We start from the raw sequence: 102,736 nt of genomic DNA on the forward strand, positions 1-102,736 counted from the left end.
GACGCACCATCCTGATTCACCGCAGAACCACGCAACACCGCCAACACCGGATGCCCCAACCGCCGCGCATCCGACACCCGCTCCAACAACACCAGGCCGACGCCCTCGCTGAGACCGGTGCCATCCGCGGACTCGGCGAACGCCCGGCAACGGCCGTCCGCTGCCAGCCCACGCTGCCGGGCAAAGTCGACCAGCATGCCCGGGGTCGACATCACCGTGACACCGCCCGCTATGGCCAGCGAGCACTCACCGCTACGCAGCGACTGCGCCGCGAGATGCATCGCCACCAGCGACGACGAACACGCCGTATCGATGCTGATCGCAGGGCCTTCGAAACCGAGAACATAGGCGACGCGGCCGGAGGCGACGCTGCTCGCGGTACCGACGCCGATATGCCCTTCCGACATCGTGGAGGCGTCGACGACCATCGAGTAGTCAGCCGAGAGCATGCCAGCGAAAACGCCGACATCCTTACCGCGCAGCGAATCCGGTGCGATACCCGCCCGTTCCAGTACTTCCCATGACGATTCCAGCAGCAACCGCTGCTGGGGGTCCATGGCGAGTGCCTCACGTGGCGAGATACCGAAGAAATCGGCGTCGAAATCGCCTACGTCGGAGAGGAAGCCACCACCCTTCGCGTACGTCGTGCCCGCGCGTGTCCCTTCCGGATCGAACAATCCGGCCAGGTCCCAGCCGCGATCATCGGGCAACCCGCCGATCGCGTCGCGGCCGTCGAAGACCAGCTCCCACAACTCCTCCGGCGTCGACACGCCCCCTGGCAGACGGCAGGCCATCGACACGATCGCGATCGCGTCGTCGGCGGCGGGACGCACCACGGTCGACACCGGCATCTCCACGCCCGACAACTCACCGAGCAGGAACCTCGCCAGCACATCCGAAGTGGGGTAGTCGAAGACTGTGGTCACCGGCAAACTCAATCCGGTGGCTCGACCCAATCGGTTGCGCAGATCTACAGCGGTCAGCGAGTCGAAGCCGAGCTCAGAGAAGGCGCGACCAGAGTCGATTTCCTCGCCGGCGGTGTATCCGAGCACTGCCGCGACCTCGGCGCGCACCACGTCCGCCACCACGGCCAGGCCTTCCGCGGCGGGCAGGTCGGCGATCCGGCCGGCCAATCCGTCGGCGACCGATTCGGCGTTCGCCGTCGGCAGTGCGCGGCCGACAAGGCCACGCAATACCTCGGGCACTTCGTTCGTGCGTGCCAGCTGACGCAGTATCGGCAAGTTCAGGTTGGTCGGCACCACTACCGAATCCAGCCGTTCGACGGCCGCGTCGAACATGGCCAGACCCTGGGCATTGGTGATTCCGGCAATGCCGAGCCTGGCGAGGCGACGTACGTCCGCGTCGCCGAGATGTGTCGTCGACGCCCCGCGTTCGGACCAGAATCCCCAGGCCAGGGCCTGTCCGGGAAGACCACGTCGACGGCGGTCCCACATCAGTGCGTCCAGATATGCGTTGGCGGCCGCGTAATTGGACTGACCTGCGGTGCCGAGGGTCGCGGCCGTCGAGGAGAACACCACGAAGGCCGACAGGTCGAGATGACTCGTCAGTTCGTCGAGGTGTACCGCCGCGTCGATCTTCGGCGCGAACACCGCATCGATGTCAGCGGGGTCCACCGAGGCGAGCACACCGTCGCGCAGGACTACCGCGGAATGGACCACACCGGTCAGCGGGTAGTCGGCCGGGATGTCGGCGATGACAGCTGCCAACGAGTCGCGATCGGCGACGTCGCACGCCACGATCGCGACTCTGGCACCGAGTTCGGCCAGCTCCGCGGCGAGTTCATCGGAACCGGCCGCCGCTGGTCCGCTGCGACTACACAGGACCAGGCTACGAACACCGTGTTCCCGCACGAGGTGGCGGGCGATCAATCGCCCCAGCAAACCAGAGCCGCCGGTGATCAGAACCGTACCCGCGTCGGCCCACGGGCTGCCGACCGCCGATTCCGGGGCGTCACAACGCTGCAACCGGGGAACCAGCACGTGCGCACCACGCACCGCGAACTGATAGTTGCCGTCGTGCTCGATGGAACGCGCGATCTCGCGCAGACGATCGGCGACCGACTCGTGATCGTCCGGATCGAGGTCTACCACCGCGATACGGCCTGGTTCCTCGGTCTGAATAGATCGGACCAAACCCCAGATCGGGGATTGCGCCAGCGATATCGCGGTGGTTCCGGCGTCAGTCGATACCGCGCGCGAGGTGAGCACGATCAGCGTGGAACGGTCGGTGACATCGGCGGCCAACCAGTTCTGCAGCAGCACGGTGGTGTTCTTGACGATAGCTCGGGCGGTCGCCGCGTCAGGCTCCCCGACCGCGCCGCTCGGCGCCTCGACCACAACAAATCGCGGAAGTACGGCGGCCGCCGCTGTTTCGATCGAGTCAAAGACCTCGCACGCGGTGTCGCGCACCTGAACCGGGACATCGCCGATCACCGCCCACCCGGCATCGCCGATGACGGAATTGTTCGGCAGCGGTTGCCAGCTGGTTCGATACAGGCTGCGGCCCACCTGCGCCGCCGTTGTCGTCGCCGCGCCGACCTCACGCAGTCGCACGGAGCCCACGCGGACCACCGGACGACCCTGATAATCGAAGCCATCCACGGTCAACTCGTCGTCGTTGCGCAATTCCACCCGCACACGCAGCCGAGTCGCACCGGTGACGTGCAAGGAAACGTCACGCCAGGCGAAGGGGATGCGCGGTCTGCCCGACTCCGCCGCACCGCCGAGCAGCCCGAAGATGTGCAGGCTCGCGTCGAACAGCGCCGGGTGCAGAAGGTATCCGCTTTCGACTGTTTCATCGCTCAACTCGACCTCGGCGAACGCGGCGTCGGCGGTGCGCCAGGCGCGCACGACATTGCGGAAGGCCGGGCCGTATTCGTAACCACGAGCGAGCAATTCGTCATACAGTCCGTCAACGTCGACGGACTCGGCACCGACGGGTGGCCAGTGCCCGACGAGTCCGTCGGCCTGCGTCCGATCGACGGCGAGGACGCCGGTCGCGTTGCGCTGCCACGGCCCGTCCTCACCCCCCGAGTCTCGGGAGTAGACCTCGAATGGGTGTGCGCCGGAGGCAGCTTCCGGACCGACAGCGACCTGGATCTCGATCTCCGAACCCTCGGAGAGCAGCACCGGCGCCTCCAGGGTCAGTTCTTCGATCAGCTGCCGATCGATCCGGGTTCCGACGAACCAGAGGATTTCGGCGAAGGCCGTCCCTGGCAGGAGTGGATTCGCGGCCAACGCGTGGTCGACAACCCAGCGTGGGTCCGCTGCCGAGATCCGATGCGAGAAGATCCGTCCGCCCGAGCTCGACTGTTCGAAGGACGCGCCGACCAGCGGATGCTCTTCCAGACGAACGCCCACCTTGGCGAGCTCGCCGAGCGTCCGCAGGTCACCGTCGAGTGACTGGGTCATCGGCGCCCAGTAACGCGTTCGTGCGAACGCGTAGGTCGGCACTTCGAAAACCATGCCAGCACTCGCGCCGAACCGATCCGCCCACGACACCGGGGTGCCGTGACAGAAGGCGGTCGCCATGGCTAGTTCCATCTGCTCCGCGCCGCCGATGTTCCGGCGCAACGTCGCGTTCGCGGACACCGACGGATCGTCGAAAAGTGCCTCCACTGCGGGCACCAGCATCGGGTGGGCACTGATCTCGAGGAAATTCCGGTACCCGTCGGAGTACAACGACCGCATCGCATCGGCGAACAGCACCGGCTTGCGCATGTTGTCGAACCAGTAGTCGACATCGAGCTCGGTTCCGGCGATCTCGGCACCGGAGACCGTCGAATACATCGGAATGGTTCCTGCCAGCGGACAGACCGGACCGAGGTCGGAATACAGCCGATCCCGCAACCCGTCGACCTGTGCGGAGTGACCGGCGGTGTCGATGCCCTGGACGATCCACGCCCGGAAGTCGTCGGCGGTCACCTCAGCGACCAGCTCGTTCAGGCTGTCCGGTGCCCCGGCGACCACGATGGCGTTCGGCCCGTTGACCGCCGCGATCGACAAGGCGTCGCCATACTTCTCCAACCGGGCACGCACATCGTCGATCGGTAGCCGGACGGCCGCCATGCCACCCTGGCCGACCAGACTCAGCCACGCCTGGCTGCGCAGACAGACGATCCGTGCCGCGTCGTCGAGCCCGAGGATTCCCGCCACGTGGGCGGCCGCGATCTCACCCTGCGAATGGCCGACGACGGCCGCGGGTTCCGGGCAGACCGAGCGCCAGACCTCCGCGAGACCGACCATCACGGCGAACAGCGCAGGCTGGACCACATCGACCCTGGAAAGCGACGGTGCCCCGGCCTTGTCGTCGAGCACGTCGACGACATTCCAGTCCAGGTACGGCTCGAACGCCAGGGCGCACTCGTGCACCTTGTCGCGGAACGGCTGACTCGTGGCCAGCAATTCAACGGCCATGCCCTGCCATTGCGCACCCTGACCGGGGAAAACCCACACCGTCTCCGGCCGAGCGGCAGCCCTGCCCGTGGCCAGGTTCGATGCGGACTCCCCGGTAGCCAGCGCCCGAACGCCGGCGATGAGTTCGTCGGAGTCCGCGCCGATCACGACCGCGCGGTGTTCCATCACCGATCGTGCCGTCGCGAGGGTCCGGCCGATGTCGGCGGGCGCGTAGCCCGGTTCCGAGGTGACGAAGTTCAGCAGCCGCAGCGCCTGTTCGGCCAATCCCGCTTGCGATCGCGCCGACAGTACCCACGGCACCACACCGGTGTCCGAACCAACCGTGTCGTCGCTGGAATCCGGGTATTCCAGCACGTCGGGGGCTTCCAGGATGACGTGCGCATTCGTGCCGCTGATACCGAAAGAGGACACACCGGCCCGGCGCGAACGACCGGTCTCGGGCCATTTCCGCGGGGACCGGAGCAGTTCCACCGCACCGATCGACCAATCGACCCGCGCGGACGGTTCGTCCACGTGCAACGTCGGCGGCAGCACACCGTGCCGCATTGCCTGCACCATCTTGATGACGCCGGTCACGCCCGCTGCCGCCTGCGTGTGCCCGAGGTTCGACTTGATCGAACCAAGCCACAGGGGATTGTCGGTTGTCCGATTCCGGCCGTACGTCGCCAACAGGGCTTCGGCCTCGATCGGATCACCCAACCGTGTTCCGGTTCCGTGCGCCTCGACCACATCCACATCGGCCGTTGACAAGCCCGCGCTCGCCAATGCTTGCCGGATGACCCGCTGCTGAGCCAGGCCGTTCGGTGCGCTCAGGCCATTGGATGCCCCGTCCTGATTCACCGCCGAGCCCCGAAGCACGGCGAGCACGGGATGCCCGAGCCGACGTGCGTCACTCAGACGTTCGAGCAGCACCACGCCGACACCCTCGGCGAAGCCCGTTCCCGATGCGGAGTCCGCGAACGCTCGGCACCGACCGTCTGGCGAGAGCCCCCGGTGCTTGGCCATTTCCAGAAACACACCGGGCGACGCCATCACTGTGACGCCACCCGCGATCGCCAACGAGCACTCACCGCTGCGCAACGACTGCGCCGCGAGATGCATCGCCACCAGCGACGACGAGCACGCTGTATCGATCGTGATCGCGGGGCCGGCGAAACCGAGCGCGTACGCCACCCGGCCTGACACCACGCTCGGCGCGCTGCCGGTGATGATGTGCCCTTGCATGTCCGGGGACGCCTCGTGCATGCGCGGTCCGTAGTCCTGCGCGAGTACACCCGCGAATACACCGACATCGCTGCCGCGCAGTGAGTCCGGAGCGATTCCTGCGCGCTCCAGCACCTCCCACGACGTCTGGAGCATCAGACGCTGCTGGGGATCCATCGCCAGCGCCTCACGAGGCGAGATCCCGAAGAACTCGGCGTCGAAATCACCGGCGCCGTCGACGAAACCCCCGGTTCGCGCGTAGGTGGAACCCACCCGTCCGTCGAGGTCGTAGAGGGCTTCGAGATCCCAGCCACGGTCATCGGGAAACTCGGAAATCGCATCCTGACCCTCGATCACCAACTGCCACAACTCATCTGGCGTAGTCACACCTCCGGGCAGGCGACATGCCATCGACACGATGGCCACGTCGTCGCCAACGGTGTATGGCGTCCCGAAGTCACTGGTATCGGAATCGGCATCGGTATGCACGAGGATGCGTTCCAGCAGTTGGCCTACCGACGGGTGATCGAAGACCACGGTGACCGGAAGACGCAGCCCGAGTCGCTCGTTGAGCTCGGTACGGAGTTTCACCGCACCAAAAGAAGTCATGCCCAACTCGTTGAAAGCAAGGCGATCCACATCTGCCTGGGGGACCGTGCCACCCAGTACCTCTTCGACGACTGAGACTATGATCTTGCGCAGCTCGCGCTGATTGATCGGTGTCGTCTTCACAGTTTCGGCGGTGGCGATATCGACGGCGATCGACTCGATATCCACCTCCCATTCACCGAGAGCATCCGACAGCGCCGATATATCGGCGGGCGATCCATCCATGTCCGTCAACAAGGCGACCCAATCGACGTCGATACCGTCAACAAACAGACGCGCCGCCGACGCGACGAATTTGTCGTAACCACCGTCTTCTTTTGCCAAAGAATCGAGTACAGCGACATCGCCCGACGCCGATTCGATGATATCCACGAGCCCCACAGCAAGCACCGGGTGCGGGCTGACCTCAACGATCATGTCAATATCATCGGCAACCATCGCGCGCACGGCAGATTCGAACTGGACAGTGGTCGAGATATTCTCGGGCCAATATTCCGCGCCCATTTCACGGCCGCCGATGCGCCCTCCGGTCACAGTGGAGTAGATCGGCACGACCGAGTCGGTGGGGGTGAGCCCGACCAGTTCGGCACACACGTCGGCGCTGATTTCCCGCATCTGACGGGAGTGACCGGCGACCTCCACATCGATCGGAAAGACCCGATGACCAGCCGACTCACCAATGCGACGAAGTTCGGCCAACTCGCCGGGATCACCCGCGACCACCGTCGATCGCGGCCCACTGATCCCGGCGATATCGAGACCGAGACCCGCGGCGGCGATCCACCCGGCAACGGTCGCCGCCGACGCCGCGATGACCGCCATCGTTCCTTTGCCACCGAGCTTGATCAGACCCTTGCTCCAGACGACAACCGCCTTCGCCGCGTCCTCGCGCGACAGTGCTCCAGCCATCAGAGCAGCGGGGACTTCTCCCATGCTGTAGCCGATGACCGCCGCCGGAGACACCCCGCCATGGCGCCACATAGCCGACAGACCAGCCATGACGCCGAACAGCGAAGGCTGAACGACATCGATCCGATGGCAGGTCTCGGCGCCCGCCGCACCGGAGATCACCTCGGTCAACGACCAATCGACCAGCGGCCGCATCGCGGATTCACATGCTTCGATCTCCGCACGGAACACCGGCGACGCCTCGAGTAGTTCCCGGCCCATTCCCATCCACTGACAGCCTTGGCCGGGGTACGCGAAAGCGACACGGGATCGCGTTTTCGTAGTTGTCGAGCGAATCAAGTCTGTGTGCTTCTGGCCTGTTCCCAGCGCTCGCAGTGCGCCGGATAATTCTTGCGCATCACTCGCGAGGATTACTGCCCGAACCTTGTCCGCATCCATATTCCGAGCCGCGACGGTGGCGATATCACGTATTTCCGCGCCCGTACGCTCGAGAATCCGACAAAGCTGAAGGGCGCGTCCACGCAGTTCAGCTTCAGATTTCGCCGACACGACAACTGGAATGAGATACACAAATTCTCCAGACACGCAGAAATAGAAAGTAACATGCACGTCGGGCTTTAGAAATGCCGAAACGGGACATCCCCGCGTCGCCGTCAAGTCGAACCCCAAGATATGCGGTTCGCAGCGATTCGCGGAAACGCCAGATTGACCCAACCCCTTCACTCATCGACAATTCTTTGACATTCGCCCCCAGGCCCAAAAGCGGAACCCGACTCCGCATCCGACATTACCTGGGACCCCCCAATCTCACTCATACACATGGCCCACATCACACTTCCGAACGGATGCGATAAGTTTGCCGCAGTGTCGATGGGTGTTTGCGGTCGCCCCAACCGCAGCACAAACCCGGCCGGTATCTACGAACTGGATTGTTCCCTGACTTGCGGTTTCATCTGTCGCCCACGGCACCATGTCGGCAGTGAAAGTTGGCTCGCAGAACAAGTAGCGCTCCGGTAGTTGCCGCGTTCGCGCTCGAGCAACTCCGCCTGTCGATACGTGAGGGCAAGGCACGGCAGGCGAACGGCGGGAGTCGTCGGTTGCCAGCCTCGAAAGGATGGGACAGTATCAACGTCCACAATCGCCCCGGACGCGGCGAAATCCTTATCCGCCACAATCATCCGCACGAACGGAGAACGACCACATGGCCGCGAATCGTGAACCGCCGCATACCGAAAGCGTCCGGCCGATGCGTCGTGACGCACTACGAAATCGGCGGCGGCTGCTCGATGCGGCGCGTGTCGTCTACGCAGAAATGGGGCCCGATGTCGGTGTGGATGAGATCGCACGACGCGCGGGAGTCGGTGTCGGCACACTATATCGACACTTCTCAACCAAGGACGACCTGCTCGACGCCCTTCTTGATGAGTTGCTGGAGGATATTGTCCGCAGCGTGACCCGAACTGCGGCGCAACAGCCACCAGGTCAAGGATTCGAGGCGTGCTTGTGGTTCATCGGCGATGAAATGGCGTCTTACCGCATCTATCTCGGGTCGTTGTGGTCGGGATTCCCGCCGGCAGACGACGAGCGGCGCCTCCAATTCTGGGGGCTCATCGAGCGGTTGCTGAAGGATGCTCAGCAGTCCGGGGAGATCCGCGAGGACTTGAACCTCACCGACGTGTTCTCGTGCGTGCTGTCGATCCGAGCCCTCATCGACCAAACCGGGGGTCGGGTGCCAGAGATATGGCGGCGACATCTCTCGGTACTGCTCGCCGGCTTTCGGCCGTCCGCGCAGCCGCTGAGCCCGGCTGCCCCGGACAATTCAGCAGTCATGACCGGTATACTACGGCGCCGCCGGAATCCACGATCCTGACCCGGCGGACCTGACAAATGGACTGAGCGCCGATACGGGAACCCGTATCGGCGCTCAGTGGCACTAACCGCTGTGCGGCAGGCGCGTCAGCTCACGCATCCTCGTCGAGGAGGTTGCGGGTGCGGTTCGGGTCCACCGGGATGCCCGGTCCGGTGTTCGTCGAAACCGTGATCTTCTTGACGTAGCGACCCTTGGCGGTCGACGGCTTCACACGCAGGATCTCGTCCAGCGCGGCGCCGTAGTTCTCCACCAGCTTGGCATCGTCGAAGGACGCCTTGCCGATGACGAAGTGCAGGTTGGCCTGCTTGTCGACGCGGAAGTTGATCTTGCCGCCCTTGATCTCGTTGACGGCCTTGGTCACATCGTTGGTGACGGTGCCCGTCTTCGGGTTCGGCATCAGACCACGCGGGCCGAGGACACGCGCGATGCGGCCGACCTTGGCCATCTGATCCGGGGTGGCGATCGCGGCGTCGAAGTCGAGCCAGCCGCCCTGGATCCGCTCGATCAGGTCCTCGGCGCCCACGGCGTCGGCGCCTGCGGCCTCGGCCTCGGATGCCTTCTCGCCCGCGGCGAACACGATGACGCGGGCGGTCTTACCGGTGCCGTGCGGCAGGTTGACGGTGCCACGGACCATCTGGTCGGCCTTGCGGGGATCGACGCCGAGACGGACGGCGACCTCGACGGTCGCGTCGGTCTTGGTGGTCGCGGTCTCCTTCGCCAGGCGCGCGGCGGCCAGCGGGGAGTACAGCGCGTCGCGATCGACCTTCTCAGCAGCGGCGAGGTACGCCTTGCTTCGTTTTGCCATGATTTTCTGTCCTTAATGTTCTGGTTTCAGATGTGGTTTATTCGGGCCTGGCCGGCCCTCCCACATGTGAGCGAGACGCTCAGCCTTCGACGGTGATACCCATCGAACGCGCGGTACCGGCGATGATCTTCGCGGCCTGATCGATGTCAGTGGCGTTGAGATCCTCGGCCTTGGTCTTGGCGATCTCGCGGACCTGGTCCATCGTGACCTTGGCGACCTTGGTCTTGTGCGGCTCAGCGGAGCCCTTCTGCACACCGGCGGCCTTGAGCAGCAGACGGGCGGCAGGCGGGGTCTTCAGCTTGAAGTCGAACGACCGGTCCTCGTACACCGAGATCTCGACCGGAATGACGTTGCCACGCTGCGACTCGGTCGCGGCGTTGTACGCCTTGCAGAACTCCATGATGTTGACGCCGTGCTGACCGAGCGCGGGGCCGACCGGCGGTGCCGGGTTGGCTGCGCCGGCCTGGATCTGCAGCTTGATGATCCCGGCGAGCTTCTTCTTCTTGGGGGGCATCTTTCTTCCTTGGCTTTCTGGGGTTCGGTTCCTTACGGTTGCCGTAAGCCTCGTATCCGCGCACGACTAGACCCCGACAAGTACTGCGGGGAAGTCAGAACACGAACCATCACACCCTACCGGACCGGCCGCACGCCCCAGCAATCGGGTGGTGACCAGCGCAAACACCAACGGCACCGCCGGTAAGCGGTGCCGTTGACGCGAGTGTGGAAAATCCTAGATCTTGGAGACCTGGGTGAAGTTGAGCTCGACCGGGGTCTCACGACCGAAGATCGACACGAGCACCTTGAGCTTCTGCTGCTCGGCGTTGACCTCGGAGATCGAGGCGGGCAGCGTCGCGAACGGGCCGTCCATGACGGTGACCGACTCGCCGACCTCGAAGTCGACCTCGATGGTGGGCTTGCCCGACGCCGCGCTACCGGCATCCGAACCACCGGCAGCAGCTGCGGCGGCCTTCTTCTGTGCCTGCGCACCGGCCGGAACCAGGAACTTCACGACCTCGTTGATGGTCAGCGGGGTCGGCTTGGCGCCGGGGCCACCGCCGGTCATACCGACGAAACCGGTGACGCCGGGAGTGTTGCGGACCGCGCCCCACGACTCGTTGTTCAGTTCCATCCGGACCAGGATGTAGCCCGGCAGCACCTTGCGGTTGACGTTCTTCTTCTGGCCGTTCTTGATCTCGGTGACCTCTTCGGTCGGTACCTCGACCTGGAAGATGTAGTCCTCGAGGCCGAGGTTCTGCACGCGGGTCTCGAGGTTGGTCTTGACCTTGTTCTCGTAGCCCGCGTAGGAGTGCACGACGTACCAGTCGCCGGGCACGCGGCGCAGCTTGGTCTTCATCGACTCGATCGGGTCGGCCTCGGGGTCTTCCTCGGTGGCGACTTCTTCGATCACGGCTTCGTCGACGACAACCTCTTCGGCAGCGGCTTCGTCGCCATCGGCGAGCTCGGCCTCGACCTCGTCGGTGGCGGTTTCCGCCACGACAGCGTCGTCAACCGGGAACTCGTCGTTGGTGTCGTTCTCCGGGGTGCTCACTGAGGCACTCGCTTCCTGTGTCGTCACGTACATCCTCTGGGCCGGGTGGGCGCGCGGAACGCACTCCGCCGTTCCGCCCTGGATCGGCTACCGGCGTCGGTGTCGGCGATCAGCCGAACAGCCAGTCGACACCCTTGACGAACGCCACGTCGATCCCGGCGATGAACGCGACCATGAAGACCACGAACACCAGAACGACGGCCGTATAGGTGACCATCTGCTTCCGGTTGGGCCAGATCACCTTGCGCAGTTCCGCGATGACCTCTCGCAGGAACTTGAGCAGCCGCTTGAACGGGTTGCCCGTGGCCTTGCCGGCAGTCTTGTCTGCCTTGCGCGATGCCGACGGCCGATCGAGCGTGGCCACCGATCCGTTATCTGTCGGAGCATCCGACGCGCGCACACGACGAGCAGACCGCTTGCCACTCGGTCGAGTGGCAGCGGCGGTGTCCTCGCCGTCTTCGCGAGTGTCCCGCTCGTCGCTCACGTCGATCCTCTCTCGTCGCTGGCATTCAGGGCAGGGGCGACAGGACTTGAACCTGCAACCTGCGGTTTTGGAGACCGCTGCTCTGCCAATTGAGCTACGCCCCTTCGGTTGGACCAGCCTGAGCTGTAATCTCCAACCACATTCGATATTCAGTTATCCCCAGTGTCACACAACACGCGCGCCGCTTCCATGAGGAGGTAACCCCTCGAGAAGATCAGCGCGCAGCATCTCATGACCCCAGAGTCCCGACTATACGTCACCGCGCGCGGTTATCGCCAATCCGGGACACTCGACCAGGTCAGGACAGCGCAACGGTTGCCGTGGCGCGGCCGAAGATCTTTTTGCCCGCCGACTTCGCCGTGATGGCGACAACGGCGGTGCGAGTCTGCGGGTCGACCGATTTCACCTTGCCGGTGTATTCGACCTCGGCCGGGACGTCGGAACCGACGTAGACCGGGCTGGTGAAGCGGACGTTGTACTCCTTCACCGCGCCGGGATCGCCCAGCCACGAGGTGACGAAACCGCCGCCGAGACCCATCGTGAGCATGCCGTGCGCGACCACGTCGTCCAGGCCGACCAGCTTCACGACCTCGTCGCTCCAGTGGATCGGGTTCGCGTCGCCGGACACGCCCGCGTAGTTGACCAGATCGCCGCGGGTGAGTCGCGCCACGCGCGCGGGCAGCTCGTCGCCGACCGACACGCTGTCGAAGGACAGAGCATGCGCGCTGACGGTCGGTTCGGGCTGTTTGGTGATCGGGTCGGGGGCGATCCCGTCCGAGAGCTCCGACGGCGCGTGGTGGGCAGGTTCTTCCTCGCCGAGTCCGTGCATGAGCACGTTGCGTACTGCGTCCGACATGCGTGGATCGATGTCGCCGCCGCTGCGGCCGATCAGGGTGGTGTAGGTGGTGAGCACCAATTCATCGTCCTGGGCGGTGACGATGTTCTTGGTCACGATGATGTCGCCGCCGAAGGCCTGGCGGAAAGAATGCAGATACACATCACAGGTCAACTGGTCGCCGACCCGGATCGGGCGGTGGAATTCCAGGATCTGGTCGGTCTGCATGATCTGACTCAGGTCGTACCCGGTCACGATCTGTTCGAACAGCTTGCGCTGGGCGAGGATGCCGACCAGGGAAATGAAGGTGAGTGGGGCGACCAGGCCCTGGTGACCGTACTCGCGAGCGATGTCTTCTTCCCAGTGCACCGGGTGGTAATCCTGCACCGCACGGGCGTATTCGCGCACCTTCTCGCGGCCGACCTCGTAGTAGTCGTCGACGCGGTAGTGGTGGCCGACCATCGATGCCGCATGGGCGGCGGGATCGAATGATTCGGCGGCTGCGGCAGGGACCGCTTCGTGAGTTCCGGTGTTCACTGTCACAACGTGGACCTTACTCACTCGTAAGGCAGCACTGAAGTCGGCCGGAGTAAACGTGATGCGTCCGGGTACTGCAACGGCCCCGAACTTCGCATGAACTTCCCGGGAAAAGCACAAAGGCCGGACTCTCGTCCGGCCTTCGGCAGATGCTGTTGAAAACTAGCGCGACTCGCGGTGCGCCCGGTGAGTTCCGCAGTTGGGGCAGAACTTCTTCAGCTCGAGGCGATCCGGGTCGTTACGCCGGTTCTTCTTGGTGATGTAGTTGCGGTGCTTGCACTCGTCGCAGGCCAAGGTGATCTTTGGCCGGACATCGGTGGACTTCGCGGCCACGATTTGCCTTCTTTCCGGTCTGGGCTGAGTTGAAATTGGTAGCGATGGCCGGACTTGAACCGGCGACACAACGATTATGAGTCGTTTGCTCTACCAACTGAGCTACACCGCCACGGCGGACTAATATCCCGATGGTGCCGCGGTAAGCCGCTCACCACCGGCAATCCGGCGAGCCCCCTAACGGAATCGAACCGTTGACCTTTTCCTTACCATGGAAACGCTCTACCGACTGAGCTAAGGGGGCATGACAACGTGGCACAGAGTCTGAACCGGCAAGCCGATCAGCGTGACCCCGTGCTCCGGCGTCCTGAACGAGATTACACACTCGCACCCGACACCACCAAATCGCCAGCTCAAGGCCCATTTTCACGGCACCGGAACTGGTCCGAAACGCATGGTTCCTGACGAGGCTACCTCGAAGGCGAGCTGGGCAACCTCTCAAACCAAGGAACCCCCGCCGATCTTCATGATCGACGGGGGTTCGATGTGGCAGATGTAGGATTCGAACCTACGTAGGCATAAGCCGACGGATTTACAGTCCGCTCCCATTGGCCGCTCGGGCAATCTGCCGTGTGCGCCGTTTCCGGTGCGCTGAGCAGCTTACAACGTACCCACCCGGACTATCAAAACGCCTGCACAGACCCCCTGCGAGCACCGGTTGTCCACCCATGCGGGTACAACTGTCTCGGTGGCCGGTAGAAATCCCGGCCCGGAGTTCGCCGGACCTTCACAGGACAGGAGCGCAGTGTGGCTGATTCGTCATTCGACGTCGTGAGCAAGGTCGATCGTCAGGAGGTCGACAATGCTCTGCATCAGGCGGAGAAGGAGCTGAACTCGCGCTACGACTTCAAGGGCACCGACGCGTCCATCGCGTGGTCGGGCGAGGAAGCCATCGTGCTGACCGCCAACGCCGAGGAGCGGGTGCAGGCGGCACTCGACGTCTTCAAGGAGAAGCTGATCCGTCGCGATATCTCGCTGAAGGCGTTCGATGCCGGCGAGGCGCAGCCCTCGGGCAAGGTGTTCAAGATCACCGGCACGCTGGTGCAGGGCATCGATACCGAGAAGGCGAAGAAGATCTCGAAGAAGATCCGCGACGAAGGCCCCAAGGGTGTGAAAGCGCAGATCCAGGGCGAGGAGCTGCGGGTCAGCAGCAAGAAGCGTGATGATCTGCAGGAAGTGATCTCGCTGCTCAAGGGCGAGGATTTCGGCATCGCCCTGCAGTTCGTCAACTACCGGTAGCTCGGGTGTGGCGGGGGCCGCGCTCAGTACTGAGGGTTGTCCCCGGGAATGATGCGAATGGCGGGGGGCCGCGCTCAGTACTGAGGGTTGTCCCCGACCATTTCCTCTAGACGTTTGATTCGTTCGTCCATCGGGGGGTGGGTGGAGTACCAGCGGGCGACTCGGTCGCCCGCGCGGAACGGGTTGGCGATCATCAGGTGCGACTCGCTGGTGATCTTGGGGTCCGGCGGAAGTGGGGCCGCCTGGACGCCGCGTTCGATCTTGCGCAGGGCCGAGGCCAGGGCCAGCGGGTCACCGGTGAGTTCGGCGCCGGACTGATCGGCCTGGTACTCCCGCGATCGGGAGACCGCCATTTTGATCAGGCCCGCCGCGATCGGGCCGAGCAACGAGACCAGCAGCACACCGATGATGTTCGGGCCGTTTCCGTCTCTGCTGCCGAACGAGCTCGCGAAGAACGCCATGTTCGCCAAGCCGGTGATGATCGAGGCCATCGCGCCCGCCACCGACGAGATCAGGATGTCGCGGTTGTAGACATGGGACAGCTCGTGGCCGAGCACCGCCCGCAGCTCCCGTTCATCGAGCAGTTGCAGGATGCCGCTGGTACAGCAGACCGCGGCGTGACGCGGATTGCGGCCGGTCGCGAACGCGTTGGGGGCGCTGGTCGGACTGATGTAGAGCCGCGGCATCGGCTGACGCGCCGCCGTGGCGAGCTCGCGCACGATCCGGTACATGACCGGCGCTTCCAGTTCGCTCACCGGTTGCGCGTGCATCGCCTTCAAGGCCAGCTTGTCGCTGTTGAAGTAGGCATAGGCGTTCATGCCGACGGCCAGCACGATCGAGATGATGAGGATCGTCGGGCTGCGGAACATCGCCCCGATGGCGACGATCAGCGCCGACATGCCAACCATCAAACCGAAGGTTTTGATCCCATTGGGCATGAATGAGCAACGCCGATCGTGGACCGAAAGTTCCGACTGGTTGACGCTTCGATCTTCCGGCTCAGCCCACGCGTTCGATGGTGTAGCGGACCAGGCGGGTGAGGGCGTCGTTGGCCGGGCCTGCCGGGAGGGCAGCGAGTTCGGTGTCGGCGAGGTCGGCGTATTCGGCGAGCTTTTCCTTGGCCAGCGCCATGCCGGGTGAGCGGCGCAGCAGTTCCAGTGCCTCGTCGACCTCGGCGTCGGTTGCCAGCGGGCGGGCCAGCAGGGTGCGCAGGCGGTCGCCGTCGGCGCCGGTCTCGCGCAGGGCGTAGAGCACCGGCAGGGTGTGCACGCCTTCGCGCAGGTCGGTGCCGGGCGTCTTGCCGGACTGTTCGGCCGAGGACGAGATGTCGATGATGTCGTCGGAGATCTGGAAGGCGGTGCCGACGGCGTCGCCGAGGCGGGCCAGTCGTTCGACGTGCTCCGGGCCCGCGCCGGAGAAGGTGCCGCCGAAGCGGCCCGCGGCGGCGATGAGCGAGCCGGTCTTCTCCCACACCACGCGCAGGTAGTGCTCGACGGGATCCTGGGTCTGCTTGGCGCCCATGGTTTCCCGCATCTGGCCGGTGACCAGTTCGGCGAAGGTCTCGGCGATGATGCGGACCGCGTCGGGGCCGAGGGTGGAGGTCAGGCGCGAGGCGTGGGCGAACAGGTAGTCGCCTGCCAGGATCGCGATGTTGTTGCCCCAGCGCGAGTTGACGCTCTCCGCACCGCGCCGCTGGGTCGCCTCGTCCATGACGTCGTCGTGATAGAGCGTCGCGAGGTGCACCAGTTCCACGACCGTGCCCGCGGTGACCAGCGCCGGATCGGTGGGGTTCGGTCCGAGCTGGCCGGTGAGCACGGTGAACAGCGGCCGGAACCGCTTGCCGCCGGCCCTGGCCAGGTGCAGGGCCGCCTCCTGGAGGAATTCCGCACCGTCGGAGAGTTCGTCGACGAGCAGTTTCTCGACCGCGACCAGCCCGTCGCGCACGGTGACGGCGAGTTCGGGATCGACGAGATCCACCCCGGCAACCACGGTGCTTTCGTCGCTCACAGCCGATGTGCTCATTATCTTCTCCCAGCGATGCGTCCGACCCCGACGGGTAGCAACCTAGCGTGTTCCGGCACGATGGCCGATGAACCCCGTCACACAGTGACAATTCCCGGTGTACCCGACACTCTCGCACAGCGGCCGACAGTGCCAGTATTGAGCCATGGGTTCACCGGATCTCACCCCCGCCGACCGTGCTCTGCTGCCTGCCTCCGTCGAGGTATTGGTGGTCGGGGCAGGGCCCGCCGGATCGGCGTCGGCGGCGTGGGCCGCGCGCGCCGGACGTGATGTGCTGCTGCTCGATTCGGCGGTTTTCCCGCGCGACAAGACCTGCGGTGACGGGCTCACGCCGCGCGCCACCGCCGAGCTGGAGCAGCTGGGTCTCGGCGAATGGTTGCGCGCGCACACGGTGAACCACGGCCTGCGGATGGCGGGCTTCGGCAAGGAGGCGCTGCTGCCCTGGCCGGGCGGGTCGTTCCCGACGTACGGAAGTGCGGTTCCACGAACCGAACTCGACGACAAGCTGCGTGAGACCGCGATCAAGTCCGGTGCGCGGATGGTCGACGGGGCGAAGGTCACCGAGGTGCTGCGCGAAGGCGAGCGGGTCACCGGGGTGACGGTGCGCATCGGCGAGAACACCCACACGGTGCGCTGCCGGGTGCTGGTGGTGGCCGACGGCGTGCGCTCCCCCATCGGAAAACAGCTGGGCCGCACCTGGCATCGCCGCTACGCCTACGGCACCGCGGCCCGCGCCTACATCAAGTCCGGCCGGAGCGACGACCAGTGGATTTCCTCGCACCTGGAACTGCGCAATGCCGCCGACGAGCTGGTCCCCGGCTACGGCTGGATCTTCCCGCTCGGCAACGGCGAGGTGAACATCGGCGTCGGCTCGCTGGCCACCGAGGCGCGGCCCTCGCACATCGCGCTCAAGCCGCTGCTCGAGCACTACACCCGGCAACGTCGCGAGGAATGGGAACTCGAGGGCGAACTGCGCGCGGTGGCCTCGGCGCTGCTGCCGATGGGCGGCGCGGTCTCGAACGTGGCGGGTCCGAACTGGGTGCTGGTCGGTGACGCCGCGGGCTGTGTGAACCCGTTGAACGGCGAAGGCATCGACTACGGGCTGGAAGGCGGGCACATGCTCGCTGACCTGCTCGACGAGCCGGATCTGAGCCGGGCGTGGCCGCAGCTGCTGCGTGACCACTACGGACGCACTTTCTCGGTGGCGCGCAGGCTCGCCGGACTGGCCACCCAGCCCAGGATGGTCCCGCTCGGTGGCCCGCCGGTGATGCGCTCGAAGTATCTGCAGCGCACGGCGGTTCGGGTGATGGGCAATCTGGTGACCGACGAGGATCTCGACCTCACCGCCCGGGCGTGGCGCGCGGCGGGACGAGCCTCACTCCGCGCCGACGAACTCCCACCATTCTCTTCCGCCTCCCCGTGACTTATAGCCGGACTCAGGTTCGGGCCGGGTCGCGTCGGCGGCCTGCGGATAGTGCGCGGCTGAGTTTGCTGTGGCTGGGGAGTTACCCCTGTGCGAGCGGTGCTCGGGGAAACAGCCGCAGGAAGGGGTTGCGGTGAGTGCGACAGGGCGTCGTCCGGTGCTGGCCCTGCTGCCGCATCTGCGCAAGACGCGCGACCTTGTCGATCGGCGTTACGCCGATCCGCTCGACTTGGACGAACTGGCACGTTCCGCCGGTGTGTCCAAATATCACTTCCTGCGCGCGTTCGCCGCCGTGTACGGGCGCACGCCGGCGGTGTATCTGGCCGAGCGGCGGATCGAGCGGGCGCAGGATCTGCTGCGGTCGACCAACCTGACCGTCACCGAGGTGTGCATGCTGGTCGGCTATTCGAGCCTCGGCTCGTTCAGCGCCAAGTTCCGACAACTCGTGGGGGTGACGCCGAGCGAGTATCAGTCGAAATTCGCCGACGGGGCACCGCGCATTCCGGGCTGCTATGTCTTCATGCACGGGCTCTCGGACCGCGTCCGCCGCGACACCGCAATTTCGGAGAAGCCGGATGACACCGCGCGGCCATAGCCTGCAACCATGACAACGATCACGAACGTTTCCCTGGTCACCGTGTACGTCACCGATCAGGATGCCGCCAAACAGTGGTACGTCGACAAGCTCGGTTTCGTCGAGACCGCGGATGTGAGCATGGGCGACAACGGGTTCCGCTGGGTCAGCATCGCCCACCCCGATCATCGCGAGCTCGAGGTGACGCTGATGGTCCCGGGACCGCCGCTCACCGACGACCTCGCCGACGCGATCCGGCGGGCACTGGCGGACGGCACCCACGGCGCACTCGGGCTGCGCACCGCCGACTGCCAGAAGACCTACGAGGAACTCACGGCGAAGGGGGTCGAGTTCATCCAGCCACCGTCCGAACGCCCGTACGGCACCGAGGCGATCATTCGCGACAACTCGGGCAACTGGCTGGTTCTGGTCGAGAATCGCGGCTGAGACGAGGGTGCCGCTCGGTGGAGCGGCACCCATCGCCGCGGCTCAGAGCTTGGCGAACCAGTTCTCGATGAACTTGCGTTCGCTGGTGAGAACGCGCTGAAGCAGCTGCTCGGCCAGTGGCTCGATGGCGCCGCCAACCAGGGGAACCTTCACCTTCACGGTGCCGACGACCTCGATTTCGCTGCCTTCGGCGGTGGGGCGCAATTCGTAGGTGCCCGACATCTCGGTGGTGATGCCGCTGGTGTTGCCGGTGAAACCGCCCTTGGCGATCTCGCCCTGCAGTGGCTGCCAGTTGTCGCTGCGTGCCAGCACGAGATCGCTCTTGAGCACCTTGCGTACGAGGGCGGGAACCTTGTCTTTACCTGGGGTTTCAGTCATATGGATGGTAATCGAGCCGGGGCCGTCGGGATGGGAGAGTTCGATGGTCGCGGTCTCGGCTGCGGCGAAACGCGCCTGCCAGACGGCATCGTCGACAAGTGCCCGGTGAAGCTCTTCGACCGGGACGGTATAGGGCACGGTGAAGCTGAATTTGCGGGACATGCCGGGAATGCTAGGCGTATTCGCTCTGTCGGGCTGCGGCAGTCCGAGAACACACGGCACCAGCCGCCGAGATAACAGCCGGTACTGTGTGGCGGGTGTCGGAAACCAGCCTGTCGGAGCGGCGGGACAAGCGCCTGCGACGAGTCCGGGCATGGGTGATCGGTACAGCGACCGTGATCAGCGTGCTGATGGTGTTGCTGGTACTCGCGGCCTGGCGCAACGATTTCGAGATCGAGCGGCATCGCGGTGTGACCTCCGGCGAAGTGCTTTCCGCAGGCCGGCTGCGTTCGGCGGTGACCTATGTGACGCCCGACAGCGTGACCCACAATCCGAAGGTCGGCATCTTGTATCCGACGAACCTGACCGCCGGTCAGCGGATCAACGTGGAGTACAGCACCCGCGATCCCGACCTGGTCCGGGTGGCAGGCCGCGACGCACGGGTGGCGATCATCCCGGCGGCGTCGGTGATCTTCGTGGCCTGGGCGCTCGCTCTGCCGGTGCTGTGGATCGTGCGCCGCAAGCGGCGCGAGTCGTAACTTCGTTTGCTGTTCGTCCCGGCTTCATGTCGGTGTGGGGGTGTCGCGCGGTCCGGCGGTCACCCTGAGAGAGTGCGCGTAGCCATCGTCTCGGAGTCTTTCCTGCCGAACATGAACGGCGTCGTCAACTCCGTGCTGCGGGTGTTGGACCACCTGGACCAGCACGGACACGACGCGTTGATCGTGGCGCCCGATTCCCTGCGCGGCGCCCCACCGGCACCACGTTTTCACGGCCGCTTCCCGGTGCACCGGGTGCCCGCGATGATGGTGCCGAAGGTGAGTTCGCTGCCGGTGGGTCTGCCGCAACCGGGAATCACCGCCGCCATCGCCGATTTCGATCCCGATGTGGTGCACCTGGCCTCGCCGTTCCTGCTCGGCGCCGGCGGGCTCGCCGCGGCGACGCGGTTGGATCTGCCGACCGTCGCGGTGTATCAGACCGATGTGGCCGGGTTCGCCAAGAGCTACGGGCTCGGGTTGGCCGCACGGGCCGCGTGGGCATGGACGCGCCGGATCCACGAAGGCGCTACCCGCACGCTGGCGCCGTCGTCGGCGGCCGCGCACGACCTCGACGAGCACGGGATCCCGCGAGTGCATCGCTGGGGTCGTGGGGTGGATATCGCCCGGTTCAACCCGGCGGCACGCAGTGACGAGTTGCGGGCGAGCTGGCTGGGGTCGAATGACCGGCTCGTCGTCGGGTTCGTCGGCAGGCTCGCACCGGAAAAGCACGTGGAGCGGCTGGCCGCGCTGGCCGGTGACCCGTCGATCCAGCTCGTCGTGGTCGGCGACGGACCGGAACGGGCCCGGCTGCGCAGATTGATGCCGGACGCTGTGTTCACCGGCGAGCTGGGTGGCAGCGAGCTGGCAACGCACTACGCCAGCCTGGACGTGATGGTGCATCCCGGCGAGCACGAGACGTTCTGCCAGGGCGTGCAGGAAGCGCTGTCCTCGGGTGTGCCGGTGATCGGGCCCGACGCCGGCGGACCGCGGGATCTGATCTCCCACTGCCGCAACGGGTACCTGCTGCCGGTCGACCGGTTCGCGGAATTGCTGCCGAGCGCCGTGTCAGCCCTGCGTGATGCGAGGCAGCGCGGGTTGTTCGCCGCGGCGGCGCGCAAGTCGGTGCTGCACCGCACCTGGCCCGCGGTCTGCACCGAGCTGATGGGCCACTACGCCGACGTCACCGGGATGCGCGCGCGATTGCCACGGACGGCCTGAGTGGTGAAACCCACCCGCGCTATCGCGGCGAAAAAACTCTAAGCTCGGTTCGTGGCGACAACAGAGCAGCGAGAACCGATTAGGGCTTCGCTGGACAAGCAACCCCACGAGGTCGCGTCGATGTTCGACGGTGTGGCGAAGCGCTACGACCTCACCAACACGGTCATCTCCGGTGGCCAGGATCGGTACTGGCGGTGGGCGACGCGACGTGCTCTCGGGCTGCGTCCCGGCGAGCGGGTCCTCGACCTCGCCGCGGGTACCGGCGTCTCGACCGTAGAGCTCGGCAAGTCCGGCGCCTGGTGCGTGGCCACCGACTTCTCCCAGGGCATGCTCGCGGCGGGCCGGTTCCGGCAGGTCCCGATGGTGGCGGGCGATGCGATGGCACTGCCGTTCGCCGACGATTCGTTCGACGCGGTGACCATCTCGTTCGGGCTGCGCAATGTCGCCGATATCGATCTGGCACTGCGCGAGATGCTGCGGGTGACCAAACCGGGCGGACGGGTCGTGGTCTGTGAGTTCTCCACACCGGTGTTCGGGCCGTTCCGCACCGTGTACATGGAGTACCTGATGAAGGCGCTGCCCCGGGTGGCGCGTGCCGTGAGCTCCAACCCGGACGCGTACGTGTACCTGGCCGAGTCGATCCGCGCCTGGCCGAACCAGCGCAGGCTGGCGCGCCGGATCGCGGACGCCGGCTGGGACTCGGTGCAGTGGCGTGACCTCACCGGCGGGGTGGTGGCACTGCACCGCGGCTACAAATTGGGCTGAAACGCTGTCGATAGCCGGGGTGAGTCCGGTCACCCCGGCTCGTGCGTGATTGCGTGCCTGCGGCCCGGAATGCCCCCTGATCAGGGGTAGTATTCGGGCCATTTCCTCACCGTCGAAATTTTGACTTGTGAGGTCAATTGTCACCTGGACATAACGTTCGGTAAATCGCGCGCAACGACAAATGCGGATGATCGAGTCATGGCAGGGGAAGCGGACGGCCGCGACACGGACACTGTGCGTACACAGTGCTCGTACTGTGGCGTCGGCTGCGGCATAAACGTCCAGACAAAGACTGATCAGTCTGGTGCACGGTTGATCGCGAAGGTCAGCGGCGACAAACTGCATCCGGCGAACGCGGGCAGGCTGTGCACCAAGGGCGCCACCCACGCGGAGATGATGGCCGCCCCCGGCCGGATGGACACCGCCTACCGCCGCCCCGAACGCGGCCAGGTCCCGGTTCCGCTGCCGGTCGACGAGGCCGTGCACGAAACCGCCACCCGCCTGCGCGCGATCCTCGACGAGCACGGCCCCGACGCGATCGCCCTCTACGTCTCCGGACAGATGTCGCTGGAAGCCCAGTATCTGGCCACCAAGCTGGCCAAGGGCTATCTGCGGACACAGCACATCGAAGCCAACTCGCGCCTGTGCATGGCCAGCGCGGGCACCGGCTACAAGCAGTCGCTCGGCGCGGACGGGCCGCCCGGTTCCTACGACGACTTCGAGCACGCCGACCTGTTCCTGGTCAGCGGCGCGAACATGGCCGACTGCCACCCGATCCTGTATCTGCGGATGGCCGACCGGCTCAAGGCGGGCGCCAAGCTGATCGTGGTCGACCCACGCCGCACCGATACCGCCGCCCGCGCCGACCTGTTCCTGCAGATCGCACCGGGCACCGACCTCGCCCTGCTCAATGGACTGCTGCATCTGCTGGTCGCCAACGGTGCGATCGATACCGCGTTCATCGCCGAGCACACCGAGGGCTGGGACGCGATGCCCGAGTTCCTCGCCGACTATCCGCCTGCCCGCGTCGCCGAGTTGACAGGCCTGGCCGAGGCCGATATCCGCACCGCGGCCACGATGATCGCTGAGGCGGGCGAGTGGATGTCGCTGTGGACGATGGGGCTCAACCAGTCGACACACGGCACCTGGAACACCAATGCCCTGGTCAACCTGCACCTGGCGACCGGCACCATCTGCAGGCCCGGCAGTGGGCCCTTCTCGCTCACCGGCCAGCCCAACGCCATGGGTGGCCGCGAGATGGGCTACATGGGCCCCGGCCTGCCCGGCCAGCGCAGCCTGCTCTCCCCCGCCGATCGCGCCTTCGTCGAAACCGCCTGGGATCTGCCCGACGGCACCCTGCGCACCGAGTCGGGCCCCGGCACCATCGACATGTTCCGCGGGCTGGCCGACGGCGAGATCAAGGCCGCGTGGATCATCTGCACCAATCCTGTCGCCACTGTCGCCAATCGCAAAACCGTGATCGCGGGCCTCGAAGCGGCCGAGCTGGTCGTGGTGCAGGATGCCTACGCCGAGACCGCGACCAACGCCTACGCCGATCTGCTGTTGCCCGCCGCGCTGTGGGCCGAAGCCGATGCGGTGATGGTGAATTCGGAGCGCAACGTCACCCTGTTGCAGCAGTCGGTCGACCCGATCGGCGACGCGCGACCGGACTGGCTGCTGATCGCCCAGGTCGCCACCGCCATGGGTTTCCCCGGCTTCGACTTCACCTCCAGCGCCGAGGTGTTCGCCGAGCTGCGGCAGTTCACCAACCCGGCCACCGGCTACGACCTGAGCGGCATGAGCTACGAGCGCTTGGCGGAAGGATCGATGCAGTGGCCGTGCAAGGACGCCGATACGCCGCGCAACCCGATCCGCTACGTCAACGACGGCACCCATCAGCCGCTGCACGTGGCGGCCGACGGCACCACTCCGCGGCTCGCGTTCGCCACCCCGAGCAGGCGCGCGGTGTTCTTCCCCCGTCCGCACATGCCCGCCGCCGAACTGCCCGATGACGACTACCCGTTCCTGCTCAATACCGGTCGGCTGCAACATCAGTGGCACACGATGACCAAGACCGGCAAGGTCGCCAAGTTGACCAAGCTGACCGGGGCGCCGTTCGTCGAAGTGCATCCCACCGATGCCGAGCGACTCGATCTGAAGCCGGGCGATCAGCTCGAGATCGCGTCGCGCCGGGGCCGTGCTGTGCTGCCGGTGCGGATCAGCGACCGGGTGCGACCTGGTGATTGTTTTGCTCCTTTCCACTGGAATGACGAACAGGGCGAATATCTGACGATCAACGCTGTCACCAATGACGCGGTGGATCCGGCCTCGTTGCAGCCGGAGTTCAAGGCGTGCGCGGTGGCACTGCGCCGGGTCGGCCCCGTCGCCACCCCGGAGCAGGCGCCTGCACAACCCGCACAGCTGCCCGTGCAACCGGCCGCGCATCCACTGGCCGGGATACTCGGCCTCGACGCCGGTACCTCGCCCACGCTCAGCGAGACCGAGCGCATCTATCTCGGCGGCTACCTCGCCGCCCTGCAGTCGCTGCCGGTGACCGGCCAGCCGGTGCTGCCGGTGAGCGCACCGCTGTCGACACAGTCACGCCTGTGGGTCGACGGCCTGCTGGCCGGCATGTACTCCCGCAACGCGGGCGCCACCGCCGAAGCCACCGACAGCCCTACCCCCCACCCGGTCACCGTGCTGTGGGCATCCCAGACCGGTAATGCCGAAGAACTGGCCGCCACCGTCGCGGCCCGTCTCTCGGAAGCGGGCTTCATGCCGTCGGTGCTGGATATGGATTCGTGCGAGCTGACCTCGATTGTCGGTGACGTCCTCATCGTCACCAGCACGTTCGGTGATGGTGGCCCGCCGGATAACGGTGCCGACTTCTGGACCAGGCTCGAAGACAGCATCATTCGCCTCAACGGTGTTCGCTACGCGGTGTTCGCGCTCGGTGACTCCTCCTACGACGATTTCTGTGGCCACGGCCGCAAGCTCGACACGTTGTTCGCCGAACGTGGCGCGAAACGGCTGCTGCCGCGGGTGGACAGCGAACCCGATTTCGCCGACACCGCCGATCAGTGGCTCGATGATGTCCTGGCCGTGATCACCAGCGGATCACCCGACGACGGCGGCTCGACAGGTGGCACCCCACCGGGTCGCGACGCCGCACCGGCCGGCACAGCGCGCGGCCGCAACGGTTCGCTCGCTGGCGCATCGAATGGCCGCGACTCGCTGTTCACCAATGGCGTTGCCCTGCAAACACATTCGCCCCATACGATGCCGTCACCGGCCGGTCGCGGTGGCGCAACCGTGCTCGACCGGCAACTCGCGTCGACTCCCTCCCGGGCGCCGCGCGCCACCGCCGCTCCGTTCACCCGCCAGTCTCCGGTCCGCGCCACCCTGATGCGCAACGAGATCCTGAGCGCGCCCGGCTCGCCGAAAGAGGTGCGGCGCTTCGGTTTCGACCTGCACGATCTCGATGCCGGGTACGAAGTGGGCGATTCGCTGGGCGTGCTGCCCGCCAACTGTCCCGACCTGGTCGACGAATGGCTCGCCTGCACCGGCCTCGACGGTCGACGCACGATCGAGGTCGACGACCGCGAACTCACACTCACCGACGCCCTGCGCACGCATTACGACGTCACCAAGGTGAGTCAGGATCTGCTCGGCTTCATCGGCGAGCGCAACCCACACCCGCAGCTGGCCAAGCTGCTGCGCCGCGACAACCGCAATGAGCTCGCCTCCTATCTGTGGGATCGCCAGGCCGTCGATGTGCTGCGCGACTTCCCGGTTCGCACCGATCTCGTCGACTGGCTGGGTGCACTGAAAAAGCTGCAACCCCGGCAGTATTCGATCTCCTCGAGCCCGTTGACCACTCCCGACGAGGTGCAGCTGACGGTCGGTGTCGTCCGCTACGGCGACCCGGTGGGCACCTCGGCGCGTCGTGGTGGGGTGTGCTCGACGTTCCTGGCCGACCGAGGTACTACCGAGGTGCCGATCTTTCTGCAGCGGGCACCGCATTTCCGTCCGCCGTTGGATCCGAATGCCCCGATGATCATGGTGGGGCCGGGTACCGGTATCGCTCCTTTCCGCGGTTTCCTGCACGAGCGGCGGGCCATCGGCGCGACCGGCCGCAACTGGTTGTTCTTCGGCGACCAGCACGCCGCCCAGAACTTCTACTACCGCGCCGAGCTCGAGGACATGTTCCGCTCAGGTTTCCTCACCCGCCTCGACCTTGCCTTCTCGCGCGATCAGCGCGAGCGGGTGTATGTCCAGCATCGGATGATCGAGCACGGCGCCGAGCTCTGGTCGTGGTTGCGCGACGGCGGCCACTTCTACGTCTGCGGTGACGCCGCCCGAATGGCCAAGGATGTCGACGACACCCTGCTGCGGATCGCCCAGATCCACGGGAAGCTGGACGAGGCGGGCGCGCTGGCCTTCAAGAAGCAGCTCGTGGCCGAGAAGCGGTACGTGCGCGACGTGTACTGACCTGCTCGATCAGGCCGCGCGGATCGCCGGCGGGTTGAGCCGGGCGAAGTCGGGCAGCCGATGGTACGGGTAGTAGGGGTACGGCGGTGTGGTCGCGCTCGCGGCATCGAGAGCGGCGACATGTTCGGGGTCGAGTTGCCAGCCGACGGCGCCCAGGTTCTGGCGTAACTGCTCCTCGTTGCGGGCGCCGATCAAGACAGTGGCAACGGTGGGCCGGGTGAGCAGCCAGTTCAGGGAGATCTGCGGGACGCTGCGGCCCGTTTCGGCGGCGATACGATCGAGCACATCGACAACGTCGTAGAGTCGTTCATCGTCGACGGGCGGGCCTGCCTGCGCCGTCTCGTGCAGGCGGCTGCCCGCTGGAAGCGGTTGTCCGCGACGGACTTTGCCGGTGAGCCTGCCCCAGCCGAGCGGGCTCCAGATGATGGAGCCGACGCCCTGATCGGCGCCGAGCGGCATCAGCTCCCATTCGTAGTCGCGACCGACCAGCGAGTAATAGACCTGGTGCGCCACCGGCTTTTCCAGGCCGAGCGCCTCGGCGGTGGCGAGCGTTTTCATCAACTCCCAGCCGGCGAAGTTGGAGACGCCGAGGTAGCGGATCTTGCCTGCCCGCACGAGATCGTCCAGGGCCGTGAGGGTTTCCGCCAGCGGGGTGCCCGCATCGAAGGCGTGTAGCTGGAACAGGTCGAGGTAGTCGGTGCCGAGGCGGCGCAGCGAAGCGTCGACGGCACGGATCAGCCTGGCGCGGCTAGAGCCCGCCTCGTGCGGACCGGGGCCGGTGGGGAGCGCCGATTTCGTCGACAGCAGCACCTGCTCGCGCCTGCCCTTGATCGCCGCGCCGAGTACCTCCTCCGACGCGCCGTCGGAATAGACATCGGCCGTGTCGAACAGCGTGACACCGGCCTCCAGGCTGATGTCGATCAAGCGCCTGGCCTGCGCGGCATCGGTATCGCCCCATGCGCTGAACAGCGCACCACGGCCGCCGAAGGTACCTGCGCCGAAGCCGAGTGCCGGAACGAGAAGACCAGATGCGCCGAGCCGCCGGTATTCCATGAGAGCTCCTAAAGGGTCTATAGTTTCGTTAACACGGTCGACAGTACACCCGATCCGCACTAAATGAAACAGGAGTTCCGTTATGGATCACGATATCGCTTGGCCTGGCTCTGTTCGCCCTGGTGGGCGCACCGCCCGGGTACGCGAGTCCGTTCTGGAAGTGGCCGGTGATCTGCTGGCGGACCGCGGATTCGCGCATCTCGATCTGACCGAGGTCGCCACCGGTGCCGGGGTCGGTAAAACCACCGTCTACCGCCGCTGGCGCACCCCAGCCGGCTTGGTCGCCGACCTGCTCGTCGACATGGCCGAACAGTCGCTGCCCCGCGCCGACACCGGCTCACTGCTCGACGACCTGACAGCCAACGCCCGCCTGGTCGCGAAGACTCTCGCCGACGGTCGCCAGAGCAACCTCTTCCGCGCCGTCATCGCCGCCGCCACCTGCGACGATGCCACCGCCGCAGCGCTGCACACCTTCTACGACACCCGCCTCAACGAATGGGCACCATGTGTGGAAGAGGCCGTCATCCGTGGCGAGGCGCCCGCCGGCACCGACCCGCGCGCCGTCCTCTCCGCCGTCTCCGCACCGCTCTACTACCGACTACTGGCCAGCGGCGATCCCATCGACGACGACATCGCCGACCGCTCGGCCAGAGCCGCCACCATCGCCACCGCCGCGGGAACGTTCGTCATCACGCCCACCGACGTCAGCGGCGTGACCACCTGACGAGTTCGCTCGCCCGGGGCCGCACCGGCTCAGCGCCGGTATCGGAAAGTCGGCGTCACGCCCCAGGGTTCGACGCGACCGCGGCGGAGCGCCAGGAGGGGTCGCGACCGGTGAGACCGAGCAGTCGATCCAATGCCGGTGCGTCAGCCGGGATCTCGACGACCGGGCCGAACAAGCCGGGGGTGCCCGCGGGGTCGGTTTCGCGCAGGAACTCGTGCAGGATCGCCAGGTCCGCGGGGGCGACGGTCAACTGCTGTCCCGTCGCGACGGCGAGATCCCACGCGTGGATGGTGATCTCGTCGAGCGCGACGATCGCCATGACCGCGGCAGGCAGTTCGACCCCGCCGGCCTCGGTATCGCCGTCCCATGCCTCGGCCACCCGCCACACCGACGTCAATGTCTCGAGTTGCCCGGCGATGCGGGTGCGCCAGTCATCGGGCAGCGGGCTGTCGGAACCGGCCGGTGGCGGCGCGGACCGACCGACCGACTCCTTGGTCGCGGCCTGCCGGAAAGCCTCGGTCAGCCCGACCACGTGGGCGAGCAGATCGCGCACCGTGGACTCGGCACACGGCGTCGGGTCGGCGAGCTGATCGTCGGTGATGCCGTCGACGACCGCGGCAAGTGACCGAGCGGCGGGTTCGAAATCGAATTGCGGTTCCATGAGAGCTCCTCGTCGATGGCAGGTGGCTGCACTCATGCAGACGACCCCGTCGCCGGAAAGTCATCGGTGCTGGTTGCCGCGCGCACCGGATCGGCGCACGCTGGACAGCGCAGGACCCGATCAGCGTCCACATCACGTCTGAGGCTCAACCGATCGAGCAGGCCGACGAACGAGGAGCACCGATGATCGACAAAGAAATGGCTCGAACACGGGACGAGGTCCCCGAGGCCGATCGCGTCGAGCAGGAACAGTCCGCCTTCCGCGATGACGACCCCGACGATCCGGCCTACTTCGATGCCGCCGAGTACACCGACGAGATGGCGGCCAAGATCGCCCGAGACGCCGACACCGCGAATCCGGCGGACGTGATCGAACAGACCATCCCCGTGCCCTTCGACGAGGGCAGCGAGGGGTTCACCAACGCGGAGTAGGCCGGGGCGAAGGCGGAGGTACGCCTATCCGGCGATCTTCGCCCGCAGACCCGCGTGCAGTTCACGCAGGCTGGAACGCTCGGTCGCGACCTCGAGCACCCGCAGACCGTGCGCGTCGGCGACCAGTTCCACGGCCAATTCGTCGGGATCGACCTGACGGTGCGGGATCCGGTAGGCGGCACACAGCGCGGCCAGATCCATGCCGTGCGGTGTGCCGAACACCCGCTCGAACACGCCCGCGTACTGCGGATCGCCCTGTTCGAGCAGCTCGAAGATGCCACCGCCGTCGTCGTTGGCCACCACGATCGTGAGGTTGTCCGGCCGTGGTTCGCCACGCCCGATCAGCAGGCCGGACGCGTCGTGCAGGAAAGTGAGGTCACCCATCATCGCCACGGTGCGGCCCGGATGCGCCAGGGCGGCACCCACGGCACCGGAGACGGTGCCGTCGATACCGGCGACACCGCGGTTGGACAGCACCCGGATACCCGGCCGCGGATGCGACACCAGGGCGGCGTCACGCACCGGGTTCGACGCGCCGAGCAGCAGTTGATCGCCGTCACGCAACGCGTCCATGACCACGGCCGCGACGTGCAGACCGGTCGCCTTCGGATGCGCCGCCAGCTCGGCCCGCACCACCGATTCGGCCTGTTGGTTCAGTGCTGCGCAGCGCGCCAGCCAGGCGGGACCGGGTGCGCCGGTGGTCACCGCGCGAGTGCCGGTGCCGACGACATTGCCGGAGACATCGGGCCAGCGCGGACCGGTGGTGAGCGCGAACACGGTGACGTCCGGATCGGCCAGCACCCGCGAAACCTGCCGGTGCAGGGTCGGGCGGCCGGTGATGATCGCCTGGGTCGGCTTCAGCAGCGAGAGCGCGAGCGGATGCAGGGCGGGCCCGTGCATCGGTGCGGTCGGCTCGGCCACCGTCGGCAGCGCGGCGAGTTCGGGCAGCAGCCGCGCGCCGTGGCCGGAAATGACGACGGTGTCGGGCGTGAGGTCGATGTCGAGCGGCACGTCGAGAGTGGCGTACTGGGTTGCCGTCCACGGTCGTTCACCCTCGCGACCGACGGGCAGCGGATCGTCGGACAGCTCGGGGACCAGCGGTTCACGCAGCGGGATGTCGAACTGCACAGGACCCGCGTTGCCGGAACGGGTTCCGCGCGCGGCGGCGAGCACCCGGCATACCGACGAGCGCCACACACTGTTCTGTCGCGGGTAGGCCGACTCTCCCGCCTCGGCTTCGGCCAGCCCGAGGCTGATCGTGGCGCGCACCTGAGAACCGAACAGCCCGAGCTGTTCGACCGTCTGATTGGCGCCGGTGCCGAGCATCTCGTAGGGCCGGTTCGCGCTGACGACGATCAGCGGCACCCGCGCGTAGTTGGCCTCCAGCACAGCCGGACCCAGATTCGCCACCGCGGTGCCGGAGGTCATCACGACCGGGACCGGCCGCCCCGACGACACCGCGAGACCGATCGCCAGAAATCCCGCGGTGCGCTCGTCGACGCGCATATGCAGCCGAAGCTCCCCGGCCGCGTCCGCCGCCTGCAGCGCGAAGGCCAGTGGCGCGTTACGCGATCCGGGACACAGCACCACCTCGCGGACGCCGCCGCGGACGAGCTCGTCGACGACCACTCGTGCCTGCGCAGTAGACGGATTCACAATCACAGCCTGTCAGACCGGCACGCACCCGTCTGCCCCCGGCCCGCGTTGCCTACGTCACCGAGTGCGCGCAACGCACCGGAATTCGGCCATACGACCAATTACCGCAGAGCCGAGGACGAGATGAACAGCAATTCATAGACGGGGGCGGCCGATATTCATGAAATCGCAAAGAGAACAACAAAAGAAAGAAATCCGGCGACGAGCCGCTGGCTCGCCGCCGGAATTTCAACCGACCCGACAAAAGGCTGGTCGAACGAATATTCAGCTCACTCCGCGGGCGCGGTGAGATCCTTGATACCCGTGACAGACTCGATGATGTTGAGGACGGCGGAGGTAGCGCTGTCGACCGCGGCACTGCCCGACTCGAGCACACCCGAACCCGCGGACGAGCCGGTCAGCACGTCAGCCGAGCCCGTGGCGGCGTCGGCGGAGCCGGTGTCGGCGCCCGCGATGGCGACGGGACCGAAGAACATGACAGCGGCGGCAGCGGCAGCACCGGTGGCGGCGAGGGTCTTGCGAGACATCATGTGAGCAAACTTCCTTTCGACCTGTGCAATGCAGTCATTCAAAACAATTCGTATTCCGAATCGCTTGATCGGCAACGTAACCTATGAGGCAGGGCACTTGTCAATCGCACAGATTATTCGCGCGCTCTTGTCGAATTCGTGGCAACCCGCAATTATCCTGGAGTTCATCCGGGCGGTAATATTTCTCACACAGACCGTCGCGGAATATGCCGCCGACCGGGAATCGATGTGTCCGCCGCCACCGCATACCCCCGTTACGTGAGGGTGGTCACCTGTGAACGCGAAAAGGCCGGTGCGGTTCGGTTACCCGAACTCGCACCGGCCTCGATCACACGATCGCGGCGGGGGCTACCCCGCCATACCGCTCAGCCCGCGTGCTTCTGCACCAGATCGCCCACGCGCGGCAGTGCCTCGATGACGTGCTTCTTGGCAGAGCCACGCATCGACGAATACACCTTCTTCAGTGCCGGCCGGGTGGACGACTCGGCGCGGGCGTCGGTGACGGCCAGCAGCGACTCGGCGACCTGATCGGACTTCGCAGCCAGCAGATCGGCGAAGGTGCCGGTGCCGGAGGTGGTGAACTCCGCCCAGTACGGCTGGAGCTGATCGAGCAGTTTCGGCGCCAGCGACGTGAGGCCGTCGGGAACGATGGTCGGGCTGATCTTCTTGACCGCCGCGTAGCCACCCTTCACGGCCAGGCCGGACGCACCACCTTTGTCCGAGACCTCGGCGTCGAGCACCTCGACGGCGTCAGCAAGGAAAGCCGGACGCTTGGCGTCGTCGAGCAGGGATTCAGACAGTGCTGCAACCACTTTCAGGTTCCTCCGGATCGGTTCGATGTACGAGCAGGCGCAACTATACGCATCGGGTGCTCAGAGTATGCGGCGACCGCTCGAGCTGCGGTGTTACGACCTTGTACCGAGCTGCCGTCCAGTAGGGCAATAATCGTGTTCGTGACTTTCGATCCGAAGCTGTGGCAGCCCGTCCCCGGGTTCGAGGACCTGACCGACATCACCTATCACCGGCATATCGAGCAGGGCACGGTGCGGGTCGCGTTCGACCGGCCCGAGGTCCGCAACGCGTTCCGCCCGCACACCGTCGACGAGCTGTACCGCGCGCTCGATCACGCGCGGATGAGCCCCGATGTGGGCGCGGTACTGCTCACCGGCAACGGTCCGAGCGAGAAGGACGGTGGCTGGGCGTTCTGTTCCGGTGGTGATCAGCGCATTCGCGGCCGCAACGGCTACCAGTACGCCGATGGCGAGACCGCCGACACGGTCGACGCGGCGCGCGCGGGCCGACTGCACATCCTCGAGGTGCAGCGGCTGATCCGCTTCATGCCCAAGGTGGTGATCGCGCTGGTCAACGGCTGGGCGGCGGGTGGTGGGCACAGTCTGCACGTGGTCTGCGATCTGACGCTCGCCTCGCGCGAGCACGCGCGGTTCAAGCAGACCGATGCCGACGTCGGCTCGTTCGACGGCGGTTACGGCAGCGCGTATCTGGCGAAGATGGTGGGCCAGAAGTTCGCGCGCGAGATCTTCTTCCTCGGCAGGCCGTACACGGCCGAGGAGATGCACCAGATGGGTGCGGTGAACAAGGTCGTCGACCATGACGAGCTGGAGAACGTCGCGCTGGAGTGGACCGCCGACATCAACGGCAAATCGCCGCAGGCGCAGCGCATGCTGAAGTACGCGTTCAACCTGCTCGACGATGGTCTGGTCGGTCAGCAGCTGTTCGCGGGCGAGGCGACCCGCCTGGCGTACATGACCGACGAAGCGGTCGAGGGGCGAGACTCGTTCTTGGAGAAGCGCAAGCCCGATTGGACGCCCTACCCCTGGTACTTCTGAGAACGGACACCCCATGGAAATTCTCAACAGCCGGATTATCGTGCGTCCCAGCGACTACGGGCGCACGCTGGCGTTCTACCGCGACGGCCTCGGCTTGGCGATCGCACGGGAGTACCCGGGCGGCACGGTGTTCTTCGCCGGGCAGTCGCTGCTGGAGGTCGCCGCGCACGGTGGCAGCGGGCACTCCGGCAGCTTCGACGGCGCGATCTGGTTGCAGGTTCGCGATGTCGAGGACGCGGCGGCGGAGTTGTCGCTGAAGGGAATTGCGATCGAGCGCCAGCCCGTGCTCGAACCATGGGGTCTGTGGGAGATGTGGGTGCGCGACCCGGACGGGGTCGCGATCGTGCTGGTTCAGGTTCCCGCCGAACATCCGATCCGGCGGGATTCGCGCTGGTCGCCGGAGTGAGAGAGCAGTGCCCGCGGCCGAGCCGAGTTGCCGATGGCGGCTCGGCCGCGCACGATAGCTGCGAGCAAGCGCCCGACCGACGCCGTCCGGAACGCAGTACGAGTGTCCTTCTACTGAATCGCAGTCGCTATGTTTGGCTTTCCCGACCCGTTTCCCGGCAAACCGACCCGTTGGCTGGGTCTTGCCGGTCGCATGACACGATCGAAGCCGTGAGGGCGCGCGGCGAGCTGTTTGGCGGAGGTGGTGGCATGAGGAAGCGCAGCGAGCGAATCATGTGCCAGCGTGCGAGGCGCACGCCGCAGCTGAGCGCCAGCGAGGCCACGGCGTGAGTCGAACACTGCGGACGCTGCAGATGCCGACCGGTTCCGGGGTCAGCGAAGTGATGCCCCACCTGCGCCAAGCGCTCGACGGCAGCGGACCGGCGTGGTTGCCGATCCCGACCACCGATCGGCGGGAGGCACGCAGGCTTTCGGACGCGCTCAAGCCGGGTGATCCGATCGATGACGATGTCGCACTGGTCGTGACGACCTCGGGCACCACCGGTATCCCCAAGGGCGCGCTCCTCGGCGCCGAGGCTCTGCGCGCCAGCGGCAATGCCACCCACGACCGACTCGGCGGGCCGGGTAGCTGGCTGCTGGCTCTGCCGACCCATCACATCGCCGGCATCCAGGTGTTGCTGCGCAGCATCCTGGCAGGCACCGAGCCGACAGTGCTCGACGTGTCGGGCGGGTTCCTGCCCGAGGCACTGGCCGGGGCCGTCGGCGCGATGCGTGGGCCGCGCCGCTACACCGCGCTGGTCCCGACGCAGCTGATCAAGTCGCTGGATTCGCCGGTGGCGGCCAAGGCACTGGCCGAACTCGACGGTGTGCTGGTCGGCGGTGCTGCCACGCCCGCGCCCGTCCTCGACCGGGCGCGTGACCTCGGTATCACCGTTGTGCGGACGTACGGGATGAGCGAGACCTGCGGTGGGTGCGTCTACGAGGGTGTGCCGCTCGATGGCACCGAGGTGCGGATCGAGGACGGTCGCGTCATCCTCGGCGGTGCGATGATCGCGCGCGGCTACCGCAATCTGCCCGACCATCCGGCCTTCGCCGAGCCCGGCTGGTTCCGGACCGAGGACGCCGGCTCCTTCGAAGACGGTGTGCTCTCGATTTCGGGGCGTCTCGACGAGGCGATCATGACCGGTGGGCTGCTGGTGATTCCGCAGGTGGTGGAGGCGGTGCTGGCCAACCACCCCGGTATCCGCGAATGCATCGTGCTCGGCCTGCCCGACGAACGGCTGGGTCAGCGGGTCGCGGTCGCGATCGTGCCGGCCCCGGGCACGGCGCCCACGCTGGACGAACTGCGTGCCCACGTGGTGGCCGAACTCGACTCGATCGCCGCACCACGTGAGCTGGCCGTCTTGTCCGAAATCCCGCTCCGCGGCCCCGGCAAGCCCGACCGCACCGCCCTGCGCAAGCTCCTGCTGGCTGAGTAGTCGGCGCGCTGGCGCGCGCGTGTTCTCGGCCCTGAGGCCTCGATCTTCCCTCCCTCCGGGTGCTCCTTCGTCACACCCTCCGGTCAGTCCAGATCGAGGCGGCCGAGAACGGAAAAGACAGCCCGGTGCAAGGGGTGTCGCGGCCGCGTTCGCGGAGATCCCGAGCGCCGACAGCGCTGTGCAAGGGGCGTGCAAGTGGGGGTGGGCACGGTAGTGCTCATGACTTACACACCCACTTCATCCCTCGCCGTCGAGGCGGACGGGCTGGTCAAGGTGTTCGGGAAACAGCGGGCGGTCGATGGCGTGAGCCTGGCGGTGCCGCGCGGCGCTGTGTACGGCGTGCTCGGACCGAACGGCGCGGGCAAGACCACGACCATCAAGATGCTGGCCACCCTGCTCCGTCCCGACGGCGGTAGCGCCCGGATCTTCGGCCGCGACGTAGTGGCCGAACCGAACGCGGTGCGCTCCCTGATCGGTGTCACCGGCCAGTACGCCTCGGTCGACGAGATGCTCAGTGCCACCGAGAACCTGATCATCTTCGCCCGGCTGCTCGGTCTGAGCCGCCCCGACGCCCGCCGCAAGGCCGTCGAACTGCTCGAGGAGTTCGACCTCACCGAGGCGGCGAACAAGCCGCTCAAGAATTTCTCCGGTGGCATGCGCAGGCGCCTGGACCTGGCCGCCAGCCTCATCTCCACCCCGCCACTGCTTTTCCTCGACGAACCGACCACGGGCCTGGATCCGCGCACCCGCGCGCAGATGTGGGAAACCATCCGCAGGCTGGTCCGCGACGGCGCGACGGTGCTGCTCACCACCCAGTACCTCGACGAGGCCGACCAGCTGGCCGACCGGATCGCGGTGATCGACCACGGCAAGGTGATCGCCGACGGCACCGCGGATCAGCTCAAAGCCTCCATCGGCGGCGCATCGGTCCACCTCACGCTGGTCGATCCTGAGCAGCTCGACGAGGCCCGCCGCATCGTCGGCGACTTCCTCGGTGTGAGCGCGCAGATCAGCCCCGAAGCGGGCAGGCTCACCTCGCCGCTGCCCGACCCGAATCTCACCGCCGAGCTGCTGATCCGGTTGCGCGACTGGGAGATCGGGGTCGAGGAGATCACGGTGAGCAAGCCGACGCTGGATGAAGTCTTCCTCACCATCACCGGCCACCCGGCCGACGAATCCGACGACACCGAACGGAGCGCGGCATGACCGCAGTACTCACCGCTCCCGAAACCATCGACGACATCCCCCAGGCCAGTGACCGAATCGGCCTGCGCGAGACGATTTCCACCTCGTTCACCATGGCCTATCGCGGCCTGCTCAAGATCAAACACAATCCCGAACAGCTCTTCGACGTGACAGTGCAGCCGATCCTGTTCACCGCCCTGTTCACCTACATCTTCGGTGGCGCGATCTCCGGTGGCGTATCCGATTATCTGCCGGTGATCATCCCGGGCATCCTCGTCCAAACCGTCGTGCTGACCTCGGTAGTAACCGGCACCCAGCTGCGCGAGGACATGGACAAAGGCGTGTTCGACCGTTTCAAATCGCTGCCCATCGCGCGGATCTCGGCGCTGGCCGGCGCGCTGCTCGCCGATATGGTGCGCTACGCCATCGCCTCGACGCTGACCGTGCTGGTCGGACTGTGCCTCGGCTACCGGCCGGGCGGCGGTCTGGTCGGCGTGGTCGCGGCCTGCCTGGTGGTCGTGGTGTGCTCGTTCGCGGTCAGCTGGATCTGGGCGCTGGTCGGTGTCACCGGTAAGAGCGCGGCGTCCGTGCAGGGCATCTCGATGATGGTGATGTTCCCGCTGACGTTCATGTCCGGCGCCTTCGCCCCGGTGAGCACCATGCCGGGCTGGATGCAGGCGCTCAACCACGCCAACCCGGTGTACTACATGGTCAACGCCTGCCGGGAACTGATGAACGCCAACAGTTATGGCGCCGATCTCGTCTGGTCGCTGGTCGGGTCGCTCGTGGTGATCGCGATATTCGCGCCACTGGCGGTGCGGGCCTACATGCGCCGCGCCTGAACACCGCTCTGCCACAACGGCATCCGATCCACTGGATCGGGTGCCGTTGTCGTGTCAGTGCCGTCCGGCGATGATCTCGATGATGCGCATCGCGGCGTCGAGACGACGCGTACCCGCCGCCCGATGCAGCGCGGCATCCATCGCGGCATCACCCACCACGCTCCGATGCAGGGCGAGGTGAGCGGCCACTTCCATCGACGGACTGTCCTGCCTGGCCATCGATGTCCTTGCCAGAGTGAGCAGTTCGAGACCGTCGGCCCGCCCGTTCTCGGTAGCGAGCAGGTAGGAACCGAGCGCGCACGCGACCGCGCCGATCTGCGGCAGGTCTAGGTACTGTGCCAGCCGTTGATCGGCGGTCTCGATCATCTCGGTCACCAGGCCGGTGGCAACGGACGCCCGGCCGTGCAGCACGTGGGCGCTCACGGTGCCCGCCGCGACCATCATCGAACCGGGACCGGGCGTCGGTTCGAAATCGGGCCACCCGAGTAGCTCCAACCCGCGCCGGTAATGGCCGAGGCCGGCGTCGATATCGCCCTCGGCGAGTTCGAGTTCGGCGAGGGCGGTGGCGGCGTTCGCCAGCCGGTGGTTGCGGCGGACGGTGGGGTCGTCGACCGGGCTGACGCCGGAATCATCCGGGCGCACAGCGAAGTCGAGTTCGGCGCGCGCCTGCTCGAGTCGGCCGCTGCCAACCAAGGCGGCGGCCAGGTAGCAGCGACTCTCCATGATCTCTTCGTGTACGCGGAGCTTGCCCATCAGCTCCAGCGCGCGGCGGTAATAATCGACGGCGTCGTCATAGTGCGCGGACTGGCCGGACAGCTGGGCCAGGTGCTGGCACACCGTCGCCATGCCCCAGACCTCCGCCGGATCCATGTTGTCGAGCGCGCGTAAGGAGTCGCGGGTCGAGCCTGCGACGTTGCCGCCGTTCTCCCAGAAGTTGGCGCGCGCTATCAGCGCGGCGATCTGGACTTGCCGATGACGTGAGCGCGCGCCCCGGGCGAACAGCCTGCCCAACCGGAACTCCTTGGGCTGCACGGTGATCACGGCACCGAGGAACGAAAGGCCCGGATCGAGATCCGGGTTCGCCATCAGCCGCCGCGCGCGCGAGCGCACGATCGCCGTCGCACGGACACCACCGTCCTTGAGGAACAGCATGTGCAGGCAGGTCAGCAGATGCGCGATCATCTGCAGGTCGACAGCCTCGCCCGACGACGGTGGCGGCGGCGCCAGGGCGACCAATCGCACTGCCCACCCGGTGAATTCCAGATGCGCGCCACGCATCACCCAGATCATGGCGACAACGGGGAAAACCGAGTACGCGGTGTGCGCGTCGGCGCGATCGACGGCGGTGCGCAGCACGGCGACCAGGTTGTCCAGGTCGGCGGTCACCGCGAGCACGGATGTCACCTGCTCGCCGCTGCGGTAGCGGCGAAACGAATCCAGCGCGAATTCCCTCGCCCAGCAGAACATCCTGTCGAGCACCAACGCGGATTCGGCGCCGTCGGTCACCGCGTCGACGGCGGCGATCTGTTCGACACCGAACTCACGGACCGTTTCGAGCATGCGATAGCGAATGCCCGCGCCGTCCGGGTCGTCGAGGACGGTGAGCAGAGACTGGCCGACCAGCCCGTCGACCGCGGCGGCCACATCCGGACCCGCGGCGACGATCTCGGCCGCGGACAAGGTGAACCCGGCCGCGAAGCGACTCAGCCTGCGCAGCGTCACCTGCTGCTCGGGGTCGAGGAGGTTCCAGCTCCAGGCGATCACCGCGTGCAGTGTGCGATGCCGGTGCGGCGCGGACCGATCACCGCTGCGCAACAGGGCGAAACGATGTTCTAGCCTGGTCTCGATCTCGGCGACGCTCATCGTGCGCACCCGGGCGGCGGCGAGCTCGATCGCCAACGGAAGACCGTCGAGGGTGCGGCACAATCGTGCCACGGTGTCCGGGTCGAGCCGCACGCCAGGGCGCACGGCCCGAGCGCGGGCCGAGAACAGTTCTGTGGCAGGCGAACCGGCGGCGTCGATCGCCAAAGGGGCGAGAGGATAGACGGATTCGGCGGTGATCGCGAGCGGCGAGCGGCTGGTGGTGAGCACGGTCAGCTGGGCGCAACTGCCGACGAGATCGGCGACCACCTCGGCCGCCGCATCGATAACGTGTTCGCAATTGTCCAGAATCAGCACCATCGGCCGCGCCGCGAGCGCCTCACGCAGGCGGGTCCGCGCATCGATCTGCCTGCCCGGTCGGAGGGCACCCGGGTCACGTATCACCTCGCCCAGACCCATCACCTGCCCGATCGCGACCTCGATGCCGGTGCGCGATTCGGCACCCGCCTCCGATTCGGCCTGCACCGAGGCCAATTCGACGAGCACCACCGGCACCGAAAGGGCAAGCCGCTCCCCCACCGCATTGACGACCCTGGTCTTGCCGGTACCGCCGGGCCCGAGGACGGTGGTCACCCTGGAGCGGTGCGCCAGGTCGGTGATCGCCTCGAGATCTGCTGTACGCCCTAGTAATTCGTTGGGCGCGGCGCGCAGGCCGACGGCGGTGCGGGGTATCGGGCTGTGACTTGTCGGCACTCGTACGTTCGAATGATCCCATCCACTCGCCTGCGCATCGTCGGAGTTCGGTGTGCCTGTCGCGCGCGCAACGGTGTCATCGGCGGTACTCGCAGGTGGGCTGACCAGGTCCGCCTCGGCGGCATACGCACTGCGTGCGACTCCCGGATGGTGCCCATCGGCGAGCGCCGATCCCCGCACGCCGTTGCCACCGCCGACGACGAACCCGGAAGCGGCGGTCGCACCGGAATTGTTCCCGGTGACGCGTCCCGACCAACCCGGCTGGTCGTCCCCTGTCCTACCGTCAGCCGTCCCGCTGGCGTCATTCCTGATGGCGATGTGCTGTCGTGCGCGGCCGCCGGGCAGCTCGATCGGTTCTCCGCGCAGTACGGCGGTGTTGAGGGCGAGGAGGGTGGGTCCTGGGTCGGCGCCGAGTTCTTCGATCAGGCGCAGGCGGTAGCCGGCGAAGACTTCGAGGGCTTCGCTCGTGCGGCCCGCGGTGGCGAGCAGGCGGATCAGGGTGGTGTGGGCGGGTTCGTCGAATGGGTTGGCCGCGGCGGCCGCGCGAGCGAGCGGGATCGCGGCGGTGAAGTCGCCCTGGGTGGTGTGGGCGGTGAGTTCGATGTGATCGAGGTGGCGACGCAGGTCGTCGGCGGCCGTGCGCAGGTCGTCGGCGGGGGCGGAGTCCGGTAGATCGGCGCCCGGTTCGCCACGCCATAGGGTGCGGGCCAGTGTGATCGCGGCGAGGCTGTCGGCGGTGTTTCCCGCGGCCAGGTGTTCGTCGGCGTGGCGGGCGAGCGCGGTGACCGCGGTGAGGTCGACGGTGTCGGGCGGCAGTGTCAGCCGGTAGCCGGCGGGGCCGATCTCCAGCGCACCATCGGGCAGCAAGGCTCGCAGTCGCGAGACCTGGGTGTGCAGCGCGTTCATCGGCGCTCGGGGCGGCTGGTCGCCCCACACCTCGGCGATCAGCGTTTGCGCACTGCGAGCCCGGCCGGGGTGCACCGTGAGAGCGGCGAGCAGCAGTCTGGCGCGGGAGCCCGGTAGCGCGATCATGGCGTCGTCGCGGCGGATCGCGATCACGCCGAGCACCCCCACGACAACGCCGGAGAGGGCCTCGGATGGCGGCCCTTCGGGGCCGCGGTGCTGTGCAGACATGCCGGAAGTCATCGTAGGCGAGCACAGCGACACCCATCTCGTTCGCGCCACGACCGACTGGCGACACCACGGTCCACGCGTCCCGGGAAATTGTCCCCACCTCGGCCTAAGCTCACGCACATGGGCAATTTCGAGGTGTCGCGGCACACTGTCATCGCCGCCGAACCGGCACGAATCCACGCACTGATCGACAACTTCCACCAGTGGCGGCAGTGGTCGCCGTGGGAAGATGCCGACCCACAGCTCGCGCGTACCTACACCGGCCCGGAATCCGGCATCGGCGCCCGCTACGCCTGGCGTGGCAACCGCAAAGCCGGCGCGGGCGTGATGGAGATCAAAGCCGACGCCGAACGCGAGATCGGGGTTGAGCTCAGCTTCGAGAAGCCGTTCAAAGCCACCAATTTCGTCACCTTCACCCTCGCTCCGGTTGCCGGTGGTACCGAGGTGACCTGGCGGATGACCGGCACCCACTCCGGTCTGATGGGCGTGCTCGGCAAGGTGTTCCCGATCGACAATCTCATCGGCAAGGACTTCGACAAGGGTCTGGCCCGACTCAAGACGATCGCCGAATCCGCCCCGGCCTGACGCCGCGACCAGTCGCACCGCCGCCCGCGTTCCGGCCGTGCGCGAGGGACTCCAGGAGCGCGGAGCGCCGGTGTCGGATTAGGCTTCGGTCCATGGCTACAGCAGCGGAATGGATCGAGGGCGCCCGGCCGCGGACGCTGCCCAACGCGATCGCGCCGGTACTCGCGGGCACCGGCGCCGCCGCGTCGATCGGCGGCGCCGTCTGGTGGAAAGCGATTCTGGCGCTGCTGGTTTCGGTGGCACTGATCGTCGGGGTGAACTACGCCAATGACTACTCCGACGGCATTCGCGGCACCGACGACGTGCGAGTCGGGCCGCTGCGGCTGGTCGGCTCGAAGCTGGCCTCCCCCAAGGCCGTTCGCGCCGCCGCGGTGCTCAGCCTGGCGATCGGCGCGGTCGCCGGACTGGTGCTGGCCGTGACCACCGCGTGGTGGTTGGTGCTGATCGGAGCACTGTGCCTGGCGGGTGCCTGGTTCTATACCGGTGGCAGCAAGCCCTACGGCTACAGCGGTTTCGGTGAGATCGCGGTATTCGTGTTCTTCGGGTTGATCGCGGTGCTCGGTACCCAATACGTGCAGGCCCTGCGGGTCGACTGGGTCGGCCTGCTGCTCGCGGTCGGCGTCGGCGCGTTCTCCAGCGCGGTGCTGGTGGCCAACAACCTGCGTGACATTCCCACCGATACCGAGTCCGGCAAGGTCACGCTCGCGGTGAAACTCGGCGACGCGCGCACCCGCACCCTGCACGTGGTGCTGCTCGCGGCGCCGTTCCTGATCAGCCTCGCACTGATCGCGCGCACGCCGTGGGCGCTGGCCGGACTGCTCGCGTTGCCGCTGGCGATCCGGGCCAACGCCCCCGTGCGCACCGGCAAGGGCGGGCTGGAACTGATTCCCGCCCTCCGCGATTCGGGACTGGCCCTGCTGGCATGGTCGGCGTTGAGCGCGCTGGCCGTATGGCTCGGCTGAGCCCCACGTCAGCGTTCGCTGGAGACGATGCGTAAGCCGGCTGGCTAGTCGCCGTCCGGCACCAGGATGCCGAGCACCCAGTTGACCAGCGTGATGATCACGCCGCCCCAGAGAGCTGCCCAGAAGCCGTCGACCCGCAGACCGTAGTCGGTGATCTCGGTGATCTTGGCGGTGAGCCACAGCATTCCCGCGTTCACCACCAGCAGGAACAGGCCGAGCGTGAGGATCACGAACGGCAGCGACAGGAGTTTCACGATCGGCTTGATCACGGCATTGACCGCCGTGAATACGAGCGCGACGATGAGCAGGACCAGAGCCTTGCCCCAGTTGCCCCACTCCGATTGCCACTCGGGCGGCACGATGACATCGATCTTGTCGATCCACGCGACCGCAGCCCAAATGGCTATGGCGTTGATGACCAACCGGATTGCTAGTTGCATACACGCAATGCTAGGCCCGGAAACGGACATTGCGGCGGGTCTGACACACACCCGAAGGGGAATTCACGCGGCGCGGTCGAGCATCGCGTAGAGATCTGTGCGTAAACCCGACACCGCATCGCCCCCGCCGAGCAGGTCGATGGTGGCTCGGTCCGCTCCGCGCAGAATTCCGAGCAGCAGGTAGGTCGAGGTGATCTCGCGATCCTTGCGGTGGATCGCCTCACGCAGAGCGAGTTCGAGCGTCTTCTTGGCCGTGCCGGTGAACGGGATGTGCCCGGAGCCGAGCAGCCGGCCGAGCATGCCACGTTTGACCTCCGGTTCGGCCTGGTCCCAGGCCTGCGGTCCGAAGTTCTCGGCGATGCTGGCCTGGACCGCGTCCAGGTCGATGCCGATCGAGCGCAGGGCCTGCGCGTCATCGGCGCCCAGCGGCGGTTCGCCCGTGCGGGCGGCGAGGGCGGTGCGCACACCGTCGGCGGTGATGGCACGCGCGTCGAGCACTGTCCGGAGGGCGGGTTCGGCGTTGGACAGGGTGCCGAGCAGCACATGCTCCGGTCCGATCCGATTCGCGCCGAGTTCCTTGGCGTCGTCCTGGGCACTGACCACCGCGGCCCTGGCCTCGCGGCTGAATTTCTCGAACATCAGCGGGTTCCACCTTTCCGATTGTGTTTCTGATGGACCGCCTGCTTGCTCACCTCGAGCGCCTCGGCGATGGCCTGCCACGACCATCCGTTGGCTCTGGCGTTGGCCACCTGGATCGTTTCGAGGCGGTCGGCCAATCTGCGCAGTGCGAGCACAGCGCGCAGCCCGACCGCGGGGTCGGGATTGCCTGCCGCTGAGGCGAGGGTTGTTGCATCGGTCATGCCGTCAATTTTGATTGACGATCACCAATTTGTCAACAAAAATTGACACCAGTAGGCGTGGAAGAGCCCCGAGGAGTGGTGCGGGTGATGTCAGCCGTTCCAGCGACCCGTGGTCGCGAATTCGGCGAGGATCTCGGCCGGACCGGTGAGATCGATGTTCTGGGCCGACACCCAGTCGTCGTTGAAGTAGGTGCCCGCGTACCGGTCGCCGCCATCGCAGAGCAGGGTGACCACGCTGCCGCTGCGGCCCGCCGCGACCAGTTCTGCGACGAGGTGGAAGGCGCCCCAGAGGTTCGTGCCGGTCGAGCCGCCGACGCGGCGGCCGAGCGCGGTGCTCGCGTGGCGGGCGGTGGCGATCGAGGCCGCGTCGGGCACCACGATCATCCGGTCGACCACCTGGCCGACGAATGACGGTTCCACGCGGGGACGGCCGATACCCTCGATGCGCGAAGGCATTCCGGTCTCATAGCCCGCGTCGCCGGTCTCGTAGCCGCCGTAGAACGCCGAATGCTCCGGGTCGACCACGGCCAGGCGCGTCGCGTGCCTGCGATAGCGGATGTAGCGCCCGATCGTCGCGCTGGTGCCGCCGGTACCCGCGCCGACCACGATCCACTCCGGCACCGGGTGGTTCTCCAGCGCCAGCTGTTCGAAGATGGATTCGGCGATGTTGTTGTTGCCGCGCCAGTCGGTGGCCCGCTCGGCGTGGGTGAACTGATCCATGAAATGCCCGCCGGATTCGGCGGCGAGACGCTTGGCCTCGGTGTACATGTCCGGTGCTCGATCGACGAAATGACATCGGCCGCCCTGCGCTTCGATGAGCGCGACCTTCTGCGGCGAGGTGCTGGCCGGCATCACCGCGACGAAGTCCAGGCCGAGCAGCTTGGCGAAATAGGCCTCGCTCACCGCCGTCGAACCCGACGACGCCTCGACCACGGTCGTACCCTCGGTCACCCAGCCGTTGCAGATCGCGTACAGGAACAGCGATCGCGCCAGCCGGTGCTTGAGGCTGCCGGTGATGTGGGTGGATTCGTCCTTGAGATAGAGCTGCACCGGCCAATCGGCGGGCAGTGGATACCGCAGCAGATGGGTGTCGGCGGAGCGCTGGGTGTCGGCGTCGATCAGCCGGACGGCATTGTCGACCCAGTCACGTGGGGCGCTGCGGTCGAGGTACTTCACGCCGATTTGCTGTCGTCGCCACCCCGCAGGCGGGCCCGCAACTGCGCCTTGTCCTGGCGGCGGCGCGAGTCGACGACGGCGATATCCTCGTTCACCTTCACGCGCAGCTTCTTGAACAGCGTCAGCGACAGCGGCATCGCGACGAGCAACGCGAACAGCGCCGCGACGATGACCGGCACATCGACTCCGACCAGCTTGGCGATGCCCACGATCAGCGCGGCGATCGCCACCACCAGCCCGAGACGAGCCAGCGTGTAGAGCGCGAGATTGCGTACCAGTCGCTTCCCCGCGCCAGAGCCCTGCTGACCTGTTGCTTCACTCACGAGTACAGCCTAGTGGGCGCCGAAGCGACTTCGTTCATCAGCCGCGCACCGGCCGGAGCGAAGGCGGAGATACGCCCGGCCACGGCCCGTATCCCTTCGATGCGGCCCCGTTCGCGGCTTTTGTCTATTACTTCCCCTTTACCAACTGTAGGTGGTTCGACTACATGGGGGTCGCAGTGCGACGATGACGCCACTGATGAGGGAACTGTCGAAACGGAGAGGTTAGCTATGACTGCGATCACCGTCGGCCTTCAGGACACTCTGCTGACACCAGGCCAAGTGGCCGCCATGTTCCACGTAGACCCCAAGACCGTCACCAGGTGGGCTCATGCCGGCAGGCTCGGCTCGCTGCGCACACCGGGCGGACATCGCCGTTTCCGCGAGTCCGAGGTCCTGCAGTTGCTCAGATCACTCACCACCGAGGCAGCACCCCGCTGACTCGCCGGCCGACGCGAGCCCAGCGCGGGCTCGCGTTTGCCAAAAATTTCCCTCCCGTTGCGGATGTGCACACGGTGCGGACACGGCTACCCTCGATAGCAGGAGGTGAGCGACGTGACGTACCTATTGGCACTCATCGCGATCGTGGCCATTGCGGTGTTGTGCTGGAAGGCGTTCGGCCCCGAAATGCCCCGCCCGAATTCCGGCCCATCCACGCGCAGACCGGTTCTCGGCCCTGACGACGATCCGGAATTCCTCTGGCGCCTCGGCAAACAACGACGCGACGACTCCGGCCCCACCGAGTGACCTCGCGATGCGCGTCGCCGTGAGCTGACGCACATACCCCCGTTGTGCGGCGAAAGAGCTGGGTAGATAACGTATTCCGGTGATTGATGTGCAGCAGGGTTCTGTCCCGACCACTTGGCGCGCGGCCGACGGCAGCGCCGTGACGTTCACCGAGGCACGGTTGGAGTGGACTCGCGCCGCACACGAAGTGCTGGCCGACACCGCCACCAGGTTCAACAACTTCATCGTCAACACCGAGCTGGCCGAGCTGGTGCAGGAAGAGTCCGGCATCCGCACCGCGGTGAAGTGGCAGCACTGGCTGCCGGTGGTGCTGGACAAGGTCGCCGAGCACTGTCACAAGAACAATGAGCCACCGCTGAGCGCGCTGTGTGTACGCAAGAACCAGACCGTCGGCACCGGCTACCGCTACATCCTCGAACTCGCGGGCCTGCCGATCCCCGACGACCTCGAAATGCACGCCGCCGCTGCCCGCTGGCAGTGCTACCAGCACTACGCCACCGACCTCCCCGCTGACGGCGGCCTGCCCACCCTCCCCCCGAAGGTCGCCGCCATCCGCCAGTCCACCTCCCAGGATCTGGCCACCGCCGAAGCCGCCGAGGCAGCCGTCAAACGCCCCTCCGCCGCACGCCGCACCGCGGCCATCCCCAAGCCCGAACCGCTCCGCAAACCGGTCTGCCTGAACTGCCACGTAGAACTTCCCGCCAACAAGATCTGCTACTACTGCTGATCAGGCGGCACAGAACACCGAAGGCCCAGAAGCTCTTGGCGAGCTCTGGGCCTTACGTATGTCCGCGATCCAGGCAGGACCGCCTGGGCACAATCGGTCAGTTCAATCCGGCATAGCTGTGCAGGCCGCTGATCACCATGTTGATGATAAAGAGATTGAAGAGCATGGCGACGAAGCCGGCGATGTTGATCCAGGCGGCTTTGGTGTCTCGCCAGCCGGAAGTGGCTCGGGCGTGGAGGTAGGCGGCGTAGAGGACCCAGGCGATGAAGGAACAGGTTTCCTTGGGGTCCCAGCCCCAGAAGCGGCCCCAGGCGGCTTCGGCCCAGATGGCGCCGAGGATGACGCCCGCGCCGAAGAGCGGGAAGCCGATGATGGTGGTTTTGTAGGCCAGTTGGTCGAGGGTGCGGGCGTCGGGGAGGCGGCGGGCGATAGTGCCGAGGATGTTGGTGGATTCCTCGCCCGCGGGCTGACGCATGCGGAACAGGTAGAGCAGGCTGGCTACGCCGGAGACCAGGAAGACGCCGCTGCCGATGCTGACGATGGTGACGTGGATCGGCAGCCAGAACGAGCGCAGCGCGGGGACCACGGGTGCGGCGTCGGCGTAGAGGATCGTGCCTGCCAGGAACATCAGGATCAGCACGGGGACCAGCAGGAACGCCCACATGGCGCGGTAGCGCTGGTCGCGCAGGAAGATCAGGCCGATCACCACGGCGGCCGCGGTGGCCATGGTGGTGAACTCGTACATGTTGCCCAGCGGGAAGCGGTGGGTGGCGAAACCGCGCAGCACGATCGAGGTGATGTGCAGGACCGCGCCGACCGAGAGCACCGAGAACGCCATGTCACCGAAGCGCTCCGCCCGCGATTTTCCGGCGGGGCTCTCGATCCGGCCCGGCAACGACGGGTCGATCGTGGTTCCCTGTTCACGGCCGACGACCGCCTTCGCCCGCGCCGAGGCGTACTGCACGATGAGCAGCACCGTCGCCAGGGTGTAGATGGCGATGGCCGACATGAAGGCGAAGTCGCTATAGCGTGCCAGCGTTTCGTCGATCTGCATCAGGCTTCCATCTCCATGTCGAGTGCGCGCATCACTTCTCCGCTCCCAGCAGCCGTGTCCGCAGCCGGTCGAACTCGGCGCCCCAGCCGGCTTGATCGCTTCTGGCCAGGCCGCCCATCTCTACTACGGTGCGTCGTTGACCCACGGTACCTGCTGGGTCGTCGACCGGGTACGCCCGGATCCAGATCCGCCGCCGTTTCAGCAACAGCGATACCAGCAGGCCGGCCATCATCGTCAGCGCGCTCACCAGCACCCACTGCTGGGCCGGGTCGTGCGAAACCTGCAGGTTGACGAATTCCTCGGCACCGTCGAAGGTGACCTTCACCCCGCTCGGCAACGTGGTCGACTCGCCGGGACGCAGGTTGACCCGCGCTTCCTTGGTCAACCGACCCTGCTTGATCATCTCCGGGTCCAGCGAGAACAGCGACTGCGAGCGACCGGTGTCGAGGCCGGTATTGCCGCGATAGACGTCGATCGCCACCGCCGGGTCATCCATCCGGGGGAACGCCGAGGTGAGCAGGCTGCCGTGGAACATCGCGGTCGGCGCGAACAGGCCTTCGATGGCGATCTGGTTCTGCCTGCGTTCCTCGTCGGTGGCGTACATGCCGCCGGGCGGGTCGATGCGCAGTACACCGCTGGACAGGAAGGTCTGGGCGTCGTCGGGGCGCCACTGGATGGTCTCGGTGCGGGTCTGCCCGTCGGGGAAGGTGACCGTGAACGTGGGCGCGAAGCCATGGCCCTGCAGGTAGACGCGGTCACCGGCGACGCGCAACGGGTGGTTCACCTGGAGCTCGGTGCTGCGCCACGTGTCGGTGGCCAGATCTGCGCCTGCCTGATATTCGATGTTCGAGTGGAACATCTCGGCCTGGCCGGTGGGCAGATAGTCGGCCTTGAAGTCCTTCACCTTGACGCACAGCGGCGTCAAGCCGGTGCCGTCGTTGGTGTTGCCCGTGCGGAAGGAGTCGAATACCGCGGGCGAGGTGGTGCAGAAGCCGGGACCGTTGTTGGCGATCACGATGACATTGCCCTCGTAGCCGAGCAGCTTGCCCAGCGCGATCGCGACCAGCAGGCCGACCAGCGACAGGTGGAACACCAGGTTGCCGAACTCGCGCAGATAGCCCTTCTCCGCGGACAGCGTCACCTCACCGTCGCGCTGACCGGGGCGAACCTCGGTCCGCCACCCGCGCATGTGCGCTGTGGCGGCCTCGATCACCTCGTCGGGAGTGCGGTCGTCGGTCTCGCTGAAGTGGTGCGGCAACCGGCCGAGGTTGCGCGGCGCAGGCACCGGCGGGGTGCGCAGCGCCCGGTAGTGGTCCCAGCAGCGCGGCAGGATGCAACCCACCAGCGAGATGAACAGCAACACGTAGATGGCGGTGAACCAGAAGCTGCCGAACACGTCGAACAGCTCGAACCGGTCCATCCACGGACCCAGCGTCGGGCGGTCGGCGATGTACTGCTCGACCTTCTGCGTGTTCAGACTGCGTTGTGGCAGCAGCGCGCCGGGAATGGCGGCGAGTGCGAGCAGGAACAGCAGCACCAGTGCGGTGCGCATGCTGGTCAGGCCGCGCCAGGAATTCCGGACCAGGGCCCAGGCCCGGCCCAGCAGCGACTGCCGGACGGGCGGGGTGGGGGTGGTCGGAGTGGTCAGCGTGTCAGTCATCAGATCGGAAGAGTCACCTCGGAGACGAACCCGTCACGCACCCAGCTGACGAACTGATCCCATGCCCCCGTGATCAGTGCGACGCCGACGGCGACGAGCAGAACACCCCCTACTACCTGAATGGTGCGCGAATTGCGCCGCAGCCAGCCGACTCCACGCAACGCACCGGCCGACCCGAAGGCCAGCACCACGAAGGGCAGCCCGAGGCCGAGGCAGTAAGCGACGATCAACGTCACTCCGCGCACAGCGGTGGTGCCCTCGGTACCCGCGGACACCGCCATCACACCCGACAGCGTCGGCCCCAGACACGGCGTCCAGCCGAGCGCGAACACCCCGCCGAGCAGCGGCGCGCCGAGGATGCTGGTGATCCTGCGCGGCTCCATCCGCGTGTCGCGCTGCAGGGCCGGGACCAGGCCGATGAACACCAGACCCATCAGGATCGTCACCACACCGCCGATGCGCTGCAGTAGTTCCCGATTCACGTTGAGGGTCTGGATGACGCCGAAAACAGTGGCTGTGGCCAGCACGAACACCACCGTGAACCCGGCGACGAATAGTCCGGCGGCACCGGCCACCCGCATCTTCGCGCTACGACGTTGCGCGGTGAGCGTTGCCTGCGTGCTGGTGGCAGGCGGCGCCTCGGCACCGACCAGCCCGGCCAGATACGACAGATAGCCGGGGACGAGCGGCACGACACACGGTGAAGCGAACGACACCAGGCCCGCGAGCAGGCAGGCTCCCAGCGCCAGCAATAGCGGACCCGATGCCGCCGTCTGCTGGAAGGAATCCCCGACTGCGGCGAGCACCATCACTCGGTGGTGTCCTCGTCATGCTGCTCGTCGCGCGGCAACGACAGAGTTCGCTCGGTCTCGGCCGGTTCAGCGGGGCCGAAATCGAACAGACCGGCACCGGCGACACTGCGCGGGACGGTCGCGATGCCGGCCCAACGGTCATCGACCGTCCAGCCCGCACCCATGCGGCGAGCGCCCTGACGGGGGCGACACGCGGTCAGATTTCCAGGACGACGACGGCTCACTGCTTCTCCTCGGCGGCGATGCGCTCGACCACGGGCTGTAGGTCTTCTGCCAATAGCGAGCGAAGGAAGACCGCGGCGACCCGGTGCTGACGATCCAGGATCAACGTGGTCGGAATAACACTGGTGGGAAAGTTTCCGCCGAGGGCGAGCAAGGTTCGCATCGACGGGTCGTAGATGGACGGGTATTCGATCTTGTTGTCCACTACGAAGTCCTGGGCTTTGTCGCGCTGATGGTCGCGGACGTTGATCCCCAGGAACGCGACGCCTTGATCTTTGGTCGCCGCGAAGACTTTTTCCAGCGCGGGCGACTCGGCGCGGCACGGGCCACACCACTGTCCCCACAGGTTCACGACCACGATCTGGTTCGGGAAATCGTCGACCGAAACGGTCTTTCCCTCGTTCATCAGATCGGGCCCCGAGAGCGTGCCGATCGTCCCGCGCGTCGCGGGCGGATCGTAATAGATCTCCGTTTTACCACCGGGTGAGACGAATTCGAAGGTCCCGCCACCGGTGGCAACCGCATCGGTACCCGTCGAACAGCCCGCCGCGACGGTGATCACCAGCAGGGCGGACAGCACGGCGGTCAGCGCCCGCGGCCGACGGCCACGGGCGGATCCCGATGAGGACAAGCGAGTCATGCGCCGTGCACCGACGGATCCGACGCGCCCGCGGGCTCGGAATAGACGATGTCGACGAGCGTGTCGCCGTGGTACACCAGCGAGGTCAGCGACGCGAGCGAGCACTGCCGGTTGCGCGGGTCGTGCCATAACCGCTGGCCCTGCAGGAATCGGCGCAGTGTCCACACCGGCAGCTGATGCGAGACCAGCACCACCTCGTGACCGGCGGCCTCGACGCGGGCCTTGTTCACCGCGGCCAGCATGCGATGCGCGATCTGCAGGTACGGCTCGCCCCACGACGGGGTGAACGGGTCGCGCAGCTTCCACCAGTGCCGCGGCTTGCGCAGAGCGCCGTCACCGACGGAGACGCGCAGGCCCTCGAAGGTGTTGCCCGCTTCGATCAGGTTCTCGTCGGTGCGCACGATCAGGTCGTGCGCGGCCGCGATCGGCGCCGCGGTTTCCTGAGCGCGCTGCAGCGGGGAGGCGATCACCATCGCGATGTCGTGATCGGCCAGCGAGCGCGCGACCGCACCGGCCTGCGAGCGACCCGCCACCGAGAGACTGAAGCCGGGCAGGCGGCCGTACAGGATGCCGTTCGGGTTGTGTACCTCGCCGTGGCGCAGCACGTGCACGATGGTTTCGACGCTCGACGGGTCGTCGTCGAGGGTGGGCGGCGCGGCGGCGGGGGCGGGATGGGGCGCCTCGTCGCTATCCGCCGGGATTGGGGCGAATTCTGCGTCGGGCTGGTCGGAGCTCACGCTGGGGATCCTTCGGGGGTTGCGGCCGCGGCCGCGAGGGCGGCGGCGGGCAGAGCGGCGGCGATACGGTCGAACGCGTCCTCGTCGAGTGCCGCGGAGACGAACCATGCCTCGAACGCGCTCGGCGGCGCGTACACGCCCGCGTCGAGCAGGGCGTGGAAGAAGGCAGGGTAGCGCCAGGTCTGGCTCGCTTTGGCGGCGGCGTAATCGGTCACCGGGCGCTCGGCGAAGAACACGCTCACCATATTGCCTGCGAACTGGACTTGATGCTCGACACCGGCCTCTGTCAGGGCTTTCGCGAACAGCGAGCCGAGACGATCGGCGTTTCGGTCCAGTGCCGCGTACACCTGGTCGTCGGCCGCGCGCAGCGTCGCCAGGCCCGCCGCGACGGCGACAGGGTTACCGGACAGCGTGCCCGCCTGATAGACCGGGCCGAGCGGGGCGAGGTTGTTCATGATCTCGGCGCGACCGCCGAACGCGGCGGCGGGCAGGCCACCGCTCATCACCTTGCCGAAGGTGTAGAGGTCACCGGCGACGCCTTCGCGGCCGTACCACCCCGAGGCGCTGACGCGGAAACCGGTCATCACCTCGTCCATGATCAGCAGCGCACCGTTGTCGTGAGCGAGGGTGCGCAGGCCCTCGTTGAAGCCGGGCAGCGGCGCGACCGCGCCCATATTGCCCGCGGCGGCCTCGGTGATGACGCACGCGATCTGACCGGGGTGCGCTTCGAAGGCGGCGGCGACGGCGACGAGGTCGTTGTAGGGCAGCACGATGGTGTCGGCGGCTTGCGCACCGGTGACGCCGGGCGAGGTGGGCAGACCCAGTGTCGCCACGCCGGAGCCCGCGTCGGCCAGCAGTGCGTCGACGTGGCCGTGGTAGCAACCGGAGAATTTGATGATCTTGGATCGACCGGTGAAGCCGCGGGCCAAGCGGACCGCGCTCATCGTGGCCTCGGTACCGGAGTTCACCAGGCGGACCCGCTCGACGGGTTCGACGCGGGCGGCGATGGCCTCGGCCAGCTCGATCTCGGCCTCGGTCGGCGCACCGAACGACAGTCCGCTCGTCGCGGCCTTCCGCACGGCCTCGACGACGGCGGGGTGGGCGTGACCGAGGATCATCGGCCCCCATGAGCACACCAGATCGACGTAGTCGTTGCCGTCGGCGTCGGTGAGCGTGTAGCCGCTCGCGGAGGTGATGAACCGTGGCGTACCGCCCACCGAGTTGAACGCACGAACCGGGGAATTGACGCCACCCGGGATCACGGCGGCCGCCCGCTCGAAGAGCTGGGCCGAAACCGGTACCTGCGTAAGACTCACGGATTCCAGTGTCTCAGTTCGCCTCGGCACGCCGGACGACAGGGTGGAGCACAGTGACCCAGACCGCAGCGACCCACCGACGACACGCCCGACACGCCGCCCCTATCGGCAAAAGAATTCGATCTAGGCCCATTGGCCTGCGACTACGCTCCGGGCGGCTCAGCACCTGAGCCACCGGGAAATCAGCTATCAGCGAGAGGGTATTTCATGCGTTTCGGCGTCACCAGCACTGCCCTTGGCACGGGGTTCGTCATGGCGGGAGTGCTCCTCGGCGCGGGTTCGGCCACCGCCTTCGCACCACAGGTCCAGCCCGATCGGATCGGTGCCCAGCTCAACCACGAGGAAACCGTGGCACTCGGGTCGGGGCCGATTCCCGCGATCACCGCGATGTTGGTGCCCGCCAATCGGATCGGCGCGGGTCTACACACCGATACCGATCTGTACCGTGACGCCGACGGCGGCATCCGTGCCACCTTGCGTCAGGTGGTGACGGAGGCCGCGGCTCATCCCGACGGCACCGTCACCGTTTTCCTGAACGTGCCAGGCACGCGCGGCGGCCGCGTCGTCGACGTCTATCAGCAGTGGACCGGCTGACTTACGTGTACATGCAGGGCACTTCGGCGGAGATCGTGTGCAGCTGGCACATGATGCCGTTGTAGATCCCGCTAGAGCCGGTCTCCGGGGCGAAACCGTCGGCGGCCGGCTCGGCGATCATCGGGGTGAGCGGCAGGCCGGGGGCCGCCTGAGCGGGCGCCACGGCCAGCGCGATCGTCGCCACGGCGGCGGCGACGGTACAGATTCCTGCGGTCAGTCTGGTCATCGATTCCTCCTCGAGGGAGCCCGCGGTGCGAACTCGTGTCCCGAACCCCCACGCGCACATCGGAATTCGGCTTCCTCTAGATCATCGGTTCGATGCCGCGCCGTGCTACAGATCTGCGGTAGATCCTGGTGAGGGCATCGATCACCAGCACCCCACTCACGGTCACCAGCGCACAGGCGAGCAACAGCAACGGCGGCACATAGCGCACCGCCGCGAACCCGGGGTGCTCATCGGTGCCCGCGAATTCTGTCGTGCGCCGTGCGGCACGCCAGCTGACGACCGCGCAAGCCAGGAAGAGCACGGCGAAGCCGAGTTCGAACAGCGCGATCCAGCGTCTCATTCCTGAGATCCTGCCAGGGGCGAGAGGGAATCAGCCGACCAGGCTCGGTGCCAGAAGCAGCGCGATGACCGCGATGGTGAGCACAACCATCAACCCGATGACCAACAGGTCGCGTCGCAGGCTGTGTGGTTGCTCGATCACCACGCGCATCATTGCCTCCGCTCCCCCGGCGTTCAGCCGGTGTGACAATCCTCACCATACACTGCGCAGTGTCACTTCCGGTTGGACTGGAAGTACTTCGTCGACTCCGGCCGGTAGCTCAGGAACGCAGCACCCGCGGCCAGCACGCCCTGCACGATCGCCGAGCCACCCGCCACGATCGTCGCGGGATTGGCGACGGCGGAGAAGGTGAACATGGTCGCGATCGCACCGAGTCCGAGCCAGACCGCGACGACCGTGAGCACCGTGCGCGCCCAGCTCTTGCCGCGGCCGAGCTGCTGCGCGATGGCCACGGTGACCCCGGCCAGGAGCACGCCGACCAGCGCGGTCAGCCCGAACGCCACCAGCACCATCACGTCGACGGTCGACGCGGGGAAGTTCGGATCCGACTTGTGCATCTCGTCGAGGAACTGCTTGCTGAGCTTGTCGCGCTCCCCGGTCATAGTGAAGACGCTGGCCAGGGTGTAGATGACACCGAGGCCTGCGATTGCCCACCACAATTGACGGGCGGTGCCGACGTCTTCGGGCATGGGAAGGGTTTCGGGTTTGTTCGGTGGAACGATCACGACAGCCAGTGTGCCGCCTCGGTCGCCCAGTAGGTGAGCACGATGTCCGCGCCTGCCCGCCGGATGCCGATCAGCGACTCCAGGATCGAGGCCCTGCGGTCGATCCAGCCACGCTCAGCGGCGGCGGTGATCATCGCGTACTCGCCGGAGATCTGATAGGCCGCGACGGGGACCGTCGAGCGGTCGGCCACGTCTCGCAGGATGTCGAGGTAGGACATCGCGGGCTTCACCATCACGATGTCGGCGCCCTCGGCGAGGTCGAGGTCGAGTTCGCGCAGCGATTCGCGGCGGTTGGCCGGATCCTGCTGGTAGGTGCGGCGATCGCCTTCCAGCGACGAGCCGACGGCCTCGCGGAACGGGCCGTAGAAAGCCGAGGCGTACTTGGCCGCGTAGGCGAGGATGGCGGTGTCGGTGCGCCCGACCGCGTCCAGGCCGCGCCGGATGGCGCCGACCTGGCCGTCCATCATGCCGCTGGTGCCGAGCAGATCGGCGCCCGCGTCGGCCTGTGCCAGCGCCATCTCCACGTAGCGGTGCAGGGTGGCGTCGTTGTCGACCGCGCCGTCGGCGCCGATCACCCCACAGTGGCCGTGATCGGTGAATTCGTCGAGACAGGTGTCGGCCATGATGACCGTCGCGTCGCCGACCTCTTCGGCCAGCGCGCGCAGGCCACGATTCAGGATTCCGTTCGGATCACTGGCCTGCGAACCGGTCGCGTCCTTGTCCTCCGGCAGCGGCACCCCGAACAACATCAGCCCGCCGACCCCGGCGGCCACCGACTCCACGGCGGCCTTGCGCAGGGAGTCGAGTGAGTGCTGATACACCCCCGGCATCGAGCTGATCTCCCGCGGCTCGTCGAGGCCATCGGCCACGAACATCGGCAGCACGAGCTGACGCGGCTGCAGCGTGGTTTCGGCGACGAGTCGACGCAATGCGGGTGTCCTGCGCAACCGCCGCGGGCGGTCGAAAGCGGTCATAGCCCGCAGAATACGCCTGTGCCCTGATGCTCGCTGCAGCGCCTACAGCGGCTCGGACCCACGGGCCCGTTCGCCCAGAATCTGCTCGAAGTTGACGTCCTCCCCGGCCTGAAGACCCGGGGTTTCCTACCAGCGCCCTGACGAGCACTCTCGGTGGGTTCCTGCTTCACAGGGACTCGCCTACCGCTACGCGGCAGGACTTACGGCCCCTCCACAGGCGTTTAACCACTCCGCACGTCCTGCGGCGTGAATATTCATCGCGGCATTGAGATCCCGGTCGTGGACAGCGCCACACACGCACGACCACTCGCGCACATGCAACGGCTTCTTGCCACTGACCACCCCACATACCGAACACAACCGAGACGACGGAAAGAACCGGTCCACCTTCAAGAATGCCCGACCATACCGGGCCGCTTTCTCCTCGAGCATCCGGATGAACATGCCCCACCCGGCATCATGGACCGACTTCGCCAACCGGGTGCGCGCGAGACCTTTCACGCACAAATCCTCGACGAACACCGCTTGGTTGTCACGGATGATCATCGTGGACTGCTTATGCGCCCAATCCCTGCGCGTATCAGCCACTCTCGCATGCGCCCGAGCGACCTTGACACGCGCTTTTGCCCGGTTCTTGCCGCCTTTCTCCTTGCAGGACAACATTTGTTGTGCCTTGCGGAGCGTGCGTTCCGCGCGGCGCAAGAACCTCGGATTATCGATCGTCTTGCCGCTCGACAACACCGCGAACGTCGTCAAACCCAGATCGATACCAACCTCGGAATCCGACACAGGCAATGGCTGCTCGTCCACCTCCACCACGAACGACGCGAAATACCGGCCTGCCGCGTCCTTCACGAGGGTCACACTCGACGGATCCGACGGCAGATCCCGCGACCAGCGAACCGCGACGTCCCCGATCTTCGGCAAACGCAACTTTCGGCCGGCCGTGACCGCGAATCGGGCGTTCTTCGTGAACCGGATAGCCTGCCGATTGTCCTTGCGAGACCGGAAACGCGGTGGCGCGACCTTGCCGCCCTTCCGTGCGCCGGTGACCGAGCCGAAGAAGTTCCGGTACGCGGTATTCAGATCAGCCAGGGCCTGCTGCAGCACCACCGCCGACACTTCTGCCAGCCACAATCGTTGCGGGGTCTTCTTCGACTCCGTCAACAACTTCGACAGCTCCGCATCACTAACCCGGCGCCCCTCCCGGAACGCCTGCTGCCGGATGGCCAGGGCGTCGTTGAACACGACCCGGGCACAACCGAATGCTTGCGCCAACGACCGTTGCTGCCCCACCGTGGGGTAGACGCGGAAGTTATATCGCAACTGCATAACCCACAGTGTCGCACCGAGGTACGACAACAAACCAGCCACCGGGAATCACCTGGTCGCGAAAGCTATGCAGGACCATCGCGTTCAGAGCACACCCGGCCTTGGCGGGCCTCCCGCGTGGGCATTCACCACCCCCCTGAAGGCGGCGCACTGGCCCACACCCGGTAGCGAAGATCGGGACGGACCGGCGGAACTCCAACCCTGGTTGTCGATCTCCGCCACCGTCATCGCCTCCACCTCGGGTTGTGTTGCCACTGACCACAGCGGTCCGACAGCTACTGGTGAATCGCCACCGGCGGCGCTTCACCGAGGTCGGCGACCGGTCCCGGCGAACCTGTGGATAACATCGAAACCCACTGGAGCTCAATGGCTTCCGCGCGAGACCGACGAAACCTGTCGGTACCTCTCGCTATAATCGAAAGCGTGTTCGAGGGTTCCGACGATCGGGGGCGGGACCCAAACGCAACGGGAGGACGCCGAATGAATGCCATTGCCGCTCAGACCACTTTCATCACCGCGCCGTATGTACCGCTCGAGAAGAAGCGGCTGCCCGCGGGCCGTCCGCGCCGCTGGTATGTGGCGCACAATCGTCGGCTCAAGGCCATGCGGTTGACGATCGCGCTGCTGGATTCCGGTGTGTACCTACCCAATCAGGCCACCAACGAGACGATTCGGCGCACCGCCGAGAAGATCGACATCCGCCCGCCGTCGGATGCCACCTGTCGGCTGGTGCGCACGCTGCTGCGCTACAGCCGATGACCCTGATACGCCGAAAGCCCGCCGTCGCGGGCGGGCTTTCGGGGTATCTGCGCAGATCAGCGGCTGCTGCTGCGGCGACTCTTCTTGCGCGGCGGCGGCAGCAGGCCCTCGGCGCGCAGGCGCGACGCGTGCTCGGCCAGTGCCTCCACCAGTGGGCCGACCTGAGCCGACTCGGGCTGCACGTCCACGCGCAGACCGAACTCGATCGCGGTCTCGGCGGTCTTCGGGCCGATGCAGGCCACGATGGTGCGGGCGTGCGGCTTGCCCGCGATGCCGACCAGGTTGCGGACCGTGGAGGACGAGGTGAACAGCACCGCGTCGAAACCGCCGGTCTTGATCATCTCGCGGGTCTCCGCGGGCGGCGGCGAGGCGCGCACCGTGCGGTAGGCGGTGACGTCGTCGATCTCCCAGCCGCGCTCACGCAGGCCCTCGGCCAGCGTCTCGGTGGCGATGTCGGCGCGGGGCAACAGCACCCGGTTCACCGGGTCGAACACGTCGTCGTAGGGCGGGAAGTCGGCGAGCAGGCCCTCGGAGGACTGTTCGCCACTCGGCACCAGTTCGGGGTTGATGCCGAAGGAGCGCACCTTCTCCGCGGTGGCCTCACCGACGCAGGCGATCTTCACACCGGAGAACGCGCGAGCGTCGAGACCGAACTCGGCGAACTTCTCCCACACCGCGCGTACGGCGTTGGTGGAGGTGAACACCACCCACTGGTAGCGGCCGTCGACCAGGCCCTTGACCGCCCGTTCCATCTGGGCGGGGCTGCGCGGCGGCTCCACCGCGATCGTCGGCACCTCGATCGGGATGGCGCCGTGGGTGACGAGCCGCTCGCTCATCTCGCCCGCCTGATCCTTGGTGCGCGGCACGAGAACGGTCCAGCCGTAGAGGGCACGCGATTCCCACCACGACATCTTGGCGCGCTTGTCGACTTCCTTGCCGACCGTGACGACCAGCGGGCCGACCAGTTCGGAAGCGGCGTTGTTCAGCGAGGCCAGGGTGGCCTCGATGGTGCGCTGCTGACGGGTGGTGCCGCGCACGGTCACCGCGACCGGAGTCTGCGGCGCCATGCCGTGTTCCACCAGCGCGCTGGCGGTCTCGGCCAGGTGCCCGGAGGTGGCGTGCAGCACCAGCGGGCCGGGGGCGGCGGCCAGCGCCGACCAGTCGACCTCACCGCGCACATCGGCCTCGGTGTGCCCGGAGCCGAGCGCGATGCCCGCGTAGCTGGGCACGGCCGAGCCGTTGGGCAGGCCGGGCAGCACCTCGAACACCATGTGCGAACGGGTGACGGCGTTGACCTCGTTGATCACCGAATCGGTGGTCAACGGGTCGCCGGTGACGATGCGGACCACGTCGTGACCGTTGCGCGCCTCGGCGATCAGCGTCTTGGCCACCTCGGCGGGTTCGCCGAGGGCGGGCCGCACGTCGACCGGGCTCACGCCGTCCTCGCCCACCTCGTGGGCGATGCCGATCAGGGCGAGCACGCCCTTGTCGACATCGGGGTCGGTGAACGCCAGCATCGCCCGCTCGAGCACGTCACGGGCACGCACGGTCAGCAGGGCCGGGTCGCCGGGGCCGGATCCGACGAAAAGGATCCGCCCTGGTTGCTTCTTGGTAGCTCGGCTGCTGCTCATCGGTTGTTCTCCATCGGGCTGGAATTAGTGAAGTCGGTGGGCGCCGGTTCGTCTGTGACGCTCAGCAATGCGCGAGCACCCAGGTCCAGCAGTTCGCGCGCCAGCGTGCGACCGAGTTCGGCCGCGTCTTTCGGCGCGCCGACGATCGAGGCGCGAAGGACATCGGAGCCGTCGATCGCGGCAGCACAGGCGCGCAGCGAGAGTTCGTCGAAGATCCGGCCGTCCTCGTCGATCGACTCGACGATCTCGGCGAGCGCTCCGATCGGTGCGGTGCAGCCTGCCTCGAGCTCACCGAGCAGCGAACGCTCGGCGAGCACCGCGGCTCTGGTCGCGGCATCGTCCAGACCGGCGAGTATCTCGATCAATTGCGGGTCGTCACTGCGGCATTCGACCGCGAGGGCGCCCTGCGAGGGTGCGGGCAGCATCTGCACCGGTTCGAGCGATTCGGTGATCTCGTCGGTGCGCCCGATCCGGCACAGGCCGGCGCGGGCGATGACGATGGCATCGAGTTCGCCCTCGCTCACCTTGCGCAGGCGGGAGTCGATATTGCCGCGCAGCGGAAGGATGTCGAGGCCGAGACCGAGTGCGCGCAGCTGCGCGGCACGGCGCGGGGCCGAGGTTCCCACGCGGGCACCGGCCGGCAACTCGCCGAGGACCATGCCGTCGCGAGCCACCAGCGCGTCGCGCGGGTCCTCGCGGGGTGGGATCGCGGCGATGGTGAAGCGCGGGTCCTGCGCGGTGGGGAGGTCTTTATAGGAATGCACCGCGATGTCGATGCCGCCGGCGGCGAGCTCGTCGCGCAGCGCGGAGGTGAACACCCCGACACCGATCTTCTGTACCGGATCCGACGACAGATCGCCCGGTGTCTTGATGACCACCAGTTCGGCGGGCTGCCCCGCCGCGATCAGCGCATCACGGATGGTGCCCGCCTGTGTCAGCGCGAGCAGGCTGCCGCGCGTGCCGATCCGCCACGGCGCACTGGTGCTGCCTGCGGTCACGGTGTCCTCTTCCTGCACTGTCGTGGTCATGCGGTTTCCTCCTGCGCATGCCCGAGCGGCGCTGCGTGGTTTCGCATGCTGCCTGTGTCGGGTCTTGACTCGGTCAAGCGTGACGGCCCATCGTCGAGGTGGCCTGCGGTGAAGTCGTCGGCCAGCGCGGACTCGCCCGCGGCGACCTCCATCGGAGCGGCAACCGCTTGTACCGCACCGGGTTTCAGTTCGAACAGCTCACGCAATGCTTCGGCGTAGCTGTCGCCGCCCGGCGTCGATGCCAGCTGTTTCACGCGCACGGTCGGCGCGTGCAGCAGCTTGTCGACAACGCGGCGCACGGTGCGTGCCACCTCGTCGCGGGCCGGGTCGGCCAGGTCGGGCAGCCGCGAATCGAGGCGGAGCAGTTCGGCCTCCACCACATCGGCGGCACGCTGACGCAGTGCGGCCACCGTGGGGGTGACCTCCGCCATGCGTTGCCCGGCAAGGTATTTGGCGAGTTCGTCGGCGACGATGAGGCGCGCGGCGGCGGTGTCGTCGGCCGCGGCACCCGCGGCCGGATCGCGCTGCAGCGATTCGATGTCGATCACGGCGACGCCGGGCAGCCCTGCCACGGCGTGCTCCACATCGCGGGGCAGGCCGAGGTCGCAGAAGACCAGCGGGCGCTCGGCGGCGTCGGTGCGGGCCCGGTCCGCGAGCGCGCGATGGGTGTCGGCCAGGGTCACCACGGACCCGACCGCGCCGGTACAGGTGACCACGACATCGGTGCCGGCCATGGCCTCGGTGAGCCGCGACATCTCGACCGCTTCGGCATCGACACCGTGCATGGTGCGCCCGGTTTCGGCGAGGCGCTGCGCGCGTTCGAGGGTCCGGTTGACGACGATGATGCGCCCGATCCCGGCCCGCGACAGATGCGCGACAGCCAGTCCGCCCATCGCGCCCGCACCGACCACCACCGCGGTCCGCCCGGCGAGATCGCCGACGACACCGCGCGCCCGGTCCAGCGCCACCGACACCACCGAGGCTCCGGCCCGGTCGATCCCGGTCTCCGAATGCACCCGCTTACCGACTCGCAATCCGTGCTGGGCCAGCTCGTGCAGTGTGCGCCCGACCGCCTGCTGCCCATCGGCGCTGGCATAGGCACTGCGAATCTGGCTGAGCACCTGCTGCTCGCCGACGACCATCGAGTCGAGGCCGCTGGCGACAGCGAACAGATGCTCGGCCGCGGCCTCGCTGTAGCGCACGTACGCGTGCCTGGTCAGGTCGCCGAGCGGCAGCCCTGAATGCTTGGTGAGCAGCTCACTCACCTCACCGAGGCCGCCGTGGAAGGCGTCGACCACCGCGTAGACCTCGACCCGGTTACAGGTGGAGACGATCATCGCCTCGGACACATGGCTCGAGGCGAGCAGCCGATCCACCAGCTTCGGCCGATCGGAGTCACTGATGGCGACCTTCTCCAGCACCGAGACCGGGGCACTCCGATGCGAAATACCGACCAGAAGAACACTCATGACCGCACCTCGCCGCCGCCCGGGTTCGTCATGCGCGTCCGCACGCGGTGTTGCTGATTCGCTCGCTGGCGCTCGCTCATGGCGTGATCACCGATCCCTTGGTGCTTGGCTCCGTTGCCGAGTGGGGGGTGGCCGAGTGCGGCGCGGTGCGACGCGCTGGCCTGCCGCGGGCCGGTTCGACCGGTGCGGCGTGCGTGAGATGGCTTGGCGGCGGTACCCGGCGCGCGACACGGCCGGAGCCGACCTCGGCGATCTCGGGCAGGGCGTCGTTGCGGGCGGCGTCGAAGGACAGCATCTGCAGTTCCATCGCCAGGTCGACGCGGCGAACCTGCACATGGGCGGGCGCGCGCAGTTCCAGCGGCGCGAAGCTCAGAATCGACGGCAGTCCGGCGGCTACGAGCCGGTCACACACGTCCTGGGCGGCCTCGTCGGGCACGGCCACCACGGCGATCGTCGGCGCCAGCGCCGGAATCTGGCCGGTCAGCTGCTCGACATCGCGCACGACGAGACCGGCGTACGACTGGCCGATCACCGAAGGGTCGTTGTCGAAGATCCCGACCACGGTGAAGCCTCGTACCCCGAATCCGCCGTAACCGACCAGAGCGCGGCCCAGATTGCCCGCGCCGATCAGCACTACCCGATGTCCCTGCGACAGTCCGAGCACATCTTCGATCCTGGTGCGCAACTTGGCTACGTCATAGCCGACACCCCGCACACCGTTGGGTCCGAGGAAGGAAAGATCCTTGCGCAGCTTCGCCGAATTGACACCCGCCGCGACAGCGAGTTCCTCACTCGATACGATGACTACACCCTCGTCGGCCAACCCGGCGAGAACCCGGAGATAGGTAGCAAGACGAGTCACCGTGGCCTGCGGAATATCCCGCACAAGAGCCTTGCCGGAGACGCCACTCGGCGTCTCGTGCTGCTCTGTCACGTCGTCGGCTCCTCGTTCCGGGCCTGATCGCGGTCCGGTTCCTCTGTTTCGTTCACCGGTGTGGGTCGCTGCGATTACGAGAGCGCGACCGGTGCCATAGGGGCGGTACAAACCCGGCCACCGCCGCTGCATGCCAGGGGCGGTGCGGATTGCGTGTCACCACCGTAACCGCTTGTGCAGGCGTTCACAAAGTCGGTGAATTCGGCCTCATTTTCCGTCGCGACCAGCGATCCGGCTCAGGTCGGCCCGCAAACGGGGCTCATCGACGTCGAAATAGCTGTGTTCACGGCCGTTCAACAGGACCACCGGCAGGCGATCACCGTATTCGGCGCGCAGTTGCGGGTCGCTGACCGCGGCTTCGTCGACGTCTATGGTGACGACCGGGAGACCGAAATCACCACAGATCGTCTGCAATTGCGCCAGTGCGGTGCTGCACATGCCGCAACCAGCGCGAGTCAACAGGGTCACCGTCGATGTGGGATTAGTCATGAGCCCTATTTAATCCTCGAGCCCGCAGCGGGTTGTCGGTGCCGCCGGTTACTGTGGACATGGTTCGCGCGACTAGCGGAGGGTACTGGTGCCGGAACGTTCGAAGGTGACTAGGGCCGGATTCGTCGCAGGGCGATTCGGGGAGTTCCCTGCGCGGTGGCAGCCCAGCCGCCTCGGTCAGGAACTGCAGGAACAGTTCGCACGGCTGCCACGCAGCCCGTTCGGGCCGAGTGAAGAAGAGCTACGCGCCAACCTGGCCGGTGAGGCAAGCGCCGACGCCGCGCTCGAACTGCACGACGCCGAGCTCGCCGAGCAAGGCGCCGACGCGGGCCCCGAGGCCCCTCGCGACCTCACCGCCGCGGCGTTCTTCGACGTCGACAACACCCTTGTGCAGGGTGCCTCGATCGTCCACTTCGCCCGAGGATTGGCCGCGCGCAAGTACTTCAAGACCTCCGACCTGGTCGATGTCGCCTGGAAACAGGTGAAGTTCCGGGTCACCGGCAAGGAGAACTCCTCCGACATGGTCTCGGGCCGGGAGAAGGCGCTCAGCTTCATCGCGGGCCGCCCCACCGCCGAACTCGCCGCGCTGGGCGAGGAGATCTACGACGAGATCATCGCCGACAAGATCTGGCCAGGCACCCGCGCGCTCGCCCAGATGCACCTCGACGCGGGCCAGCAGGTCTGGCTGGTGACGGCCACCCCCGTCGAACTCGCCAACGTGATCGCCAAACGCCTCGGCCTGACCGGCGCCCTCGGCACGGTCGCCGAAAGTGTCGACGGCAAATTCACCGGCCGCCTGGTCGGCGACATCCTGCACGGGCTGGGCAAAGCACACGCGGTGCGCACCCTCGCCATCCGCGAAGGCCTCAACCTCAAGCGCTGCACCGCCTACTCCGACAGCCACAACGACGTCCCCATGCTGTCGCTGGTCGGCACCGCGGTCGCCATCAACCCCGACTCCGACCTACGCGAGGTCGCGAAGAACCGAGGTTGGGAAATCCGCGACTTCCGCACCGGCCGCAAAGCAGCCAAAATCGGCGTCCCCACCGCCCTGGCCTTGGGCGCCGCGGGTGGCGCGGTAGCAGCGGTAGTAGCCCGCCACCGCGAACACTGAGGACCACCTTCCGCAATTCCCTCGCCACACCGCAATCCCCGCGTCAGCCATGACCGCACTCCCAACCACACCCTGCACCCCAGCTCCGCCATGACCGCACTCCCAACCCCGCACCCGCGACCCCTGGGGAGCGGCGGCCACGAAGTGGCCGGTCCGCGGCCGGGTCGCCGGTTAGCGCTCGAAAGCGCTGAGCCGAAGGCTCTAGTCTCGAGCGCTAACCGGCGGCCCCTCAGGGCCGCGGACACGCGCGCGCCAGCGCGCCAATAAACACAGCCCAAACCTCCTGGGACTACCGAACAACAAATCCAGCCCCCCGCGAACTCGAGCGGACCCGAAGTCCCGAGCCACATCTCGTAAACCCACCTGAGACCACCAAACCCCCGTCCGCTCCACACCCGCGAACCCAAGCGCGACACCACCCGACCAGGCACCCCGTGTTAGCGTTTTAGGGCATATTCAGCGCCGAGCTTTCCTGCTCGTTCAGCGAGCAAGTGGGGGAACTGTGACCAACAACGACCATAATCCGACCTCGCCGCCGTGGCTGCAGAGTCCGTCGGCTGACGTGTCCGAAGCTGCGTCCGGTCCCTCCGGTGTGCAGACCGCGACCGAGGACGACATCGAGCCCGCCGACACCGCCGCCGAACCGACCGGTGAAGTCGGCGATCCGTCGACCGGTGAGCATCCCGTCGCCGAGCCCGGCCATGCCGGAGTCGCCGACCAGACCGTGTACCAGCCCGCCGGTTTCGCGCCGCCGGGTCAGTTCGCGCAGGGCGCTCCGTACTCGGTGCCCGATCCGTATCAGCACAATGGCGCGCCGCCGATGAACGGCCCAGAGCAGCAGCCGTGGCCGGGTCAGCCGGGCGAGCAACAGCCCTACCCCGGCCCGCACGCGACAGGCGAGCAGCCGCAACCGGGCATGCCTCCGCAGTACCCCGGCGCCGAACAGCAGCCGCAGTACCCCGGCGCCGAGGGGCAGCCTTACCCCGGTCCCGAACAGCAGCAGCAGTTCCCGTCCCAGGAGCAGGGGCCGCAGTCCGAGCCCATCTACAGCTGGGCGCCTCCGCCGCCGCCGATGTACCAGCCGCCGATGCAGGGCGGGATGCCCCCGGGTCAGCAGCCTGAGCAGCCGGGACAGTTCCCCGGACAACCGGGACAGTTCCCTGAACAGCCAGGACAGTTCCCCGGGCAACAGGGGCAGTTCCCCGGTCAGCTCGGCCAGCCGGGTCCGGCGGGTCCGCCGCCCGGCCAGCAGTGGCAAGGCGGTCCGCCCCCGCAGCAGCAGCCCTTCCAGCCGCAGCACATGCAGCAGCCCGGTCAGCCCGGCCATTCGGTCAACGATCTGAACCTGCTCAAGCGCGCGCGTAAGTCGCCGCGCAGCGGGTGGCGCAAGGCCGTGCACAAGGTGTCCGGCGGTGCGATCAACCCCGGTGAGTCGGCGGCCGATGTCGTCTACCGCGATCTCGGCGAGCGGGTCAACCAGCCCGTGCGCGGCGATTACCGGATCGCGATCCTCTCGCTCAAGGGCGGCGTCGGCAAGACCACCACCACGGTCGGACTCGGCTCCACCTTCGCTTCCCAGCGCGGTGACCGCGTCATCGCCATCGACGCCAACCCCGACCTGGGCACGCTCGCCCACCGGGTGCCGCGCCAGACCCGCTCGACGGTGCGCAACCTGCTCGAAGACCAGCAGATCACCCGCTACTCGGATGTTCGCGCGCACACCTCGCAGGCCCCGAGCCGGCTGGAAGTGCTTGCCTCCGAACAGGATCCGGCCGTGTCGGAGGCCTTCAGCGAGGCCGACTACCGCAAGGCCATCGGCATCCTGCAGTCGTTCTACAACATCATCCTCACCGACTGCGGCACCGGTCTGATGCACTCGGCGATGTCGGGCGTGCTGGATATGGCGAGCTCGCTGGTGCTGGTCACCTCCCCCGCCATCGACGGTGCGCGCAGCGCCTCGGCGACGCTGGACTGGCTCGACCACCACGGCTACAGCAAGCTGGTCGAACGCACCGTCGTCGTCGTGAACGCCTCGCGGCGTGGCGCGTCCACGGTCGACCTGGACCAGCTGCGCAAGCTGTTCCTCGACCGCACCCGCGCCGTGCAGATCGTCCCGTTCGACGATCACCTGGCCGAGGGCGCCGAGATCGACCTCGAACTGGTCAGCAAGCCGACCAGGCGGGCCCTGCTCGAACTGGCCGCGATGGTCGCCGACGACTTCAGCTACCACGGTTCACAGCAGCAGCAGCAGTCGTATCAGCCGGGCCAGCCCTACCCGGGTCAGCAGTACCAGCCCGGCCAATTCTGACCGAATTCTGTTGTCACAGAACATCGCCGGCGGGTAGGCGGCCGTCGCGGCCTACCCGGCGGCGATGGCATCGGTCCGTCACCGCGCGATGACTTCGCGCGCTGCGGCCTCGAACGCGTCGAGCACCGTGGCGATGGCCGGGCTGCGGTGCGCCTGCGGGCGGGTGATGATCTCGTAGACCCTGGCCGCACGGACCCCGGCCAGCGGTAGCACCGACACGTCGGGGTGGGCGACGGCATAGCGAGGCATCAGCGCGACGCCGTAGCCGGACGCAACGAGCGTTTCGATCACCCGGAACTCGTTGAGCCGCTGCGCGATTCGCGGTCGCACCCCGGTGACGGTGGCGATGGACTCGAGCACATCGTCGATCGGGAACCCACCGCGCACACTCACCCAGGTCTCCTCGGCGAGTTCTTCCGGACGCACCGACGAACGCCCCGCCAGCGGATGATCGGGCGCGACAACGACATCGATCGGCTCACGCATCAGCACCCGCGCCGACAGCCGCGGCCCGGACAGCGACGGCGCGCGTTCGTCGCGATGGGTGAGCACGATGTCGTAGTCGGCCAGCAGTTTCGATGCTTCACTCGGCGGCAGGTCCTCGTCACCCGCCACCAGCTCTACCCCGCTGGTGGCCAACGTGGCCAGCACGGGCGGCAGCAGCAGCGCGGCCCCGGACGGGAACGACGCCACCCGCACCTGTCCGCGCGGCGAGCCCCGGTAGTGGGCCATCTCGGCGGTTGCCCGCTCCATCGCGGCGAGCACGTCGTCGGCCCGCAGCACCAGCGCCTGCCCGGCGTCGGTGAGCCGCACCCGGCGCCCGTCCGGTTCGAGCAGCGCGACCCCGGCCTCCCTGGCCAGCACCTTCAGTTGCTGCGAGACCGCCGAGGGCGTCATCGACAGCACCTCGGCGACGGCGGCGACCGTGCCACGGTCGGCCAGCTCGCGCAGAATCCGCAACCGCTCGATCGAGAACATGAAGTAAAACTACGTTATTCATCCATATTTATTCGATTGTGCTGATCTTTAGCCGCCCGCACGATAAGGGCGTGACCTCCCGTGACCGCCTGCTCGGACTGACCGTCGTTGTGCTCTGGGGCCTGAACTTCCTGGCCATCCGGATCGGCCTCGACCACTTCCCGCCCTTCTTCTTCGTCGCACTGCGCTTCGCCGTCATCGCGATCCCCGTGCTGATCTTCATCCCGCGCCCGGCTGTGCGCACCCGCTGGCTGCTGCTCTACGGCACCGGCTTCGGCATCCTGCAGTTCGCGTTCCTGTTCACGGCGATGCGCACCGGCATGCCGACCGGTCTCGCCTCACTGGTGCTGCAGTCGTCGGCGCCGTTCACTGTGGTGCTGGGCGCGGTGCTGCTGCGCGAGCGTTTGCGGCCTGTTCAAGTCGCCGGTCTCGCGGTCGCCGTGCTCGGCATGGTCATCATCGGTGCCGACCGCATGGCGACCGCCACCCTGCTCCCGGTGCTGCTGACCCTCGCAGGCGGCCTCGGCTGGGCGTTCGGCAATATCGGCGCCCGGCAGGCCGGTGCCGACTCCCCCGGCTACAACCCACTGCACCTGACCTTATGGATGTCGGTGGTTCCGGTATTGCCGATGCTGGCGCTGTCGATGGCTGTCGAGGGGCCTGGAACAGGTTTGCGCGCGATCGGCACCGCGTTCTCCGCCGATGGCCTGCCGGCGCTGGTCGCGCTGGCCTACATAGCCATCCTCTCGACGGTCTGCGGATCCAGCCTGTGGACCTACCTGATGAGCCGCTATCCCGCGGGGACGGTGGCACCGTTGTCGCTGCTCGTGCCGGTCGTCGGCATCGCCGCGGCCTGGGCGGTCTTCGACGAGGAGCCGTCGGTGGCCGCGCTGATCGGCGGCGCGGTCGTGATCGCGGGCGCCTTCGCGGCGACCACCGGCCGTGGCATCGCGAAACCACCAGCGCCCGCCCCCATCCCCGAATTGGCCCGCGCATGAACCCGAATTCAACCCACGATCGCTCGAGCTCTGGCTAGCATGTGATCGGTCGCCCGATGCGTTTTCCGTGCGACCGGTCGGTTTCGAGCTCGCGAACGACGCACAGGTCGATAAAGCTAGGTCTTCGCCGCGCTCTAGAGTGGTAGCAAATCGCAGGCAATACTCGAGCAAGGCAGCTGAACAGCGTATGGCGGAACAGCGGTGGCCCGTTTCGCGAAGGAGCCTTCTTCGCGGCACGGTCGCAGCGGGGGTGATATCGGCGGGGGCCGTAGCGGGAGCGCCGGGATTCGCCGCGCCGCCCGGCCGTCGGGTCGCGGTACTCGGCGGCGGTGTGGCCGGACTGACCGCCGCCCACGAGCTGGCCGAGCGCGGGTTCGAGGTCACCGTGTACGAGGCGCGGGCGCTGGGTGGCAAGGCGCGCAGCGTGGGCGTGCCGGGCACCGGCCGCGACGGCAGGCCCGATCTGCCCGGTGAGCACGGGTTCCGCTTCTTCCCCGGCTTCTATCAGAACCTGCCCGACACGATGCGCCGAATTCCGTTCGCCGGCAATGCCGACGGCGTGTGGAACAACCTCATCGCGGTGCCGGAGGCGAGGTTCTCGCGCCGCGACGGCGACGACATCCTGCTCGCCCTGCCCGACAGCATCACCGCCGCACAGGTGACCCCGGATTCGATCAGGGAAACCCTGGCCGCCACGATCACCACGATCTCCAGGATGTCCCCCACCGAAGGCTTGTACTTCGCCAACCGGCTGATGGTGTTCAACACCAGCTGCGATGCCCGCCGATTCGGTCAGTGGGAGCACACCTCCTGGTTCGACTTCGTGCGCGGGCACGAGCGTTCGCACGAGTTCCGCGCCATCGTGTCCAGGTCGCTGACATCGATCATGGTCGCCGCCAAGGAGAACCTGGCCAGTACCCGAACCATCGGCAGCATGGGCGAACAGTTCCTCGGCAACCCGCTCGGCCTCGGCAACGACGGCAGCCTGGACCGCGTGCTCAACAACACCACCAACACCGCCTGGATCGACCCGTGGGTGCGCCACCTCCGCGGCCTCGGCGTCCGGTTCGAACTCGGCGCACGGGTCAGCGAACTCGAGGTGCGCGACCGACGAATCCGCGCTGCGCGAATCACCGATTCCGCCGGGGCACGCACGGTCGACGCCGACTATTTCGTGGTGGCACTGCCGGTGGAGCAGGCGAGAAAACTGTGGTCGTCGCAAGTGCTCGCCGTAGCACCGGAACTCGCCGCGACGGATCGGCTCTTCGTCGATTGGATGAACGGAATACAGATCTATTTCCGTGCGCCACTGCGTATTTCACGCGGCCACACCGCCTATGTCGATTCGCCGTGGTCGCTCACCTCGATCAGCCAGAATCAGTTGTGGACCGACAAACTGCCGTCCTTCGGCGACGGTTCGGTGGCCGATTGCCTTTCGGTGGATATCTCCGACTGGAATTCGCCCGGAATGCTCTACGGCAAACCCGCCACCGAATGCACCCACGAGGAGATCTTCCGCGAAGTCTGGGAGCAGTTGAGCAGCCATCTCAACGATCGCGAACAACTGCTCCGCCCCGCCGACGTGCATTCCTGGTTTCTCGATCCGGGAATCACCTGGCAGGGCAGTCGCAATGCGAATGCCGACCCGTTGCTCATCAATACCGCGGGTTCGTGGGACGCCCGCCCCGAGCCGCACGGTTCGATCGAGAACATGTTCCTCGCCGGTGATTACGTCCGCACCGATATCGACCTGGCGACCATGGAGGGCGCCAACGAGTCGGCCCGCGCCGCGGTGAACGCGCTGCTCGACGTGGCGGGCTCCTCGGCGCCGCGCTGCCGCGGTTTCCGCCTGCGCCGCACCCCCGAACTCGAGCCCCTGCGCGCCCTCGACACCGACCGCTACGCCCGCGGCCTGCCCAATTTGTTCGACGACCACACCTGACCCGCGACCACCGAACCGCACGTCACACCCGTCCCGCACGGGGCGCGTGACCGTGCGAAACCCTCCCGCACGCGGCGCGTAACACCGCGCACATAGACTCGCGGCGTGGCAGACATCTCGGTGCGTGGGCGCTTGGCCTTGCGAGCAGCGGCGGCAGCGTCGTGGGCTTCGCAGAAGGCGGGTCGCGGCAAGGGTTCGATGATCGGCGGCCTGATCGCGTTGAAGATCGATCCGTCGATCATGACGCAGCTCGGGCGCGGTCGGCGCACAGTGCTGATCACCGGCACGAACGGCAAGTCGACCACCACGCGGATGACAACCGCCGCGCTCGGCACGCTCGGCGATGTCGCCACCCAGGCCGACGGCGCCAATATGGACGCGGGCATCGTGGCCGCGCTCAGCCTGCACCAGGGGGTGGCGCTGGCCGCGATCGAGGTCGATGAGCTGCACCTGCCGCACGTGAGCGACGCGCTCGACCCCGCCGCGGTGGTGCTGCTCAATCTCAGCCGCGACCAGCTCGACCGGGTCGGCGAGATCAACATGATCGAACGCAAGCTGCGCGCCGGGCTCCTGCGTCATCCCGACACGGTCGTCATCGCCAACTGCGACGACGTGCTGGTGGCCTCCATCGCCTACGACCATCCGAAGGTGGTGTGGGTGTCGGCCGGCAGCGGCTGGGCCGTCGACGCGACGAGTTGTCCGCGCAGCGGTGAGCCGATCGTCTGGGAAGGCGAGAACTGGCGCTCGACCGGCGCCGATTTCCACCGCCCGCAACCGGTGTGGTGGCTCGACGGCGAAGACCTCTGCGGCCCTGATGGTTTCCGCGCTCCGCTGCACCTGGCCCTGCCCGGTCGCGCGAACCGCGGCAATGCCGCGCAGGCTGTGGCCGCCGCGGTCGCGATGGGCGCCGAACCGGCGAAGGCGACCGATGCCACCGGCACCGTGCGCGAGATCGCGGGCCGCTACCGCACCGTCACCGTCGGTGAGCACGATGCCCGGCTGCTGCTGGCCAAGAATCCCGCGGGCTGGCAAGAAGCGCTGTCGATGATCGAGCCGTCCTCGGCCGGTCTGGTGATCGCGGTGAACGGTCAGGTGCCCGACGGCGAGGATCTGTCGTGGCTGTGGGATGTGCGGTTCGAGCACTTCGAAGGCGTGCAGGTGGTCGCCTCCGGCGAGCGCGCCACCGACCTCGCCGTGCGCCTGACCTACGCCGGCGTCGACCACACTCTCGTCCCGGATCCCTTGCGCGCCATCGCGTCCTGCCCTGCCGGACACGTCGAGGTGCTGGCCAATTACACCGCGTTCCGCGATCTCAACCGTGACCTGGAGGCCCGCAAGTGAGCGAGTCAACCATTCGTATCGGCCTCGTCCTGCCCGACGTGATGGGCACCTACGGCGACGGCGGCAACGCCTTGGTGCTGCGGCAACGTCTGCGCATGCGCGGCTACGACGCCGAGATCATCGACATCACCCTCGCCGATCCCGTCCCGGACTCCTTCGACATCTACACCCTCGGCGGCGCTGAGGATTCGGCGCAGCGCTTGGCCACCCGCCATCTCCAGAAGTACCCCGGCCTCCAGCAGGCCGCCGCCAAGGGCGCACCCGTCCTGGCCATCTGCGCCGCCATCCAGGTGCTCGGCAACTGGTACGAGACTTCGGCGGGCGAAAAGGTCGACGGTGTAAGCCTTTTCGACGTCACCACTTCTCCCCAAAAGGTTCGCGCCATCGGCGAAGTAACCACCACACCCCTGGTCCCCGGACTCAAAGCACCCCTCACCGGTTTCGAAAACCACCGGGGTGGAACGACTCTGGGCCCCGATGCCACCCCGCTCGCCCGCGTCACCCGCGGTGTCGGCAACGGCGTCGGCGACGGCACCGAGGGCGTCGTCCAAGGCTCGGTCTTCGGCACCTACCTGCACGGCCCGGCCCTGGCCCGCAACCCCGAACTGGCCGACCTCCTCATCGCCAAGGCCCTCGGCATCCCCGCCGCAGACCTGGCGCCCCTCGACCTCCCCGAGGTCGACCGCCTCCGCAAGGAACGCCTGCGCGCCTGAAGTCAGCAGCGCAGCGAATCAACTTCGTACTGGAGGCAATACGGATCCCGGGTGATGAGCGTCAGCTCCTCACACCGAGCCTGAGCGACCAGTATCCGGTCGAACGGGTCGCGATGGATCAATGGCAGACGTGCGGCCTCGATCGAATGTCGCGCGTCGATGGCCAACGGCAGGAAACCACTGCCGACCACCCGCTCGGGTAGGTCGGCAGGACCAGCCAGCTTTCCCGATGCCTGCTTCATCGCGATTTCCCAGACCGATGCCGCGCTGACATACACGTCGGGATCGTGATCGAGCCGCTCCCGTAGCCCGGCATCGAGCGTCGGGTCGTCGGTGAGCCACCACAGGATCACATGGGTATCCAGCAGGACACTCATGCGTCGAAGTCGCGCGCGAGATCGGCGTTGGTCTCCGGCGAATCCCAATCAGACGACAGCTCCACGCGGCCACGCAGCGAACCACGACCGGTGCGATTGACCCGACGGCTCAACGGAACCACCTTGGCGACCGGAGTTCCGGCACGACTGATCACGATTTCCTCCCCCTGCTCCACCCGCTCGATGATGCGCGACAGGTTCGTCTTCGCGTCGTGAATATTGAACTGTTCCGCCGCGTTCCCTGCCATAACGCCTCCTTAGCTAAGAGGTTAGTCCGATGCGGGGAAAGTGTCCACTGCCTGACTCACTCGACGGCGACCTCGGACCGCACTTGCCTGCGGGTGATGAGCCAGCCGACGAGCGCGGCGAGCGGGAACATCAGCACGCCGTAGACGGCCGCGGGAATGGCCATTTCGGTGCTGTCGAGCACGCTGATCGCGATGGTGATGGCGATCGTGCTGTTGTGGATGCCGACCTCGAACGAGCAGGCGATGGCCTGGCGGTCGGCGACGCCGAGCAGGCGCGGCAGGTAGTAGCCGACCGACAGGCTGATCAGGCAGAACACGACGGTGATGGCGCCGACATCGGCGAGCGAGCTGGTGAGCGTCTCGCGCTCGCTGACGATGGTGCCGACGATCACCAGCAGCAATGTGATCGCCGACCCGATCCGCACCGGCTTGTCCATCCGGTTCGCGAACCCCGCCGACCAGCGGCGCACCAGCATGCCGAGACCGACCGGAACCAGCACGATGGCGAAAACCTGGACCACCTTGCTCAGCTGCAGACCGACGGAACCGTCCTCGCCGACCGGCTCGAAGTAGCCGATGGCGAAGTTCGTCACCACCGGCACGGTGACGACCGCGATGATCGAATTGACCGCGGTCAGTGACACATTCAGCGCCACGTCGCCACGGAACAGGTGGCTGAACAGGTTCGCCGTCGTCCCACCGGGCGAGGCGGCGAGCAGCATCATGCCGACCGCCAGAATCGGCGACAGATCGAACAGCAGCACCAGGCCGAACGCGACCACCGGTAGCACCAGCAATTGGCAGGCCAGCGCGATGGCGACGATGCGCGGCGTCTTCGCGATGCGGGCGAAGTCGGCGCCGGTGAGCGAGAGCCCGAGGCCGAACATGATCACCGCCAGCGCCAACGGCAGACCGACTGATACCAGTGGAGAGTTCATAGCCACACACTTCTCATCGAGCAGTCCGAGTCGAGGTACCGACCGGATTGAGACGCTCTGGTCTCAATCCCGAAGGGTAGCTAGCTGTGACCCTCGTCGCAGCGAAATCGACAATGCGTTATCCGGTAGAGGCGACGATCTCCGGGACGGCGGCGTGACTACCGGCGCACAGGTCGTGGACGAAGCGCATCTTCTCCAGCACCCGCTCGGGCAGCACGAAGGGATACAGGTCGTCGTGGCCCATCGAGCGGTTGACCATGTTCAGCGACCAGGTGAGCGGCAGCCAGAGCTCGATGATCTTGTCGAACCCGGCACGGCCGATCTGCGGGCGGTCGAGGGTCGCGCCCGCGGGGGCGAGTCCGAAGGCCGCCGCGGTATCGAGGGTGTCGCGGATGTGCAGGTAGTGGGCGAAGGTCTCGGCCCAGTCCTCGGCGGCGTGCATGGTGGCGTAGGAGGAGACGTAGTCGCGCTTCCAGCCACGGGGCGCGCCCTGGGAATAGTGGCGATCCAGTGCCGCCTGGTAGTCGGCGAACGGATCACCGAACAGATCCCGGAAACGTTGCAGTGCAGCGTTATCAGCGACCAGAACGGGGAAGTAGTAGTGCCCGATCTCGTGGCGGAAGTGGCCGAGCAAGGTGCGATACGGCTCGGCCATCTCGATGCGCAACTGCTCGCGATGCGGGTCGTCGGCCTCGGCCAGGTCCAGGGTGACCACTCCGTCGATATGACCGGTGAGCACGCCCTTGGTACGGCTGGACAGCAGGTCGAAGGCCAGCCCGTGCTCGGGGTCTTCGTCACGGCCGACGATCGGCAGGCCCAACTCGACCAGTTCGAAGATCAACCGGCGTTTCGCTGCCTCCGCCTCGGCGAACGCGGCGAGGCCGCCGGTGTCGGAATCATTGGGCCTGGTCCTGGTGAGCCGGCACGACACACACAGCGCCGGCCCATACCCATCCCGGTCGACGAGCCAATTGCATTGCGCCACATGCAGGTTGTCGCACAGGCGGAAGCGATCACTGTCGACGACACCTGCCGCGTGATCGACCGCGGCGTCGCCCGGCGGGTCACCGATCACCACCAGCGTGCGATCGGTCAGGCTGAAACCCAGTGCGCTGCGGCAGGACAGGCAGACCGAGTTCTCGAAAGCCAGCTGCTGACCGCAATTCGGACAGACGAAATCACGCACGGACTACACCTCCACCGGAGCTACATCGACCGAGACCTTGATTGTGGACTGCTTCGCATCGGTGTAGATGATGCCACGCAGTGGCGGAACGTCCTGGTAATCGCGGCCCCACGCCACCGTCACGTACCGCTCGTCGGCGAACTGGTCGTTGGTGGGGTCGAAGGCGATCCAGCGACCGGCGCGATCGGTGTCGTCGGTGCCGGGCAGCCACACCGCGGCCCAGGCATGGGTGGCGTCGACGCCGACCATGCGCTCCTTGCCCGGGGGCGGATCGGTGGCGAGATAGCCCGAGACATAGCGGGCGGCCAGACCCTGCGAGCGCAGGCAGGCCGCGCCGATCCTGGCGAAGTCCTGACAGACACCTTCGCGGGCGGCGAAGACATCGGCCACACTGGTGCTCACGGTGGTGGAGCCGGACCGATACTGGAAGTCGTCGTGGATGCGGGTGTTCAGTTCCGTCACCGCTTCGAGCAGCGGCCTTCCCGGTGGGAAACTCTGTGCGGCGTAGTCGATTACGTCGGGCGTGATCTCGGGCGGGAGCAGGTCCAGGGTGAATTCGACGGCCAGTGGGCCGGTGGCGGTGCTCGGACGCGCCGACTCCCACGGCAGGTCGACACCCGGCATGTTCTGCGGGTGTTCGCCGTCGACGTCCACCAGGGACTCGCCGGTGACTTCGAGGTTGCGGTGCTCGGCGGTCACATGGAAATACGTCGTGGTGTTGCCGTACACATCGGTGCCCACCGAGCGGTCCGAGGGCACGGGGTCGATGTAGATCTCGTGCTCGAGCAGGCGCTGGCCCGGGTATTCGCGCGGGGTGAGGTACGCGCGACCGTAGGAACTGGTCACTTCGTCGGAATAGCTGTAGGTGGTGCGGTGCACCACCAGGTATCGCCGGGTCATCGGACCATCCTGGTGTTGCCACCGATACGGTGTACTGCCACGTATCGCCCGCTCATCCGACGAGCCTTGTGTTGCCACCGATGCGGTGTACCGCCACGTATCGCCCGCTCATCCGACGAGCCTTGTGTTGCCGCCGATGCGGTGTACTGCCGCGTATCGCCCGCTCATCCGACGAGCCTTGTGTTGCCCCAGAGGGGCTGAATACCCAGCGGGACAGTGAGTTTGGTGGCCTCGAACGATTCGGCCAGCTTGCGTAGTCGCAAGTGCACCCCCTCCAGCAATTCCACCAGCTCGGTCCGTACGCCGTCGTCGTCGGTGTGTTCCAGGTCGGCCGGGTCGATGCGGCGCAGCATGCGCTGGGCATCGGCGAGCAGCCGCTGCGAACGCGAGGCGCCGGAACCGCCTGGTAGTGCTTGGAAGTCGGCCTCGAGGCGGTCGAGCTGATAGACCAGCGAACGCGGGTTGCCCGGATCGAACAGCAGCAGTCCGGCCAACGCGGCCACATGGGCCGAACCACGATGGCGGCGACGGTAACTCACCGCTGACTCGGTCGCGGTGAGTACGGCCTCCGCGACTACCCCTTGCACCTCGGCCGAACTCCGCCGCCCCAGTGCGGCATTGAGCAGCGACGTCACGGCGAGCCCGCGCTCGATCCGTTTGCCGATATCCATGACGTACCAGCCGGTGTCGCGCACCAGCGACTCGGCGCCGATCCCCGACAGCGACAGCAACGCCGCCAGCGTCAGCGAATGCACCGCCGACAGCGCCGTCTCCTGTTCGGTACTGGCACTGCGGAATTCGGCCAGCGCGCGATCGACAGCACCGATGATCATCCAGGTGTCGCTGGAGAGCTGATCGCGCACCGCCCGCGCGGCGGACCCGTAGTGGTCCACCGCGTATGACAACGATCCGGCCAGCTCACGATCGCCGGTCAACGAAGCCAGGTACCCGAACCCCTCCGCGGAGGCGCCCGCGACCGCCCGGCGCGCCGCCACACCGTCCTGACCACTGGCATCCATCGCACGATGGGTGAACTGCCCCTGCGCCTGCCGCGACCGCGCGAGAACAGGCTCCGGCTCAGCCGCGGGCACCGGCTCCGCCCCACGCTCGGGCGTGACACCGGTGGTCCGCAGCGCGCGAGCCAGGGCACTGGTCCCCGCCCGCTCCCACGGCGCCTCCGCCGCATCATCCTCGGAGTCGAGTTCTGCCTCATCCGCCGTGGACTGATCCGCCCCGGCGGACTGATCCTCCGCCAGGGACTGGCGCTGCCCAGCGATCTGACTCTGCCCCGCGGACTCGCTCTGCCCCACGGACTCGCTCTGCCCCACGGACTCCCTCTGCCCCACGGACTCCCTCTGCCCCGCGGACTGTGATGCCATCGGATCAGACGGCGAGTCGTGAGGTGCCGCGTCCGTTGATACTTCGTCGGCCGATGGGGAGCGGGGTGGCTGCGTGACCGCCGCGTCGTGTGTGGGATCTTCGGCGCCGACTGGCGACTCACCGTGCCCGACATCGGTTTTCGGATCTTTCTCAGCAGCACCGGCATCACCGGACCGCACCGCCACCAACTGACCGGTTCCATTGGGCAGCACCGACTGTGGAGCGGCGGTGCCCGTGGTGATCGACAGCGCGCGCATGAGGATCGGCAAGGCTTCGGCGCCGTCGAGCCAGGGGCGGTAGCGGTAATCCTGGTAGACATCGTGAGTGGCGGCGAGCAGCCGCACCACCGACTCGGCGCGTTCGCTGTAGCGGCCCATCCAGAACAGGTCATTGAGCACGCGCGGCGAGCTGATCGCCTCGACGACCGGGACCGCCCGGCGCAACCGTTCCTCGTGCGGCGCTTCGGAACTCGCGGCGGGCACGGTGGCCGGAGCCGCGCGGACCCACACGTCCTTGGCGGCCACCTTGATCACGCTGCGGGTCGGTTCGAGCCGCATGCGCTGCTGGCCGAGTCCGCCTGCCATCGCCGTGTAACCGCCCCGCCGGGCCAGCGAGAACAACCGCATACCCACCGGCGCGGGCGCCAATCCCGCCGGGCCGTCGACCGCGGGCGCGACCGAGAACTGGGCGGGCTCCTGCCCGACCCACTTCCACCGCTCGACCTCGATCCGGGCAGCCAGGTCGGTGCGTTCGGCAGCCGACAGGCTCGGCCCGAAAATCGTCGAGCCGTCGACGGCGGAGCGAATCACCAGGTCACCGACGTGCGACACCAGGTGCGCGCGCTCGGTGTCGTCGCCACCCCAGTAGGTGGGGGTGGCGTCGAGCAGCAGATCCTCGCCGAGGACCGAGCGGGCGATGCGCGGCAGGAACGGGCTCAGCGCGGGCGATTCCAGCAGCCCGCTACCGAGGGTGTTCACCACCGTCACCGCCCCGCGGCGCAGCACCTCGACCAATCCGACCACCCCGAGGCGCGAATCGGGGCGCAGATCCAGCGGGTCGGAGAACTCGGCATCGACGCGCCGCAGCACCACATCGACCCGTTCCAAGCTGCCGAGCGAACGCATCCACAGCGCGCCGTCGCGCACCACCAGATCGGAGCTCTCGACCAGCGGGAAACCGAGCATCTGCGCGAGATATGCCTGGTCGAAGGCGGTTTCGGAATGCGAACCGGGGCTGAGTACCACGACGACCGGCTCTTCCCCGTCGGCCAGCTCGGGTGCCGCTTCCTCGAGCATCAACCGCATGGCCCGTGCGAACGGGCTCAGTGGTCGTGGCCCCGCGTGCTCGAAAGCCTCGGGAATCGCCGAGGCCACCACACGTCGGTCGGCCAGGGCGTATCCGGCGCCGGAGGGAGCCTGCGCCCAGTCGGCCAGCACCCGGAACTGCCCGTCACTCCACCGGCTGATGTCACAGGCGTGCAGGAACAGTTGGTGGGTGCCGGGAATCGTGATGCCGTGCGCGGCCCGCACATACCCGGTATTGCCGAACACCACCTCCGCGGGCAGCAGGCCCGAGCTCAGCAGCCTGCGCGGGCCGTACACATCGGTGAGCACCTCGTCGAGCACCAGCGAGCGCTGCACCAACCCGGTTTCCAGGCGGGTCCAGTCCTCGGCGGAAACCAGCAGCGGAATCGGGTCGAGGCGCCACGGCTGCGGGATCGAGGTGTCGTCATCGCCGCCGAGACCGACCTCGGTGTAGGTGACACCGTCGTCCTCGATCTGCCTGCGCACCCGGTGATCGATCCGATCGATCCCGCCGATCCCCTGATCGATGAAGTCGGCCGACAGCTCCGACCACATCGATCGCACCCGGCCACGCCCATCGACCAACTCGTCGTAATAGCCCGTAGTGGGTCTACCGCACTCGTCGAAGCGCGCTCCCGCCAAACTGTCAGCCCGATACCGCGCGAACTGCTCGGCAACCTGAGCGCGCACGCCCGATCCCTGCCGATTCCCGTCCCTGAGCGCTTCATCGCGCTGAGCCACCGAGCCTCCTGTAATTTTCGCGGCTGGCGCCGCGGGGTTTTGCGGCCCCGAATGTCGGCGATTCTTCCCTCCTCCGGTCAGTCGCTGCGCTCCCTCCCTCCGTCACTCCAGAATCGGGACGGCCGCAAAACCCAAAGCCACTGACTTCCAACGACTCGTCGACCAGATCGGCCTGTGTGTCGACCAGACGTTCGGTGGCGCGCCGAAACTCTCGACTACTGGCCCCACACTGTTCGCGCGCGGCGTAGGTCCAGGATGCCTGGCGCTCCGACATCGGTCGACTGTGCCGCGATCTTCGCACGGAGTTCGGCGGGATCCATCGGATTCACCGTATGTCCGGCGGCCTCGAAACGGCGGTTGCGGCGCGATTGGGCGGCGACGGCGTTGACGGGTGCGTCGTCGTAGGCGCGGCCGCCGGGGTGTACGACGTGGTAGGTGCAGCCACCGCGGGAGATGCCCGTCGCGACGTCTACCAGGTCGAACACCAAAGGGGCGTCGACGGTGATCGAGGGGTGCAGTGAGTTCGGCGGCTGCCAGGCGCGGTAGCGCACGCCTGCCACCTGGACGTCGGATTTGTCGGTGGCCAGCAGCGGTACTGGCATGCCGTTGCAGGTCAGGACGTAGCGGCCGCGGTCGGCGCCGACCAACCGCACCTGGAGGCGTTCCACCGACGAGTCGACGTAGCGCGCGGTGCCCTGGCCGGTGGTCTGTTCGCCGAGGGTGAGCCACGGTTCGATCGCGCCGCGCAGTTCCAGCTCCGCCTCACCGATCATGGCGGTGCCGATGCGGGGGAAGCGGAATTCGGTGAAGGGGTCGAGCCAGGCGGTGTCGAAGTCGACGCCCGCCGCGCGCAGGTCGGCCGCGACCTCGGCGATGTCGTTGTTCAGGAAGTGCGGCAGCAGATAGCGGCCGTGCAGGTTGGACCCGTGGCGGATCAGCGGCGCGCGCAGCGGCTTGTCCCAGAACATCGAGACCAGGCCGCGCACCAGCAACGACTGCACCATCGCCATCTGGAAATGTGGCGGCATCTCGAAACCACGCAGTTCCAGCAGCCCGAGCCGGCCGCGAGCCGAGTCGGGGCTGTACAGCTTGTCGATGCAGAACTCGGCGCGGTGGGTGTTGCCGGTGAGATCGGTGAGCAGGTGCCGCAGCGCGCGGTCGATATGCCAAGGGGCCGACTGGATTTCGTACGGCGTGGGGCCAGGGGCTTGTTCGGCGGTGAGCCTGGCGACCTCGGCGAAGGCGATCTCGAGTTCGTAGAGCGCGCCTTCGCGACCCTCGTCCGCGCGGGGCGCCTGCGAGGTCGGGCCGACGAAACGACCCGCGAACAGGTACGACAGCGCGGGGTGGCGCTGCCAGTAGGTGAGCATGGAAACCAGCAGGTCGGGGCGGCGCAGCAGCGGTGAACGCGCCGGGGTGACGCCACCGAGGGTGATGTGGTTGCCGCCGCCGGTACCGCCGTGGGTGCCGTCCACGTCGAAGGATTCGGTGCTCAGCCGGGCGAGCCTGGCCTGCTCGTAGAGGGTGTTCAGCACCTCGGCCTGCTCGGCGAACGAGCTGGTGGGCATGATGTTCACCTCGATCACACCGGGGTCGGGCGTCACCGAAAACGTCTGTAGCCGTGCGTCACTCGGCGGGGCGTAGCCTTCCAGCACCACCGGCTGCCCGATCGCCACCGCCGCCGCCTCCACCTTGGCGATCAGATCGAGGAAGTCGTCGAGCTCGGTCACCGGCGGCAGGAACACATGCAGCCGACCCTGCCTGACCTCGGCGACCAGCGCGGTCGTCGGCGTGAAATCGGCCGGCTCCACCGCGGCGGCCGGCTCGACCCGTTCTTCACTCAGCGGTTTCTGGTAGAGCGGGTCGCTGTCGGGCAGGATCGGCGGCGCGTGCCAGGACACCGAACCGATCGGAAGGCGTAGTCCGGCAGGCGAATCGCCATCGGCCAACACGATCCGACCGCGACTGTCCTCGGCACGGCCACGGCGCAGTTGCCAGTCGGCACTGGCCCAGCCGACGCCGTCGGCCCGCCGATGAATCGGCAGCACATACGCCGACGGCTGATCGACCGACTCCTCCAAACTCTCGAGCAATACCCGCCGCACCTCGGGCGAGTCCTCGGTCGGGTCGATATCGGCGGGCGGCGGATCGCCATACGGCGCGCTCACGGTCGCTGCCAACCGCGCCAACGGATCCTCGAAAGCGGGCCGCACCTGCACATCCGGCAACCCCAGGGTGCCCGCGATCTCGGCGATCAATGCCTTGGCCGCACCGATGTCGGCCGCGGGCGCCCGGTCGGGAATCACCCCGGCGGCCGAGTTGCTCGGTTGCGAGCGGGTCAACTGGATGGGCGGGTGGACCGACGGCGGCGCGCTCCCGGCCCCCTTTTTCCCGCGAAACTTGTTCTTCCTGGCGGCTTTTCGCAGTTCAGCCGCTGCCTTCTTGGCCGCCTTGGCTGACTCCTTCGCTGCCTTCTTCGACACCTCGGCCTTCTCCGCCGGGCGAACAGCGCCACCGGCGTCGGCGCAGGCCTGCTGGGTCTCCGCCGCGCGGCGATGTTCGGCGGCGACCAGTTCGACGGGTTCGTCGATCAGCGCCGGCCCGTCGTCGAACTCCACCACCTCGAGATCCGCCGCCTCGACAGCGGGTTCTGCCGCCTCCGCGAGATCGCCCGCATCGACATAGTCGACTCTGTCGAGCAGATCGACACCGCCCGCCTTGCCCATCCTCCGGACCTCGTCATCCCCGGCAAGCCCCAACGCGACAACCGCGGCGGCGATTTCGTCACCGCTGACGCGACGACGCGCATCGAAGACCGGGACCATGTCGGTGTCGATCGTGGCGGCGGGGAGGTGCGCTTCGAGCACCGACACCGCGCCGGCCGACCCTGGCACGTCACCGACGGCGTCCGCACCGGACTCGTCCGCCAGCCCCAGCGCGACAACCGCGGTCGCGACCTCGGCACCGGCAGGCGCGTAGCCGTTCGAGTGGTCGGCCCCCACTGTGTCGGCGACGCCCCCAGTCGACGGCGTGTGCCGGGAAACCGGCGTCCACGGGTCGGCGAGTAGATCCTGACGCCGCCAGATCGGCTCGCCATCGGCCCGCCAGGCGATCGCGATCTCCCAGCGGGGCAACGGTTCTCCGGGATACCACTTGCCCTGGCGGTACTGCACGATGCCGGTCGGCGCGTAGATCGAGCGGAGTCGGTCGGCGAGGTCGACGGCGCGCTCACGTTTGTGCCTGCCGTCGGCGTCGGTGGTCCACTGGGCGCTGACCTGGTCGTCGATGGAGACGAAGGTCGGCTCACCGCCCATGGTGAGGCCGACATCGGCCCCCGCCATCCGGGCGTCGATCGCGGCACCGGATGCGACGATGCTTTCCCACTGGGAATCGGTGTAGGGCAGCGTGACTCGCGGATCCTCATGGATACGGCGAACCACATTGCTGAAGTCGAGGGTGGCCTCAGTGATCCCGGTGGCCCCGGTGATCGGGGCGGCGGCGCCGGGATGCGGGGTGGCGGCGAGCGGGATGTGGCCTTCGCCCGCGAACAGGCCGGAGGTGGGATCCAAGCCGACCCAGCCCGCGCCGGGCAGATACACCTCGGTCCAGGCGTGTAGGTCGGTGAAGTCGGCGGCCGGGCCCGACGGACCGTCCAGCGACGGCACATCGGAGGTGAGCTGGACCAGGTAGCCGGAGACGAAGCGGGCGGCCAGCCCCAGCTCACGCAGCACGCCGACCAGCAACCAGGCCGAGTCACGGCAGGACCCGAGCGCGGTGCGCAAGGTGTGATCGGGCGTCTGCACACCCGCCTCCATGCGCACGGTGTAGTCGACCGAACCGCGCAGCGCGTAGTTGAGTTCGACGAGATAGTCGATGGCACGGATGCGGCCCTGCGGCCGGTGCACCCGCGCCCAGTCCCGCAGCAACTCCCCCGGCCCACTGCCCGGCTCCGCCTCGTCGACGCGCCGCAGATAGGGCGCGAGATCCGCGGCGAGTGCGGTGTCGTACTCGAACGGGAAGAACTCGGCGTAATCCTCGATGAAGAAGTCGAACGGGTTGACCACCTCGAGGTCGGCGATCAACCCCACGGTGATCGACAACTCCTTCGTCGGGTTCGGAAACACCAGGCGCGCAACGAAATTACCGAACGCGTCCTGCTGCCAGTTGACGAAGTGCTCGGCCGGTAACACCTCGAGGGAGTACGCCTCGATCGGCGTGCGCGAGTGCGGGGCGGGGCGCAACCGCACTTCATGCGGATGCACCTCGACGAGACGATCGAAGGAGTATGCCGTGCGGTGCTCGAGTGACACCTTGATGCCCATTCACCAAGTGGACCACACACCCCCGACACCGCGCGGGCCGACGAAACCGGAGTTTCCCGACCGGCACCCCTTTCGAAACACCGCGGTAATAGCCGGTCTCGGCCCTGTGGGTTACCGGCCGAGACGCGGGGCACCAGCGGCTAAGCTGGCACCGTGAGCTACGACCACATCCTGCTGCCATCCGGCGTCGCCAGCTCTGTCGACGAGATCGACGCCTACCTCGCCGCCCAGGAAGGCCTGACCGAGTCCGAACCGATCGCCGAGATCGCGGCCGAGTTGAACGCGCGCAACGCCGAACTGCCGGTGGACGACTCGTTCCTCAGCGTCGAATCCGTCGGCGGCCCCAGCGGCGACACGCTCTACATCCCCTCGCCGTACGACGCCATCGGCTTCGTCCGCAACCTGCTCTTCGACCTCGCCACTCCGCGCGGCTACGCCGTCTACGATCCGCAGCTGACCTGGATCATCGACCCGGCCGACCACATCCCGATCAACGTCACGCACGGCGGTGCGGGCGAATTCCCGTATCTCACCGAGGAATTGGCACACCAGTGGGTCGCCGGGCTCGCCGCCCCCAACCCGTACCTCATCGTCGAAGAGGGCGAACAGCGCTACATCCAGACCTACCGCGACCCGAGCGGCCCCTACACCCTCGAATATCGCGACGGCGCCCCCGACCGGCATTTCGGCACGACCCTCGACGACCCGGCGCAGGTCGCCGCCATCATCTGGGACTGGGCCAACGGCAAGCCCGCCACCGCCGAGGGTGTCACCTGGACCCGCGTAGAGCTCTGAGCCTCGTGCGGCCGCGACGGCGGCAACCACGCCTACCGCCGTCGCGCCTGGTCCTACAGCGTCCGTCGGCCGGAAAGTGCCCGGCCGAGGGTCAGTTCGTCGGCGAATTCCAGGTCGCCACCCATCGGCAGCCCGGAGGCCAACCGGGTGACGGTGAGCCCGGGGAAATCGCGCAGCATCCGCACGAGATAGGTGGCCGTCGCCTCGCCCTCGGTATTCGGGTCGGTCGCGATGATCACCTCGCTCACATCGATGCCGTCTTCCTGATTACCGATGCGGGTCAGCAGCTCCCTGATCCGCAATTGATCGGGCCCGACGCCGCTGAGCGGATCGAGCGCACCACCGAGCACGTGGTAGCGACCACGGAACTCGCGGGTGCGCTCGATCGCCTGCACATCCTTGGGTTCCTCGACCACACAGATCATCGTGCGGTCGCGGCGTGGGTCGGCACAGATCCGGCACAGCTCACCATCGGCGACGGTGCCGCACGAGACGCAGAACTGCACGCCGTCGCGCACCTTCTGCAGGGCGGCCTGCAGCCGGTCGATATCCGGCGGCTCCACCTGCAATAGATGAAAAGCGATGCGCTGCGCGCTCTTCGGACCGACCCCGGGCAGTTTGCCCAGCTCGTCGATCAGATCCTGAACCGGCCCCTCATACATCAGAAGTCGGGCAGACCGGGCATCGAACCGCCGCCGAGGCCCTGCGACAGGGGACCGAGGCGCTCGGCCGCGAGCTGCTGCGCATTGGCCATCGCGGCGTTGATCGCGCCGATGACCAGGTCCTGCAGTCCGTCGACATCGTCCGGATCGACCACCTTCGGGTCGATCGTCAGTGCGATCACCTCGCCGCTGACCTTGATCGTGGCCTGCACCAGACCGCCGCCTGCCTGACCGGACACCTCGGTCTCGGCGAGCTCGGCCTGCGCCTGCATCACTGCCTGCTGCATCTGCTGAGCCTGGGCGAGCAGTGCCTGCATATCGAACTGACCATCACCGGGTTGCACAACACTCCTGTGTCTTTGGCGGCTGGCGCCGCGGGGTTTTCGGCCCTGGGGGCCGCACACCGAGGGACGATACTGCGCCTCCGGCATTCCGTCTCGCCCTCGGGTGCGAGGCGGCCGAAAACCGTGGGGTGCGTCGGGTGCGGAGCTCTGGCCGCGTGCGGTTGCCAGTTTAGTCGTGGCGAATGGCCGCTGAAACGATGGCTCCGCCGGGGATTCGAGCATACGATCAGACCAGGTCTGGCAATGATTCAGCAATCTCTAGGAGATCAGATGAATGCATCCCGTGCGCGCCTGGCATCAGTTTCAGCCGTGTTCGCATCCGTCGCTAGCCTGCTTCTTCTCACTCCCGCCGCCGTGTCAGCCGACTCCGGCGGCGCGATCAACGACTACGGCAACGGCTGCGTACTCGATCCAGGCAATCGCGCGGCGACCATCGATTCGTTGCGCTTCCGCTGCAGCATCACCCAGCAGGACCAGATCTACCGTGACGCGCAGGCGGGCGCGGTGGCGACGGGCCTCACCAACGGCTGGGTGACACGCCCGCCGCAACTCGAAGCGGCCGCACCCGCACTGTGGATCGGCAAGGTGTTCCGCACCGGACCGGACGGCGGCTCACTCACCAACCGGGTCACCGGCGCCGGGATCGAGGCTTTCCCCGCCGATGTCTATCGAGCACCGTCGATCCTCGATGGCGCCCCCACCTGGGCACTGAACTACGCGCCGTCACCCACACCACAGGTCTACGACGAGATCCGCGAGGTCACCCCGGGTGTCTGGTTCGGCTATTCGTGGTGGCGCGAGGGCTCTTGGCCACTGCTCGCCGCCTTCGTGTTGGCGCCCGCCTGATCGGAGCTTGACCCTCCACCCGCTGGAGGGTGTTGTCTTGCTCTTATGACAGCAACCGTGGCGATCGGCGAGTTCGCCCGCCTCACCCATCTGAGCGTCAAGACGCTGCGGTATTACCACGAGATCGAGTTACTCGAACCTGCCGCGGTGGATGTCGGCACCGGCTACCGCCGATATTCCACCGACCAGGTGGAGCGAGCCCATCTGATCCGCCGCCTGCGCGATCTGGACATGCCGCTGCCGGAGATCCGCACCGTGCTCGCCGCGGCCGATCCCGCCGAGCGCGACGCTGCGCTGCGGGCGCATCTGATCAGGATGGAGGCGGCGCTGGATCGCACCCGCGAGGTGGTGGTTTCGCTGCGCGCCCTGCTCACCGCGCCCCCACCACCGATCGAGGTCGACTACCGGATCGAGCCCGCGTTCACGGCGCTCACGGTCACCGACCACGTCGAGCACACCGCCATCGCCGATTGGTGCGGCACAGCGTTCGAGCAGCTGTACATGATCCTGCTCGAGTCGGGCGTGGATCCGGGAGGCGTTGCTGGCGCGACGTATTCGAACGAGTTCTTCACCGAAGACAACGGCGCGGTGACCGCGTACGTGCCGTTGCCGCCCGGGGCCGAATTCGTCCCCACCCGCGGCTTCGCCATCGTCGACTTCCCGGCCCGCCACTTCGCCGTGGCCATACACAACGGCCCGTTCGAAGACTTCGACCGCACCTATGGCGCACTCGGCAGCCACGTCGCCGAGCACAGCGCCGCACTGCCCGGCGAACCGGTCCGCGAGCGCTATCTCGTGGGACCTGACATCACCGATAACCCGGCCGAATATCGCACCGAAGTGTGCTGGCCGATCACCGAAGGAGAAATCTGATGACCATCGTCCTGGCCAACATCACCATGGACTGCCACAACGCCACCGCCCAGGCCGAGTTCTACGCACAACTGCTCGATTTGCCCGTAGACCCGGAGGCGTCGCAGTTCTTCGCCACCGTCGGCAAATCCGCCGGCCACGCCCCGACCCTGATGTTCATCCAGGTCCCCGACAAGACCCCTGGCAAAAATGTGGTCCATCTGGATTTCCACACCGCGGAGTGGGCCGAGTACATCGAGCGCGCGATCAGCCTGGGCGGCAAGCACATCGGCGACTTCGACGAGTACGGCATCCAGTGGACCACCCTCGCCGACCCCGAAGGAAACCTCTTCGACATCGGCAAGGACTGACCGACTCCCGAGAACTGGGTTCAGGCCAGTTCGCGCGAGAGGTTGCCGAGAACCTCGGCCTGGATCTTCTTCAGTCCGAGGGGGGCGAAGATGCCCTCGAAGATGCCCGCGATGCCGCCCGCACCCTTCCAGATGGTCTCGACGGTGACCTTCGAGCCGGTGCCGTCGGGGGTGACGGTCCAGGTGTTGACCATGGTGGAGTTGGCGTCGCGCTCGGTGAGGACCGAATCCGCCACCGTGACGGTCGCGCGCACGTTGCGTGTGCGCTTCTCGGTGGCCTGCAGCGTCCACTCCACCACGGTGCCCGCGCCGTTACCGCCTTCGACAACCTTGTAGTCGCGGTAGTGCGAGGAGAGAATGCGCGGCCGAATCGTCTCGTAATCGCCGATCGCTGCGAGCGTGCGCTGCGGATCCGCGGCGACGACGATCGAACTGCTGGCGCTGACCTGTCCCACTGTTGACTCCTTGCTGGGGGGTGTGGCGATATCTCGACCGGGTTACATCCTGCCCTGTCTCGCACCGGTTCACCCGACCAGGTCGGGGCGGCGCGGGAACATGTACGTGACTTTTTGTCGCGGCGCGCAAGTATCCGGTGGCCGGGCGGACGGGGTCGTACTAGCGTCAAAGGGGTGGCAGTGAGTCTTTTGGGTAGGGCTGGTCACGAACCGGCCACACGCGAGTCCGGATATGCCGCGCATCGGGCGGGTGTGGAGCGACTGCTGGCAAGCTATCGCGCCATCCCACCCGGTGCCGTCGTCCGGCTGGCGAAGAAGACATCGAACTTGTTCCGGGCCAGGGCGGCACCCACCGCGCCCGGCCTCGACGTGTCCGGCCTGGGGCAGGTGATCGCGGTGGACCCGCGAGCCCGCACGGCCGACGTCGCGGGCATGACCACCTATGAGGACCTGGTGGCAGCCACCCTCCCCTACGGGCTGGCGCCGCTGGTGGTGCCCCAGCTCAAGACCATCACCCTGGGCGGCGCGGTGACCGGCCTCGGCATCGAATCGACCTCGTTCCGCAACGGTCTGCCCCACGAATCCGTCTTGGAAATGGACATTTTGACCGGCTCCGGCGAGATCGTCACCGCGACACCGACCGGCGAGCACGCCGACCTGTTCCACGGCTTCCCCAACTCCTACGGCACGCTCGGATACTCCGTCCGGCTGAAGATCGAGCTCGAACCCGTTCTGCCGTTCGTGGAACTGCGGCACGTGCGCTTCCACGACTTGCGTGAGCTGGAAGCCGAACTCGATCGGATCGTCGTCGAACGTCGCTTCGAGGGCGAAGATGTCGATTACGTCGACGGCGTGGTGTTCAGCGCGAGCGAGAGCTACCTGACCCTGGGTCGCCGGACCGAGGAGCCGGGGCCGGTCAGCGATTACACCGGCATGGACATCTTCTACCGCTCCCTGCAGCACGCCGACGGCGTGACACGCGACCGGCTGACCATCCACGACTACCTGTGGCGCTGGGACACCGACTGGTTCTGGTGCTCGCGCGCGTTCGGCGCCCAGAATCCGAAGATCCGCAGGCTCTGGCCGAAGTCGCGCCGCCGCAGCAGTTTCTACTGGAAACTGGTCGCGCTCGACCGCAAGTACCACATCGATGACCGCAGGCAGGCCCGCAAGGGCAACCCCCCGCAGGAACGCGTCGTGCAGGACATCGAGGTGCCGGTCCAACACACCGCCGACTTCGTCGAATGGTTCCTCCGGGAAATACCTATCGAGCCGATCTGGTTGTGCCCATTGCGCTTGCGTGCGCTCGACGACGCGCCGGCCACGGACGGTGACCGTCCGTGGCCGCTGTATCCGCTCGAGCCACAGCGCACCTACGTCAATGTCGGATTCTGGTCGGCGGTGCCGACCGAGCGAGGTCAACCGGAAGGGGCGGCCAACCGCGCCATCGAGAAGATCGTGTCCGCGTTCGACGGACACAAGTCGCTCTACTCGGACTCCTACTACGACGAGGCCGAGTTCGCCGAGCTCTACGGCGGCGACACCTACACCGAACTGAAGACCCGTTACGACCCGGACCAACGACTGCTGAATCTGTATTCGAAGGCGGTGCAACGCAAGTGACGACATTCAAGGACCGATCCGAGGTATTGGCAGAGCTGGGGACCCGGCTCAACATCGCCGAGGTCGTCGAAACCCTCGTAGACGGCGACATCCCTGTCCGCCTGACCGCCTACGACGGCAGCACGACCGGCCCGGTGGACGCGCCCTTCACCCTCGAGATCAAGACCCCACGCGGCATCAACTACCTGGCGGGCGCCCCCGGCGACCTCGGCATGGCGCGCGCCTACATCGCCGGTGACATGACCGCCGAGGGGGTGCATCCCGGCGACCCGTACGACATCTTGAAAGCCATGCAGGACATGAAGTTTCATCGTCCTTCGGCACTGTCGCTGGTCACCATCGCCCGCTCGCTGGGCTGGGAGCGGCTCAAGCCGATCGCTCCCCCGCCGCAGGAGACGCTGCCCCGGTGGCGCCGGATCGCGCTGGAAGGCCTGCGCCACTCCAAGACTCGCGACGCGGAGGCGATCCACCACCACTACGACGTCTCCAACAAGTTCTACGAGTACGTCCTCGGCCCGTCGATGACCTACACCTGCGCGGTGTACGGCGATGAGAACTCGACGCTCGAGCAGGCACAGGAGAACAAGTACCGCCTGATCTTCGAGAAGCTGCGCCTGAAGGAAGGCGACCGGCTGCTCGATATCGGCTGCGGCTGGGGCGGCATGGTTCGCTACGCGGCACACCGCGGTGTGCGGGTGATCGGGGCGACGCTGTCGGCCGAACAGGCCGCCTGGGCACAGCAGAAGATCGCCGAGGAAGGTCTCAGCGAGCTCGCCGAGGTCAGGCACAGCGACTACCGCGACATCCCCGAGGGCGAATTCGACGCCGTCTCCTCGATCGGCCTCACCGAGCACATCGGCGTGCACAACTACCCGTTCTACTTCGGCTACATCAAGGACAAGCTGCGGGTGGGCGGGCTGTTCCTCAATCACTGCATCACCCGCCACGACAACACCCGCACCACCAAGGCGGGCGACTTCATCGACCGCTACGTCTTCCCCGACGGGGAGCTGATCGGTTCCGGCCGCATCATCGCCGATATCCAGAACGTCGGCCTCGAGGTGCTGCACGAGGAGAACCTGCGTGAGCACTACGCGCTGACACTGCACGAATGGTGCAAGAACCTGGTCACCAATTGGGACGAGGCCGTCGCCGAGGTCGGCGAGGGCACCGCGAAGGTGTGGGGGCTGTACATGGCGGGCTGCCGACTCGGCTTCCAGCGCAATGTGATCCAGCTGCACCACGTGCTCGGCGTGAAGCTCGATTCGAGCGGCAACTGGGATGTCCCGTTGCGGCCTTGGTGGCAGCCTTAGCAGTCGCCGTGTTCTCGGCGCGCCTCCGCCGATGGACTGACCGAAGGGTGCGACGAAGGAGTGCCCGTAGGGAGGGAAGAGGTGGAGTTCAGCGCCGAGAACTGCGGCACCAGCCGCCAAGATTATTGCAGTAGTTCGTCGAGGAAGTGACCGGGCAGGTCCCGCAGGATCGGATGCTCCTGCCCGTCATGGGATTGCGTGCGCAACACATGCAGCAGGCCGACCACACCCGGGCCCGCGTCCAGCAGCGGTCTGGTCCAGCTCAGTTCGGCGCAGGTGCGCAGGACCGGCAGCACCAGCCCGGTCGCTTCCCCGACCCACCCCGCCGACGCAAGACATTCCGCGAGCAGCAGGGTCGCGTCCAATTCCGCGCGTGGACGGGCTTGGTCGAGTGTTTTCGCGTAGATCACCCTGGCGTGGCGGGCGGCGCGATCATCGGCACGCAGCCGCTGTTCGGCCAGCAGGATGCGGATTTCGGCGATGCCACGCGCCTCGGTGATCAGCGCGGCGGCGCCCTTCTTGCGCCGTGCGCCGTTACCGGAGGTGTCGGGAACGAAGCCGTCCTCGCCGGTGGGGAATCCGAGCCTGGACCGTTCGGCCCGCACGTGGGCATCCAGGCGGGCCAACCCGTTCTCCGCGGCCACGCGCGCGCCTTCGTCGAGGCGCGCCGAGGCTGTGTATTGGTCGCCGAGCGCGGCCTTCACCCTGGCCCCGATCACGAAGGTCGCGATCAGGAAGTCGACCGGACCGACCCGGGTAACCAGCTCGTGGCTCTCGTCGAGCAGCCGATCAGCCAGCACCAGATCACCACGGCGATAAGCCAATTCGCCGAGGAGCGCGGCCGCGATCCGGGCGGCGTCCGAGCGCGGCCCGGCCTTGGTCCGCGCGGTCTCGTAAGCCTGCTCGAAAAAGGTAGTAGCAGCGGCGATGTCGAGACGCTCGTAGGCGGCGTCGCCCAGCGCGCACAGGCCGAATACCGGACCGAGCGGGTCCTTCGACTGTGTGTGATAGTCGGCGGCCCAATCCTGTAGCTCGGTCACCGCGTCGAAGTCGAACTCACACAGCCGAACGAACGACATCAGATTCGCGGCGGTCGACACCGTCCAGGCAGGCAGGTCGCCGGGTTCTTCCAACACGGCGGCCAGGCTGTCGGCCACCTCGGCGATGTCATCGTGGGCTACCCGGTCGGCGGCATCGAGCACCGTTGCCACGCAACGCTGTTCGGTCAGTTCCGGCTCACCGGGCGAGCTGCGGGCCAGCAGGTTCGACAGCCTGCCGAGCGCGCTGCGGGCGGTCCCGGTCTGCTGCATGTTCATATTGGCCCTGGCTACCGCCATCAACAGTTTCGACCGTGACGTCACCTGCTGCACAGGCAGTTTCGAGACGGTGCCGAGCAGGGTGGCCAGCCGGGAACCGTCGATCAGGTCCATGCCGCCGCTTTCGAGCAGGTCGGCGGCGAGTTTGAGATCGGTCGCCGCCAGTGCGTGATCCACGGACTTGCGCAGCAGTTGATGCTCGGCGTACCAGCGAGCAGCCTTGCGGTGCAGCATTTTCGAACGTCCAGGATGTTCGCGGTCGAGCCTGGCGCGCAGGTGCTCGGCGAACAGCGGTTGCATGCGGTACCACTCCGGGTCGTGCTGGATCCGGTGCAGGAAAAGCTCACGCTGCTCGGCTTGTGCCAGCAGCGCGGCACCATCGGGCACGTCGGCGAGCAGCCCGGCCAGGGAGCCGTTCACCCGCTCGACCACCGAGATCGCCATCAGGAACTCGAGCTGCTCCGGCGCCAGCGCGTCGAGCACGTTCTCGGCCAGGTACTCCCGCATCCCGTGCCCGCCCTCGGCGAGCGAGGCGAGCAACTGCGCCGGGTCGGCCTTACCACGCAGCGTCAGGCTCACCAGCTGGATCGCGGCGGGCCAGCCGTCGGTCGCGACGTGGATCTGCTCGACCTGCTCATCGGTGAGCGCGAAACCGTTGCGTTCCACCAGGATCTGGCGGGTCTCCGATTCGGTGAGCCGCAGCGCGGCGGCGTCCAGCTCGACCAGTTCGTCGCGTACCCGCAACCTGCTGATCGGCAGGCCGGACTGATCGCGACTGGTGATGACGAACCGCACGTGGTGGCAGCCGTTGTCGAGCAGGGTCGCCATCGCCCGTTGCACGCCGGGGTCGCGCACGCGGTGCCAGTCGTCCACTACGACGACCACCGGTTGCCCGCTGGCGTGGATCTCATCGATCAGGGTGGCGATCACGTAGGCGACGGCGTCGGCGGGACGCTCCTCCAGCACCTGCTCGAGGCCGGCGCCGACATCGGGGCGCACCCGGCGAATGGCCTCGATGAGGTGGGCGAGGAACCAGATCTCGCTGTCGTCGTCCTGGTCGACACCCAGCCAGGCCACCGGAATACCGCGGGTGGCCAGATCCGCGCGCCACTGCGTGGCGACGGTGCTCTTGCCGAAACCGGCGGGCGCGTGGATCAGGGCCAGTCGGCGCTCGCCGCCCTCGCGCAGCACGTCGAGCAGGCGCTGGCGGGGGAAGGGCTCGCGCGCGGGCGTCGGCGGGCGGAATTTGGTGGCGGCGGTCGGCGGCAGGGTGCCGGTCGTCGTGCTCGGCATGGGTACCGAGGGGCCTACGGTCTGCAGGGTCAGCGGCCAGCTCCGGCGGCCGGTGACCGATTTCAAGACCTCCGATGCGTCCTCGGTGGTGTCCTCGGAGTCGAGCAGCGCCATTTCGTCGGGCATCTGGCCGTGGGCGCGCTGAACCTCACGCAGCATTTCGCCGAACTCGTAGGCGGAGGAAGGGCGGTCGGTCGGCTCGGGCGACATGGCCTTTTCGATCACCGCGGCGACGTCGCTCGGGATGTCCTGGGCGCGCAGGTCGGGGACGGGCTGGGTGGTGATGCGCAGGAACTGGGCGACCACCTTCTCCCCCGATTGGCGTTCGAACGCGGCGTGGCCGGTCAGCAGGGCGAACAGGGTCGCGCCGAGGCCATAGATATCAGACTGAACGGTCGGTTCATTGCCCTTGAGCACTTCCGGCGCGGTGAACGCGGGCGAGCCGGTGATCAAGCTGCTCGACGTCTGGAACCCACCGGGGATTCGGGCGATGCCGAAGTCGGTGAGTTGCGGTTCCCCGTAGCCGCTGAGCAGCACGTTCGCCGGTTTCACATCCCGATGCAGAATGCCCGCCCGATGTGCCGACTCGATCGCCGCGGCCAGCTTCACCCCGGCTCGCAAGGTATCCGACCAGGTCAGCGGGCCGCGATCGTGGATGAGGCGTTCGAGCGAGCCGCGCGAGCAGTACGGCATCACGATCAGCGGCAGCCCGGTCTCGGTCACGTCGACCTGCAGGATGTCGACGATATTCGGGTGACCCGAGAGCCTGCCCATCGCCTGTTCCTCGCGCAGGAACCGTTCCCGGCTCTCCACGTCGATTTCCGAGGACAGCACCTTCACCGCGACGACTCGATCCAGCGCAGGCTGTAAGGCCCGGTACACCACGCCGAACCCGCCGCGCCCGATCTCCTTGGCTCCCGTGAGGCCCATGGCGTCGAGTTCGGCGATCACCGCCTCGTCGGGCACCCCCGGCGCCATCGTCCGCTGCGTATTCAGCCCCACCGGCGCCGCCTCGGCCAGCCCGCGCTGCATACGCGTCTGCTCCGGATCCATGTGACCACCTCTCACCATCGGCGTCACCGGCGTTTCGGTCGGTATGCGGGGTTGTCACCGACATCACCGCACATATCCAAGCTAGCGCGATCCGGCGTCTATCGGGTGGAGATTCGACGCTGTGGCGGCAACGGTTGTCCGAACCGCGGCACAACACACCGCGAGCGCGATCAGCGCGGTGCGACGACCCGTGGGCGACAACGCGATCCACCAACGAACTGGAGATCAGTCGGTCGCCTTCGGATGCCCAGTACCGGCGACCACGATCCATACGATGCGCGACTCGGCGTCAGGGCAGTACCAGATTCGCCCACCTCCAGTAACTTCGTACTGCCACTGGTCGAGCAGCTTCCCACCCACGACGTGAGTCGAGAGAGCGCCCTTGAGTTTGTCCTGGCGAGCAGGGTTTTCCGGTTTTGTCGGGCGCTCAGTCAACACGATCCATGCCTCCCAGGTGCTCGCGCGCGCCGATCGACATAGCTCCTCCCAGCCCTTCGCTGCTGCTGTTGTGGCAAATCGCGCCTCCCACATGCCGGGACCCGCAGGCGGCGCGACTCGGTCACCTCGCTTCGGCGACATTGCTAGTCCACCTCGGGTTCCGGCACCGGTCCGAAATCGGTGTCGATCGGCGTGGTCAGTTGTTCGACGAGGTCCGGGTCTGTGTAGATATATGCCGTATTGCGCCACGCGTGCACGGTATTGGCCAGCATCGACCATTCGCCCAGCTCTGCCGATGCTTGAAAGGACCGCGCGAATTCCCTGACAAACAACACCCGATCGGCCTCGGGAAGCAGGTCTACCCAGGGGAATTCATCGATCAATGCTGCTGCAGCGATATCTGGTGGCAGATGTGTAAGGACGTTGCGCAAGGCTCTGGCCGCCGCCATTGCGCCTTCGGCCTGCCCTTGCGCCCGATCCTCACGCATGAGTAGCAGCGCAGCCCCGTCACGACGCCGAACCCGCACGTCGCCTTCATCCGCGAGCCGAGCCACCTGCTTCGGGTCGCGCTGCAACTCGCTCCATTGCACCTCGGTGATCATGCCGCATACCTCAGCCATCGGGAAGGACTTCTGAATTTTTTCAGAAGTTCTGTGTCAAGTATGACACGGCGTTCCCATAACCCACGGTTTATGGCGGAGCCTCACCTGTCAGACGCGTGGCGAGGCCATCTGTAGCGGACGGTCAGAGGTCAGTACAGTCGATGGCACGACTCGGGCGGATAGGGAGCGCGTCGAGCGGATTGGGGGGAGTTGGTTATGACGTATCCGTCGGGGCAGCAGGATCCGGCGCCTTGGGGGCAGCCGCAGGAGTACGGTGCCGCCGGTCCGAAGCCCTATGCGCAGGAGATCGCGCCGCTCGGACCGCCACCGAAGTCGAACGCGGGGTGGATCGTTGTCGCGCTGGTGGCGATCGCCGGGTTGGCCATCGGCGCCGGGCTGCTCGTAGCAGCCGGTCGGGACAGGGTTGCGGGTACCGCGGTGGCCGCGTCCTCGAAGGCTACTTCCACCACTGCCGCGAAACCGACAACGACTACCAAGCCGAAGCCCAAGTCGGGGGCGAAGTTGAGCTATGCCGACTATGAGGGGCCGTGGGACTTCAAGCTCGGCGCGGTCGAGATGAACGCCGACTGGGTGGAAGGACGCGATCACGACAACTGCGCCGCGGTCGAGAAAGACGGGAAGCTCACCGGGCTCGGGTGTCAGTACGCGGTCGAGATGCTGCTCTCGGCCGAGGCCGGAGCAGTGAAGCTGACCCAGTTCGTACTGGCGATGCCGGACGCGGCGGCGGCTGAAGCGGCGGCCGACAAGATCGAGCAAAAGGATCTGAAAGTGCGCCCCGCAGGCATGATCGACGACTTCGAGACCGGCAAATGGAAGGCCGGGGCATCGAAGGAATTCGTGGTGATCACGCTCGTGACCGCGACCGCGGCTGTCGATTCGGCGCTCGTCGAGAAGTACCTACGATACCGCCACGGCGACATCGTCGGGGCGCTCGGCTTCCGCTAGCGGCCTTGCTACTAGCCCGAAGGCCGACTACGCCAAGCGCTGACAACGAAAGAACGCCCGCCACCTCGGTGAGGTGGCGGGCGTCGGCGATCCGGCGCGAAGACCGGAACTACCTACTTACTTGCGCAGCGAGGCCGGGACCTCGAAACGCGGGCCGAACTTCGCGGCCAGCTCGTCGGCGCGGGCCACGAAGGCCTCCTGGCCACCGGGGTAGCCCACGATGAACTGGTGCGAGCCACCCGACCAGGCCGGGAAGCCGATGCCGAAGATCGAGCCGATGTTCGCGTCGGCGGTGCTGGTGAGCACGCCTTCGTCGAAGCACTTCTGGGTCTCGATGGACTCGGCGAACATCATCCGGTCCTTGAGGTCCTGGAAGGTGACACCCTCCGGAAGCTCACGGCTCGAGTTGAAGATCTCGCGCAGGTCGTCCCACAGGCCAGTGGCCTTGCCGTCGACGTACTCGTAGAAGCCCGCGCCGCCCAGCTTGCCGGTGCGCTTGTGCTCGTCGACCATCGAGTTGACGACCTTGGAGGTCGCCACGTTGGCCGCGTTCAGCTCGCCACCGGCGGCCAGGACGGCGGCCTGGGTCTCCTTGTAGATCTTCTGCATGGTGGTGAAGTTCAGCTCGTCGCTGAGCTTCAACGGCGCGGCCGGGTAGCCGGCCTGCAGACCGGCCTGCTCGATGGTGGCCGGGTCGATGCCCTCGGCGACCATGGAGATGGCCTCGTTGATGAAGGTGCCGATCACGCGCGAGGTGAAGAAGCCACGGCTGTCGTTGACGACGATCGGGGTCTTCTTGATGGCGAGAGTGTAGTCGTACACCCGGGCCAGCGCCTCGTCAGAGGTGTTCTTGCCCTTGATGATCTCCACCAGCGGCATCTTGTCCACGGGGGAGAAGAAGTGGATACCGATGAAGTCCTCGGAGCGCTTCACACCCTCGGAGAGCAGGGTGATCGGCAGAGTGGAGGTGTTCGAGCCGAGCAGGGCATCGACGTCGACGATGTCCTCGATCTCCTGGAAGACCTTGTTCTTGAGCTCGGGGTTCTCGAACACGGCCTCGATGACGAAGTCGACACCCTTGAAGTCGGCCGCGTCGGCGGACGGGGTGATGCGAGCCAGGAGCGCGTCGGATTTCTCCTGGGTGGTCTTGCCACGCGAGAGCGCCTTGGCCTCGATGGCCTCGGCATAGCCCTTGCCCTTGACGGCGTTGGCGAGCTCGACGTCCTTGAGCACGACCTCGTAGCCGGCCTTGGCCGAGACGTAGGCGATGCCCGCGCCCATCATGCCCGCGCCGATGACACCGATCTTCTTGATGTCGCGCTTGGGCACATCCTCGAACGACGGACGAGAGCCGCCACCGTTGATGTGGTTCAGGTCGAAGAAGAACGCCTGGATCATGTTCTTCGCGACCGGGCCGGTCAGCAGGCTCGTGAAGTAACGGGCCTCGATCGTCAGCGCGTTGTCGATGTCGACCTGCGCGCCCTCGACCGCCGCGGCCATGATGGCGCGCGGGGCGGGCATGTTGGCGCCCTTGATCTGCTTACGCAGGTTGGCCGGGAACGCGGGCAGGTTCGCCGCGAAGGCCGGGGTGGACGGGGTGCCACCGGGGATCTTGAAGCCCTTCTTGTCCCACGGCTGGGCGGCCTCGGGGTTGGCCGCGATCCACGCCTTGGCGGCGGGAACGAGTTCCTCGATGGTGCCGACGACCTCGTCGATCAGGCCGATTTCCTTGGCCTTGGTGACGCGGTGACGCTGACCCTGCAGCAGCACCTGCATCAGCGCGTTCTGCAGGCCGAGCATGCGCACGGTGCGGGTCACGCCACCGCCACCGGGCAGCAGGCCGAGGGAGACCTCGGGCAGGCCGATGGCCGAACCCTTGACGTCGGCCGCGATGCGGTAGTGGGTGGCCAGCGCGATCTCCAGGCCGCCACCGAGGGCAGCACCGTTGATGGCGGCGACGACCGGCTTGCCGAGCTGCTCGAGGCGACGCAGCGGGGCCTTGACCCGGGCGACCATCGCCATGACCTCGGCCGCGTTGTCCGGGCCGACTTTCATCATGTTCTTCAGATCGCCGCCGGCGAAGAAGGTCTTCTTGCCAGAGGTGAGCACGACACCGGTGATGTCGTCCTTCTCGGCCTCGAGGCGGTCCACGGTCGCGACCATCGAATCGAGGTACGCGTCGTTCATGGTGTTGGCACCCTGGTTGGGGTCGTCGACGGTCAGCACGACCACGCCGTCGGCGTCCTTCTCCCAGCCGATGATGTTGTCAGTCATAGTTTTTCGTTCTCTCCTATGAGAAGTGAAGTCGGCCGAGGCTCAGACGCGCTCGATGATGGTGGCAACGCCCATACCGCCACCGATGCACAGGGTGATCAGGCCGTAGCGCGCGTTGCGGCGCTCCAGCTCGTCGAGCACCGTGCCGGTGATCATGGCGCCGGTGGCACCGAGCGGGTGGCCCATCGCGATCGCGCCACCGTTGACGTTCAGCTTCTCGTCCGGGACGTTGAGGTCCTTCTGGAACTTCAGCACCACGGAGGCGAACGCCTCGTTGATCTCGACGAGGTCCATGTCCTCGATCGTCAGGCCTGCCTTGGCCAGTGCCTTCTTCGCAGCCGGGGTAGGACCGGTCAGCATGATGGTGGTGTCCGCACCCGAGGTGGCGGTCGCGACGACGCGGGCGCGCGGGGTCAGACCCGAGTTCTTGCCCGCTTCCTCGTTGCCGATCAGCAGCAGGGCGGCGCCATCGACGATGCCCGAGCTGTTGCCACCGTGGTGGACATGGTTGATCTTCTCGATGTAGGTGAACTTCTGCAGCGCGACGGCGTCGAAGCCACCCATCTCACCGATGCCCGCGAAGGCCGGGCCGAGCTTGCCCAGGTCGGCGGCGGTCGTGCCGGGACGCATGTGCTCGTCGTTGTCGAGCACGACGAGGCCGTTCTGGTCCTTGACCGGCACGATCGACTTGGCGAAGTAGCCGCCGGTGGTGGCCTTGGCCGCCAGGTCCTGCGAACGCACGGCGTAGGCGTCGACGTCATCGCGGGTGAAACCCTCGATGGTGGCGATCAGGTCGGCCCCGATACCCTGCGGCACGAAGTAGCCGTCGTAGTTGGTGGCCGGGTCCAGCGCCCAGGGGCCGCCGTCGGAGCCCATCGGCACGCGCGACATCGACTCGACGCCACCGGCGATCACCAGGTCGTCGAAGCCGGAGCGAACCTTCTGCGCGGCCAGGTTCACGGCCTCGAGGCCGGAGGCACAGAAGCGGTTGAGCTGGAAGCCGCCGACGGTGTCGGGCAGACCCGCGATGGTGACCGCGACGCGGGCGATATCCATGCCCTGGTCACCGACGGGAGTGACGACACCGAGGATCAGGTCCGAGATCTGGTCCTCGTCGAGGTTCGGGAAACGGCCACGCAGCTCCTGGATCAGACCAACAGTCAGATCGATCGGCTTGACCGAGTGCAGCGAGCCGTTCTTCTTGCCGCGGCCGCGCGGAGTGCGGATGGCCTCGTAGATGTAGGCCTCTGTGGTCATATCGGAGTGTTTCCTTCCTTGGGGTGCGGTGGCCGCACGAACGCCACGACCAATTGTCTCGACGCCGTACAAATCCCGGCAAGCACCAGCGGAGCATAGAACCATGCTCTTCCGGTGATACCGGCCACCCGTTCATACTACCGTGGTGTGCGAACTCCGGTTAACTTAACGCGGTGCGGACGGTGGCTGTCAACCATCCAGACTCTTTGCTCCGAACTGTTCACGTAGCAACGCCAGAGCGACCTCGTCCGGGTCTTGACGGTCACCGGGAGCCACCGGCACCGCGGCGGCGGCCAGCATCTCCCGTTCCTCTTCGGGGGTCGGCGGGGCGAGCACGGCGGCATTGCGCGCGGAATCGGCGCCGGAGCGGGACTCGGACCCACTGTCCGGGCCGGGATCATCGGGTAAGTCGGGGAAATCGGGCGGCGGAATGTCATCGTCGGATGGCCGGTTCGCCCGGTTCGTCGACTGGTTGCCCCCGGCCTGACTCGGCCGGGAGAATTTCGGCCGCCCCGCGGGCTTGCTCTCCGGACTCGCCGTTCCCCGTGCCGCCCCGGTCTTGGCGGCGGGCGCCGGTCGCGGCGCGGGAGCTCCGGTCTCCCAGCGCACATTCAGTTCACGCCCGAGCACCGCCCGCACGGCTGAACGCACCGCATCGATATTGCGCGGATCGGACAACCGCTGCGCCAACGGCGCGCTCTGATGCGCGAACACGATCACGTCACCGTCGACCCGCGACACCGCCGCCCCCGACAGCAACGCCTGCAACGTAGCGCCGAACTCGCGCACCCGGCCCTTGATCTCCGGCCACGCGGCATCGACGATGCCGACCAGATCCTCGGTCGCCGCCGGTGGCTGCGCGGCGCCGACCCGCGGCTCCGCCTGCACAGGGGCCGCCTCGACCGGCGACGACGCTGCGCCGACAGCCGACTCGGGTTCGGGCTGAGCCGACGAATCCGCCTGGGGTGCTACCGCTTCCGGCGCCGAGGTCGGTTCGACGCCAGCGCGACGTGAGCCGGTTTCGGTCGGCCGTCCGGAGAACTGCTCGGGGCCAGAGCTTTCCGACCGAATACGGGAGTCGGACGGCGCTGTCCTGACTGTTTCAGCCGGGGGAACACCTGCCACAAGTCGTTGGGGGGCAACATTTTCCGAAGGGCCTTCACCGACGCCCTGCCCGGAATCGACCGGTGGTGAGGTAGGCGACGCGGGCGGCGCGACTGGCGCAAGCGATGCGGACTGCGCGGCAGACATCGGCGGTGCGGACTGTGCGACCGGCGCAGGCGGTGCGGGCTGCGCGGCAGACATCGGCGGTGCGGACTGTGCGACCGGCGCCAGCGATGCGGGCTGCGCGGCAGACATCGGCGGTGCGGACTGTGCGACCGGCG

General features: G+C 67.1%; 92 protein-coding genes and 4 tRNA genes. 36 read left to right on the plus strand and 60 right to left on the minus strand.

The annotated features are described in order from the left end of the window. A partial coding sequence (locus tag ACFXKN_RS24205) for an SDR family NAD(P)-dependent oxidoreductase (protein ID WP_379433887.1) occupies positions 1-7,880 on the minus strand: 7,880 nt, incomplete at its 3' end. A gap of 478 nt (positions 7,881-8,358) precedes the next feature. On the opposite strand from ACFXKN_RS24205, the gene ACFXKN_RS24210 reads away from it, so the two are divergent. Continuing rightward, entirely contained in the window at positions 8,359-9,027 is a 669-nt protein-coding gene (locus ACFXKN_RS24210) for a TetR/AcrR family transcriptional regulator (protein ID WP_379433888.1), read from the plus strand. Between the two features lie 91 nt (positions 9,028-9,118). On the opposite strand, the gene rplA is transcribed toward ACFXKN_RS24210, so the two are convergent. The 10 genes from rplA to ACFXKN_RS24260 all read right to left on the minus strand — a co-directional run bounded on the left by rplA (position 9,119) and on the right by ACFXKN_RS24260 (position 14,140). Then, complete coding sequence (rplA, locus tag ACFXKN_RS24215; RefSeq protein WP_266293661.1) at positions 9,119-9,832, minus strand: 50S ribosomal protein L1; 714 nt, start codon at positions 9,830-9,832, stop codon at positions 9,119-9,121. 79 nt (positions 9,833-9,911) lie between these two features. Further along, positions 9,912-10,346, minus strand: coding sequence for a 50S ribosomal protein L11 (gene rplK, locus ACFXKN_RS24220; RefSeq protein ID WP_056814343.1), 435 nt, complete (start codon positions 10,344-10,346; stop codon positions 9,912-9,914). Between the two features lie 216 nt (positions 10,347-10,562). Beyond that, positions 10,563-11,381 carry a transcription termination/antitermination protein NusG gene (gene nusG / locus ACFXKN_RS24225; RefSeq protein ID WP_379433930.1) on the minus strand — a complete coding sequence of 273 codons (819 nt, stop codon included), beginning with the start codon at positions 11,379-11,381 and terminating at the stop codon, positions 10,563-10,565. 109 nt (positions 11,382-11,490) lie between these two features. Next, positions 11,491-11,865: a preprotein translocase subunit SecE gene (gene secE, locus ACFXKN_RS24230; RefSeq protein ID WP_378941122.1), complete on the minus strand. Its 375-nt coding sequence runs from the start codon at positions 11,863-11,865 to the stop codon at positions 11,491-11,493. A 31-nt stretch (positions 11,866-11,896) separates the two neighbouring features. Next, a tRNA-Trp gene (locus tag ACFXKN_RS24235) sits at positions 11,897-11,969 on the minus strand. 194 nt (positions 11,970-12,163) lie between these two features. Further along, positions 12,164-13,237: a fused (3R)-hydroxyacyl-ACP dehydratase subunits HadA/HadB gene (locus ACFXKN_RS24240; RefSeq protein ID WP_378943146.1), complete on the minus strand. Its 1,074-nt coding sequence runs from the start codon at positions 13,235-13,237 to the stop codon at positions 12,164-12,166. A 162-nt stretch (positions 13,238-13,399) separates the two neighbouring features. Continuing rightward, the gene (gene rpmG / locus ACFXKN_RS24245; RefSeq protein ID WP_056814348.1) at positions 13,400-13,570 is read right to left on the minus strand and encodes a 50S ribosomal protein L33; all 171 of its coding nucleotides are present in this window, start codon (positions 13,568-13,570) and stop codon (positions 13,400-13,402) included. 36 nt (positions 13,571-13,606) lie between these two features. Next, a tRNA-Met gene (locus ACFXKN_RS24250) sits at positions 13,607-13,682 on the minus strand. A gap of 59 nt (positions 13,683-13,741) precedes the next feature. Continuing rightward, positions 13,742-13,814 (minus strand) — tRNA-Thr (locus tag ACFXKN_RS24255). 243 nt (positions 13,815-14,057) lie between these two features. Beyond that, a tRNA-Tyr gene (locus ACFXKN_RS24260) sits at positions 14,058-14,140 on the minus strand. 177 nt (positions 14,141-14,317) lie between these two features. Here ACFXKN_RS24260 and ACFXKN_RS24265 point away from each other — a divergent pair. After that, complete coding sequence (locus tag ACFXKN_RS24265; protein WP_056814350.1) at positions 14,318-14,809, plus strand: YajQ family cyclic di-GMP-binding protein; 492 nt, start codon at positions 14,318-14,320, stop codon at positions 14,807-14,809. Positions 14,810-14,883: 74 nt separating this feature from the next. Here ACFXKN_RS24265 and htpX read toward each other — a convergent pair whose 3' ends face one another. After that, positions 14,884-15,747, minus strand: a complete 864-nt coding sequence (htpX, locus tag ACFXKN_RS24270) for a zinc metalloprotease HtpX (protein ID WP_379433889.1) — start codon at positions 15,745-15,747, stop codon at positions 14,884-14,886. A gap of 61 nt (positions 15,748-15,808) precedes the next feature. Further along, positions 15,809-16,831: a polyprenyl synthetase family protein gene (locus tag ACFXKN_RS24275; RefSeq protein ID WP_379433890.1), complete on the minus strand. Its 1,023-nt coding sequence runs from the start codon at positions 16,829-16,831 to the stop codon at positions 15,809-15,811. Between the two features lie 145 nt (positions 16,832-16,976). Here ACFXKN_RS24275 and ACFXKN_RS24280 point away from each other — a divergent pair, with 145 nt between their 5' ends. The 3 genes from ACFXKN_RS24280 (at position 16,977) to ACFXKN_RS24290 (ending at position 19,275) form a co-directional block, all read left to right on the plus strand. Beyond that, complete coding sequence (locus ACFXKN_RS24280; protein WP_379433891.1) at positions 16,977-18,254, plus strand: geranylgeranyl reductase family protein; 1,278 nt, start codon at positions 16,977-16,979, stop codon at positions 18,252-18,254. A 133-nt stretch (positions 18,255-18,387) separates the two neighbouring features. After that, entirely contained in the window at positions 18,388-18,849 is a 462-nt protein-coding gene (locus ACFXKN_RS24285) for a helix-turn-helix transcriptional regulator (protein WP_379433892.1), read from the plus strand. A gap of 9 nt (positions 18,850-18,858) precedes the next feature. Next, complete coding sequence (locus tag ACFXKN_RS24290) at positions 18,859-19,275, plus strand: VOC family protein (protein ID WP_378941132.1); 417 nt, start codon at positions 18,859-18,861, stop codon at positions 19,273-19,275. A gap of 42 nt (positions 19,276-19,317) precedes the next feature. On the opposite strand, the gene ACFXKN_RS24295 is transcribed toward ACFXKN_RS24290, so the two are convergent. Further along, entirely contained in the window at positions 19,318-19,815 is a 498-nt protein-coding gene (locus ACFXKN_RS24295) for a DUF2505 domain-containing protein (RefSeq protein WP_378941134.1), read from the minus strand. Between the two features lie 95 nt (positions 19,816-19,910). On the opposite strand from ACFXKN_RS24295, the gene ACFXKN_RS24300 reads away from it, so the two are divergent. The 4 genes from ACFXKN_RS24300 (at position 19,911) to ACFXKN_RS24315 (ending at position 26,822) form a co-directional block, all read left to right on the plus strand. Next, complete coding sequence (locus tag ACFXKN_RS24300) at positions 19,911-20,351, plus strand: DUF3592 domain-containing protein (RefSeq protein ID WP_379433893.1); 441 nt, start codon at positions 19,911-19,913, stop codon at positions 20,349-20,351. 72 nt (positions 20,352-20,423) lie between these two features. Then, a complete protein-coding gene (locus ACFXKN_RS24305; protein ID WP_379433894.1) occupies positions 20,424-21,566 on the plus strand; it encodes a glycosyltransferase family 4 protein in 1,143 nt (380 codons plus the stop codon). Between the two features lie 51 nt (positions 21,567-21,617). Next, complete coding sequence (locus ACFXKN_RS24310; RefSeq protein WP_378913225.1) at positions 21,618-22,331, plus strand: demethylmenaquinone methyltransferase; 714 nt, start codon at positions 21,618-21,620, stop codon at positions 22,329-22,331. A 198-nt stretch (positions 22,332-22,529) separates the two neighbouring features. Continuing rightward, on the plus strand, positions 22,530-26,822 hold the full coding sequence (locus ACFXKN_RS24315; RefSeq protein ID WP_379433895.1) for a molybdopterin-dependent oxidoreductase: 4,293 nt from the start codon (positions 22,530-22,532) through the stop codon (positions 26,820-26,822). Positions 26,823-26,831: 9 nt separating this feature from the next. On the opposite strand, the gene ACFXKN_RS24320 is transcribed toward ACFXKN_RS24315, so the two are convergent. Then, the gene (locus ACFXKN_RS24320; protein WP_379433896.1) at positions 26,832-27,875 is read right to left on the minus strand and encodes an aldo/keto reductase; all 1,044 of its coding nucleotides are present in this window, start codon (positions 27,873-27,875) and stop codon (positions 26,832-26,834) included. An 82-nt stretch (positions 27,876-27,957) separates the two neighbouring features. Here ACFXKN_RS24320 and ACFXKN_RS24325 point away from each other — a divergent pair, with 82 nt between their 5' ends. After that, on the plus strand, positions 27,958-28,599 hold the full coding sequence (locus tag ACFXKN_RS24325; protein WP_379433897.1) for a TetR/AcrR family transcriptional regulator C-terminal ligand-binding domain-containing protein: 642 nt from the start codon (positions 27,958-27,960) through the stop codon (positions 28,597-28,599). A gap of 55 nt (positions 28,600-28,654) precedes the next feature. Here the strand turns inward: ACFXKN_RS24325 and ACFXKN_RS24330 are convergent, their stop codons facing one another. After that, positions 28,655-29,260 (minus strand): TIGR03086 family metal-binding protein, encoded by a 606-nt coding sequence (locus ACFXKN_RS24330; RefSeq protein WP_379433898.1) that lies wholly within the window; start codon positions 29,258-29,260, stop codon positions 28,655-28,657. Between the two features lie 182 nt (positions 29,261-29,442). Here ACFXKN_RS24330 and ACFXKN_RS24335 point away from each other — a divergent pair, with 182 nt between their 5' ends. Beyond that, positions 29,443-29,691: a hypothetical protein gene (locus ACFXKN_RS24335; protein ID WP_379433899.1), complete on the plus strand. Its 249-nt coding sequence runs from the start codon at positions 29,443-29,445 to the stop codon at positions 29,689-29,691. A gap of 24 nt (positions 29,692-29,715) precedes the next feature. Here the strand turns inward: ACFXKN_RS24335 and menD are convergent, their stop codons facing one another. The 3 genes from menD to ACFXKN_RS24350 form a co-directional block, all read right to left on the minus strand. Continuing rightward, on the minus strand, positions 29,716-31,347 hold the full coding sequence (gene menD, locus ACFXKN_RS24340; protein WP_379433900.1) for a 2-succinyl-5-enolpyruvyl-6-hydroxy-3-cyclohexene-1-carboxylic-acid synthase: 1,632 nt from the start codon (positions 31,345-31,347) through the stop codon (positions 29,716-29,718). Between the two features lie 269 nt (positions 31,348-31,616). Continuing rightward, positions 31,617-31,877, minus strand: coding sequence for a hypothetical protein (locus ACFXKN_RS24345; RefSeq protein ID WP_378941154.1), 261 nt, complete (start codon positions 31,875-31,877; stop codon positions 31,617-31,619). 365 nt (positions 31,878-32,242) lie between these two features. Next, positions 32,243-32,689, minus strand: coding sequence for a DUF6918 family protein (locus tag ACFXKN_RS24350; protein WP_378941156.1), 447 nt, complete (start codon positions 32,687-32,689; stop codon positions 32,243-32,245). 141 nt (positions 32,690-32,830) lie between these two features. Here ACFXKN_RS24350 and ACFXKN_RS24355 point away from each other — a divergent pair, with 141 nt between their 5' ends. The 5 genes from ACFXKN_RS24355 (at position 32,831) to ACFXKN_RS24375 (ending at position 37,634) form a co-directional block, all read left to right on the plus strand. Beyond that, on the plus strand, positions 32,831-33,724 hold the full coding sequence (locus ACFXKN_RS24355) for a 1,4-dihydroxy-2-naphthoyl-CoA synthase (protein WP_056816187.1): 894 nt from the start codon (positions 32,831-32,833) through the stop codon (positions 33,722-33,724). Positions 33,725-33,737: 13 nt separating this feature from the next. Beyond that, positions 33,738-34,130 (plus strand): VOC family protein, encoded by a 393-nt coding sequence (locus ACFXKN_RS24360; protein WP_378941158.1) that lies wholly within the window; start codon positions 33,738-33,740, stop codon positions 34,128-34,130. Positions 34,131-34,482: 352 nt separating this feature from the next. Further along, the gene (menE, locus tag ACFXKN_RS24365; RefSeq protein WP_379433931.1) at positions 34,483-35,607 is read left to right on the plus strand and encodes an o-succinylbenzoate--CoA ligase; all 1,125 of its coding nucleotides are present in this window, start codon (positions 34,483-34,485) and stop codon (positions 35,605-35,607) included. Between the two features lie 219 nt (positions 35,608-35,826). Beyond that, positions 35,827-36,813, plus strand: a complete 987-nt coding sequence (locus ACFXKN_RS24370) for an ATP-binding cassette domain-containing protein (protein WP_379433901.1) — start codon at positions 35,827-35,829, stop codon at positions 36,811-36,813. Further along, positions 36,810-37,634 carry an ABC transporter permease gene (locus tag ACFXKN_RS24375; RefSeq protein WP_378941162.1) on the plus strand — a complete coding sequence of 275 codons (825 nt, stop codon included), beginning with the start codon at positions 36,810-36,812 and terminating at the stop codon, positions 37,632-37,634. Before ACFXKN_RS24370 ends, ACFXKN_RS24375 begins: the two co-directional genes overlap by 4 nt. A gap of 54 nt (positions 37,635-37,688) precedes the next feature. Here the strand turns inward: ACFXKN_RS24375 and ACFXKN_RS24380 are convergent, their stop codons facing one another. Beyond that, entirely contained in the window at positions 37,689-41,342 is a 3,654-nt protein-coding gene (locus tag ACFXKN_RS24380; RefSeq protein ID WP_379433902.1) for a BTAD domain-containing putative transcriptional regulator, read from the minus strand. A gap of 120 nt (positions 41,343-41,462) precedes the next feature. Between ACFXKN_RS24380 and ACFXKN_RS24385 the strand changes: the two genes are divergently transcribed. After that, complete coding sequence (locus ACFXKN_RS24385; RefSeq protein ID WP_379433903.1) at positions 41,463-41,927, plus strand: SRPBCC family protein; 465 nt, start codon at positions 41,463-41,465, stop codon at positions 41,925-41,927. 92 nt (positions 41,928-42,019) lie between these two features. After that, positions 42,020-42,889, plus strand: a complete 870-nt coding sequence (locus ACFXKN_RS24390; protein WP_379433904.1) for a 1,4-dihydroxy-2-naphthoate polyprenyltransferase — start codon at positions 42,020-42,022, stop codon at positions 42,887-42,889. Between the two features lie 44 nt (positions 42,890-42,933). Here the strand turns inward: ACFXKN_RS24390 and ACFXKN_RS24395 are convergent, their stop codons facing one another. From ACFXKN_RS24395 to ACFXKN_RS24415, 5 genes are all read right to left on the minus strand, one after another. After that, positions 42,934-43,329, minus strand: coding sequence for a phage holin family protein (locus ACFXKN_RS24395; RefSeq protein WP_378941170.1), 396 nt, complete (start codon positions 43,327-43,329; stop codon positions 42,934-42,936). A 63-nt stretch (positions 43,330-43,392) separates the two neighbouring features. Further along, entirely contained in the window at positions 43,393-43,968 is a 576-nt protein-coding gene (locus ACFXKN_RS24400) for a Clp protease N-terminal domain-containing protein (RefSeq protein WP_378941172.1), read from the minus strand. Next, positions 43,968-44,189 carry a hypothetical protein gene (locus ACFXKN_RS24405; RefSeq protein WP_019049431.1) on the minus strand — a complete coding sequence of 74 codons (222 nt, stop codon included), beginning with the start codon at positions 44,187-44,189 and terminating at the stop codon, positions 43,968-43,970. Before ACFXKN_RS24405 ends, ACFXKN_RS24400 begins: the two co-directional genes overlap by 1 nt. 90 nt (positions 44,190-44,279) lie before the next feature. Next, positions 44,280-45,365, minus strand: coding sequence for a PLP-dependent cysteine synthase family protein (locus ACFXKN_RS24410; protein WP_379433905.1), 1,086 nt, complete (start codon positions 45,363-45,365; stop codon positions 44,280-44,282). After that, positions 45,362-45,688 carry a DUF4229 domain-containing protein gene (locus ACFXKN_RS24415; protein WP_379433906.1) on the minus strand — a complete coding sequence of 109 codons (327 nt, stop codon included), beginning with the start codon at positions 45,686-45,688 and terminating at the stop codon, positions 45,362-45,364. The genes ACFXKN_RS24410 and ACFXKN_RS24415 overlap by 4 nt, the downstream gene beginning before the upstream one ends. A 228-nt stretch (positions 45,689-45,916) precedes the next feature. Between ACFXKN_RS24415 and ACFXKN_RS24420 the strand changes: the two genes are divergently transcribed. The 3 genes from ACFXKN_RS24420 to ACFXKN_RS24430 all read left to right on the plus strand — a co-directional run bounded on the left by ACFXKN_RS24420 (position 45,917) and on the right by ACFXKN_RS24430 (position 47,159). Next, entirely contained in the window at positions 45,917-46,126 is a 210-nt protein-coding gene (locus tag ACFXKN_RS24420; RefSeq protein ID WP_056814442.1) for a BldC family transcriptional regulator, read from the plus strand. 114 nt (positions 46,127-46,240) lie between these two features. Further along, a complete protein-coding gene (locus ACFXKN_RS24425; protein WP_379433907.1) occupies positions 46,241-46,432 on the plus strand; it encodes a hypothetical protein in 192 nt (63 codons plus the stop codon). Positions 46,433-46,511: 79 nt separating this feature from the next. After that, positions 46,512-47,159: a hypothetical protein gene (locus tag ACFXKN_RS24430; RefSeq protein WP_379433908.1), complete on the plus strand. Its 648-nt coding sequence runs from the start codon at positions 46,512-46,514 to the stop codon at positions 47,157-47,159. Positions 47,160-47,256: 97 nt separating this feature from the next. Here ACFXKN_RS24430 and ccsB read toward each other — a convergent pair whose 3' ends face one another. The 7 genes from ccsB to hemL all read right to left on the minus strand — a co-directional run bounded on the left by ccsB (position 47,257) and on the right by hemL (position 53,609). Beyond that, positions 47,257-48,213, minus strand: coding sequence for a c-type cytochrome biogenesis protein CcsB (gene ccsB / locus ACFXKN_RS24435; protein WP_378941182.1), 957 nt, complete (start codon positions 48,211-48,213; stop codon positions 47,257-47,259). Between the two features lie 31 nt (positions 48,214-48,244). Next, positions 48,245-49,873 carry a cytochrome c biogenesis protein ResB gene (locus ACFXKN_RS24440; RefSeq protein WP_379433909.1) on the minus strand — a complete coding sequence of 543 codons (1,629 nt, stop codon included), beginning with the start codon at positions 49,871-49,873 and terminating at the stop codon, positions 48,245-48,247. After that, positions 49,873-50,682, minus strand: coding sequence for a cytochrome c biogenesis CcdA family protein (locus ACFXKN_RS24445; protein ID WP_378943156.1), 810 nt, complete (start codon positions 50,680-50,682; stop codon positions 49,873-49,875). Before ACFXKN_RS24445 ends, ACFXKN_RS24440 begins: the two co-directional genes overlap by 1 nt. Further along, positions 50,682-50,909 (minus strand): hypothetical protein, encoded by a 228-nt coding sequence (locus tag ACFXKN_RS24450; RefSeq protein ID WP_378941193.1) that lies wholly within the window; start codon positions 50,907-50,909, stop codon positions 50,682-50,684. Before ACFXKN_RS24450 ends, ACFXKN_RS24445 begins: the two co-directional genes overlap by 1 nt. Beyond that, positions 50,906-51,547, minus strand: coding sequence for a TlpA disulfide reductase family protein (locus ACFXKN_RS24455; RefSeq protein WP_379433910.1), 642 nt, complete (start codon positions 51,545-51,547; stop codon positions 50,906-50,908). The genes ACFXKN_RS24450 and ACFXKN_RS24455 overlap by 4 nt, the downstream gene beginning before the upstream one ends. Next, positions 51,544-52,161, minus strand: coding sequence for a histidine phosphatase family protein (locus ACFXKN_RS24460; protein ID WP_378943160.1), 618 nt, complete (start codon positions 52,159-52,161; stop codon positions 51,544-51,546). The genes ACFXKN_RS24455 and ACFXKN_RS24460 overlap by 4 nt, the downstream gene beginning before the upstream one ends. A gap of 119 nt (positions 52,162-52,280) precedes the next feature. Then, a complete protein-coding gene (gene hemL / locus ACFXKN_RS24465; protein ID WP_379433932.1) occupies positions 52,281-53,609 on the minus strand; it encodes a glutamate-1-semialdehyde 2,1-aminomutase in 1,329 nt (442 codons plus the stop codon). 198 nt (positions 53,610-53,807) lie between these two features. Here hemL and ACFXKN_RS24470 point away from each other — a divergent pair, with 198 nt between their 5' ends. Continuing rightward, complete coding sequence (locus ACFXKN_RS24470) at positions 53,808-54,194, plus strand: hypothetical protein (RefSeq protein WP_378941228.1); 387 nt, start codon at positions 53,808-53,810, stop codon at positions 54,192-54,194. 1 nt (position 54,195) lies between these two features. Here ACFXKN_RS24470 and ACFXKN_RS24475 read toward each other — a convergent pair whose 3' ends face one another. The 6 genes from ACFXKN_RS24475 to ACFXKN_RS24500 form a co-directional block, all read right to left on the minus strand. Continuing rightward, a complete protein-coding gene (locus tag ACFXKN_RS24475; protein WP_378941231.1) occupies positions 54,196-54,420 on the minus strand; it encodes a hypothetical protein in 225 nt (74 codons plus the stop codon). 76 nt (positions 54,421-54,496) lie between these two features. Further along, a complete protein-coding gene (locus ACFXKN_RS24480) occupies positions 54,497-54,760 on the minus strand; it encodes a hypothetical protein (protein ID WP_379433911.1) in 264 nt (87 codons plus the stop codon). A gap of 30 nt (positions 54,761-54,790) precedes the next feature. Further along, positions 54,791-54,913, minus strand: coding sequence for a hypothetical protein (locus ACFXKN_RS24485; protein ID WP_378941239.1), 123 nt, complete (start codon positions 54,911-54,913; stop codon positions 54,791-54,793). Positions 54,914-54,972: 59 nt separating this feature from the next. Continuing rightward, the gene (locus ACFXKN_RS24490; protein ID WP_379433912.1) at positions 54,973-55,485 is read right to left on the minus strand and encodes a hypothetical protein; all 513 of its coding nucleotides are present in this window, start codon (positions 55,483-55,485) and stop codon (positions 54,973-54,975) included. Further along, on the minus strand, positions 55,482-56,459 hold the full coding sequence (gene hemB / locus ACFXKN_RS24495; RefSeq protein ID WP_379433913.1) for a porphobilinogen synthase: 978 nt from the start codon (positions 56,457-56,459) through the stop codon (positions 55,482-55,484). Before hemB ends, ACFXKN_RS24490 begins: the two co-directional genes overlap by 4 nt. Positions 56,460-56,645: 186 nt before the next feature. Further along, positions 56,646-57,791: an RNA-guided endonuclease InsQ/TnpB family protein gene (locus tag ACFXKN_RS24500; RefSeq protein WP_379433933.1), complete on the minus strand. Its 1,146-nt coding sequence runs from the start codon at positions 57,789-57,791 to the stop codon at positions 56,646-56,648. Positions 57,792-58,271: 480 nt separating this feature from the next. On the opposite strand from ACFXKN_RS24500, the gene ACFXKN_RS24505 reads away from it, so the two are divergent. After that, entirely contained in the window at positions 58,272-58,550 is a 279-nt protein-coding gene (locus ACFXKN_RS24505) for a hypothetical protein (protein WP_062988789.1), read from the plus strand. Positions 58,551-58,606: 56 nt separating this feature from the next. Here the strand turns inward: ACFXKN_RS24505 and ACFXKN_RS24510 are convergent, their stop codons facing one another. From ACFXKN_RS24510 to ACFXKN_RS24530, 5 genes are all read right to left on the minus strand, one after another. Beyond that, positions 58,607-60,181: a uroporphyrinogen-III synthase gene (locus ACFXKN_RS24510; RefSeq protein ID WP_378941256.1), complete on the minus strand. Its 1,575-nt coding sequence runs from the start codon at positions 60,179-60,181 to the stop codon at positions 58,607-58,609. After that, positions 60,178-61,209 (minus strand): hydroxymethylbilane synthase, encoded by a 1,032-nt coding sequence (hemC, locus tag ACFXKN_RS24515; protein ID WP_378941265.1) that lies wholly within the window; start codon positions 61,207-61,209, stop codon positions 60,178-60,180. Before hemC ends, ACFXKN_RS24510 begins: the two co-directional genes overlap by 4 nt. Then, positions 61,206-62,678 (minus strand): glutamyl-tRNA reductase, encoded by a 1,473-nt coding sequence (locus tag ACFXKN_RS24520; RefSeq protein ID WP_378941271.1) that lies wholly within the window; start codon positions 62,676-62,678, stop codon positions 61,206-61,208. The genes hemC and ACFXKN_RS24520 overlap by 4 nt, the downstream gene beginning before the upstream one ends. 76 nt (positions 62,679-62,754) lie before the next feature. Next, on the minus strand, positions 62,755-63,612 hold the full coding sequence (locus ACFXKN_RS24525) for a redox-sensing transcriptional repressor Rex (protein WP_378941275.1): 858 nt from the start codon (positions 63,610-63,612) through the stop codon (positions 62,755-62,757). A gap of 207 nt (positions 63,613-63,819) precedes the next feature. Continuing rightward, a complete protein-coding gene (locus tag ACFXKN_RS24530) occupies positions 63,820-64,101 on the minus strand; it encodes a glutaredoxin family protein (protein ID WP_378941280.1) in 282 nt (93 codons plus the stop codon). Positions 64,102-64,189: 88 nt separating this feature from the next. Between ACFXKN_RS24530 and ACFXKN_RS24535 the strand changes: the two genes are divergently transcribed. Then, complete coding sequence (locus tag ACFXKN_RS24535) at positions 64,190-65,215, plus strand: HAD family hydrolase (protein ID WP_378941283.1); 1,026 nt, start codon at positions 64,190-64,192, stop codon at positions 65,213-65,215. 820 nt (positions 65,216-66,035) lie between these two features. Beyond that, the gene (locus ACFXKN_RS24540; protein WP_378962738.1) at positions 66,036-67,523 is read left to right on the plus strand and encodes an AAA family ATPase; all 1,488 of its coding nucleotides are present in this window, start codon (positions 66,036-66,038) and stop codon (positions 67,521-67,523) included. A 78-nt stretch (positions 67,524-67,601) separates the two neighbouring features. Here ACFXKN_RS24540 and ACFXKN_RS24545 read toward each other — a convergent pair whose 3' ends face one another. Continuing rightward, the gene (locus ACFXKN_RS24545) at positions 67,602-68,501 is read right to left on the minus strand and encodes a LysR family transcriptional regulator (protein ID WP_378961497.1); all 900 of its coding nucleotides are present in this window, start codon (positions 68,499-68,501) and stop codon (positions 67,602-67,604) included. 71 nt (positions 68,502-68,572) lie between these two features. Here ACFXKN_RS24545 and ACFXKN_RS24550 point away from each other — a divergent pair, with 71 nt between their 5' ends. The 4 genes from ACFXKN_RS24550 to ACFXKN_RS24565 all read left to right on the plus strand — a co-directional run bounded on the left by ACFXKN_RS24550 (position 68,573) and on the right by ACFXKN_RS24565 (position 73,495). Further along, entirely contained in the window at positions 68,573-69,499 is a 927-nt protein-coding gene (locus ACFXKN_RS24550) for an EamA family transporter (protein ID WP_378961482.1), read from the plus strand. 187 nt (positions 69,500-69,686) lie between these two features. Next, positions 69,687-71,441: an FAD-dependent oxidoreductase gene (locus tag ACFXKN_RS24555; RefSeq protein ID WP_379433914.1), complete on the plus strand. Its 1,755-nt coding sequence runs from the start codon at positions 69,687-69,689 to the stop codon at positions 71,439-71,441. Positions 71,442-71,546: 105 nt separating this feature from the next. Then, positions 71,547-72,782: a MurT ligase domain-containing protein gene (locus ACFXKN_RS24560; RefSeq protein WP_378961475.1), complete on the plus strand. Its 1,236-nt coding sequence runs from the start codon at positions 71,547-71,549 to the stop codon at positions 72,780-72,782. Further along, entirely contained in the window at positions 72,779-73,495 is a 717-nt protein-coding gene (locus tag ACFXKN_RS24565; RefSeq protein WP_379433915.1) for a type 1 glutamine amidotransferase, read from the plus strand. Before ACFXKN_RS24560 ends, ACFXKN_RS24565 begins: the two co-directional genes overlap by 4 nt. A 2-nt stretch (positions 73,496-73,497) precedes the next feature. Here ACFXKN_RS24565 and ACFXKN_RS24570 read toward each other — a convergent pair whose 3' ends face one another. From ACFXKN_RS24570 to ACFXKN_RS24600, 7 genes are all read right to left on the minus strand, one after another. After that, entirely contained in the window at positions 73,498-73,872 is a 375-nt protein-coding gene (locus ACFXKN_RS24570; protein WP_378961430.1) for a type II toxin-antitoxin system VapC family toxin, read from the minus strand. Then, positions 73,869-74,120 carry a type II toxin-antitoxin system Phd/YefM family antitoxin gene (locus tag ACFXKN_RS24575; protein WP_378961423.1) on the minus strand — a complete coding sequence of 84 codons (252 nt, stop codon included), beginning with the start codon at positions 74,118-74,120 and terminating at the stop codon, positions 73,869-73,871. The genes ACFXKN_RS24570 and ACFXKN_RS24575 overlap by 4 nt, the downstream gene beginning before the upstream one ends. A 56-nt stretch (positions 74,121-74,176) precedes the next feature. Further along, a complete protein-coding gene (locus tag ACFXKN_RS24580) occupies positions 74,177-75,058 on the minus strand; it encodes a bile acid:sodium symporter family protein (RefSeq protein WP_379433916.1) in 882 nt (293 codons plus the stop codon). 118 nt (positions 75,059-75,176) lie between these two features. Further along, a complete protein-coding gene (locus tag ACFXKN_RS24585) occupies positions 75,177-76,244 on the minus strand; it encodes a putative zinc-binding metallopeptidase (RefSeq protein ID WP_378961401.1) in 1,068 nt (355 codons plus the stop codon). A gap of 3 nt (positions 76,245-76,247) precedes the next feature. Further along, positions 76,248-77,144, minus strand: a complete 897-nt coding sequence (locus ACFXKN_RS24590; protein WP_378961369.1) for a transglutaminase N-terminal domain-containing protein — start codon at positions 77,142-77,144, stop codon at positions 76,248-76,250. A 164-nt stretch (positions 77,145-77,308) separates the two neighbouring features. After that, on the minus strand, positions 77,309-80,518 hold the full coding sequence (locus ACFXKN_RS24595; RefSeq protein WP_378961344.1) for a circularly permuted type 2 ATP-grasp protein: 3,210 nt from the start codon (positions 80,516-80,518) through the stop codon (positions 77,309-77,311). A gap of 266 nt (positions 80,519-80,784) precedes the next feature. Next, positions 80,785-84,891 (minus strand): transglutaminase family protein, encoded by a 4,107-nt coding sequence (locus ACFXKN_RS24600; protein ID WP_378961292.1) that lies wholly within the window; start codon positions 84,889-84,891, stop codon positions 80,785-80,787. Between the two features lie 153 nt (positions 84,892-85,044). Here ACFXKN_RS24600 and ACFXKN_RS24605 point away from each other — a divergent pair, with 153 nt between their 5' ends. Next, a complete protein-coding gene (locus ACFXKN_RS24605; RefSeq protein ID WP_378961228.1) occupies positions 85,045-85,686 on the plus strand; it encodes a hypothetical protein in 642 nt (213 codons plus the stop codon). Between the two features lie 53 nt (positions 85,687-85,739). Here ACFXKN_RS24605 and recR read toward each other — a convergent pair whose 3' ends face one another. Together recR and ACFXKN_RS24615 are read right to left on the minus strand one after the other, a co-directional pair. Further along, entirely contained in the window at positions 85,740-86,348 is a 609-nt protein-coding gene (gene recR, locus ACFXKN_RS24610) for a recombination mediator RecR (RefSeq protein ID WP_056822003.1), read from the minus strand. Continuing rightward, positions 86,348-86,692: a YbaB/EbfC family nucleoid-associated protein gene (locus tag ACFXKN_RS24615; RefSeq protein WP_379433917.1), complete on the minus strand. Its 345-nt coding sequence runs from the start codon at positions 86,690-86,692 to the stop codon at positions 86,348-86,350. Before ACFXKN_RS24615 ends, recR begins: the two co-directional genes overlap by 1 nt. 354 nt (positions 86,693-87,046) lie before the next feature. On the opposite strand from ACFXKN_RS24615, the gene ACFXKN_RS24620 reads away from it, so the two are divergent. From ACFXKN_RS24620 to ACFXKN_RS24630, 3 genes are read left to right on the plus strand one after another with little or no spacing between them, the layout of a single operon-like run. Continuing rightward, positions 87,047-87,538: a hypothetical protein gene (locus ACFXKN_RS24620; protein WP_379433918.1), complete on the plus strand. Its 492-nt coding sequence runs from the start codon at positions 87,047-87,049 to the stop codon at positions 87,536-87,538. A gap of 45 nt (positions 87,539-87,583) precedes the next feature. After that, entirely contained in the window at positions 87,584-88,411 is an 828-nt protein-coding gene (locus ACFXKN_RS24625; RefSeq protein ID WP_379433919.1) for a MerR family transcriptional regulator, read from the plus strand. Continuing rightward, the gene (locus ACFXKN_RS24630) at positions 88,411-88,761 is read left to right on the plus strand and encodes a VOC family protein (RefSeq protein WP_378960979.1); all 351 of its coding nucleotides are present in this window, start codon (positions 88,411-88,413) and stop codon (positions 88,759-88,761) included. The genes ACFXKN_RS24625 and ACFXKN_RS24630 overlap by 1 nt, the downstream gene beginning before the upstream one ends. A 20-nt stretch (positions 88,762-88,781) precedes the next feature. On the opposite strand, the gene ACFXKN_RS24635 is transcribed toward ACFXKN_RS24630, so the two are convergent. Beyond that, positions 88,782-89,216: an SRPBCC family protein gene (locus ACFXKN_RS24635; protein WP_379433920.1), complete on the minus strand. Its 435-nt coding sequence runs from the start codon at positions 89,214-89,216 to the stop codon at positions 88,782-88,784. A 180-nt stretch (positions 89,217-89,396) separates the two neighbouring features. Here ACFXKN_RS24635 and ACFXKN_RS24640 point away from each other — a divergent pair, with 180 nt between their 5' ends. Then, the gene (locus ACFXKN_RS24640) at positions 89,397-90,839 is read left to right on the plus strand and encodes an FAD-binding oxidoreductase (protein ID WP_379433921.1); all 1,443 of its coding nucleotides are present in this window, start codon (positions 89,397-89,399) and stop codon (positions 90,837-90,839) included. Continuing rightward, positions 90,836-92,152, plus strand: coding sequence for a class I SAM-dependent methyltransferase (locus tag ACFXKN_RS24645; RefSeq protein ID WP_379433922.1), 1,317 nt, complete (start codon positions 90,836-90,838; stop codon positions 92,150-92,152). Before ACFXKN_RS24640 ends, ACFXKN_RS24645 begins: the two co-directional genes overlap by 4 nt. A gap of 122 nt (positions 92,153-92,274) precedes the next feature. Here the strand turns inward: ACFXKN_RS24645 and ACFXKN_RS24650 are convergent, their stop codons facing one another. Beyond that, positions 92,275-95,814 (minus strand): protein kinase, encoded by a 3,540-nt coding sequence (locus ACFXKN_RS24650; protein WP_379433923.1) that lies wholly within the window; start codon positions 95,812-95,814, stop codon positions 92,275-92,277. A gap of 581 nt (positions 95,815-96,395) precedes the next feature. Next, complete coding sequence (locus ACFXKN_RS24655) at positions 96,396-96,854, minus strand: hypothetical protein (protein WP_378960595.1); 459 nt, start codon at positions 96,852-96,854, stop codon at positions 96,396-96,398. 216 nt (positions 96,855-97,070) lie between these two features. Between ACFXKN_RS24655 and ACFXKN_RS24660 the strand changes: the two genes are divergently transcribed. Continuing rightward, the gene (locus ACFXKN_RS24660) at positions 97,071-97,820 is read left to right on the plus strand and encodes a hypothetical protein (RefSeq protein ID WP_378960578.1); all 750 of its coding nucleotides are present in this window, start codon (positions 97,071-97,073) and stop codon (positions 97,818-97,820) included. A gap of 117 nt (positions 97,821-97,937) precedes the next feature. On the opposite strand, the gene ACFXKN_RS24665 is transcribed toward ACFXKN_RS24660, so the two are convergent. The 4 genes from ACFXKN_RS24665 to ACFXKN_RS24680 form a co-directional block, all read right to left on the minus strand. Next, positions 97,938-100,094: a 3-hydroxyacyl-CoA dehydrogenase NAD-binding domain-containing protein gene (locus ACFXKN_RS24665; protein ID WP_378960560.1), complete on the minus strand. Its 2,157-nt coding sequence runs from the start codon at positions 100,092-100,094 to the stop codon at positions 97,938-97,940. Between the two features lie 42 nt (positions 100,095-100,136). Continuing rightward, on the minus strand, positions 100,137-101,351 hold the full coding sequence (locus tag ACFXKN_RS24670) for an acetyl-CoA C-acetyltransferase (RefSeq protein WP_378960484.1): 1,215 nt from the start codon (positions 101,349-101,351) through the stop codon (positions 100,137-100,139). Positions 101,352-101,540: 189 nt separating this feature from the next. Then, the gene (locus tag ACFXKN_RS24675; RefSeq protein ID WP_379433924.1) at positions 101,541-102,239 is read right to left on the minus strand and encodes a DNA polymerase III subunit gamma/tau; all 699 of its coding nucleotides are present in this window, start codon (positions 102,237-102,239) and stop codon (positions 101,541-101,543) included. 271 nt (positions 102,240-102,510) lie between these two features. After that, the coding region (locus ACFXKN_RS24680) for a hypothetical protein (RefSeq protein ID WP_379433925.1) at positions 102,511-102,736 on the minus strand (226 nt) is incomplete at its 5' end.

The sequence above is a fragment of the Nocardia sp. NPDC059195 genome, assembly GCF_042754695.1.
GTDB lineage: Bacteria > Actinomycetota > Actinomycetes > Mycobacteriales > Mycobacteriaceae > Nocardia.

Bases quoted from the DNA above. Each gene is read 5' to 3' on its own strand.
- ACFXKN_RS24210 (WP_379433888.1), top strand. From the start codon at position 8,359: ATGGCCGCGAATCGTGAACCGCCGCATACCGAAAGCGTCCGGCCGATG.
- rplA (WP_266293661.1), bottom strand. From the start codon at position 9,832: ATGGCAAAACGAAGCAAGGCGTACCTCGCCGCTGCTGAGAAGGTCGAT.
- rplK (WP_056814343.1), bottom strand. From the start codon at position 10,346: ATGCCCCCCAAGAAGAAGAAGCTCGCCGGGATCATCAAGCTGCAGATC.
- htpX (WP_379433889.1), bottom strand. From the start codon at position 15,747: ATGCCCAATGGGATCAAAACCTTCGGTTTGATGGTTGGCATGTCGGCG.
- ACFXKN_RS24275 (WP_379433890.1), bottom strand. From the start codon at position 16,831: ATGAGCACATCGGCTGTGAGCGACGAAAGCACCGTGGTTGCCGGGGTG.
- ACFXKN_RS24280 (WP_379433891.1), top strand. From the start codon at position 16,977: ATGGGTTCACCGGATCTCACCCCCGCCGACCGTGCTCTGCTGCCTGCC.
- ACFXKN_RS24290 (WP_378941132.1), top strand. From the start codon at position 18,859: ATGACAACGATCACGAACGTTTCCCTGGTCACCGTGTACGTCACCGAT.
- ACFXKN_RS24295 (WP_378941134.1), bottom strand. From the start codon at position 19,815: ATGTCCCGCAAATTCAGCTTCACCGTGCCCTATACCGTCCCGGTCGAA.
- ACFXKN_RS24315 (WP_379433895.1), top strand. From the start codon at position 22,530: ATGGCAGGGGAAGCGGACGGCCGCGACACGGACACTGTGCGTACACAG.
- ACFXKN_RS24320 (WP_379433896.1), bottom strand. From the start codon at position 27,875: ATGGAATACCGGCGGCTCGGCGCATCTGGTCTTCTCGTTCCGGCACTC.
- ACFXKN_RS24325 (WP_379433897.1), top strand. From the start codon at position 27,958: ATGGATCACGATATCGCTTGGCCTGGCTCTGTTCGCCCTGGTGGGCGC.
- ACFXKN_RS24330 (WP_379433898.1), bottom strand. From the start codon at position 29,260: ATGGAACCGCAATTCGATTTCGAACCCGCCGCTCGGTCACTTGCCGCG.
- ACFXKN_RS24335 (WP_379433899.1), top strand. From the start codon at position 29,443: ATGATCGACAAAGAAATGGCTCGAACACGGGACGAGGTCCCCGAGGCC.
- ACFXKN_RS24345 (WP_378941154.1), bottom strand. From the start codon at position 31,877: ATGATGTCTCGCAAGACCCTCGCCGCCACCGGTGCTGCCGCTGCCGCC.
- ACFXKN_RS24360 (WP_378941158.1), top strand. From the start codon at position 33,738: ATGGAAATTCTCAACAGCCGGATTATCGTGCGTCCCAGCGACTACGGG.
- menE (WP_379433931.1), top strand. From the start codon at position 34,483: ATGCCGACCGGTTCCGGGGTCAGCGAAGTGATGCCCCACCTGCGCCAA.
- ACFXKN_RS24370 (WP_379433901.1), top strand. From the start codon at position 35,827: ATGACTTACACACCCACTTCATCCCTCGCCGTCGAGGCGGACGGGCTG.
- ACFXKN_RS24375 (WP_378941162.1), top strand. From the start codon at position 36,810: ATGACCGCAGTACTCACCGCTCCCGAAACCATCGACGACATCCCCCAG.
- ACFXKN_RS24380 (WP_379433902.1), bottom strand. From the start codon at position 41,342: ATGTCTGCACAGCACCGCGGCCCCGAAGGGCCGCCATCCGAGGCCCTC.
- ACFXKN_RS24385 (WP_379433903.1), top strand. From the start codon at position 41,463: ATGGGCAATTTCGAGGTGTCGCGGCACACTGTCATCGCCGCCGAACCG.
- ACFXKN_RS24390 (WP_379433904.1), top strand. From the start codon at position 42,020: ATGGCTACAGCAGCGGAATGGATCGAGGGCGCCCGGCCGCGGACGCTG.
- ACFXKN_RS24395 (WP_378941170.1), bottom strand. From the start codon at position 43,329: ATGCAACTAGCAATCCGGTTGGTCATCAACGCCATAGCCATTTGGGCT.
- ACFXKN_RS24400 (WP_378941172.1), bottom strand. From the start codon at position 43,968: ATGTTCGAGAAATTCAGCCGCGAGGCCAGGGCCGCGGTGGTCAGTGCC.
- ACFXKN_RS24405 (WP_019049431.1), bottom strand. From the start codon at position 44,189: ATGACCGATGCAACAACCCTCGCCTCAGCGGCAGGCAATCCCGACCCC.
- ACFXKN_RS24420 (WP_056814442.1), top strand. From the start codon at position 45,917: ATGACTGCGATCACCGTCGGCCTTCAGGACACTCTGCTGACACCAGGC.
- ccsB (WP_378941182.1), bottom strand. From the start codon at position 48,213: ATGCAGATCGACGAAACGCTGGCACGCTATAGCGACTTCGCCTTCATG.
- ACFXKN_RS24440 (WP_379433909.1), bottom strand. From the start codon at position 49,873: ATGACTGACACGCTGACCACTCCGACCACCCCCACCCCGCCCGTCCGG.
- ACFXKN_RS24445 (WP_378943156.1), bottom strand. From the start codon at position 50,682: ATGGTGCTCGCCGCAGTCGGGGATTCCTTCCAGCAGACGGCGGCATCG.
- ACFXKN_RS24455 (WP_379433910.1), bottom strand. From the start codon at position 51,547: ATGACTCGCTTGTCCTCATCGGGATCCGCCCGTGGCCGTCGGCCGCGG.
- ACFXKN_RS24470 (WP_378941228.1), top strand. From the start codon at position 53,808: ATGCGTTTCGGCGTCACCAGCACTGCCCTTGGCACGGGGTTCGTCATG.
- ACFXKN_RS24475 (WP_378941231.1), bottom strand. From the start codon at position 54,420: ATGACCAGACTGACCGCAGGAATCTGTACCGTCGCCGCCGCCGTGGCG.
- ACFXKN_RS24480 (WP_379433911.1), bottom strand. From the start codon at position 54,760: ATGAGACGCTGGATCGCGCTGTTCGAACTCGGCTTCGCCGTGCTCTTC.
- ACFXKN_RS24485 (WP_378941239.1), bottom strand. From the start codon at position 54,913: ATGATGCGCGTGGTGATCGAGCAACCACACAGCCTGCGACGCGACCTG.
- hemB (WP_379433913.1), bottom strand. From the start codon at position 56,459: ATGACCGCTTTCGACCGCCCGCGGCGGTTGCGCAGGACACCCGCATTG.
- ACFXKN_RS24500 (WP_379433933.1), bottom strand. From the start codon at position 57,791: ATGCAGTTGCGATATAACTTCCGCGTCTACCCCACGGTGGGGCAGCAA.
- ACFXKN_RS24505 (WP_062988789.1), top strand. From the start codon at position 58,272: ATGAATGCCATTGCCGCTCAGACCACTTTCATCACCGCGCCGTATGTA.
- ACFXKN_RS24510 (WP_378941256.1), bottom strand. From the start codon at position 60,181: ATGAGCAGCAGCCGAGCTACCAAGAAGCAACCAGGGCGGATCCTTTTC.
- hemC (WP_378941265.1), bottom strand. From the start codon at position 61,209: ATGACCACGACAGTGCAGGAAGAGGACACCGTGACCGCAGGCAGCACC.
- ACFXKN_RS24520 (WP_378941271.1), bottom strand. From the start codon at position 62,678: ATGAGTGTTCTTCTGGTCGGTATTTCGCATCGGAGTGCCCCGGTCTCG.
- ACFXKN_RS24530 (WP_378941280.1), bottom strand. From the start codon at position 64,101: ATGACTAATCCCACATCGACGGTGACCCTGTTGACTCGCGCTGGTTGC.
- ACFXKN_RS24540 (WP_378962738.1), top strand. From the start codon at position 66,036: ATGAACGGCCCAGAGCAGCAGCCGTGGCCGGGTCAGCCGGGCGAGCAA.
- ACFXKN_RS24545 (WP_378961497.1), bottom strand. From the start codon at position 68,501: ATGTTCTCGATCGAGCGGTTGCGGATTCTGCGCGAGCTGGCCGACCGT.
- ACFXKN_RS24555 (WP_379433914.1), top strand. From the start codon at position 69,687: ATGGCGGAACAGCGGTGGCCCGTTTCGCGAAGGAGCCTTCTTCGCGGC.
- ACFXKN_RS24570 (WP_378961430.1), bottom strand. From the start codon at position 73,872: ATGAGTGTCCTGCTGGATACCCATGTGATCCTGTGGTGGCTCACCGAC.
- ACFXKN_RS24575 (WP_378961423.1), bottom strand. From the start codon at position 74,120: ATGGCAGGGAACGCGGCGGAACAGTTCAATATTCACGACGCGAAGACG.
- ACFXKN_RS24580 (WP_379433916.1), bottom strand. From the start codon at position 75,058: ATGAACTCTCCACTGGTATCAGTCGGTCTGCCGTTGGCGCTGGCGGTG.
- ACFXKN_RS24590 (WP_378961369.1), bottom strand. From the start codon at position 77,144: ATGACCCGGCGATACCTGGTGGTGCACCGCACCACCTACAGCTATTCC.
- ACFXKN_RS24600 (WP_378961292.1), bottom strand. From the start codon at position 84,891: ATGGGCATCAAGGTGTCACTCGAGCACCGCACGGCATACTCCTTCGAT.
- recR (WP_056822003.1), bottom strand. From the start codon at position 86,348: ATGTATGAGGGGCCGGTTCAGGATCTGATCGACGAGCTGGGCAAACTG.
- ACFXKN_RS24625 (WP_379433919.1), top strand. From the start codon at position 87,584: ATGACAGCAACCGTGGCGATCGGCGAGTTCGCCCGCCTCACCCATCTG.
- ACFXKN_RS24630 (WP_378960979.1), top strand. From the start codon at position 88,411: ATGACCATCGTCCTGGCCAACATCACCATGGACTGCCACAACGCCACC.
- ACFXKN_RS24650 (WP_379433923.1), bottom strand. From the start codon at position 95,814: ATGGATCCGGAGCAGACGCGTATGCAGCGCGGGCTGGCCGAGGCGGCG.
- ACFXKN_RS24655 (WP_378960595.1), bottom strand. From the start codon at position 96,854: ATGATCACCGAGGTGCAATGGAGCGAGTTGCAGCGCGACCCGAAGCAG.
- ACFXKN_RS24660 (WP_378960578.1), top strand. From the start codon at position 97,071: ATGACGTATCCGTCGGGGCAGCAGGATCCGGCGCCTTGGGGGCAGCCG.
- ACFXKN_RS24665 (WP_378960560.1), bottom strand. From the start codon at position 100,094: ATGACTGACAACATCATCGGCTGGGAGAAGGACGCCGACGGCGTGGTC.
- ACFXKN_RS24670 (WP_378960484.1), bottom strand. From the start codon at position 101,351: ATGACCACAGAGGCCTACATCTACGAGGCCATCCGCACTCCGCGCGGC.